The organism is Enterobacter cloacae complex sp. 394I7 (assembly GCF_057320345.1).
In genome coordinates this window covers 1-115,343 of the sequence record NZ_JBXWCR010000003.1, presented here as the reverse complement: position 1 = coordinate 115,343, position 115,343 = coordinate 1, and the positions used below count along the sequence as shown (strand labels likewise).

The 115,343-nt window shown below is 54.7% G+C and carries 102 protein-coding genes (1 of these 102 running past the window's edge); 60 read left to right on the top strand and 42 right to left on the bottom strand.

What is annotated here, in order from left to right; all coding sequences use genetic code 11:
- The 10 genes from murG to mutT all read left to right on the top strand — a co-directional run.
- Positions 1-864, top strand: the 3' portion of a protein-coding gene (gene murG / locus AC2FAP_RS13970; protein ID WP_449541886.1) for an undecaprenyldiphospho-muramoylpentapeptide beta-N-acetylglucosaminyltransferase. Its footprint begins 201 nt before the window's first position; 864 of the gene's 1,065 nt are visible here — the last part of the coding sequence; its start codon lies off the left edge, out of view; the stop codon is at positions 862-864.
- Between the two features lie 58 nt (positions 865-922).
- Complete coding sequence (gene murC / locus AC2FAP_RS13965) at positions 923-2,398, top strand: UDP-N-acetylmuramate--L-alanine ligase (protein WP_014168630.1); 1,476 nt, start codon at positions 923-925, stop codon at positions 2,396-2,398.
- Positions 2,391-3,311 (top strand): D-alanine--D-alanine ligase, encoded by a 921-nt coding sequence (locus AC2FAP_RS13960; RefSeq protein ID WP_020882578.1) that lies wholly within the window; start codon positions 2,391-2,393, stop codon positions 3,309-3,311. Before murC ends, AC2FAP_RS13960 begins: the two co-directional genes overlap by 8 nt.
- A 1-nt stretch (position 3,312) precedes the next feature.
- A complete protein-coding gene (gene ftsQ / locus AC2FAP_RS13955; protein WP_014168632.1) occupies positions 3,313-4,155 on the top strand; it encodes a cell division protein FtsQ in 843 nt (280 codons plus the stop codon).
- On the top strand, positions 4,152-5,408 hold the full coding sequence (gene ftsA, locus AC2FAP_RS13950) for a cell division protein FtsA (RefSeq protein WP_006173845.1): 1,257 nt from the start codon (positions 4,152-4,154) through the stop codon (positions 5,406-5,408). Before ftsQ ends, ftsA begins: the two co-directional genes overlap by 4 nt.
- Positions 5,409-5,471: 63 nt before the next feature.
- Positions 5,472-6,623 (top strand): cell division protein FtsZ, encoded by a 1,152-nt coding sequence (gene ftsZ, locus AC2FAP_RS13945; RefSeq protein ID WP_008501978.1) that lies wholly within the window; start codon positions 5,472-5,474, stop codon positions 6,621-6,623.
- 101 nt (positions 6,624-6,724) lie between these two features.
- Positions 6,725-7,642 (top strand): UDP-3-O-acyl-N-acetylglucosamine deacetylase, encoded by a 918-nt coding sequence (gene lpxC, locus AC2FAP_RS13940; protein WP_014168633.1) that lies wholly within the window; start codon positions 6,725-6,727, stop codon positions 7,640-7,642.
- A 283-nt stretch (positions 7,643-7,925) separates the two neighbouring features.
- Complete coding sequence (gene secM / locus AC2FAP_RS13935) at positions 7,926-8,429, top strand: secA translation cis-regulator SecM (protein WP_072126512.1); 504 nt, start codon at positions 7,926-7,928, stop codon at positions 8,427-8,429.
- Between the two features lie 60 nt (positions 8,430-8,489).
- The gene (gene secA, locus AC2FAP_RS13930; RefSeq protein ID WP_014168636.1) at positions 8,490-11,195 is read left to right on the top strand and encodes a preprotein translocase subunit SecA; all 2,706 of its coding nucleotides are present in this window, start codon (positions 8,490-8,492) and stop codon (positions 11,193-11,195) included.
- 57 nt (positions 11,196-11,252) lie between these two features.
- A complete protein-coding gene (mutT, locus tag AC2FAP_RS13925; RefSeq protein WP_014168637.1) occupies positions 11,253-11,645 on the top strand; it encodes an 8-oxo-dGTP diphosphatase MutT in 393 nt (130 codons plus the stop codon).
- Position 11,646: 1 nt separating this feature from the next.
- On the opposite strand, the gene yacG is transcribed toward mutT, so the two are convergent.
- From yacG to coaE, 3 genes are read right to left on the bottom strand one after another with little or no spacing between them, the layout of a single operon-like run.
- Positions 11,647-11,841 (bottom strand): DNA gyrase inhibitor YacG, encoded by a 195-nt coding sequence (yacG, locus tag AC2FAP_RS13920; protein ID WP_020882580.1) that lies wholly within the window; start codon positions 11,839-11,841, stop codon positions 11,647-11,649.
- Between the two features lie 9 nt (positions 11,842-11,850).
- On the bottom strand, positions 11,851-12,594 hold the full coding sequence (gene zapD / locus AC2FAP_RS13915; protein WP_410384491.1) for a cell division protein ZapD: 744 nt from the start codon (positions 12,592-12,594) through the stop codon (positions 11,851-11,853).
- Positions 12,594-13,214, bottom strand: a complete 621-nt coding sequence (coaE, locus tag AC2FAP_RS13910) for a dephospho-CoA kinase (protein ID WP_014168640.1) — start codon at positions 13,212-13,214, stop codon at positions 12,594-12,596. The genes zapD and coaE overlap by 1 nt, the downstream gene beginning before the upstream one ends.
- A gap of 228 nt (positions 13,215-13,442) precedes the next feature.
- Here coaE and AC2FAP_RS13905 point away from each other — a divergent pair, with 228 nt between their 5' ends.
- Positions 13,443-14,486, top strand: coding sequence for a GMP reductase (locus AC2FAP_RS13905; protein WP_014168641.1), 1,044 nt, complete (start codon positions 13,443-13,445; stop codon positions 14,484-14,486).
- Positions 14,487-14,519: 33 nt separating this feature from the next.
- Here the strand turns inward: AC2FAP_RS13905 and hofC are convergent, their stop codons facing one another.
- The 4 genes from hofC to nadC all read right to left on the bottom strand — a co-directional run bounded on the left by hofC (position 14,520) and on the right by nadC (position 18,591).
- Entirely contained in the window at positions 14,520-15,704 is a 1,185-nt protein-coding gene (hofC, locus tag AC2FAP_RS13900; RefSeq protein ID WP_410384489.1) for a protein transport protein HofC, read from the bottom strand.
- Positions 15,694-17,076 carry a type II secretion system protein GspE gene (gspE, locus tag AC2FAP_RS13895; RefSeq protein ID WP_449541915.1) on the bottom strand — a complete coding sequence of 461 codons (1,383 nt, stop codon included), beginning with the start codon at positions 17,074-17,076 and terminating at the stop codon, positions 15,694-15,696. The genes hofC and gspE overlap by 11 nt, the downstream gene beginning before the upstream one ends.
- Before the next feature lie 10 nt (positions 17,077-17,086).
- Positions 17,087-17,524: a prepilin peptidase-dependent pilin gene (ppdD, locus tag AC2FAP_RS13890; protein WP_047743422.1), complete on the bottom strand. Its 438-nt coding sequence runs from the start codon at positions 17,522-17,524 to the stop codon at positions 17,087-17,089.
- 173 nt (positions 17,525-17,697) lie between these two features.
- A complete protein-coding gene (gene nadC, locus AC2FAP_RS13885) occupies positions 17,698-18,591 on the bottom strand; it encodes a carboxylating nicotinate-nucleotide diphosphorylase (protein ID WP_032679628.1) in 894 nt (297 codons plus the stop codon).
- 87 nt (positions 18,592-18,678) lie between these two features.
- Between nadC and ampD the strand changes: the two genes are divergently transcribed.
- Both ampD and ampE read left to right on the top strand, forming a co-directional pair.
- Positions 18,679-19,230, top strand: a complete 552-nt coding sequence (gene ampD, locus AC2FAP_RS13880) for a 1,6-anhydro-N-acetylmuramyl-L-alanine amidase AmpD (protein ID WP_032681656.1) — start codon at positions 18,679-18,681, stop codon at positions 19,228-19,230.
- Positions 19,231-19,239: 9 nt separating this feature from the next.
- Positions 19,240-20,094: a beta-lactamase regulator AmpE gene (ampE, locus tag AC2FAP_RS13875; RefSeq protein WP_025205391.1), complete on the top strand. Its 855-nt coding sequence runs from the start codon at positions 19,240-19,242 to the stop codon at positions 20,092-20,094.
- An 18-nt stretch (positions 20,095-20,112) separates the two neighbouring features.
- Here ampE and AC2FAP_RS13870 read toward each other — a convergent pair whose 3' ends face one another.
- The 3 genes from AC2FAP_RS13870 to aroP form a co-directional block, all read right to left on the bottom strand.
- Positions 20,113-21,063 carry a glycoside hydrolase family 43 protein gene (locus AC2FAP_RS13870; RefSeq protein ID WP_050737498.1) on the bottom strand — a complete coding sequence of 317 codons (951 nt, stop codon included), beginning with the start codon at positions 21,061-21,063 and terminating at the stop codon, positions 20,113-20,115.
- 10 nt (positions 21,064-21,073) lie between these two features.
- Positions 21,074-22,471 carry a glycoside-pentoside-hexuronide (GPH):cation symporter gene (locus AC2FAP_RS13865; protein ID WP_014168649.1) on the bottom strand — a complete coding sequence of 466 codons (1,398 nt, stop codon included), beginning with the start codon at positions 22,469-22,471 and terminating at the stop codon, positions 21,074-21,076.
- 164 nt (positions 22,472-22,635) lie between these two features.
- Positions 22,636-24,006: an aromatic amino acid transporter AroP gene (gene aroP / locus AC2FAP_RS13860; protein WP_014168651.1), complete on the bottom strand. Its 1,371-nt coding sequence runs from the start codon at positions 24,004-24,006 to the stop codon at positions 22,636-22,638.
- A 537-nt stretch (positions 24,007-24,543) separates the two neighbouring features.
- Between aroP and pdhR the strand changes: the two genes are divergently transcribed.
- The 4 genes from pdhR (at position 24,544) to lpdA (ending at position 31,628) form a co-directional block, all read left to right on the top strand.
- Positions 24,544-25,308: a pyruvate dehydrogenase complex transcriptional repressor PdhR gene (gene pdhR / locus AC2FAP_RS13855; protein ID WP_013095596.1), complete on the top strand. Its 765-nt coding sequence runs from the start codon at positions 24,544-24,546 to the stop codon at positions 25,306-25,308.
- Between the two features lie 123 nt (positions 25,309-25,431).
- Positions 25,432-28,095 carry a pyruvate dehydrogenase (acetyl-transferring), homodimeric type gene (gene aceE, locus AC2FAP_RS13850; RefSeq protein ID WP_014168653.1) on the top strand — a complete coding sequence of 888 codons (2,664 nt, stop codon included), beginning with the start codon at positions 25,432-25,434 and terminating at the stop codon, positions 28,093-28,095.
- Positions 28,096-28,109: 14 nt separating this feature from the next.
- Complete coding sequence (gene aceF / locus AC2FAP_RS13845) at positions 28,110-30,005, top strand: pyruvate dehydrogenase complex dihydrolipoyllysine-residue acetyltransferase (RefSeq protein ID WP_449541885.1); 1,896 nt, start codon at positions 28,110-28,112, stop codon at positions 30,003-30,005.
- A 198-nt stretch (positions 30,006-30,203) separates the two neighbouring features.
- Complete coding sequence (gene lpdA / locus AC2FAP_RS13840; RefSeq protein ID WP_020882589.1) at positions 30,204-31,628, top strand: dihydrolipoyl dehydrogenase; 1,425 nt, start codon at positions 30,204-30,206, stop codon at positions 31,626-31,628.
- A gap of 53 nt (positions 31,629-31,681) precedes the next feature.
- Here lpdA and AC2FAP_RS13835 read toward each other — a convergent pair whose 3' ends face one another.
- The gene (locus AC2FAP_RS13835; protein ID WP_047955051.1) at positions 31,682-32,473 is read right to left on the bottom strand and encodes a DUF2950 family protein; all 792 of its coding nucleotides are present in this window, start codon (positions 32,471-32,473) and stop codon (positions 31,682-31,684) included.
- 10 nt (positions 32,474-32,483) lie between these two features.
- On the bottom strand, positions 32,484-34,022 hold the full coding sequence (locus tag AC2FAP_RS13830) for a DUF3300 domain-containing protein (RefSeq protein WP_163304119.1): 1,539 nt from the start codon (positions 34,020-34,022) through the stop codon (positions 32,484-32,486).
- A 412-nt stretch (positions 34,023-34,434) separates the two neighbouring features.
- Between AC2FAP_RS13830 and acnB the strand changes: the two genes are divergently transcribed.
- Both acnB and yacL read left to right on the top strand, forming a co-directional pair.
- Positions 34,435-37,032 carry a bifunctional aconitate hydratase 2/2-methylisocitrate dehydratase gene (gene acnB, locus AC2FAP_RS13825; protein WP_020882592.1) on the top strand — a complete coding sequence of 866 codons (2,598 nt, stop codon included), beginning with the start codon at positions 34,435-34,437 and terminating at the stop codon, positions 37,030-37,032.
- Between the two features lie 188 nt (positions 37,033-37,220).
- Positions 37,221-37,583, top strand: coding sequence for a protein YacL (gene yacL / locus AC2FAP_RS13820; protein ID WP_014168659.1), 363 nt, complete (start codon positions 37,221-37,223; stop codon positions 37,581-37,583).
- Between the two features lie 31 nt (positions 37,584-37,614).
- Here yacL and speD read toward each other — a convergent pair whose 3' ends face one another.
- The 3 genes from speD to AC2FAP_RS13805 all read right to left on the bottom strand — a co-directional run bounded on the left by speD (position 37,615) and on the right by AC2FAP_RS13805 (position 39,743).
- A complete protein-coding gene (gene speD / locus AC2FAP_RS13815; RefSeq protein WP_014168660.1) occupies positions 37,615-38,409 on the bottom strand; it encodes an adenosylmethionine decarboxylase in 795 nt (264 codons plus the stop codon).
- On the bottom strand, positions 38,410-39,279 hold the full coding sequence (gene speE / locus AC2FAP_RS13810) for a polyamine aminopropyltransferase (protein ID WP_163304118.1): 870 nt from the start codon (positions 39,277-39,279) through the stop codon (positions 38,410-38,412).
- A 116-nt stretch (positions 39,280-39,395) separates the two neighbouring features.
- Positions 39,396-39,743, bottom strand: coding sequence for a YacC family pilotin-like protein (locus AC2FAP_RS13805; RefSeq protein ID WP_014882582.1), 348 nt, complete (start codon positions 39,741-39,743; stop codon positions 39,396-39,398).
- Between the two features lie 145 nt (positions 39,744-39,888).
- Between AC2FAP_RS13805 and cueO the strand changes: the two genes are divergently transcribed.
- Positions 39,889-41,448, top strand: a complete 1,560-nt coding sequence (gene cueO, locus AC2FAP_RS13800) for a multicopper oxidase CueO (protein ID WP_032679633.1) — start codon at positions 39,889-39,891, stop codon at positions 41,446-41,448.
- Between the two features lie 96 nt (positions 41,449-41,544).
- On the opposite strand, the gene AC2FAP_RS13795 is transcribed toward cueO, so the two are convergent.
- Positions 41,545-43,935, bottom strand: a complete 2,391-nt coding sequence (locus AC2FAP_RS13795; RefSeq protein ID WP_020882595.1) for a glucose/quinate/shikimate family membrane-bound PQQ-dependent dehydrogenase — start codon at positions 43,933-43,935, stop codon at positions 41,545-41,547.
- A 207-nt stretch (positions 43,936-44,142) separates the two neighbouring features.
- Here AC2FAP_RS13795 and hpt point away from each other — a divergent pair, with 207 nt between their 5' ends.
- On the top strand, positions 44,143-44,679 hold the full coding sequence (gene hpt, locus AC2FAP_RS13790) for a hypoxanthine phosphoribosyltransferase (RefSeq protein ID WP_025205381.1): 537 nt from the start codon (positions 44,143-44,145) through the stop codon (positions 44,677-44,679).
- Positions 44,680-44,779: 100 nt separating this feature from the next.
- Here hpt and can read toward each other — a convergent pair whose 3' ends face one another.
- Positions 44,780-45,442: a carbonate dehydratase gene (can, locus tag AC2FAP_RS13785; protein WP_020882596.1), complete on the bottom strand. Its 663-nt coding sequence runs from the start codon at positions 45,440-45,442 to the stop codon at positions 44,780-44,782.
- Between the two features lie 107 nt (positions 45,443-45,549).
- Here can and AC2FAP_RS13780 point away from each other — a divergent pair, with 107 nt between their 5' ends.
- From AC2FAP_RS13780 to AC2FAP_RS13765, 4 genes are all read left to right on the top strand, one after another.
- Positions 45,550-46,476 (top strand): ABC transporter ATP-binding protein, encoded by a 927-nt coding sequence (locus tag AC2FAP_RS13780; RefSeq protein ID WP_014168668.1) that lies wholly within the window; start codon positions 45,550-45,552, stop codon positions 46,474-46,476.
- Positions 46,473-47,243, top strand: a complete 771-nt coding sequence (locus tag AC2FAP_RS13775; protein WP_014168669.1) for an ABC transporter permease — start codon at positions 46,473-46,475, stop codon at positions 47,241-47,243. The genes AC2FAP_RS13780 and AC2FAP_RS13775 overlap by 4 nt, the downstream gene beginning before the upstream one ends.
- Before the next feature lie 105 nt (positions 47,244-47,348).
- On the top strand, positions 47,349-47,789 hold the full coding sequence (locus AC2FAP_RS13770) for a PTS sugar transporter subunit IIA (RefSeq protein ID WP_020882597.1): 441 nt from the start codon (positions 47,349-47,351) through the stop codon (positions 47,787-47,789).
- Positions 47,790-47,852: 63 nt separating this feature from the next.
- On the top strand, positions 47,853-49,100 hold the full coding sequence (locus tag AC2FAP_RS13765) for a polysaccharide deacetylase family protein (protein WP_014168671.1): 1,248 nt from the start codon (positions 47,853-47,855) through the stop codon (positions 49,098-49,100).
- A gap of 40 nt (positions 49,101-49,140) precedes the next feature.
- Here the strand turns inward: AC2FAP_RS13765 and panD are convergent, their stop codons facing one another.
- The 9 genes from panD to thpR form a co-directional block, all read right to left on the bottom strand.
- The gene (gene panD, locus AC2FAP_RS13760; RefSeq protein WP_014168672.1) at positions 49,141-49,521 is read right to left on the bottom strand and encodes an aspartate 1-decarboxylase; all 381 of its coding nucleotides are present in this window, start codon (positions 49,519-49,521) and stop codon (positions 49,141-49,143) included.
- Between the two features lie 56 nt (positions 49,522-49,577).
- Positions 49,578-50,429, bottom strand: a complete 852-nt coding sequence (gene panC / locus AC2FAP_RS13755) for a pantoate--beta-alanine ligase (protein ID WP_025205376.1) — start codon at positions 50,427-50,429, stop codon at positions 49,578-49,580.
- Between the two features lie 11 nt (positions 50,430-50,440).
- A complete protein-coding gene (gene panB, locus AC2FAP_RS13750) occupies positions 50,441-51,232 on the bottom strand; it encodes a 3-methyl-2-oxobutanoate hydroxymethyltransferase (protein ID WP_014168674.1) in 792 nt (263 codons plus the stop codon).
- A gap of 122 nt (positions 51,233-51,354) precedes the next feature.
- The gene (gene folK / locus AC2FAP_RS13745) at positions 51,355-51,834 is read right to left on the bottom strand and encodes a 2-amino-4-hydroxy-6-hydroxymethyldihydropteridine diphosphokinase (RefSeq protein ID WP_032679634.1); all 480 of its coding nucleotides are present in this window, start codon (positions 51,832-51,834) and stop codon (positions 51,355-51,357) included.
- Positions 51,831-53,228: a polynucleotide adenylyltransferase PcnB gene (pcnB, locus tag AC2FAP_RS13740; RefSeq protein ID WP_071605427.1), complete on the bottom strand. Its 1,398-nt coding sequence runs from the start codon at positions 53,226-53,228 to the stop codon at positions 51,831-51,833. Before pcnB ends, folK begins: the two co-directional genes overlap by 4 nt.
- A 42-nt stretch (positions 53,229-53,270) precedes the next feature.
- A complete protein-coding gene (gluQRS, locus tag AC2FAP_RS13735) occupies positions 53,271-54,161 on the bottom strand; it encodes a tRNA glutamyl-Q(34) synthetase GluQRS (protein ID WP_449541884.1) in 891 nt (296 codons plus the stop codon).
- A gap of 59 nt (positions 54,162-54,220) precedes the next feature.
- Positions 54,221-54,676: an RNA polymerase-binding protein DksA gene (gene dksA / locus AC2FAP_RS13730; protein WP_001155232.1), complete on the bottom strand. Its 456-nt coding sequence runs from the start codon at positions 54,674-54,676 to the stop codon at positions 54,221-54,223.
- 176 nt (positions 54,677-54,852) lie between these two features.
- The gene (sfsA, locus tag AC2FAP_RS13725; protein ID WP_014168679.1) at positions 54,853-55,557 is read right to left on the bottom strand and encodes a DNA/RNA nuclease SfsA; all 705 of its coding nucleotides are present in this window, start codon (positions 55,555-55,557) and stop codon (positions 54,853-54,855) included.
- The gene (gene thpR / locus AC2FAP_RS13720) at positions 55,547-56,101 is read right to left on the bottom strand and encodes an RNA 2',3'-cyclic phosphodiesterase (protein ID WP_449541883.1); all 555 of its coding nucleotides are present in this window, start codon (positions 56,099-56,101) and stop codon (positions 55,547-55,549) included. Before thpR ends, sfsA begins: the two co-directional genes overlap by 11 nt.
- 73 nt (positions 56,102-56,174) lie before the next feature.
- On the opposite strand from thpR, the gene hrpB reads away from it, so the two are divergent.
- The 6 genes from hrpB to fhuB all read left to right on the top strand — a co-directional run bounded on the left by hrpB (position 56,175) and on the right by fhuB (position 67,472).
- The gene (gene hrpB, locus AC2FAP_RS13715; protein WP_148576524.1) at positions 56,175-58,604 is read left to right on the top strand and encodes an ATP-dependent helicase HrpB; all 2,430 of its coding nucleotides are present in this window, start codon (positions 56,175-56,177) and stop codon (positions 58,602-58,604) included.
- 176 nt (positions 58,605-58,780) lie between these two features.
- Positions 58,781-61,306, top strand: coding sequence for a bifunctional glycosyl transferase/transpeptidase (gene mrcB / locus AC2FAP_RS13710; protein ID WP_025205202.1), 2,526 nt, complete (start codon positions 58,781-58,783; stop codon positions 61,304-61,306).
- Positions 61,307-61,535: 229 nt separating this feature from the next.
- Entirely contained in the window at positions 61,536-63,755 is a 2,220-nt protein-coding gene (gene fhuA / locus AC2FAP_RS13705; RefSeq protein ID WP_449541882.1) for a ferrichrome porin FhuA, read from the top strand.
- Between the two features lie 50 nt (positions 63,756-63,805).
- Positions 63,806-64,603 (top strand): Fe3+-hydroxamate ABC transporter ATP-binding protein FhuC, encoded by a 798-nt coding sequence (fhuC, locus tag AC2FAP_RS13700; protein ID WP_041162431.1) that lies wholly within the window; start codon positions 63,806-63,808, stop codon positions 64,601-64,603.
- On the top strand, positions 64,603-65,493 hold the full coding sequence (gene fhuD / locus AC2FAP_RS13695) for a Fe(3+)-hydroxamate ABC transporter substrate-binding protein FhuD (protein ID WP_449541881.1): 891 nt from the start codon (positions 64,603-64,605) through the stop codon (positions 65,491-65,493). The genes fhuC and fhuD overlap by 1 nt, the downstream gene beginning before the upstream one ends.
- Positions 65,490-67,472, top strand: coding sequence for a Fe(3+)-hydroxamate ABC transporter permease FhuB (gene fhuB, locus AC2FAP_RS13690; RefSeq protein WP_449541880.1), 1,983 nt, complete (start codon positions 65,490-65,492; stop codon positions 67,470-67,472). Before fhuD ends, fhuB begins: the two co-directional genes overlap by 4 nt.
- Before the next feature lie 56 nt (positions 67,473-67,528).
- On the opposite strand, the gene hemL is transcribed toward fhuB, so the two are convergent.
- Positions 67,529-68,809, bottom strand: a complete 1,281-nt coding sequence (gene hemL / locus AC2FAP_RS13685) for a glutamate-1-semialdehyde 2,1-aminomutase (protein ID WP_032681635.1) — start codon at positions 68,807-68,809, stop codon at positions 67,529-67,531.
- 177 nt (positions 68,810-68,986) lie between these two features.
- Here hemL and clcA point away from each other — a divergent pair, with 177 nt between their 5' ends.
- Together clcA and erpA are read left to right on the top strand one after the other, a co-directional pair.
- Positions 68,987-70,387, top strand: a complete 1,401-nt coding sequence (gene clcA / locus AC2FAP_RS13680) for a H(+)/Cl(-) exchange transporter ClcA (protein WP_025205197.1) — start codon at positions 68,987-68,989, stop codon at positions 70,385-70,387.
- An 85-nt stretch (positions 70,388-70,472) separates the two neighbouring features.
- Positions 70,473-70,817, top strand: a complete 345-nt coding sequence (erpA, locus tag AC2FAP_RS13675; RefSeq protein WP_013095643.1) for an iron-sulfur cluster insertion protein ErpA — start codon at positions 70,473-70,475, stop codon at positions 70,815-70,817.
- A gap of 56 nt (positions 70,818-70,873) precedes the next feature.
- On the opposite strand, the gene AC2FAP_RS13670 is transcribed toward erpA, so the two are convergent.
- The 3 genes from AC2FAP_RS13670 to mtnN are packed head-to-tail and all read right to left on the bottom strand — an operon-like array spanning position 70,874 to position 73,016.
- Positions 70,874-71,497, bottom strand: coding sequence for a TRIC cation channel family protein (locus tag AC2FAP_RS13670; protein ID WP_014168690.1), 624 nt, complete (start codon positions 71,495-71,497; stop codon positions 70,874-70,876).
- A 27-nt stretch (positions 71,498-71,524) separates the two neighbouring features.
- Positions 71,525-72,325, bottom strand: a complete 801-nt coding sequence (btuF, locus tag AC2FAP_RS13665; RefSeq protein WP_025205196.1) for a vitamin B12 ABC transporter substrate-binding protein BtuF — start codon at positions 72,323-72,325, stop codon at positions 71,525-71,527.
- Entirely contained in the window at positions 72,318-73,016 is a 699-nt protein-coding gene (gene mtnN / locus AC2FAP_RS13660; protein WP_014168692.1) for a 5'-methylthioadenosine/S-adenosylhomocysteine nucleosidase, read from the bottom strand. Before mtnN ends, btuF begins: the two co-directional genes overlap by 8 nt.
- Positions 73,017-73,098: 82 nt before the next feature.
- Here mtnN and dgt point away from each other — a divergent pair, with 82 nt between their 5' ends.
- The 3 genes from dgt (at position 73,099) to cdaR (ending at position 77,493) form a co-directional block, all read left to right on the top strand.
- On the top strand, positions 73,099-74,613 hold the full coding sequence (gene dgt / locus AC2FAP_RS13655; protein WP_449541879.1) for a dGTPase: 1,515 nt from the start codon (positions 73,099-73,101) through the stop codon (positions 74,611-74,613).
- 131 nt (positions 74,614-74,744) lie between these two features.
- On the top strand, positions 74,745-76,181 hold the full coding sequence (gene degP, locus AC2FAP_RS13650; RefSeq protein ID WP_333193265.1) for a serine endoprotease DegP: 1,437 nt from the start codon (positions 74,745-74,747) through the stop codon (positions 76,179-76,181).
- Between the two features lie 154 nt (positions 76,182-76,335).
- Positions 76,336-77,493, top strand: a complete 1,158-nt coding sequence (gene cdaR, locus AC2FAP_RS13645) for a DNA-binding transcriptional regulator CdaR (protein ID WP_020882613.1) — start codon at positions 76,336-76,338, stop codon at positions 77,491-77,493.
- Positions 77,494-77,583: 90 nt separating this feature from the next.
- Here the strand turns inward: cdaR and AC2FAP_RS13640 are convergent, their stop codons facing one another.
- From AC2FAP_RS13640 to map, 4 genes are all read right to left on the bottom strand, one after another.
- Entirely contained in the window at positions 77,584-77,970 is a 387-nt protein-coding gene (locus AC2FAP_RS13640; protein WP_014168696.1) for a DUF3461 family protein, read from the bottom strand.
- A gap of 111 nt (positions 77,971-78,081) precedes the next feature.
- Positions 78,082-78,906 carry a 2,3,4,5-tetrahydropyridine-2,6-dicarboxylate N-succinyltransferase gene (gene dapD, locus AC2FAP_RS13635; protein ID WP_020882614.1) on the bottom strand — a complete coding sequence of 275 codons (825 nt, stop codon included), beginning with the start codon at positions 78,904-78,906 and terminating at the stop codon, positions 78,082-78,084.
- Positions 78,907-78,938: 32 nt separating this feature from the next.
- The gene (gene glnD, locus AC2FAP_RS13630; protein ID WP_020882615.1) at positions 78,939-81,614 is read right to left on the bottom strand and encodes a bifunctional uridylyltransferase/uridylyl-removing protein GlnD; all 2,676 of its coding nucleotides are present in this window, start codon (positions 81,612-81,614) and stop codon (positions 78,939-78,941) included.
- Positions 81,615-81,677: 63 nt separating this feature from the next.
- Complete coding sequence (gene map, locus AC2FAP_RS13625; protein ID WP_020882616.1) at positions 81,678-82,472, bottom strand: type I methionyl aminopeptidase; 795 nt, start codon at positions 82,470-82,472, stop codon at positions 81,678-81,680.
- 321 nt (positions 82,473-82,793) lie between these two features.
- Between map and rpsB the strand changes: the two genes are divergently transcribed.
- The 20 genes from rpsB (at position 82,794) to tilS (ending at position 106,274) form a co-directional block, all read left to right on the top strand.
- On the top strand, positions 82,794-83,519 hold the full coding sequence (rpsB, locus tag AC2FAP_RS13620) for a 30S ribosomal protein S2 (protein ID WP_003856207.1): 726 nt from the start codon (positions 82,794-82,796) through the stop codon (positions 83,517-83,519).
- A gap of 117 nt (positions 83,520-83,636) precedes the next feature.
- Entirely contained in the window at positions 83,637-84,488 is an 852-nt protein-coding gene (gene tsf, locus AC2FAP_RS13615; protein WP_008501911.1) for a translation elongation factor Ts, read from the top strand.
- A 150-nt stretch (positions 84,489-84,638) separates the two neighbouring features.
- Positions 84,639-85,364 (top strand): UMP kinase, encoded by a 726-nt coding sequence (pyrH, locus tag AC2FAP_RS13610; protein ID WP_003856194.1) that lies wholly within the window; start codon positions 84,639-84,641, stop codon positions 85,362-85,364.
- A gap of 166 nt (positions 85,365-85,530) precedes the next feature.
- Entirely contained in the window at positions 85,531-86,088 is a 558-nt protein-coding gene (gene frr, locus AC2FAP_RS13605; RefSeq protein WP_014168702.1) for a ribosome recycling factor, read from the top strand.
- A 95-nt stretch (positions 86,089-86,183) separates the two neighbouring features.
- A complete protein-coding gene (gene ispC, locus AC2FAP_RS13600) occupies positions 86,184-87,383 on the top strand; it encodes a 1-deoxy-D-xylulose-5-phosphate reductoisomerase (protein ID WP_020882617.1) in 1,200 nt (399 codons plus the stop codon).
- 186 nt (positions 87,384-87,569) lie between these two features.
- A complete protein-coding gene (gene ispU, locus AC2FAP_RS13595; RefSeq protein WP_014168704.1) occupies positions 87,570-88,328 on the top strand; it encodes a (2E,6E)-farnesyl-diphosphate-specific ditrans,polycis-undecaprenyl-diphosphate synthase in 759 nt (252 codons plus the stop codon).
- Between the two features lie 12 nt (positions 88,329-88,340).
- On the top strand, positions 88,341-89,198 hold the full coding sequence (cdsA, locus tag AC2FAP_RS13590) for a phosphatidate cytidylyltransferase (protein ID WP_032679640.1): 858 nt from the start codon (positions 88,341-88,343) through the stop codon (positions 89,196-89,198).
- 11 nt (positions 89,199-89,209) lie between these two features.
- Positions 89,210-90,562: a sigma E protease regulator RseP gene (rseP, locus tag AC2FAP_RS13585; protein ID WP_020882618.1), complete on the top strand. Its 1,353-nt coding sequence runs from the start codon at positions 89,210-89,212 to the stop codon at positions 90,560-90,562.
- 31 nt (positions 90,563-90,593) lie between these two features.
- On the top strand, positions 90,594-93,011 hold the full coding sequence (gene bamA, locus AC2FAP_RS13580) for an outer membrane protein assembly factor BamA (RefSeq protein ID WP_014168707.1): 2,418 nt from the start codon (positions 90,594-90,596) through the stop codon (positions 93,009-93,011).
- A gap of 122 nt (positions 93,012-93,133) precedes the next feature.
- Positions 93,134-93,628: a molecular chaperone Skp gene (skp, locus tag AC2FAP_RS13575; RefSeq protein ID WP_020882619.1), complete on the top strand. Its 495-nt coding sequence runs from the start codon at positions 93,134-93,136 to the stop codon at positions 93,626-93,628.
- Positions 93,629-93,631: 3 nt separating this feature from the next.
- Complete coding sequence (gene lpxD / locus AC2FAP_RS13570; protein ID WP_014168709.1) at positions 93,632-94,657, top strand: UDP-3-O-(3-hydroxymyristoyl)glucosamine N-acyltransferase; 1,026 nt, start codon at positions 93,632-93,634, stop codon at positions 94,655-94,657.
- A gap of 103 nt (positions 94,658-94,760) precedes the next feature.
- A complete protein-coding gene (gene fabZ, locus AC2FAP_RS13565; protein WP_010426706.1) occupies positions 94,761-95,216 on the top strand; it encodes a 3-hydroxyacyl-ACP dehydratase FabZ in 456 nt (151 codons plus the stop codon).
- A 3-nt stretch (positions 95,217-95,219) separates the two neighbouring features.
- Positions 95,220-96,008: an acyl-ACP--UDP-N-acetylglucosamine O-acyltransferase gene (gene lpxA, locus AC2FAP_RS13560; protein ID WP_020882620.1), complete on the top strand. Its 789-nt coding sequence runs from the start codon at positions 95,220-95,222 to the stop codon at positions 96,006-96,008.
- The gene (gene lpxB, locus AC2FAP_RS13555; RefSeq protein ID WP_032681631.1) at positions 96,008-97,156 is read left to right on the top strand and encodes a lipid-A-disaccharide synthase; all 1,149 of its coding nucleotides are present in this window, start codon (positions 96,008-96,010) and stop codon (positions 97,154-97,156) included. Before lpxA ends, lpxB begins: the two co-directional genes overlap by 1 nt.
- Positions 97,153-97,749 (top strand): ribonuclease HII, encoded by a 597-nt coding sequence (gene rnhB, locus AC2FAP_RS13550; RefSeq protein ID WP_279260292.1) that lies wholly within the window; start codon positions 97,153-97,155, stop codon positions 97,747-97,749. Before lpxB ends, rnhB begins: the two co-directional genes overlap by 4 nt.
- A 38-nt stretch (positions 97,750-97,787) precedes the next feature.
- Complete coding sequence (gene dnaE, locus AC2FAP_RS13545) at positions 97,788-101,270, top strand: DNA polymerase III subunit alpha (RefSeq protein ID WP_014168715.1); 3,483 nt, start codon at positions 97,788-97,790, stop codon at positions 101,268-101,270.
- 12 nt (positions 101,271-101,282) lie between these two features.
- Positions 101,283-102,242 (top strand): acetyl-CoA carboxylase carboxyl transferase subunit alpha, encoded by a 960-nt coding sequence (accA, locus tag AC2FAP_RS13540; protein ID WP_014168716.1) that lies wholly within the window; start codon positions 101,283-101,285, stop codon positions 102,240-102,242.
- Positions 102,243-102,342: 100 nt separating this feature from the next.
- Positions 102,343-104,475, top strand: a complete 2,133-nt coding sequence (locus AC2FAP_RS13535; protein WP_014168717.1) for a lysine decarboxylase LdcC — start codon at positions 102,343-102,345, stop codon at positions 104,473-104,475.
- Between the two features lie 65 nt (positions 104,476-104,540).
- Positions 104,541-104,930: a VOC family protein gene (locus AC2FAP_RS13530; protein WP_014168718.1), complete on the top strand. Its 390-nt coding sequence runs from the start codon at positions 104,541-104,543 to the stop codon at positions 104,928-104,930.
- A 57-nt stretch (positions 104,931-104,987) separates the two neighbouring features.
- Entirely contained in the window at positions 104,988-106,274 is a 1,287-nt protein-coding gene (gene tilS / locus AC2FAP_RS13525) for a tRNA lysidine(34) synthetase TilS (protein WP_151712120.1), read from the top strand.
- Positions 106,275-106,302: 28 nt separating this feature from the next.
- Here the strand turns inward: tilS and rof are convergent, their stop codons facing one another.
- Positions 106,303-106,563 (bottom strand): Rho-binding antiterminator, encoded by a 261-nt coding sequence (gene rof / locus AC2FAP_RS13520; RefSeq protein WP_014168720.1) that lies wholly within the window; start codon positions 106,561-106,563, stop codon positions 106,303-106,305.
- Positions 106,550-106,750: a YaeP family protein gene (locus AC2FAP_RS13515; protein WP_014168721.1), complete on the bottom strand. Its 201-nt coding sequence runs from the start codon at positions 106,748-106,750 to the stop codon at positions 106,550-106,552. Before AC2FAP_RS13515 ends, rof begins: the two co-directional genes overlap by 14 nt.
- 196 nt (positions 106,751-106,946) lie before the next feature.
- On the opposite strand from AC2FAP_RS13515, the gene AC2FAP_RS13510 reads away from it, so the two are divergent.
- From AC2FAP_RS13510 to nlpE, 3 genes are read left to right on the top strand one after another with little or no spacing between them, the layout of a single operon-like run.
- On the top strand, positions 106,947-107,492 hold the full coding sequence (locus tag AC2FAP_RS13510) for a YaeQ family protein (protein ID WP_014168722.1): 546 nt from the start codon (positions 106,947-106,949) through the stop codon (positions 107,490-107,492).
- Positions 107,489-107,911 (top strand): alternative ribosome rescue aminoacyl-tRNA hydrolase ArfB, encoded by a 423-nt coding sequence (gene arfB, locus AC2FAP_RS13505; RefSeq protein ID WP_050737481.1) that lies wholly within the window; start codon positions 107,489-107,491, stop codon positions 107,909-107,911. The genes AC2FAP_RS13510 and arfB overlap by 4 nt, the downstream gene beginning before the upstream one ends.
- A 33-nt stretch (positions 107,912-107,944) precedes the next feature.
- A complete protein-coding gene (gene nlpE / locus AC2FAP_RS13500) occupies positions 107,945-108,643 on the top strand; it encodes an envelope stress response activation lipoprotein NlpE (RefSeq protein WP_014168724.1) in 699 nt (232 codons plus the stop codon).
- Between the two features lie 53 nt (positions 108,644-108,696).
- On the opposite strand, the gene proS is transcribed toward nlpE, so the two are convergent.
- From proS to metN, 6 genes are all read right to left on the bottom strand, one after another.
- A complete protein-coding gene (gene proS / locus AC2FAP_RS13495; RefSeq protein ID WP_138613300.1) occupies positions 108,697-110,415 on the bottom strand; it encodes a proline--tRNA ligase in 1,719 nt (572 codons plus the stop codon).
- A gap of 112 nt (positions 110,416-110,527) precedes the next feature.
- Positions 110,528-111,232 carry a tRNA (N6-threonylcarbamoyladenosine(37)-N6)-methyltransferase TrmO gene (gene tsaA, locus AC2FAP_RS13490; RefSeq protein ID WP_032679646.1) on the bottom strand — a complete coding sequence of 235 codons (705 nt, stop codon included), beginning with the start codon at positions 111,230-111,232 and terminating at the stop codon, positions 110,528-110,530.
- Positions 111,229-111,633, bottom strand: coding sequence for an Rcs stress response system protein RcsF (rcsF, locus tag AC2FAP_RS13485; RefSeq protein ID WP_014168727.1), 405 nt, complete (start codon positions 111,631-111,633; stop codon positions 111,229-111,231). The genes tsaA and rcsF overlap by 4 nt, the downstream gene beginning before the upstream one ends.
- 106 nt (positions 111,634-111,739) lie before the next feature.
- Positions 111,740-112,555, bottom strand: coding sequence for a methionine ABC transporter substrate-binding lipoprotein MetQ (metQ, locus tag AC2FAP_RS13480; protein WP_014168729.1), 816 nt, complete (start codon positions 112,553-112,555; stop codon positions 111,740-111,742).
- A gap of 40 nt (positions 112,556-112,595) precedes the next feature.
- Positions 112,596-113,249, bottom strand: coding sequence for a methionine ABC transporter permease MetI (locus AC2FAP_RS13475; RefSeq protein ID WP_014168730.1), 654 nt, complete (start codon positions 113,247-113,249; stop codon positions 112,596-112,598).
- Entirely contained in the window at positions 113,242-114,273 is a 1,032-nt protein-coding gene (gene metN / locus AC2FAP_RS13470; protein WP_014168731.1) for a methionine ABC transporter ATP-binding protein MetN, read from the bottom strand. Before metN ends, AC2FAP_RS13475 begins: the two co-directional genes overlap by 8 nt.
- Positions 114,274-114,461: 188 nt before the next feature.
- Here metN and gmhB point away from each other — a divergent pair, with 188 nt between their 5' ends.
- Positions 114,462-115,028, top strand: a complete 567-nt coding sequence (gmhB, locus tag AC2FAP_RS13465) for a D-glycero-beta-D-manno-heptose 1,7-bisphosphate 7-phosphatase (protein ID WP_014168732.1) — start codon at positions 114,462-114,464, stop codon at positions 115,026-115,028.
- The last annotated feature ends 315 nt before the right edge of the window (positions 115,029-115,343 follow it).

Genomic DNA, 115,343 nt, shown 5'->3' with positions numbered 1-115,343 from the left:
GGCATTACGGCCCAGCTTCTGGCACCGGTGCGTATTTTCAACGCCTGGCGTCAGGCGCGCGCCATCATGAAGCGTTTTAAGCCTGATGTGGTGCTGGGGATGGGCGGCTATGTTTCTGGCCCGGGTGGGCTGGCGGCCTGGTCATTGGGCATCCCCGTGGTGCTGCATGAGCAGAACGGCATTGCCGGTCTGACCAATAAATGGCTGGCGAAAATTGCCACCAAAGTGATGCAGGCTTTCCCGGGAGCCTTCCCGAAGGCGGACGTGGTGGGTAACCCGGTGCGCGTAGACGTGCTGGCGCTGCCATTACCGGATGCGCGCCTGGCGGGTCGTGAAGGGCCGGTCCGTGTGCTGGTCGTTGGCGGTTCTCAGGGCGCACGCATTTTAAACCAGACGATGCCGCAGGTTGCAGCAAAGCTGGGGGATGCGGTGACAATCTGGCACCAAAGCGGAAAAGGTGCTCAGCAGATGGTTGAGCAGGCTTACGCCGATGAAGGCCAGCCGCAGCATAAAGTGACGGAATTTATCGACGACATGGCCGCAGCGTATGCCTGGGCCGATGTCGTGGTCTGCCGCTCTGGCGCATTGACGGTGAGCGAAATTGCCGCCGCCGGGTTGCCGGCTCTGTTTGTGCCGTTCCAGCACAAAGACAGACAGCAGTACTGGAATGCGCTGCCGCTTGAGAAAGCCGGCGCTGCGAAAATATTTGAACAGCCACAATTTACCGCCGATGCGGTCGCCACCACCCTGGCGGGCTGGAACAGAGAGGCATTACTGAAGATGGCGCAACGCGCACGCGCGACCGCTATTCCTGATGCAACGGAACGGGTGGCAAAAGAAGTGAGCCTGGCAGCCCAGGCTTAACCCTCGCAGCGCGTGTTGCGCTGCACGAATTTTTTAAGTAGTCGATGGCGTTTAGAGAATGAATACACAACAACTGGCAAAACTGCGTTCTATCGTGCCCGAGATGCGTCGCGTCCGGCACATTCACTTTGTTGGCATCGGTGGTGCTGGCATGGGCGGTATTGCCGAAGTGTTAGCTAACGAAGGCTATCAGATCAGCGGGTCTGACCTGGCGCCAAACCCTGTTACGCAGCAGCTGGCGTCGCTTGGGGCGACTATCTATTTCAATCATCGCCCGGAAAACGTGCGCGATGCGAGCGTGGTGGTCGTGTCGAGCGCCATCTCCTCTGATAACCCGGAAATCGTGGCCGCGCACGAAGCGCGTATTCCGGTGATCCGCCGTGCGGAAATGCTGGCGGAGTTGATGCGTTTTCGTCATGGCATTGCGATTGCCGGAACCCACGGCAAAACCACCACCACGGCGATGGTCTCCAGCATTTATGCAGAAGCGGGCCTCGACCCGACGTTCGTCAATGGTGGTCTGGTAAAAGCGGCAGGCGTGCATGCGCGTCTCGGACACAGCCGTTATTTAATTGCCGAAGCGGATGAGAGCGATGCGTCGTTCCTGCATCTGCAGCCGATGGTCGCCATCGTCACCAATATCGAAGCCGACCATATGGATACTTACCAGGGCGACTTCGAGAACTTAAAGCAGACCTTTATTAATTTCCTGCACAACCTGCCGTTCTATGGACGCGCGGTAATGTGTGTAGACGATCCGGTGATTCGCGAGCTGTTGCCGCGCGTCGGACGTCAAATCACGACTTACGGCTTCAGCGAAGACGCTGATGTCCGCGTGGAAGATTACAAACAGCTGGGTGCGCAGGGGCATTTCACCCTGGCGCGTCAGGACAAAGAACTGCTGCATGTCACCCTCAATGCACCAGGGCGTCACAACGCCCTGAATGCCGCCGCGGCAGTGGCCGTGGCGACAGAAGAAGGCATTGATGACGAAGCCATTCTTCGTGCACTGGAAAGCTTCCAGGGAACCGGGCGTCGCTTCGACTTCCTCGGTGAATACCCGCTGGAGGCGGTGAACGGTAAACCCGGTACTGCCATGCTGGTTGATGACTACGGTCACCACCCGACGGAAGTGGACGCGACGATCAAAGCTGCGCGTGCGGGCTGGCCAGAAAAAAATCTGGTCATGATCTTCCAGCCGCACCGTTTCACGCGTACCCGTGACCTGTATGACGATTTCGCCAGCGTCCTGTCACAGGTGGATACGCTCCTGATGCTGGATGTTTATGCAGCGGGCGAAACTCCTATTCCTGGTGCAGACAGCCGTTCTTTATGTCGTACCATCCGCGGACGCGGTAAAGTAGACCCTATTTTGGTTTCCGATCCTGCCCAGGTGGCTGAAATTCTGGCCCCGGTGCTGACCGGCAACGATCTAATTCTGATTCAGGGCGCGGGAAATATCGGCAAAATCGCCCGTACCTTAGCTGAAATCAAACTGAAGCCGCAAACTCAGGAGGATGAGCATCATGGCTGATAAGATTGCTGTCCTGTCTGGCGGCACATCCGCCGAGCGCGAGGTTTCCCTGAATTCAGGTGCCGCGGTACTGGCGGGCCTGCGTGAAGGGGGTGTGGATGCGCACCTGGTCGATCCGAAAGAGACTGACGTAACCCAGTTAAAGGCGATGGGCTTCGATAAAGTCTTTATCGCGTTACATGGCCGTGGTGGCGAAGACGGCACCCTTCAGGGGCTGCTGGAACTCACCGGCATGCCGTACACCGGCAGCGGTGTGATGGCCTCCGCCATTTCTATGGATAAACTGCGCAGCAAACTGCTGTGGCAGGGCGCGGGTTTACCCGTTGCCCCCTGGGTTGCCCTGACGCGTCGCGAATTTGAAATGGGCCTCTCCGATAGCGTTAATGCACGCATTGCTGAGCTGGGCTTACCGGTTATTGTAAAGCCCAGCCGCGAAGGGTCGAGCGTTGGCATGTCCAAAGTTGAGAAAGCTGAGGATTTATCTTCCGCTTTAGCCCTGGCATTTCAACATGATGAAGAAGTTCTGATTGAAAAATGGCTCAGCGGGCCGGAATTTACCGTCGCGATGCTTGGCGAAGAAATTTTACCGTCAATTCGTATCCAACCGGCCGGAACCTTCTATGATTATGAGGCGAAGTATCTCTCTGATGAGACGCAATATTTCTGCCCAAGTGGTCTTGAAGCTGAGCGTGAAACCGATTTACAGTCCCTGGTGGTTAAAGCCTGGCATGTTCTGGGTTGCCGTGGATGGGGCCGCATCGACGTGATGCTCGACAGTGATGGACAATTTTATCTGCTGGAAGCAAATACTTCTCCGGGAATGACCAGCCACAGCCTTGTGCCGATGGCAGCGCGTCAGGCGGGGATGAGCTTCTCGCAATTAGTCGTACGTATTCTGGACCAGGCGGGCTGATATGTCTCAGGCTGCATTGAACACGCGCAACCGCGATGACGAAGAAGAATACTCTTCTTCACGCCGGAGTAATGGAACGCGTCTTGCAGGTATTATTTTCCTGCTCGGGGTGCTGTGCACCGTGTTTATCAGCGGCTGGATGGTTCTGGGCTGGATGGAAGATGCGCAACGGTTGCCGCTTTCGAAGCTGGTGGTCACCGGTGAGCGTCATTACACCCGTAACGATGACATTCGCCAGACAATTCTGGCGCTGGGATCGCCTGGCACCTTTATGACGCAGGACGTCAATATTATCCAGAGTCAGATTGAACGTCTGCCATGGATAAAACAGGCGAGTGTCAGAAAGCAATGGCCTGATGAATTGAAGATTCATCTGGTTGAATATGTGCCCATTGCACGTTGGAATGATCAGCACATGGTTGACGTAGACGGAAATTCCTTCAGCGTCCCGGCCGATCGTGTCAACAAGCAAAATTTACCGATGTTGTATGGCCCGGAAGGTAGCGAAAATGAAGTGTTACAAGGTTTTCGTGAAATGGGGCAGGTGCTGGCGAAGGACAGGTTTACGCTAAAAGATGCTGCAATGACGGCGCGCCGCTCCTGGCAACTGACGTTAACGAATGGCATTAAGCTCAACCTGGGTCGCGGGGACACAATGAAACGTCTGGCGCGATTTGTAGAACTTTACCCGGTTTTACAGCAGCAGGCACAGACTGACGGCAAACGGATAAGCTACGTTGATTTGCGCTATGACTCAGGCGCAGCAGTCGGTTGGGAACCGGCTCCGGTCGAGGAACCTAATCAGCAACAGAATCAGGCACAGGTACAGGCAGAACAACAATGATCAAGGCGACGGACAGAAAACTGGTAGTTGGACTGGAGATTGGCACCGCGAAGGTTGCCGCTTTAGTAGGGGAAGTTCTGCCCGACGGTATGGTCAATATCATTGGCGTGGGCAGTTGCCCGTCCCGTGGTATGGATAAAGGTGGGGTTAACGATCTTGAGTCGGTGGTGAAGTGCGTACAGCGCGCCATCGATCAGGCTGAATTGATGGCAGATTGCCAGATTTCCTCTGTTTATCTGGCGCTTTCGGGTAAGCACATTAGCTGCCAGAACGAAATCGGCATGGTGCCGATTTCCGAAGAAGAAGTGACGCAGGAAGACGTTGAAAACGTTGTGCATACGGCGAAATCCGTGCGCGTTCGCGATGAGCATCGCGTGCTGCACGTGATCCCGCAGGAGTATGCGATTGACTACCAGGAAGGGATCAAAAACCCGGTCGGTCTTTCCGGCGTACGTATGCAGGCAAAAGTGCACTTGATCACATGTCACAACGATATGGCGAAGAACATTGTAAAAGCCGTTGAACGTTGTGGCCTGAAAGTTGACCAACTCATTTTCGCCGGTCTTGCAGCGAGCTATTCCGTGCTGACCGAAGATGAACGTGAACTGGGTGTCTGTGTGGTCGATATTGGTGGTGGTACAATGGACATGGCCGTGTATACCGGCGGTGCGCTGCGCCACACCAAAGTGATCCCCTATGCCGGGAACGTTGTGACCAGCGATATTGCTTACGCTTTTGGTACGCCACCGAGTGATGCAGAAGCGATTAAAGTACGCCACGGCTGTGCGCTGGGGTCTATCGTTGGCAAAGATGAGAGCGTTGAAGTGCCGAGCGTGGGCGGACGTCCACCGCGCAGCCTGCAGCGCCAGACGTTGGCAGAGGTCATTGAGCCGCGTTATACCGAGCTGCTTAACCTGGTCAACGAAGAGATTTTGCAGTTACAGGAACAGCTTCGCCAGCAGGGCGTGAAACATCATCTTGCAGCGGGGATTGTATTAACCGGCGGGGCAGCGCAAATTGAAGGTCTTGCGGCCTGCGCTCAGCGCGTGTTCCATACGCAAGTGCGTATCGGTGCTCCGCTGAATATCACCGGTTTAACGGATTATGCTCAGGAGCCGTACTATTCAACGGCCGTGGGCCTGCTCCACTACGGGAAAGAATCTCATCTCAGTGGTGAAGCAGAAGTGGAAAAACGCGTCTCAGTTGGGTCGTGGGTCAAACGACTGAACAACTGGTTGCGAAAAGAGTTTTAATTTTTTTAAGAGACCGGAGAGAATTAGCGGTCTCGGGCGACAGGCACAACGGAGAGAGAAATTATGTTTGAACCTATGGAACTGACCAACGACGCGGTGATTAAAGTCATCGGCGTCGGTGGCGGCGGCGGTAACGCCGTAGAGCATATGGTGCGTGAACGCATTGAAGGTGTTGAGTTCTTTGCAGTTAACACCGATGCACAGGCACTGCGTAAGACGGCTGTAGGCCAGACTATCCAGATCGGCGGTGGCATCACCAAAGGGCTGGGCGCTGGGGCTAACCCGGAAGTCGGTCGTAATGCGGCTGAAGAAGATCGTGAGGCCCTGCGCGCTGCACTGGAAGGTGCGGACATGGTCTTTATCGCAGCGGGTATGGGTGGCGGTACGGGTACCGGCGCAGCACCTGTTGTGGCTGAAGTAGCGAAAGATTTAGGTATCCTGACCGTTGCTGTTGTGACCAAGCCTTTCAACTTTGAAGGCAAGAAGCGTATGGCTTTCGCGGAGCAGGGTATCACTGAACTGTCCAAGCACGTGGACTCGTTGATTACCATCCCGAACGACAAACTGTTGAAAGTTCTGGGTCGCGGTATCTCTCTGCTGGACGCTTTTGGCGCAGCCAACGACGTGCTGAAAGGCGCGGTGCAGGGTATCGCTGAACTGATTACCCGTCCGGGTCTGATGAACGTTGACTTTGCAGACGTTCGTACCGTGATGTCCGAAATGGGCTACGCGATGATGGGCTCTGGCGTGGCAAGCGGTGAAGACCGTGCAGAAGAAGCGGCTGAAATGGCTATCTCTTCTCCACTGCTGGAAGATATCGACCTGTCTGGTGCGCGCGGCGTGCTGGTCAACATTACCGCTGGCTTCGACCTGCGTCTGGATGAGTTTGAAACCGTGGGTAACACTATCCGTGCGTTCGCCTCTGACAACGCTACCGTGGTAATCGGTACTTCCCTTGACCCGGAAATGAACGACGAGCTGCGTGTTACTGTTGTTGCTACCGGTATCGGTATGGACAAGCGTCCTGAGATCACCCTGGTGACCAACAAACAGACTCAGCAGCCGGTTATGGATCGTTACCAGCAGCACGGTATGTCTCCTCTGACTCAGGAGCAGAAACCGGCCGCGAAAGTGGTTAACGACCCCACTCCGCAAACGGCGAAAGAGCCAGATTATCTGGATATCCCGGCGTTCCTGCGCAAGCAAGCTGACTAAGAATTGGCTGGAATTTGGGGATTTTCGCTCTTTGTGCTAAACTGGCCCACCGTCAGTGATATACACTTTCGGTTGGATAGTTAATTTGGCGAGATTATACGATGATCAAACAAAGGACACTTAAACGTATCGTTCAGGCGACTGGTGTCGGTTTACATACCGGCAAGAAAGTCACACTGACGTTACGCCCTGCGCCGGCCAATACCGGGGTCATCTATCGTCGCACCGACTTGAATCCACCGGTAGACTTTCCGGCCGATGCCAAATCTGTGCGTGATACTATGCTCTGTACTTGTCTGGTGAACGAGCATGACGTGCGGATTTCTACCGTAGAGCACCTGAACGCCGCCCTGGCGGGTCTGGGTATCGACAACATTATGGTTGAAGTCGATGCGCCAGAAATCCCGATCATGGATGGTAGTGCTGCTCCGTTCGTCTATCTGTTGCTGGATGCCGGCATCGAAGAACTGAACTGCGCGAAAAAATTTGTTCGTATCAAAGAGACCGTTCGCGTCGAAGATGGCGACAAATGGGCTGAATTCAAACCGTACAATGGTTTCTCGTTGGACTTTACCATCGATTTTAACCATCCGGCGATTGATGCCAGCACCCAACGCTATGCGATGAACTTCTCTGCTGATGCGTTTATGCGCCAGATCAGCCGTGCCCGTACGTTTGGCTTCATGCGTGATATCGAATATCTGCAGTCCCGCGGCCTGTGCCTGGGCGGCAGCTTCGATTGTGCCATCGTTGTTGACGATTATCGCGTACTGAACGAAGACGGTCTGCGTTTTGAAGATGAATTCGTTCGTCACAAAATGCTGGATGCTATCGGCGACCTGTTTATGTGTGGTCACAACATCATTGGTGCATTTACCGCGTTTAAATCCGGTCATGCACTGAACAACAAACTGTTGCAGGCAGTCCTGGCAAAACAGGAAGCCTGGGAATATGTGACCTTTGAAGACGAAGCTGAGCTGCCGCTGGCCTTCAAAGCACCAAACACGGTACTGGCGTAACGGTTAAAGCCGTTTCGTAAAAAATCGACTGGTTAACCTGGTACTCTCTCCGACCAGGGAGACCAGTCGTTTTTATTTTTACCCCTCTTCATTTATTTGCCCCAGCGTCACTTCTCGTTTGCCCGGTGCAGAAAATCTGTGCGTTAGCTGCATTCTTGACCGTTTTTCCCCGCAGCAATACGTCATTCCTGCTGCTGTGTATTGGCTTTAGTGGTAATATCTGGGCGCTTAAAAGAATAATTGAATTCAGCCTGTTGAAGGCTGGCTTAATGTGGTGGAGCAAGTGAGCGGAATACTGACGCGCTGGCGACAATTTGGCAGACGTTACTTCTGGCCGCATCTCTTATTAGGGATGGTCGCGGCGAGTTTCGGCTTGCCTGCGCTCAGCAACAGTGCGGAAGCGGCGACGCCGACGAAGACCTCCACAACCAAACACGATCTCAACACGCGGGTTAATTTTACTAACCTGGCGTGGCTTGAAGCCAATCGCCGCCCGAATTTCTCGGTGGATTACTGGCACCAGCATGCGATCCGTACCGTTATTCGCCATCTGTCATTTGCGATGGCTCCGCAGGCACTGCCTGTTGCTGAAGAGACGCTGCCGGTACAGGCGCAGCATCTTGCTCTGCTGGACACGCTTAACGCGCTGCTTACGCAGGACAGTCAGCCACCCGTCATGGTGCGTCAGACCACGCAAATCGCGCACGTTCCTCCTGCGACCTTCTCCGTTTCGACATGGATTAGCCAGGCCCACGGCATCCGCGCCGGGCCTCAACGCCTCAGCTAAATTAACCTTTTTTCAATACCTTAATTTATCTGCCCAACCTGGGGCGTTTGAGAATTTATTATGCTAATCAAATTGTTAACAAAAGTTTTTGGTAGTCGTAACGATCGTACCCTGCGCCGTATGCGCAAAGCTGTTACCGTCATCAATGGCATGGAGCCGGCGATGGAGAAGCTCTCTGATGACGAGCTGAAAGCGAAAACCGTAGAATTCCGCGCGCGTCTTGAAAAAGGCGAAACGCTGGAAAGCCTGATCCCGGAAGCCTTCGCCGTTGTGCGTGAGGCCAGTAAACGTGTGTTTGGCATGCGTCACTTCGACGTTCAGCTGCTGGGTGGTATGGTGCTTAACGAGCGCTGCATCGCGGAAATGCGTACCGGTGAAGGTAAAACCCTGACCGCAACGCTGCCCGCCTACCTGAACGCACTGACCGGTAAAGGCGTTCACGTCGTTACCGTCAACGACTATCTGGCACAGCGTGATGCCGAAAACAACCGTCCCCTGTTCGAATTCCTGGGCATGACCGTTGGCATCAACATGTCCGGTCTGCCGGCACCCGCCAAACGTGAAGCCTATAACGCGGATATCACCTACGGTACCAACAACGAATACGGCTTCGACTACCTGCGTGACAACATGGCGTTTAGCCCTGAAGAGCGCGTCCAGCGTAAACTGCACTATGCGCTGGTGGATGAGGTGGACTCCATCCTGATCGATGAAGCGCGTACCCCGCTGATCATCTCCGGCCCGGCCGAAGACAGCTCCGAGATGTACCGTAAAGTCGATAAAATCATTCCGCACCTGCTGCGTCAGGAGAAAGAAGATTCCGACACCTTCCAGGGTGAAGGCCACTTCTCTGTCGATGAAAAAGCGCGCCAGGTGAACCTGACCGAACGCGGTCTGGTGAAAATTGAAGAGCTGCTGGTGGCTGAAGGCATCATGGAAGAGGGCGAGTCTCTGTACTCTCCGACGAACATTATGCTGATGCACCACGTCACTGCCGCGCTGCGTGCCCACGCGCTGTTCACCCGCGATGTCGACTACATCGTGAAAGACGGTGAAGTTATCATCGTTGATGAGCACACCGGCCGTACCATGCAGGGTCGTCGCTGGTCTGACGGTCTGCACCAGGCCGTTGAGGCCAAAGAAGGCGTTGATATTCAAAATGAAAACCAGACGCTGGCCTCTATTACCTTCCAGAACTACTTCCGTTTGTACGAGAAGCTGGCGGGGATGACCGGTACTGCAGATACCGAAGCATTTGAATTCAGCTCCATCTACAAACTGGATACCGTGGTCGTTCCAACCAACCGTCCAATGATCCGTAAGGATATGCCGGACCTGGTGTACATGACCGAAGCGGAAAAAATTCAGGCAATCATTGAAGATATTCGCGATCGTACCGCTAATGGCCAGCCGGTGCTGGTGGGGACAATCTCCATCGAGAAATCCGAAGTGGTTTCCAATGAGTTGACCAAAGCGGGCATCAAACACAACGTTCTGAACGCCAAATTCCACGCCAAAGAGGCGGATATCGTTGCGCAGGCGGGTTACCCGGCAGCGGTAACAATCGCCACCAACATGGCGGGTCGTGGTACCGACATTATGCTGGGTGGTAGCTGGCAGGCAGAGATTGCCGAGCTGGAAAACCCAACGCCGGAGCAGATTGCTCAGATTAAAGCGGACTGGCAGGTACGCCATGACGCGGTGCTGGCATCCGGTGGTTTGCATATCATTGGTACCGAACGTCACGAATCTCGTCGTATCGATAACCAGCTGCGCGGCCGTGCGGGTCGTCAGGGCGATGCCGGTTCTTCCCGCTTCTACCTGTCTATGGAAGATGCGCTGATGCGTATTTTCGCCTCCGACCGTGTTTCTGGCATGATGCGTAAACTGGGTATGAAACCTGGCGAAGCCATTGAACACCCGTGGGTCACCAAAGCGATTGCTAACGCCCAGCGTAAAGTGGAAAGCCGCAACTTCGATATTCGTAAGCAGCTGCTGGAATATGATGATGTGGCCAACGACCAGCGTCGTGCCATCTATACCCAGCGTAACGAACTGCTGGACGTGTCCGACGTGAGCGACACCATCAACAGCATTCGCGAAGACGTATTCAAAGCGACTATCGACGCGCATATTCCACCGCAGTCTCTGGAAGAAATGTGGGATATCGAAGGTCTGCAGGAACGCCTGAAAAACGACTTCGACCTCGAACTGCCAATCAAAGAGTGGCTGGACAAAGAGCCTGAGCTGCACGAAGAGACCCTGCGTGAACGTATTTTCGAAACCGCGCTGGACGTATACAAGCGTAAGGAAGAAGTCGTTGGCGCTGAGATGATGCGTCACTTCGAAAAAGGCGTGATGCTGCAAACGCTGGACTCCCTGTGGAAAGAGCATCTGGCGGCGATGGACTACCTGCGTCAGGGTATCCACCTGCGTGGTTACGCGCAGAAAGATCCGAAGCAGGAGTACAAGCGTGAATCCTTCGCCATGTTTGCGTCCATGCTGGAGTCACTGAAGTATGAAGTGATCAGCACCCTGAGCAAAGTTCAGGTACGCATGCCGGAAGAAGTGGAAGCAATGGAGCAACAGCGCCGTGAAGAAGCTGAGCGTCTGGCACAGATGCAACAGCTGAGCCACCAGACTGACGAGAGCGAAGCTGCGGCAGCGATCGCGGCCCAGACTGGCGATCGTAAAGTTGGCCGCAACGATCCGTGCCCGTGTGGTTCCGGTAAAAAATACAAGGCGTGCCACGGTCGTCTGAGCTAAATTCATAACAAAACAAAAAGGCGCAGAAATCTGCGCCTTTTTTATGGAAGTGACAATATGAAAATACTGCAAATTGCCGTCGGGATTATTCGCAACCCGCAAAACCAGTTCTTTATCACCCAGCGCGCCGCCGACGCCCATATGGCGAACAAATGGGAGTTTCCGGGCGGGAAAATCGAGTCAGGCGAAACGCCGGAACAGGCGCTGATCCGTGAGCTTCAGGAAGAAGTGGGGATCACCCCGCTTGGCGCAACGCTGTTTGACAAGCTCGAATACCAGTTTCCCGATCGTCACATTACGCTTTGGTTCTGGCTGGTGGAAAACTGGGAGGGGGATCCCTGGGGCAAAGAGGGGCAACCGGGTAACTGGGTTGAACTGCAGGCAAGCGATGCCGACAAATTCCCGCCGGCAAATGAGCCTGTGATTACCCGGTTAGTGCAGGGCGTTTAATTTACTGCTGTTCTTCACTCCAGTCATCGCTGTCCGAAAGAGTGCCTTCACTCGGAATGCGTTTCTCTTCCGCCGCCCATTCGCCCAGGTCAATTAACTGACAGCGTTTACAGCAGAATGGGCGGTATGGGCTCACTTCGCCCCAGACAACACTTTTGCCACAGGTTGGGCAGTTTACGATGGTTACGTCAGACATTGGCACTCCTTAACAACAGGCCAGTTCAAAATCGAGGCGTTCCGGCACGGTGCCATTTTCGCTGTCCAGCGGCATAAAGCGAATCGCAAAACGGCTCTTATGCCCGGAAATTTGCGGGTAAAGCTGCACGTCGAGCGAAAGGTTCAGTCGCAGCAGATCGGCATCGTCCCCGTTATCCTGGTAAAAACCGTTCAGGCTGGTCTGCTTGCGGAACGGCGCAGAGTTACGGATAAGATCGAGGATCAGCGATAACGTCCGGTGCATCGGCTCCAGGCTTTCCAGCCAGATATTCACCTGCGCATCACGCTGCGTTTGCGGCATGTGCAGCCACATATGAAGCGTCGGCAGGTCAAAGCTGCAGCATCCACCGGGAATACTCAGGCGCTGGCGTACCAGGGCAATCAAGCGATCTTCACGCAAAAACTGGCCAACGCGAGGGGCAGCCATTAACGTGCTGCTACTGATTTTTAACTGCTGACGCAGGGAATCTATACGGCTTTGATCAACACCCGGGACTTCCGCCCATGCCTGCAGTTTACGCTGCTGACGCTCAAGTTCTTTCAGTAATTCGGTGCGAACATCTCCACGCTCAATCACATCCAGCAGGTCGCCCACATTGCGGAAGAAGTGCAACGCAGTGGCGTGATCGTTGACAGGCAGATGTTGCGAGAGTTGTTGAATAAGAAATTCGATACGCAGCCAGGTACGCATTTTTTCGTTAAGCGGATGCTCAAAAAGGATGTGAGTCGACATTATGGTTTTTCCTGTGCAACGGCCTGCGCGGCGAAGGTCAAATACTGCGCGTGCAGACGGGCAACATCCGATGCAATGGCATCTGGTGCGCCGTTATTATCAATAACATCATCCGCAACGGCCAGGCGCTGATCGCGCGTGGCCTGAGCGGCAAGAATTTGTTCGGCATGTTCGCGCGAGACGCGATCGCGCGTCATGGTTCGCTGGATTTGCGTTTCGGGAAGGACATCAATGACCAGAACCCGATCGGCTTTCTTCTGCAGCTGATTTTCTACCAGCAACGGAACTACCCACAGCACATACGGTGAGCGGGCGGCGGCAATCTGACGCTGGGTTTCCTGGTGGATAATGGGGTGGAGCAGGGCATTAAGCCAGACCTTTTCTGCAGAATCGGAAAAAATGCATTCGCGAAGCTGTCGGCGATTTAACGTGCCGTCCGCATTGATGATGGCCGGGCCAAAATGTTCTTCAATGGCCTTTAACGCGGGTGTATTCGGTTCTACCACCTGACGGGCAATGATATCGGCATCGATAATCGCGATACCCAGGCGAGCGAAAGCGTCCGCAACGGTACTTTTGCCACTACCGATGCCGCCGGTTAATGCGACGGTATACCCCATTAAATCAAATCCTGGGAATTATTCATTATTAAAATCAGTTGGTTGAAATTCAAACGTGTGCCAGCCAATGTTTAGCTCTCTTTACCGGCTTTTTACCAGGTAAATTTATAGGATTGTAGCGTAAAAAAAGAGAATTTCGCAGTCTTGCGGAGCAGGTATTAGTGCGTATGATAACGTCACTGGAGTTGTGCTTTTAACATATTTGCCTCTAACCCCAGGAATCCGCACATGCGTATCGAAGAAGATCTGAAGTTAGGTTTCAAAGACGTTCTTATCCGCCCTAAACGCTCTACACTGAAAAGTCGCTCAGACGTTGAACTCGAACGTCAATTCACCTTTAAACATTCCGGTCAGACCTGGTCTGGCGTGCCGATCATCGCTGCCAATATGGACACCGTGGGAACCTTCGAGATGGCAACCGCGCTGGCACAGTTCGACATCCTCACGGCAGTTCACAAACACTACAGCCCTGAAGAGTGGAACGCCTTTGTGGCATCCGCTTCTGCTGAGGTCGTGAAGCATGTGATGGTCTCTACCGGAACCTCAGATGCCGATTTCGAAAAGACCAAACAAATCCTCAAGAGTAACCCCGCGCTGAACTTCGTCTGTATTGATGTAGCGAATGGTTATTCCGAACACTTCGTGCAGTTCGTGAGCAAGGCGCGTGAAGCCTGGCCGAACAAAACCATCATTGCGGGTAACGTAGTGACCGGCGAGATGTGTGAGGAGCTGATCCTCTCTGGCGCAGATATCGTCAAAGTGGGCATTGGCCCGGGTTCCGTGTGCACCACGCGTGTGAAAACCGGTGTCGGTTATCCGCAGCTTTCTGCGGTTATTGAATGTGCCGATGCCGCGCACGGCCTGGGCGGCCAGATCATCAGTGACGGTGGTTGTACTACCCCGGGTGATGTCGCGAAAGCTTTCGGCGGCGGCGCAGACTTCGTGATGCTTGGCGGTATGCTGGCAGGTCACGAAGAGAGTGGCGGTACCGTGGTGGAAGAGAACGGTGAGAAATTTATGCTGTTCTACGGTATGAGCTCTGAATCGGCGATGACCCGTCACGTGGGTGGCGTTGCAAAATACCGTGCGGCAGAAGGCAAAACCGTGAAGCTGCCGCTGCGCGGCCCGGTTGAGAATACCGCGCGTGATATTCTTGGTGGCCTGCGTTCGGCCTGCACCTATGTGGGGGCATCCCGCCTGAAAGAGTTGACGAAACGCACGACCTTTATTCGCGTTCAGGAACAGGAAAACCGCGTTTTCAACAGCCTGTAATCGCGTAAGCTGGCGCACATCCGTGTGCCAGCGTTATCCCGCACTCATCGCATCTCCGAGATGGAAGATAGGCAGATACATTGCCACCACCAGCGTGCCGATAATCACACCCGTCACGATCAGCAGCACAGGCTCCAGCACGGCAGCCAGGTTATCTGCTGACTGAAAGGTTTGCTCCGTGTGGTGACGCGCCAGGTTTACCAGCATGATATCGAGCGCACCTGACGTTTCGCCGGTTCGCAATAGCTGAATACACAGCGGAGTAAAAACCGCCGCCTTTTGAAAGGATGCCCAAAGGGGATAACCCTTTTCAATGTCTTCCCGGATGGCGCGGAGTATCCCCTGCCAGTACCTGCTCTCAACCGTCTCTTCTGCACTCTCCAGACCCTTTAAAAAAGCGATGCCCGCCTGCTGCGTGAGCGACAGCACGGTAAAAATTTGCCCCAGCTTTTGTCCTTTAGCCAGCGCGCCCATGACGGGGATATGCAGCAGTACGTGTTGCCAGCGTGGATCCTGCCGCAAACCCCAGGCGATGCTCAGGGGAAGGAGTAGCCCCGCGAACAGCGCGAGGGCATAGGACTGTATAAACGTTGCCATTCCCATGACTATTTGTGTCAGCATCGGGAGCGGGGTATTAAACGTTTTGTAGATGGCGGCGAATTCGGGCAAGACCAGAGTGACCATGGCCAGCACCACGAGTACTGCCAGAGCCAGAATTACCATCGGGTAACGCAGTGCCTTTTTCACCTTCGCACTGAGTTGCTGCTGTGATTTTTGTTGCTGGGCAAGCTCACGGCAGCACGTTTCCAGTTTTCCGGTTAGTTCGCCGGTCTTCACCATCGACACATACAGTGGGCTAAATACCGCGGGCCAGCGCTTCAGCGCCTCAGAAAAAGGGCATCCTTCACTCAGCTCATCGGCAAGGCTTTGCAGGAGTGCCTGCCAGGGTGTTATCGGATGCTGGTCCGCCAGCATCTGCAGGCTGTCAGACAATGTCAGGCCCGCCTGCAAAAGCGTGGCGAGCTGGCGAAATACCTCGTAGCGGTGATGTGGTCGCCAGCGATACCTCTGCGTGCAGCGGGTGATTGTCAAAGGATGTAGCGCTTTGCGCATCAGCCTGTCGAAAGCCGCATTGCGGTCAGTTGCCCACAGAGCCCCGCTTCGGGGCTCTCCTTCAACGGATAGCGCACGCCAGCGCCAGAGGTGATTAGCAGCCATCGGGCATTCCCAGGATACGCAGCAACTCTTCGAGCGTGGTCAGTCCCTGTTCAACAGCCATACAGCCATGTTCGAAAAGGGATGTCATTCCTGCCTGACGGGCGCTGGCCTCAATCACCTCTGTCCCCGCTCCGCTGGCAATGGCCTGCCGGAGTGTCTGGTCAATGACGAGCACTTCAAAAATGGCGACGCGACCGTAAAAACCATGATAACAGCGCTCACAGCCGGTGGGTTGCCAGCGCGGTAGCGGCCGGGGCCAAACGGAGCGAGGCAGTTCTGCCCGCTTGTCGGTTTCCTGGCGGCAATGGGGGCATAAACGGCGCACCAGTCGCTGGGCGATGACCAGCGAGAGGGCGGAAGAGATCATCCATCGCGCCACCCCCATCTGCTGCAGGCGGATCAGGGTTTCCGCCGTCGAGTTGGTGTGTAGCGTCGACAACACCAGATGCCCGGTTTGTGCGGCATTAATGGCAATCTCTGCCGTTTCGCCATCACGAATTTCGCCGACCATAATGATGTCAGGATCCTGACGTAGCAGCGCTCTCAGCACCGTCTGGAAGGTGAGGCCCGCACGCGGGTTTATCTGCGTCTGGTTTAATCCTGCAAGCGGGATCTCTATCGGGTCTTCCACGCTGCAGATGTTCACATCCGGCGTGTTTCGAGCCTGCAGCGCGCTGTACAGCGTCACGGTTTTACCGCTGCCGGTGGGGCCGGTAACCAGAATCAGCCCCTGCGGCTGGTGGAGCACTTCGCTAAAGCCGGCCAGCTGTTTAGCATTCATCCCCAACGTTTCCGGCTCAAGAGATTGCTGAACCTGATGCAGCAGGCGTAGTACAATTTTTTCACCCCCACTGCAGGGAAGTGTGGCGATGCGAAATGAGACCGGCTCGTTTGCCAGCTCAATCGTAAACTGACCGTCCTGCGGTAAGCGGCGCTCCGCAATATCGAGGTTACCCAGCACTTTTAACCGGGCGCTGAGCATGGTGGCCAGCGCGGCTGAAAGTGGGGGCTGCGGGCAAAGCACGCCGTCGATGCGCAGGCGAATCTGGCAAGTCTGCTCCATCGGTTCAATATGAATATCAGAAGCGCGTTGGTTTATCGCCTGCTGCAGCGTGTGGTTAAGAATATCCACCGCTGAGTGTGTCGGCGTAACGACGGGCAGATGCGTTTGTGTGGTTAACTGCCGGTGCTTTTCCATGCGCTCGGTGCTCCAGCACTCGATATCAATCCGTTTCTGGGTAGCGAAACGCAGGGCTTCCATCAGTTCAGGGCCGGGGTTTCCCACGACGGCAATGCTAATCATGTCGCTATCGCTGCTCAGCAGAAGGGCATGATGACGCAGACAAAGTGCGACAAGCTGATCGGTATTCATCATCCGCTCCTCAGTGGGTGTCGAAGCGGAAAACGTCTTCACAGGCCTGCTTGAGCGCGCTGTCGGTACCGATGTTGCAGTCACGCGTCCACCCCGTCATGCCGTTGCCATCATTCCATTGTGGCGTCATGACCACCTCCAGCCCGTTAAGGCTCTCCTGGCCGGTTAAGGTCACGACGCCTTTCGCCACGTTCATGCCTGAAACGTAGCGGGTAGTGGTGGGGGACGGGATGCCATTACTGCCTCCGTCACAGCTCTCCACGCCGCCGTGATCCAGGGCGCAAAGCTCAATGGCGGTGCGGTAGGGAATGAAGGTTTGCAGCATATCGGTCAACGCTGCTTTTCGCAGGTAGTTCTGGTACGCGGGAACGCCGATGGCGCTCAGAATGGCAATAATGCCGATCACCACCATCAGCTCAATGAGTGTGAATCCTTGTTGTCTGTCCATGTCTGCTCCTTACGTTAAGTAGGGCTACTCTGGCAGTGAGACAGCGCAGAAACGAGGGGCAAAAAAAGGAACGTGAAGGGGCTTTCAGGGAATTCGTGGCGTGTTGCAGGGTAGGGCAATGCTTTTGCGAGCGGGAGTGAATTTCCCCTCTCCGCAACGAGAGGGGAGAGTCATTATTTGAAGCGCATCGAGAGGTCGAGGGCGCGAACGTGCTTGGTCAGCGCCCCAACGGAGATGAAATCAACGCCGGTCTCGGCGAATTCACGGATCGTATCAAACGTCACGTTGCCGGATACTTCAAGCTGGGCTTTGCCGTTGGTCAGTTTTACCGCCTCGCGCATCTGCCCGGTTTCGAAGTTATCAAGCATGATGATATCGGCGCCGGCCTTGATAGCCTGCTCCAGCTCCTCCAGGTTTTCGACTTCCACTTCGACGGGCACATCCGGATGCAGCCAGAAGGCTTTTTCGACCGCCTGACGCACGGATCCTGAGGCAATGATATGGTTCTCTTTAATCAGGAACGCGTCAGACAACCCCAGACGATGGTTTGCACCGCCGCCACAGAGCACCGCGTATTTCAACGCAGTGCGCAGACCCGGTAGCGTTTTGCGGGTATCCAGCAACTGCGTGCGGGTACCCGCCAGCAGGTCAACGTAGCGACGCACTTCGCTTGCCACACCGGACAACGTCTGCACGAAGTTCAGCGCGGTTCGTTCGCCGGTCAGCAGTACGCGGGAAGGTCCATCAAGTTCGAACAGCGGCTGATTTGCCGTAATCGCATCACCGTCGTCGACATGCCAGGTGATCTGCACCTCATCGCCTGCCAGTTGGGTAAAGACCTCTTCAACCCAACGCTTACCGCAAAAAATACCTTCTTCGCGCGTAATAATGACCGCATGTGAGCGAGTCTCTTTTGGCAATAATTGTGCGGTAATATCCCTGTCGGCGCTGACGTCACCGCCCAGATCTTCTTTCAGGGCATGGGCAACGCTTGCCGGAATATCCATATTAATACGTTCCAGAAGCGCTTCACGTCGGTTGTCGGGGTTGTAACGGCGAGGCGGCATGATAAAACTCCAAATTGGTAACGAATCATAATATTGAAACATGCTACTCTGAACCGAGTAACAGCACCATACATAAGGAGTTCCAGCATGTTGTTAGAAAACGGATGGCTGGTGGATGCGCGGCATGTGCCCTCGCCGCACCACGACTGCCGCCCGGAGGATGAAAAGCCCACACTGCTGGTTGTTCATAATATCAGTCTCCCGCCGGGTGAGTTTGGCGGCCCGTGGATCGACGCATTATTCACGGGGACCCTGGATCCTGATGCCCATCCTTTCTTTGCTGAGATTGCGCATCTGCGCGTGTCGGCTCACTGTCTGATCCGTCGCGACGGCGAAGTGGTTCAGTACGTCCCTTTTGATAAGCGCGCCTGGCATGCCGGCGTGTCGATGTACCAGGGGCGCGAACGCTGCAATGATTTTTCCATCGGGATTGAGCTGGAAGGCACTGACACCACCCCCTACACCGATTCACAGTATCAACAGTTGGTGGCTGTAACCCAAACGCTGATCGGGCTCTATCCCGCGATAGCCGGGAATATTACGGGACACAGCGATATTGCTCCGGCGAGAAAAACCGATCCTGGCCCGGCTTTTGACTGGCCCCGGTTTCGCGCCTTGCTTACCGCGTCGTCAGAATAAGGAGATAACATGACGTTGTTTACCATGCTGCTGGTTATCATCGCTGAACGCCTGTTCAAACTCGGTGAGCACTGGCATCTGGATCACCGGCTGGAGGTGCTTTTCCGCCGGATTAAACATTTTTCCATGCTGCGCACGCTGCTGATGACCGCTGGCGTGATGGTTATAACGTTTTTACTGCTGCGTTCGCTTTACGGCCTCTTTTTCAACGTGCCGCTGCTGGTGGTGTGGATCCTGCTCGGCGTGCTCTGTATTGGCGCGGGCAAGGTGCGTATGCACTACCACGCCTATCTGAAAGCCGCATCCCGTGACGATGCCCATGCGCGGGGCGCCATGGCGAGCGAGCTGACGATGATCCACGGCGTGCCGCCGGATTGCGATGAGCGTGAATTTTTGCGCGAACTGCAAAATGCGCTGCTGTGGATCAACTTCCGTTACTACCTGGCACCGCTGTTCTGGTTTGTGGTGGGCGGTCCGTGGGGACCGGTACTGCTGATGGGCTATGCGTTTCTGCGCGCCTGGCAGACCTGGCTTGCCCGTTACCTTACCCCGCATGAACGTTTATTGTCGGGAATCGATGCCATTCTGCATGTGCTGGACTGGCTCCCGGTACGTCTGGTGGGCGTCGTTTATGCGTTAATTGGCCACGGTGAAAAAGCGCTGCCGGCATGGTTTGCTTCGCTTGCCGACCGCCACACGTCTCAGTATCAGGTATTAACACGTCTGGCGCAGTTCTCGCTGGCGCGTGAGCCGCATACCGACAAGATTGAAACGCCGAAAGCGGCTGTCTCCATGGCGAAGAAAACGTCGTTTGTGGTGGTCGTGGTCGTGGCGTTGCTGACCATTTACGGCACGCTGGTCTAAGCCAGCGCGCCGTACCGGTCAGAGCGTATCAGCAGGCGGGATGCCAAAGTCAGGCATCCCGTTTTCGTCCCAGCGTACGCATTTCAGACGCGTGTGACGATTCGGGTCATAGAGCGGGTCGCCTTCAATCTCGGTGTAGTTTCGCGCGTGGTAGACCAGCACGTCCTCTCCCTCCGGCGTTTGCGTAAAGCTGTTATGCCCGGGCCCAAACTGACGATTCTCGACGCTGGTTCGGAAAACCGGACGCGACGCTTTATGCCAGTTCGCCGGATTTTGCGGATCGGCGTTCATGTCTATCCACAGTAACCCCATGCAATAGTTCTCATCCGTGGCGCTGGCGGAGTAGCTGATAAACAGCTTATCTTCGTGAAACAGCACTGCCGGACCTTCGTTGACCCAAAATCCGCGGCATTCCCAGTCATACTCCGGTTTACTGAGCATCACCGGCTCGCCTTTGAGCGTCCACGGATTCGCCATTTCGCACAGATAGAGGTTGGAGTTTCCGGAGATATCCGGGGCTTTTTGTGCCCACAAATACCAGCGTTTTCCCTGATGGACGAACGTGGTGGCGTCCAGTGCGAAGGTGTCGAACGGGGTGGTAATCTGGCCTTTCTCGATCCACGTCCCGGTGAGGGGATCGTGGTCCGCACACTCCAGCGCAAACATGCGGTGCTGGAACATCCCGAGGCTGTCCAGCGCCTGGGTATGGGTGGCGGCAAAATAGATATACCACTTACCGTCAATGTGGTGCAGTTCCGGTGCCCAGATCAACTGGCTCATCGGCCCGGTCTCCGGTTTACGCCAGACCACGACCTCTTCGGCATCGCGTAGTCCTTCCAGCGAGTCGGCGCGACGGATCTCGAGCCTGTCGTACTGCGGCACGGAGGCGATAAAGTAGTACAGCCCCTCGTGGTGCAGAATGTAGGGGTCGGCACGTTGTTCAATAAACGGGTTTGGCCAGGTGTGCATTCGGCTTTCCTTATTTCGTCTCAGCGGCTTTGAGTTCCTGATAATTATTCAGCTCGCGATAATTGTTGCGGCGCTTCTCGAGGTCTTCCTGGATCTGCTTCATCGTTTCGCGGTCAACCTTCAGCAGACGTACCACGCCTGCGGTAATGAGATACCCGACGCCCGGAATCACGGTAAACAGCAATACAATGCCGTTGATGGCATCCGGACTTTGCGCTTTCGCCCCCGCGTCATAACCGTACCAGGAGAGCAGGAAACCAACCATCGCACCGGCAATCGCCAGCCCCAGTTTGAGGAAGAAGATGTTACCGGAGAAGCTGATCCCGGTGATGCGCTTACCGGTTTTCCACTCACCGTAGTCATCGACGTCGGCCATCAGCGACCAGTGCAGCGGAGACGGGATCTGGTGCAGGATGTTCAGCAGGAAGTAGAGCACCACAATGGTGACAGTGGCTTTCGGATCGAAGAAATAGAAGGCGCAGGAGAAAATCGCCAGCACGATGTTGGTCCAGAAGAACACTTTCAGCTTACACCAGCGGTCGGTGAGGACTTTCGCCAGCATACTGCCGAGCATCATGCCAACCACGCCCAGGCTGATAAACAGCGTGGCGAAATGGGTACTCTGGCCCATAACCCAGGTCACGTAGTACATCGTGGCCGCCATGCGGATAAAGCCAGGGCACACGTTGCACAGGGTCAGCAGCAGAATGCGCACCCACTGGTCGTTCTTCCACACGTCTTTCAGGTCGTTTTTCAGCTCGTCATGAGTCTGTACCGCCGGGCGTACACGCTCGCGAACGGTATAGAAGCAGAACAGAAACATACCGGTACCAATCAGCGCCAGCACGGTCATTGCCATCTGGTAGCCTTTGGCTTTGTTGTCGCCACCAAACCAGTCGGCCATCGGTAACAGCGTCAGCGACAGCAGCAGCGTGGCGATACCTACCAGCACAAAGCGATAGGACTGGCAGGCAACACGTTCCTGCGGATCGTTGGTAATCACGCCGCCTAACGAGCAGTAAGGAATGTTGATTGCCGTATAGGTTAAAGAGAGCAGGAAATAGGTGACGAAGGCATAGATAACTTTGCTGTTGTAGCTCCACTCTGGTGTGGTGAACATCAGGATGCTGAACAGCGCATAGGGAAAGGCAATCCACAGCAGCCATGGACGAAACCGGCCATATTTACTGCGTGTACGGTCGGCGATGGCCCCCATAATCGGATCCGTTACGGCATCAATTACGCGGACAGACAGCAGCAGTACGCCGACCAGTGCAGGTGCCAGGCCAAAAATATCGGTATAAAAATAATTAACAAACAACATGATGGCGCCAAAGATGATGTTGCAACCTGCATCGCCCATCCCATAGCCGATCTTTTCTTTTACTGACAGTTTAGCGTTATCCATAGACTGCTCTCCGGGTTACGGTATGGAGAGAATTATTTGCTGGCAAACGAATATATGCGTTGCAGTATCAGGGCGGTGATATGGATAAATGCGCTGTTGGCGTGAAACTGTGAGGGAGGTAACAACACGCGGTACCTGCAAAACGCAGATACCGCGGGGGAGACTTAGTGAGCTTTCAGGGCGTTGCGGCTTTTCTGGCTAAACAGATAGCCGATGCCAAGAACGGCAACCCAGACTGGGATCAGGTACACCGAGATTGCCATACCCGGGGTCAGCAGCATGATGACCAGCACTCCCGCCATAAACAGCAGACAGATCCAGTTGCCCAGCGGATAGAGCAGGGCAGGGAAGCGAGTCTTCACACCCTGCTGATGCTTGGCACGGCGGAACTTGATGTGTGCCAGGCTGATCATCGCCCAGTTGATAACCAGGGCAGAGACCACCAGCGCCATCAGCAGGCCAAACGCCGATTCCGGGGCCAGATAGTTAATCAGGACACACAGCGCCGTTACGATCGCCGAAACGATGATGGTGTTCACCGGAACGCCACGCTTATCGACGTTGAGCAGCATCTTCGGCGCGTTACCCTGCTGGGCCAGGCCGAACAGCATACGGCTGTTGCAGTATACGCAGCTGTTATAGACCGACAGCGCCGCCGTCAGCACCACGATGTTGAGCGCATTTGCCACGACGGTATCGCCCAGTTCGTGGAAAATCAGGACAAACGGGCTGGTGTCTGCAGTAACGCGCGTCCACGGCAGCAGAGAGAGCAGAACGGCCAGTGAGCCCACATAGAAAATCAGAATACGGTAGATAACCTGGTTGGTCGCTTTCGGGATGCTCTGTTCCGGGTTGTCAGCTTCAGCTGCGGTGATGCCGACCAGCTCCAGACCACCAAAGGAGAACATAATGATTGCCATCATCATCACGAGGCCTGTCATGCCGTGAGGCAGGAAGCCGCCCTGTTCCCAGAGGTTGCGTACCGTGGCCTGCGGGCCACCGTTGCCGCTAAACAGCAGCCAGCCGCCAAAGATGATCATCGCCACGACGGCAACTACTTTGATGATGGCAAACCAGAACTCCATCTCACCGAAGACTTTAACGTTGGTGAGGTTGATGGCGTTAATAATGACGAAGAAGGCCGCAGCAGAAGCCCAGGTGGGGATCTCCGGGTACCAGAATTGAATGTATTTCCCGACGGCGGTCAGTTCAGCCATGGCAACCAGAACGTACAACACCCAGTAGTTCCAGCCTGACGCGAAGCCGGCGAAACTGCCCCAGTACTTATAGGCAAAGTGGCTGAAAGAGCCCGCAACCGGCTCTTCAACGACCATTTCACCTAACTGGCGCATAATCAGAAAAGCGATAAAACCGGCAATGGCGTAACCCAAAATAATGCCGGGACCGGCAGACTGGATAACGGATGCACTTCCCAGAAACAGTCCAGTGCCAATAGCACCGCCCAGTGCGATTAGCTGTATATGGCGGTTCTTCAGACCGCGCTTTAGCTGATCGCCGTGCTGTTGAGCTTCCATTTGAAACCTCGTGTGTGGTTGTTATGTTCACGCGACGCGTGTGTAATTATGAATATCCGTTTTCTGTATTTATTTCTTTACAGTCAATGAGACCGAAAAAAGCGGAGATGTCTTCCGTAAGCGCCAGAATAGTGGTAAGCGCCAGCGAATGCACCTGCTTTATGACGGGGCGATGACGAGTTGAATAAAAAGAAAGCATTTGTAAATCACCCCGCTAACCCTTCTTACCCCAACCTATAGAATAGAAATGCTCCGTAAGTGGGCAAAATTTCATATTTTGCGTTGTTGAATCGCTTCAGATTGCAAAAGCCCTCGTTTCATTAAGGTTAAAACTCCCACTAAGGGAGTAACTAACTCATTTGTGCGAAGTTACATTTCTGAAACGTTATTTCTGTAAGGTTGTTAAAATGTGCAGGGTTTACTGATTTCAATCAAAACCAATATGGACAGAAGGTGAATACTTTGTTACTTTAGCGATACGAACTTGAAATTGGTAAGACCAATTGACTCCGGGCAAAAAGGCGTAAGACAGGGAATATGGCCTACAGCAAAATTCGCCAACCAAAACTATCTGATGTGATTGAGCAGCAGCTGGAGTTTTTAATCCTCGAAGGGACACTGCGCCCGGGTGAGAAACTTCCGCCAGAACGCGAGCTGGCAAAACAGTTCGACGTTTCACGTCCCTCTCTGCGTGAGGCGATTCAACGTCTCGAAGCAAAGGGCTTGCTGCTTCGTCGCCAGGGCGGCGGAACCTTTGTGCAAAACAGCCTGTGGCAGAGCTTCAGCGATCCGCTGGTAGAACTTCTCTCTGACCACCCAGAATCCCAGTTTGATCTGCTTGAGACCCGTCACGCGCTAGAAGGTATCGCGGCCTATTACGCCGCACTTCGTAGCACTGATGAAGATCGCGTGCGTATCCGCGAACTTCATCAGGCCATTGAACGGGCACAGCAATCCGGCGATTTAGACGCCGAGTCCAATGCCGTTGTCCAGTATCAAATCGCCGTCACCGAAGCTGCACACAATGTTGTGCTCCTCCATCTGCTACGCTGCATGGAGCCGATGCTGGCCCAGAACGTTCGTCAGAATTTTGAATTGTTGTATGCCCGTCGGGACATGCTCCCATTGGTAAGCAACCATCGCACCCGAGTATTCGAGGCGATAATGGCCGGGGAACCGGAGCAGGCGCGCGAAGCGTCGCACCGACATCTGGCTTTCATTGAGGAAATCTTGCTGGACCGCAGCCGTGAACAATCGCGTCGCGAACGTTCATTACGCCGCATACAGCAACGAAAGGATTAAGCGCCAGGGTTTTTTAGAGCGCGGCAACTAAACGCAGAACCTGTCTTATTGTGTTCTTGCCCAAGAGCACAATGGGACAGGTTCCAGACAAATCAACGTATTAGATAGATAAGGAATACCCCCATGTCAGAACGTCTCCAAAATGACGTGGATCCGATCGAAACTCGCGACTGGCTACAGGCGATCGAATCGGTCATCCGTGAAGAAGGTGTTGAGCGTGCTCAGTATCTGATTGATCAGCTGCTTTCTGAAGCCCGCAAAGGCGGTGTGAAGGTTGCTTCAGGTGCAGGGGCTAGCAACTACGTAAACACGATTGCCGTTGAAGACGAACCGGAATACCCGGGCAATCTGGATCTGGAACGCCGTATCCGTTCTGCAATCCGCTGGAACGCCATCATGACCGTTCTGCGCGCGTCCAAGAAAGACCTGGAGCTGGGTGGCCACATGGCGTCCTTCCAGTCTTCTGCGACCGTTTACGAAGTGTGTTTCAACCACTTCTTCCGTGCAGCTAACGAGAAAGACGGCGGCGATCTGGTGTACTTCCAGGGCCACATCTCTCCGGGCATCTATGCACGTGCATTCCTGGAAGGTCGTCTGACTGAAGAGCAGATGAACAACTTCCGTCAGGAAGTTCACGGTAAAGGTCTGTCTTCTTACCCCCACCCTAAACTGATGCCAGAATTCTGGCAGTTCCCGACAGTATCCATGGGTCTGGGCCCAATCGGTGCTATCTATCAGGCTAAATTCCTGAAATATCTGGAACACCGTGGTCTGAAAGACACCTCTGAACAGACCGTCTACGCCTTCCTGGGCGATGGCGAGATGGATGAGCCAGAATCGAAAGGCGCAATCACCATTGCGACCCGTGAGAAACTGGACAACCTGTGCTTCATCATCAACTGTAACCTGCAGCGTCTGGATGGTCCGGTAACCGGTAACGGCAAGATCATCAACGAACTGGAAGGCATCTTCGCCGGTGCTGGCTGGAACGTGATCAAAGTGATGTGGGGTTCCCGTTGGGACGAACTGCTGCGTAAAGACACCAGCGGTAAACTGATCCAGCTGATGAACGAAACCGTTGACGGTGACTACCAGACCTTCAAATCCAAAGACGGTGCCTACGTTCGTGAGCACTTCTTCGGTAAATATCCTGAAACCGCAGCACTGGTTGCAGACTGGACTGACGAACAGATCTGGGCTCTGAACCGTGGCGGCCACGATCCGAAGAAAATTTACGCTGCACTGAAAAAAGCGCGTGAAACCAAAGGTAAAGCGACTGTAATCCTGGCCCATACCATCAAAGGTTACGGCATGGGTGATACCGCAGAAGGTAAAAACATCGCTCACCAGGTTAAGAAAATGAACATGGACGGCGTGCGTTATATCCGCGACCGTTTCAACGTTCCAGTGACCGATGAGCAGGTAGAAAACCTGTCTTACATCACCTTCCCTGAAGGTTCTGAAGAGCATAAGTACCTGCACGAACGTCGTCAGGCGCTGAAAGGCTACCTGCCAGCTCGTCAGCCTAACTTCACCGAGAAGCTGGAACTGCCAGCGCTGGAAGATTTCTCTCAGCTGCTGGAAGAGCAGAACAAAGAGATCTCTACCACTATCGCTTTCGTTCGTGCCCTGAACGTGATGCTGAAGAACAAGTCGATCAAAGATCGTCTGGTTCCAATCATTGCCGACGAAGCGCGTACTTTCGGTATGGAAGGTCTGTTCCGTCAGATCGGTATTTACAGCCCGAACGGCCAGCAGTACACCCCGCAGGACCGTGAACAGGTTGCTTACTACAAAGAAGACGAGAAAGGTCAGATCCTGCAGGAAGGTATCAACGAGCTGGGCGCCGGCGCATCCTGGCTGGCTGCTGCGACCTCTTACAGCACCAACAACCTGCCGATGATCCCGTTCTACATTTACTACTCCATGTTCGGGTTCCAGCGTATCGGTGACCTGTGCTGGCAGGCAGGCGACCAGCAGGCTCGCGGCTTCCTGATCGGTGGTACTTCTGGTCGTACGACCCTGAACGGTGAAGGTCTGCAGCACGAAGATGGTCACAGCCATATTCAGTCTCTGACTATCCCTAACTGTATCTCTTACGACCCGTCTTACGCGTACGAAGTGGCAGTCATCATGCATGACGGTCTGCAGCGCATGTACGGTGAAGCGCAAGAGAACATTTACTACTACATCACCACGCTGAACGAAAACTACCACATGCCGGCCATGCCAGCAGGTGCCGAGGAAGGTATCCGTAAAGGTATCTACAAACTCGAAACCGTTGCAGGTAGCAAAGGTAAAGTTCAGCTGCTGGGCTCCGGTTCTATCCTGCGTCACGTACGTGAAGCGGCACAGATCCTGGCGAACGACTACGGCGTTGGCTCTGACGTGTACAGCGTAACGTCCTTCACTGAACTGGCGCGTGATGGCCAGGATTGTGAGCGCTGGAACATGCTGCACCCAATGGAAACGCCACGCGTTCCATACATCGCTCAGGTGATGAACGACGCGCCTGCGGTTGCGTCTACTGACTATATGAAACTGTTCGCTGAGCAGGTTCGTACTTACGTACCGGCTGATGATTACCGCGTACTGGGTACTGACGGCTTCGGTCGTTCTGACAGCCGCGAAAACCTGCGTCACCACTTCGAAGTGGATGCATCTTACGTGGTTGTAGCAGCACTGGGCGAACTGGCTAAACGTGGCGAAATCGATAAGAAAGTGGTTGCGGACGCAATCACCAAATTCAACATCGATGCAGATAAAGTTAACCCGCGTCTGGCGTAAGAGGTAAAAGAAGAATGGCTATCGAAATCAAAGTACCGGACATCGGGGCTGATGAAGTTGAAATCACCGAGATCCTGGTCAAAGTGGGCGACAAAGTTGAAGCTGAACAGTCGCTGATCACTGTAGAAGGCGATAAAGCCTCTATGGAAGTTCCGTCTCCTCAGGCTGGCATCGTTAAAGAGATCAAAGTCTCTGTTGGCGATAAAACCGAGACTGGCAAACTGATCATGATTTTCGATTCCGCCGACGGTGCAGCAGCTGCTGCACCTGTGCAGGAAGAGAAGAAAGATGCTGCTCCTGCGGCTGCTGCACCAGCAGCTGCTGCGGCAAAAGAAGTCAACGTGCCTGACATCGGCGGTGACGAAGTAGAAGTCACTGAAATCCTGGTGAAAGTGGGCGATACCGTTACGGCTGAGCAGTCCCTGATCACCGTAGAAGGCGACAAAGCCTCTATGGAAGTGCCGGCGCCATTCGCGGGTACGGTTAAAGAGATCAAGATCAACACCGGTGACAAAGTTTCTACCGGCTCTCTGATCATGATCTTCGAAGTGGCAGGTGCTGCGCCTGCTGCCGCGCCTGCTCAGGCTGCTGCGCCAGCGCCGGCCGCTGCACCTGCTGCTGGCGGTGCGAAAGATGTCAACGTACCTGACATCGGTGGTGACGAAGTTGAAGTCACCGAAGTGATGGTGAAAGTGGGCGACAAAGTTGCTGCTGAACAGTCACTGATCACCGTTGAAGGCGACAAAGCGTCTATGGAAGTACCCGCGCCATTCGCGGGTACCGTTAAAGAGATCAAAATCAGCACCGGCGACAAAGTGTCTACGGGCTCTCTGATCATGGTCTTCGAAGTGGAAGGCGCTGCGCCAGCTGCTGCTCCGGCTGCCGCTGCTGCACCAGCACCTGCCGCTGCACCGGCTCAGGCGGCTAAACCTGCTGCTGCCCCTGCTGCAAAAGCAGAAGGTAAATCTGAGTTCGCTGAGAACGACGCTTACGTTCACGCTACGCCACTGATTCGTCGCCTGGCGCGCGAATTCGGTGTAAACCTGGCGAAAGTGAAAGGGACTGGCCGTAAAGGTCGTATCCTGCGCGAAGACGTTCAGGCCTATGTGAAAGACGCGGTGAAACGCGCTGAAGCTGCCCCTGCTGCTGCCGCTGGCGGCGGTATCCCGGGCATGCTGCCATGGCCGAAAGTGGACTTCAGCAAGTTCGGTGAAATCGAAGAAGTGGAACTGGGTCGTATCCAGAAAATCTCGGGTGCCAACCTGAGCCGTAACTGGGTGATGATCCCGCACGTTACGCACTTCGACAAAACGGATATCACCGATCTGGAAGCGTTCCGTAAACAGCAGAATGCCGAAGCTGAGAAGCGTAAACTGGACGTGAAATTCACCCCAGTCGTCTTCATCATGAAAGCCGTTGCTGCGGCGCTTGAGCAGATGCCACGCTTCAACAGCTCCCTGTCCGAAGATGGCCAGAAGCTGACGCTGAAAAAATACATCAACATCGGTGTTGCGGTTGATACGCCAAATGGTCTGGTTGTTCCGGTCTTCAAAGACGTGAACAAGAAGAGCATCACTGAACTGTCCCGTGAACTGACCACCATCTCCAAAAAAGCGCGTGATGGTAAGCTGACTGCCGGCGAAATGCAGGGCGGCTGCTTCACTATCTCCAGCATCGGCGGCCTGGGTACTACCCACTTCGCACCGATTGTTAACGCGCCGGAAGTGGCTATCCTCGGTGTGTCCAAGTCCGCGATGGAACCGGTATGGAATGGCAAAGAGTTCGTGCCGCGTCTGATGATGCCAATCTCTCTGTCCTTCGACCACCGCGTGATCGACGGTGCTGATGGTGCGCGTTTCATCACCATCATCAACAACACCCTGAGCGACATTCGCCGCCTGGTGATGTAATCGAAAAGCCGGCCAGTCGGCCGGCTTTTTTCTGTTAATCTCATGTGGTCTGTGAGGTTATTGGCGAAAAGCGACAATTCGTGAGCCGTTTGTTGTTTCAAAATTGTTAACAATTTTGTAAACTGCGGGCGGATAGAACGTCCCGGTGGATGAAGGGCGACAAGTACCTGGACCGCCGGAAATCAATAAGAGGTCATGATGAGTACTGAAATCAAAACTCAGGTCGTGGTACTTGGGGCAGGCCCGGCGGGTTACTCTGCTGCCTTCCGTTGCGCTGATTTAGGTCTGGAAACCGTAATCGTAGAACGCTACAACACCCTCGGTGGTGTTTGCCTGAACGTAGGCTGTATCCCTTCTAAAGCTCTGCTGCACGTTGCGAAAGTTATCGAAGAAGCCAAAGCACTGGCTGAACACGGTATCGTCTTCGGCGAGCCGAAAACCGATATCGACAAAATTCGTACCTGGAAAGAGAAAGTTATCACTCAGCTGACCGGTGGTCTGGCAGGTATGGCCAAAGGCCGTAAAGTGAAAGTGGTAAACGGTCTGGGTAAATTCACCGGCGCGAACACCCTGGAAGTGGAAGGCGAAAACGGCAAAACCGTTATCAACTTCGACAACGCGATCATCGCTGCGGGCTCCCGTCCAATTCAGCTGCCATTCATTCCACATGAAGATCCACGCGTGTGGGATTCCACCGATGCGCTGGAGCTGAAATCCGTACCTAAGCGTATGCTGGTTATGGGTGGCGGTATCATCGGTCTGGAAATGGGTACCGTGTACCATGCGCTGGGTTCAGAGATCGACGTGGTTGAAATGTTCGACCAGGTTATCCCGGCTGCCGATAAAGACATCGTTAAAGTCTTCACCAAACGTATCAGCAAGAAATTCAACCTGATGCTGGAAACCAAAGTGACTGCCGTTGAAGCAAAAGAAGACGGTATTTACGTTTCCATGGAAGGCAAAAAAGCCCCTGCCGAACCACAGCGTTACGACGCCGTGCTGGTGGCTATCGGCCGTGTGCCGAACGGTAAAAACCTCGACGCGGGCAAAGCTGGCGTGGAAGTGGACGACCGTGGCTTCATCCGCGTTGACAAACAGCTGCGCACCAACGTGCCGCACATCTTTGCTATCGGCGATATCGTCGGTCAGCCAATGCTGGCGCACAAAGGTGTTCACGAAGGTCACGTTGCCGCTGAAGTTATCGCCGGCATGAAACACTACTTCGATCCGAAAGTGATCCCATCTATCGCTTACACCGAGCCAGAAGTGGCATGGGTGGGGCTGACTGAGAAAGAAGCGAAAGAGAAAGGCATCAGCTACGAAACCGCCACCTTCCCGTGGGCTGCTTCTGGCCGTGCTATCGCTTCCGACTGCGCAGACGGTATGACCAAACTGATCTTCGACAAAGAGACTCACCGTGTGATCGGTGGTGCGATTGTCGGTACCAACGGCGGCGAGCTGCTGGGTGAAATCGGTCTGGCTATCGAAATGGGTTGTGACGCTGAAGACATCGCGCTGACTATCCACGCTCACCCGACTCTGCACGAGTCTGTTGGCCTGGCGGCAGAAGTGTTCGAAGGTAGCATCACCGACCTACCTAACGCGAAAGCGAAGAAGAAATAAGTTTCTTCATGATTGCGAAACGCCTCCTCCGGAGGCGTTTTTTTTTGCCTGCGTTATGGGGCGACCGGTTGCCAGGTGTGATCCAGGTGGTAAGCAGGTAACGCCTGCGCTTTCTTCTCTGACTCGCTACCGAGGTCCGACTGATACACTTTGTCGGTCTGGTTTATTACAAAGCTCATCACGCCCGTCTGGCCGTAGCTGACTGGCCAGGCCACCATGGCAAAACCGTTTTTATCCGGCAGGATGCGAAAACGGTAGCCGTGATAGCCAGTGCCAGGTTCTTTTGGGCTGAAGGCCGGACCGAGTGGGCTGGGGGCTTCGCCGGGCGAAGCCGGCCAGTATAAGCCGTCTTTTTTGCCGGCTGAGCTGACAATCTTCTGCGCATATTTCTGGTTCAGCGCAAAATAGCTTTGCTGTGCATCCACATACGCGTGTAGCGCCTCGATGGCGGCGAGCTCGTTGCGGCCAATCTCGCGGGTCAGGATCTCTTCAGCCCCTTCTTTGATATCAAATTGCCAGCCAGAGGCGGTTTTGATCACCGGAATCGGTAGCTGCCAGTCGCTGTCACCGACCACAAGATGTGCCTTATTCCCGTCAACGACCGTATTGTGCCGCACTTTCCAGTCGCGCAGGAAGCGATCCACGGCATCAGGATCCACCCCTTCCGGCGGCAGGAAATCACGCCAGTTCTCACCGAGCAGGCTGTTCATCGCGCTTTCATTTTGCTCACTGATGGCGCTGGCCAGCGCATCGGTTGCCTGGTCTGGCGTGCTGAAAGATTGCTGCGCCATTGCGGCGGCCGACAGCATGAATAACGCGATCCCACTGAGTAATTTGCTTTTCATGTCGGCTTCCTTAACGGTGACGGAATTCACGGTGTTCAGCACGCCCGGTAGACGTCTGGCGCGGTTGCTGATGGCGGGCAGCCTGTTGCCTGCTCTGGGCGCCTCGCTGCTGCTGGGCTTGCCAGTTGGCGGAACGACTGTCGTTACCGCTGAGCGCATTGGCGCGCGGCTGGCTACTCCGCGCAGGCTGCGAAACCCGTTTCTCTTGCCTTTGGGTGGTGGTCGGGCGGCTGTCTCGCGTCTTAGCGGCTGTCCGCTGTGCCGTTTGCGGTTTGGTGTCGTAGCCCCGGTAGTTGTTGCGCTGGGAAATTTGCTTCAGCTGGGCGGTTGACGCCTGACGCTGTGCATCTTTGGTGCCCGGACGTGCGGTCTGCGGGAAGGTTTTTCCCGTCGATTTCTCCATCTGGCTCAGCGCAGCCTGCCGTTGGCTGTCCCGGTTGACCGGTTTTTGCTGTGTCGCGCTTAGCCCCGTTGCCGTATTCGTTGAGTGGAAGCGATTGTTGAGAGTGTTAGTGGGATAGGGCACTCCTTCACGATAGGCCGGGTTATGCTGCCAGGTGCGGTTGGCGTCCGTCAGGCGCTGGCCGCTGATTTTATTAAAGTTCTCAACGTTGATATTGATGTTGTTATCACCGTTGCGGTTATAGCCGCCGTGATGATCCCAGTCGTCATCATGGTGGTGATCCCAGTCATCGTCATCATCCCAGTCGATGTTGCTGAAAATAGCGTAGGTTGTCGCCACACCCAGGCTGAACCCTAAGCCTTTGACCAGGCTGTCCGTAAACTGCTCTCCCGGGGAGGGCGGTAAATAGACGGGCGGATAAGCGGTGTTCGGCCAGGTGCCATACACGGTATTCGGGTTGTAGGTAGGCACGTAAACCACCTGCGGGTCGGCGGACTCAATTTTAATGACCGTCGGGGCTGACGTCGTGGCGGTGCTTGTTGTCTGGCCGGTGGCCGTTTTCGCCGGGGCCGGTTTTGTCTCGGTGGTGACCGTCTGCTGCGGTGTTGATTGCAATGCACCGGTTTGCTGCGCCAGCAAACGCAGACGTTGCACGGAATCCATCACATCTTTTGGCTGCGCGAGAAACGCGTCGCCCAGGCTCTGCACCCAGGGTGGATTTTCGCCCATCAGGGACATCAACTGAGGAAACGCCACCAGTGATTTCACGCTCGGATCCCAGGGTTGATTCGCCACGGCCTGAATGGCGGCATCGCCCTGCAGTTTAGGGTTGTCTTTTGACCACTGTGCTGCCTGGATGACGTTGGCCGGGTAAGTCGAAGCCATCAAAATTTGCGATAGCAGGGCATCCGGGTAGAGCGCGATGGGGGCGACCCACTGATCAATTTGCGCGGCCGTGTAGGCTGGCGCGACGACCGGTGCTGGCTGAGCGGCAGGGGCGGCAGGCGGCGCAGCCGGTTGTTGTGCGACGGGGGCAGGAGCCACAGGCTCCGTTGCGCGGCTTTTAACGAACATGACGCCTGAGGCGGCAAACAGCCCGGCACTGCACAGAAGGACAAGCAGTTGTGGCTTAAAGGGCAACTTCATAAAATGACTCCAACGAGACAAGCGCTGTGCCGTGAGGCGTTACGGTTGGCGTGAGTATCAATCACCCGTCTTTTACTGTTTTGACTTTTGTGGGGAATCATCCGGTACGTCCGGATAAAGAGTGTGAGTATTTATTACACAATTATATCGGATGGCTGAAATGCCGCCGGAATATTCAGAAGGTGGCACTCACGGTTTTTGCAGTCAGAATTCGTTGCACCTGCCCGCTACACCATGCTTAACGATTCAGCAAATTTTTTAATGTTGCTTTTTTGTAAACGGATTAACACTGTGCAGAAATCCTGCTATGCTGCCCGACGCGGTATCGGGCATTTACCCTACAAACTGCTGTCTCACAGGAGCGTGAAGAGAACGCCCGCCGCATATGACAATGAGAGCGAGGAGAACCGTCGTGCTAGAAGAATACCGTAAGCACGTAGCAGAACGTGCCGCCGAGGGAATTGTACCCAAACCTTTAGATGCAACCCAAATGGCCGCGCTCGTCGAGCTGCTGAAGAACCCGCCTAAGGGCGAAGAAGAATTCCTGTTAGATCTGTTGATCAACCGTGTACCGCCTGGCGTAGATGAAGCTGCCTACGTAAAAGCCGGATTCCTTGCCGCCGTCGCCAAAGGCGAAGCAACCTCCCCACTGGTTACTCCTGAAAAAGCTATTGAACTGCTCGGTACCATGCAGGGTGGCTACAACATTCATCCGCTGATTGACGCACTGGATAACGACACGCTGGCACCGATTGCCGCCAAAGCGCTCTCCTCAACGCTGCTGATGTTCGATAACTTCTACGATGTGGAAGAAAAAGCCAAAGCCGGCAACGCCTACGCGAAACAGGTTATGCAATCCTGGGCCGATGCCGAATGGTTCCTGAACCGTCCTGCACTGGCTGAAAAAATCACCGTTACCGTCTTCAAAGTGACCGGTGAAACTAACACCGATGACCTCTCTCCGGCACCGGATGCGTGGTCTCGTCCTGATATTCCTCTGCACGCACTGGCGATGCTGAAAAACGCCCGTGAAGGTATTGAGCCGGATCAGCCGGGCAGCGTTGGCCCGATCAAACAGATCGAAGCCCTGCAGGAAAAAGGTTTCCCGCTGGCATACGTCGGTGACGTAGTGGGTACCGGTTCGTCCCGTAAGTCCGCGACCAACTCCGTACTGTGGTTCATGGGCGATGACATTCCTCATGTGCCTAACAAACGTGGCGGCGGCCTGGTGCTGGGCGGCAAAATTGCGCCAATCTTTTTCAACACCATGGAAGATGCGGGCGCACTGCCGATCGAAGTGGATGTCTCTAACCTGAATATGGGCGACGTGATTGACGTTTACCCGTTCAAAGGTGAAGTGCGCAACCACGAAACCAACGAACTGCTGGCGAGTTTTGAGCTGAAAACCGACGTGCTGATTGACGAAGTGCGTGCCGGTGGCCGTATTCCGCTGATTATCGGTCGTGGCCTGACGACCAAAGCGCGTGAAGCGCTGGGTCTGCCGCACAGCGACGTGTTCCGTCATGCGAAGGATGTGGCGGAAAGCAATCGTGGTTACTCCCTGGCGCAGAAAATGGTGGGTCGCGCCTGCGGCGTCGCCGGTGTCCGTCCTGGCGCGTACTGCGAACCGAAGATGACCTCCGTGGGGTCTCAGGACACCACTGGCCCAATGACCCGTGATGAACTGAAAGACCTGGCGTGCCTGGGCTTCTCTTCTGACCTGGTGATGCAGAGCTTCTGTCACACTGCCGCGTATCCGAAGCCGGTTGACGTGACCACGCACCACACGCTGCCTGACTTCATCATGAACCGTGGCGGTGTGTCGCTGCGTCCGGGTGACGGTGTTATTCACTCCTGGCTGAACCGTATGCTGCTGCCTGATACCGTCGGTACCGGTGGTGATTCCCATACCCGTTTCCCAATCGGTATCTCCTTCCCGGCGGGCTCGGGGCTGGTGGCGTTTGCTGCTGCGACCGGCGTGATGCCGCTGGATATGCCAGAATCGGTTCTGGTGCGCTTCAAGGGCAAAATGCAGCCGGGTATCACCCTGCGTGACCTCGTGCATGCTATCCCTCTGTATGCCATCAAACAGGGTCTGCTGACCGTTGAGAAGAAAGGGAAGAAAAACATCTTCTCTGGCCGTATTCTGGAAATTGAAGGTCTGCCGGATCTGAAAGTCGAGCAGGCATTCGAACTGACCGATGCGTCCGCGGAGCGTTCTGCTGCTGGCTGTACCATCAAGCTGAACAAAGAGCCGATTATTGAGTATCTGACCTCTAACATCGTGCTGCTGAAGTGGATGATTGCAGAAGGCTACGGCGACCGTCGTACGCTGGAGCGCCGTATCCAGGGCATGGAAAAATGGCTGGCGGATCCACAGCTGCTGGAAGCCGATGCTGACGCAGAATACGCGGCAGTGATCGACATCGATCTGGCGGATATCAAAGAGCCAATCCTGTGTGCACCAAACGATCCGGACGACGCGCGTCTGCTTTCAGACGTTCAGGGCGACAAGATCGACGAAGTGTTCATCGGATCCTGTATGACCAACATCGGCCACTTCCGTGCTGCCGGTAAGCTGCTGGATACCCATAAAGGCCAGCTGCCAACGCGTCTGTGGGTGGCTCCGCCAACCCGTATGGATGCGGCTCAGCTGACCGAAGAGGGCTACTACAGCGTGTTCGGTAAGAGCGGTGCGCGTATCGAAATTCCTGGCTGTTCCCTGTGTATGGGTAACCAGGCACGCGTGGCTGACGGTGCGACGGTGGTTTCCACCTCTACCCGTAACTTCCCGAACCGTTTAGGTACCGGTGCTAACGTCTACCTGGCCTCTGCGGAGCTGGCGGCGGTTGCGGCACTGATTGGTAAACTGCCAACGCCGGAAGAGTACCAGACCTTTGTGGCTCAGGTGGATAAGACGGCGGTAGATACCTATCGCTATCTGAACTTCGACCAGCTCTCTCAGTACACCGAGAAGGCTGACGGGGTTATCTTCCAGACGGCAGTATAAACAGCTAAACCGTCTCCGCGGAGGCGGTTTTGTGTTTGCACCCTCTCCCCTGGAGAGGGACAGGGTGAGGGCATCAGACCGCAAGGTCTTGCTCTCACCTTTTTATTTTCATTCCTCCTGCCTCCCACGCTTTTTTTCTTCTTCTCTGCTGCGATAATTAGCGTAATGGCTTTGCAGAGGAAAATACTATGGATTACGAATTTCTGCGCGACATCACCGGAGTGGTGAAAGTGCGTATGTCGATGGGCCACGAAGCTGTTGGACACTGGTTCAACGAAGAGGTGAAAGAGAATCTCGCCCTTCTGGACGAAGTTGAACAGGCGGCAAATACGGTGAAAGGCAGTGAACGCTCCTGGCAACGTGCCGGGCACGAATACACGCTGTGGATGGATGGCGAAGAGGTGATGGTGCGTGCCAACCAGCTTGAATTCTCCGGTGATGAGATGGAAGAGGGGATGAGCTACTACGATGAAGAGAGTCTGTCGCTGTGCGGCGTAGAAGACTTTTTGCAAGTCGTGACGGCGTACCGGGCGTTCATGAAACAGAAATAGCACACCGGAGCGTCCTTGCTCCCAGCGCGGCTTACACGGTCGGAATATTGCGGCCGTAGTAGATTTCGCGCATCTCTTTCCAGAGCAGGTCAGTAATGGCCTTGCGCTCTTCTTCGCTTAAATCTTCTGGTCGGGTATGGAACATGTAGTGCTTAAGGTCGAACTCCTTAAGTAACATCTTGGTATGGAAGATATTTTCCTGATACACGTTCACATCCATCATGTCATACAGCGACTTCATGTCGTCGGACATAAAGTTCTGAATGGAATTGATCTCGTGATCGATAAAGTGCTTCATGCCGTTAATGTCACGGGTAAAGCCTCGCACGCGATAATCAATCGTCACGATATCGGATTCCAGCTGGTGGATTAAATAGTTCAGCGCGTTCAGCGGGGAGATCACGCCGCAGGTCGACACTTCGATATCGGCACGGAAGGTACACAGCCCGCCTTCAGGATGGCTTTCCGGGTAGGTGTGCACGCAGATGTGGCTTTTATCGAGATGGGCGACGACCACTTCCGGCAGCGGGCCCGGATGTTCTGTTTTATCGATAAGTTGAGGGTCGACCGGCTCTTCGCTGACCAGAATCGTGACGCTGGCACCCTGAGGTTCATAATCCTGACGGGCGATATTCAGGATATTCGCGCCGATAATCGAACAGGTTTCTGACAGGATCTCGGTCAGACGGTTGGCATTGTAGAGTTCATCGATATAGGCGATGTAACCATCGCGTTCTTCCGCTGTTTTGGCATAGCAGATATCGTAAATACAAAAACTCAGGCTTTTGGTCAGGTTGTTAAAGCCATGCAGTTTAAGCTTTTTCAATTAGCTCACCCCCTTAGTGGATAATGCGTCTTGCAGGTACTGCGGTAAGGCAAACGCTGCGGTATGAACTGCCGGATTGTAGTAACGGCACGTAAGTCCGGCCTGGTGGAAGCGGGCCTGAATAATTTCGGTGGAAAGATGGCGCAGTACGTCGTTATCTGTCGCCCAGGCAAAGGTCATGATCCCGCCGTAGTACGTCGGAATAGCGGCCTGATAGAAGCTGACATCGCCAAAATAGGTGCTCAGCTTGCGGTGGCTGTCGAGGGCTTCATCCTGCTGCAGGAAGCAGACGCCGTTTTGTGCCACGAAAATCCCGCCCGGCTTCAGGCAGCGCTTGCAGCCTTCGTAGAAATCGGAGGTAAACAGCGATGCGCCGGGACCGATCGGGTCGGTACAGTCGGAGATAATAACGTCGAAGGCCTGGGTCGTCTGATTAACGAAGTTAACCCCATCATCAATGACCAGACTGAAGCGCGGATCGTCATAGCTACCGGCATTATGGTTCGGCAGGTACTGACGACAGAAAGAGACCACGCCGGCATCAATTTCCACCATCGTAATGGTTTCGATGGATTGATGGCGGGAGACTTCACGCAGCATTGCGCCATCACCACCACCGATAATCAAAACATGCTTCGCATGCCCGTGTGCCAGCAGCGGAACGTGGGTCATCATCTCATGATAGATAAACTCGTCGCGCTCGGTCGTTTGCACGACACCATCCAGCGCCATCACGCGGCCAAAGGCGGCATTCTCGAAGATGATCAGATCCTGGTGATCGGTTTTCTCATGATAGAGCACGTTATCAACGGCAAAGTACTGACCAAACTGGTCATGCAGTGTTTCATGCCACAACGTGTGGTCGGCCATACGCGGACTCCTCCTTTGTTAACATCCGTTACGCTCACAAAAAATGAGCGAAACATGATAGCTAACTATAACCGTGGTTGCACGGCTATAGGCTCAACAAGGGGGCGTCGGGAAGGTTATTTCACGTAGGCGAGCAGGCTGAGTGAATCGCGAGCCAGCGCTTTGCATTTTTTGGCGGTAGGGATACCAATACCGCTTAAATCGCGGTAGCTGTCTTCGCCGAGCGCCTTCATGTCGAAGCTATCGTAGTTGCTGAGATCCCATTGGTTTTGCTGGGCAAAAAAGACCAGTGCGCGACGAATCTGCCCGTTGGGCAAATTCTGGTAACCACAATCGTTTTTCAGAAAGACAAAAACTGCCGTCAAATCGGCCATATCTTCCGCTTCATTTTCACTCAGCGCGTAACTGTTCGCACACATCGCCATCAGGCTACCGAACAAAATTGTTCTGAAAAACGTCTTCATTGCTTCTACCACTGCATCACGGAAAATTAACGTTAGCATACTTGATGCCAGGCCGACGATCTTTATTATTGCCGCTTTACTTGACCTTCCGGTAAGGGGAGGGTTTATGCTCAAAAGATCGCCTGCTGGAAATAAGGAAATGAACATGCAACGCCGTGATTTTTTAAAATATTCCGTTGCGCTTGGCGTAGCCAGCGCTTTACCGCTGTGGAGCCGCGCGGCTTTTGCGGCCGACAGACCTGCCTTACCGATCCCTGATTTACTCACCGCAGATGCCCGAAGCCGCATCCAGCTTGTTGTCCAGTCCGGTAAAACGACCTTTGGCGCACACAGTGCGACAACGTGGGGTTATAACGGCAATCTTCTCGGCCCGGCACTTCAGTTACGTAAAGGGAAAGCGGTGACGGTGGATATCCATAACACGCTGGCTGAGGAGACCACGTTGCACTGGCACGGACTGGAAGTGCCGGGCGAGGTGGACGGGGGGCCGCAGGGCATCATAAAACCGGGCGGTAAGCGAAGCGTGACCTTTACCCCGGACCAGCGCGCCGCGACCTGCTGGTTCCACCCCCATCAGCATGGCAAAACGGGCCATCAGGTGGCGATGGGGCTGGCGGGACTGGTGCTGATTGAAGATGACGAAAGCCGTTTGCTGCGCCTGCCCAAACAGTGGGGCATCGACGATGTGCCGGTCATTGTGCAGGACAAAAAATTCACCGCTGACGGGCAAATTGATTACCAGCTGGACGTCATGAGCGCGGCGGTAGGCTGGTTTGGCGACACCCTGCTGACCAACGGTGCCATTTACCCGCAGCATGCGGCACCGAAAGGCTGGCTGCGCTTACGCCTGCTCAACGGCTGTAACGCCCGCTCACTGAATTTCGCCACCAGCGATAAACGCCCTCTGTACGTGGTCGCAAGCGACGGGGGGCTGCTGCCTGAACCGGTGAAGGTGGATACGCTACCGATGCTGATGGGGGAGCGTTTTGAGGTGCTGGTGGATATCAGCGACGGCAAACCGTTTGACCTGGTCACGCTACCGGTCAGTCAGATGGGAATGGCGGTTGCACCCTTTGACAAGCCGCACCCGGTGCTGCAGATCCAGCCGCTGCAGGTCACGGCTTCGGGCATGTTGCCGGATACCCTGACCACGCTCCCGGCGCTACCTTCTCTCGAGGGCCTGACCCAACGCAAGCTGCAACTGTCCATGAACCCGATGCTCGACATGATGGGCATGCAGGCACTGATGGCGAAATATGGCAATCAGGCGATGGCGGGTATGCACCACGGAGAGATGATGGGCCATATGAATATGGACCACGGTAAAATGGGCGGCATGGGGCACGGTGGCCATGATTTCGATTTCCACAATGCCAACATGATCAACGGTAAAGCGTTCGACATGAACACGCCAATGTTTGCTGCCACAAAAGGGCAGTTTGAACGCTGGGTGATTTCAGGCGAAGGCGACATGATGCTGCATCCGTTCCATATTCACGGCACCCAGTTCCGCATCCTTTCTGAAAACGGTAACGCGCCACAGGCGCACCGCGCGGGATGGAAAGACACCGTCAGGGTTGAAGGTGGCGTCAGTGAGGTGCTGGTGAAATTTGACCACGAGGCACCGAAGGCGTTTGCCTATATGGCGCACTGCCATCTGCTGGAGCATGAAGATACGGGCATGATGCTGGGGTTCACGGTTTAATATCGTGTGCCCTGATGCCCAGACCCCGGTCCAGAGGGGATAAGCAATAAAAACGGCAACCGAAGTTGCCGTTTTTTTTACCGTTGGCGGTGTTAGTTATTTAGCGTCGTCGGGTAAAGCATAAGCCACAATGTAGTCGCCCATCTTCGTACCAAACGAACCGTGACCACCCGCAGAGATGACAACGTACTGCTTGCCATTCACTTCATAGGTCATCGGCGTTGCCTGTCCACCTGCTGGCAGACGGCCTTGCCACAGTTTTTCACCGTTGGTCATGTTGTACGCGCGCAGGTAGTTATCGGCGGTTGCCGCGATGAACAGCACGTTACCGGCGGTAGAAATTGGACCACCCAGCATTGGCATACCCATATTGAACGGGACAGGAACCGGCATCGGGAACGGCATGCTGTCCTGAGGCGTACCAATACGTTTTTTCCAGACGATCTGGTTAGTTTTCAGATCCAGGCCGGAGATATAACCCCAGGCAGGCTGTTTACACGGCAGACCAAACGGCGACAGGAACGGGTTCAGCGTGACGCCATAGGGCACGCCATACTGCGGCTGAATACCCGCTTCTGTACCGCTGCCTTTAGCATCTTTAGGCTGCTCCATTGGGTTGCCTGGACCGCGTGGAATAAGCTTAGAAACAAACGGCAGGGCCATCGGGTTGGCAATCGCCACCTGACGGTTAGGGTCAACGGAGATCCCACCCCATTCGAACATGCCCAGGTTACCCGGGAAGACCAGCGTGCCCTGCTCAGAAGGTGGCGTGAAGATACCTTCATAGCGCAGCTGATGGAACATCACGCGGCACACCAGCTGGTCAAACATTGTGGCACCCCACATGTCTGCACCGCTGAGATCTTTCTTCGGACGGAAGCTCAGGTCAGAGAACGGCTGTGTTTTGGTGACATAGTCGCCTTTGGCAGCGCCCTGCGGAACGGGTTTTTCGGGTGCCGGGACAACCAGCTTACCGTTGCTGCGATCCAGCACAAAGATGTTGCCCGTTTTCGCGGGTGCATAAATCACCGGAACGGTTTTGCCGTTAACGGTAATGTCAGCCAGCGTTGGCTGGGACGGCATGTCCATATCCCACAGGTCGTGGTGAACAGTCTGGTAGCTCCAGGCCAGTTTACCGGTGGTCGCGTTCAGCGCCACGATAGAGCTGGCATAACGCTCTTGCTCAGGCGTACGGTTACCCCCCCAGATATCTGGCGTGGTGACGCCCATCGGCAGGTAGACCAGGTCCAGCTTCGCGTCATACGCCGCCGGTGCCCAGGAGTTAGGTGAGTTAAAGGTAAAGGTGTGTTCGTCCGATGGGATCGCATTTGGATCTTTCGCGCCCGGGTCGAAGGCCCACAGCAGTTTACCGGTGTTCACGTCAAAACCACGGATAACGCCAGAGGTTTCGCGGGTGGAGAAGTTATCGGTTACCGAGCCGGCAATCACGATAGTTTTATCGGTGATGATCGGCGGTGAGGTTGGCTCATACAGACCCGGCGTGGTGTCCGGCATGTTGGTCTGCAGATTCAGGATACCTTTGTTGGCAAAGGTCTCACACAGCTTACCGGTTTCGGCATTGATCGCGAACAGGCGGCCATCGTTTACCGGCAGCATGATGCGGCGAGGACAGTCGGCAATGACTTCAGGGCTCGCATTATCAGCACGCGCTTCGTGGTAAGAGACGCCACGGCAGGTGATGTGCTGGAACGACGGGTTGGAGTTCAGCTGTGGATCGAAGTGCCATTTCTCTTTACCGGTGGCCGCATCAAGCGCGAACAGACGCTGGTGCGCGGTGCACAGATAAAGCATGTTACCGACTTTAATCGGCGTCACTTCGTTGGTCAGTTCACCTGGATCGTTTGGCATCTTCAGGTCGCCGGTACGGAATACCCAGGCTTCCTTCAGGTTCTTAACGTTGTCCGCGTTGATCTGCTTGAGCGGGGAGTAGCGCTGACCTTCCTGATTACGGCCATAAGCTGGCCAGTCGCCATCCGCGACCTGCGAGATAGCCGCAGCTGGGGTGGATTCGGCATTCAGCGTACCGTTAATCTCCTGCGGGTCGTTAAAACCGGCCCAGGTGAGAATGCCGCCGCTGATCAGCAGGGCAACCACCAGCGCCGCAACGGCACCGCTTGAAGGAACAATCAGGCGACGCCACACGAACGGCAGGATCAGCCAGATACCAAAGAAGACCAGGATGTCACTGCGCGGCGTCAGTGCCCAGAAGTCGAAACCGACTTCCCAGACACCCCAGATCATGGTTGCGAGGAGTAAAGCAGCATAAAGCCATAGCGCGGATTGTTTTCTACGCCACAACAGGACGGTTACGCCAAGCATAACCAGACCCGCAATAGGGTAGTACCAGGAGCCGCCAATTGCGGCCAGCCAGACGCCACCGATTAACAGATACAGGCCGCAGAAGGCGGCGAATAGCGCTGTTAATGTCACCAGTAGACGTGGCTGTTGAGTTTTTATTTCAGCCATAGAAAGTGTACTCGTCAGTTTTGTTAATTATTTGCTAGCAACTAATTATAGGTATTAACAAGTGTGATCGGAATCACAATATTTGCTTTTTATAACTCATGCGCCAGGTGTATCCATTTACTGATATAATGGCTGGCTTGCGTATCGATGCCGGAGTAACATTCATCCGCATTGAGAGATTTTCATTAAAATCATATGGTTAGTAATATGAAACATACTGTTGAAGTGATGATCCCGGAAGCCGAGATCAAAGCGCGTATCGCCGAACTGGGTCGTCAAATCACCGAACATTACAAGGACAGCGGCAGCGAAATGGTGCTGGTCGGTCTTTTACGTGGCTCTTTCATGTTCATGGCAGACCTGTGCCGTGAAGTGCAGGTGTCCCATGAGGTCGATTTTATGACCGCCTCCAGCTACGGCAGCGGCATGTCCACAACCCGTGATGTGAAAATCCTGAAAGATCTGGATGAAGATATTCGTGGCAAAGATGTGTTGATCGTTGAGGACATCATCGACTCCGGCAACACGCTCTCTAAAGTGCGCGAGATCCTGAGCCTGCGTGAGCCAAAATCCCTGGCGATCTGCACCCTGCTGGATAAACCCAGCCGCCGTGAAGTGCAGGTGCCGGTAGAGTTTGTCGGCTTCTCTATCCCTGACGAGTTCGTCGTGGGCTATGGCATTGACTACGCGCAGCGTTACCGCCATCTGCCGTATGTGGGTAAAGTGATCCTGCTCGACGAGTAAGGTTTGTGACGTGCGGTCTGTTGCCCTCTGACGAGGGGACACACAGTAAAAACGGCAACCCGGGTTGCCGTTTTGTTTTTATCTAACAGCTTACAGGCAGCTATTTATGGTTGACGTGCTTAAGCTTCAGGTTAGCTATCCCGGAACGATAGCGCTGCTCCAGCGTTTCACGGTTGGTGGCGGTCACTTCCAGGTTACGAAGCAGACCATCGTGAATACCGTAGGCCCAGCCGTGGATCGAGACTTTTTGCCCGCGTTTCCACGCCGATTGCATGATGGTGGAATGACCAAGGTTATAAACCTGCTCCATCACGTTCAGCTCGCAAAGGGTATCGAGACGACGCTCCTGCGGCATTTCACCCAACAGTGAGCTATGTTTGAACCAGATATCGCGGATATGCAGCAGCCAGTTATCGATTAACCCGAGTTCGGTATTTTCAATCGCGGCCTGCACACCGCCGCAGCCATAGTGGCCACAAATAATGATGTGCTCGACCTCCAGAACGTCAACGGCGTACTGAACAACCGAAAGGCAGTTGAGGTCGGTATGGATCACCAGGTTGGCAACATTACGGTGCACAAACAGTTCGCCAGGCTCGAGACCTGTCAGGCGCTCTGCCGGAACGCGGCTGTCGGAACATCCAATCCAGAGAAAGCGTGGGTTTTGCGCCTGCGCGAGCTTTCCAAAAAATCCGGGGTCTTCCTCCACCAGCATTTTTGACCATAGTGCATTGTTGCTGATGAGTGTATCTATGTCGTTCATGGAGGTTAGCGACCTGTAACCGAGTGATTGCGTTGCGCTAATATAGGGTAACTCGACTTTTAATGAAACCACACAACGTGTGTCAGAACCTAAGGTAAGTTTAATTCATGGCGATTGCACTGGAGCTTGAGCAGCTCAAAAAAACCTATCCAGGCGGCGTTCAGGCGCTGCGTGGGATAGATCTCAAAGTGGAAGCGGGGGATTTCTACGCGCTTCTGGGGCCGAATGGGGCGGGGAAATCCACCACCATTGGCATTATCAGTTCGCTGGTCAATAAAACGTCCGGCCGGGTGAGCGTGTTTGGTTACGACCTGCAAAAAGATGTGGTGAATGCCAAGCGCCAGCTCGGACTGGTACCGCAGGAGTTCAACTTCAACCCGTTCGAGACAGTGCAGCAAATCGTGGTTAATCAGGCGGGTTACTACGGTGTTGAGCGCAAAGAAGCGGTGGAGCGCAGCGAAAAGTACCTCAAACAGCTCGATCTGTGGGAAAAACGCAATGAACGTGCGCGCATGTTGTCTGGCGGGATGAAGCGCCGTCTGATGATTGCCCGTGCGCTGATGCATGAGCCAAAGCTGCTGATCCTTGATGAGCCCACCGCGGGCGTGGATATCGAACTGCGTCGTTCAATGTGGGGCTTCCTGAAGGACCTCAACGACAAAGGCACGACCATTATTTTGACCACGCACTACCTCGAAGAGGCGGAGATGCTGTGTCGCAATATCGGCATCATTCAGAACGGTGAGCTGGTGGAAAACACCTCGATGAAGAGCCTGCTCGCCAAGCTGAAATCCGAAACCTTCATTCTCGACCTGGCGGCGAAAAGCCCGCTGCCGACGCTGGAAGGCTATAACTATCGTCTGGTGGATACCTCAACGCTGGAAGTGGAAGTGCTGCGCGAGCAGGGCATCAACAGTGTGTTCTCACAGCTGAGCGCGCAGGGTGTTCAGGTATTAAGTATGCGTAACAAAGCGAACCGACTGGAAGAGCTGTTTGTCTCTCTGGTGCAGGATAAACAAGGAGACAAGGCATGACGCATCTTTACTGGGTCGCGCTGAAAAGCATCTGGGCGAAAGAGATTAACCGCTTTATGCGTATCTGGGTGCAAACCCTGGTACCGCCGGTGATCACCATGACGCTCTACTTCATCATCTTCGGTAACCTCATCGGTTCCCGCATTGGTGAAATGCACGGCTTTACCTATATGCAGTTTATTGTGCCGGGCCTGATCATGATGGCGGTGATCACCAACGCCTATGCTAACGTGGCATCATCATTCTTTAGCGCCAAGTTCCAGCGTAACATTGAAGAGCTGCTGGTCGCGCCGGTACCAACGCATGTGATCATTGCGGGTTATGTGGGCGGCGGCGTGGCGCGCGGTCTCTGCGTGGGGATTCTGGTGACGGCGATCTCCCTGTTCTTTGTGCCGTTCCAGGTGCATTCATGGCTGTTCGTGGCGCTCACGTTACTGTTGACGGCAATCTTGTTCTCGCTGGCCGGTCTGCTGAACGCGGTGTTTGCTAAAACGTTTGATGATATCAGCCTGATCCCGACCTTTGTGCTGACGCCACTGACCTATCTTGGCGGGGTGTTCTACTCCCTGACGCTGCTGCCGCCGTTCTGGCAGGCGCTGTCACACCTGAACCCGATTGTTTATATGATCAGCGGCTTCCGCTTTGGTTTCCTCGGCATTACGGATGTGCCACTGATTACCACGGTTGCGGTGCTGGTGGTGTTTATTATCGCCTTCTACCTGCTGTGCTGGTCTCTGATTCAGCGTGGACGCGGTCTGCGCAGCTAATCTCCCGCCCGGCGACATTCTGTTTGCCGGGCGCTTTTCTTTGATTGTTATCACCGTACGCTAACCTTCACTCCGCTAAACTACTTACCTGCTAAGGAGAGAGTGATGCTGGGATGGGTGATCGCCTGCCATGATGAACAGGCGCAGGATATGCTGGATAAACTGGAGGCCAGATTTGGTCCGCTGGCGCAATGCCGTGCGGTTAACTACTGGCGCGGATTGAGCACCAACATGCTCAGCCGAATGATGTGCGATGCCCTGCATGAAACCGACACCGGTGACGGCGTCATCTTCCTGACCGATAAATCCGGCGCGGCACCTTATCGCTCTGCGGCATTGTTGAGCCACAAGCACGACAACTGTGAAGTGATATCAGGCATTAACTCTTTGCTGCTGGAATCCATGTATCCCTTCCGGGAAACCTTAAGCAGCGCTGAATTCCGTCATGCAATCGTCGACAAAAAAGTGGCCGGCGTCAGCAGCCTGTGGCATCAGCAGCAAAAAAATCCTCCCTTTGTCTTGCTCCATGATTTGTATAAGAATTAAACATTGGTATTGATGCTGCTTTTGTTACAATGGTGGCTGATTTTCCGTGTCGATTAATATTCCATGTTCATGCGCGTTGTGTTCCTTCTGTTGCTGCTGGTTTCCGGCGGCGCATCTGCCAGCCTGATCGCTCAGCAAGGGCTTCCCGCCCGATATATGCAAACCACCGAAGATGCGGCTATCTGGGCGCAAGTAGGTAACAATGTGGTCAATGTCGGCAATATCCGTGCCGGGCAAATCCTGGCCGTTGTCCCCACATCCGCTGATTACTACGAGTTTCGTTTTGGCTTCGGCACGGGCTTTATTGATAAAGAGCACCTGGAAGACGTGCAGGGCAAACAGCGCGTGGAAGACAGCCTTGGCGATTTGAATAAACCGCTGAGTAACCAGAACCTGATAACCTGGAAAGACACGCCTGTCTTTAACGCTCCCAGCAGCGGAAGCGCCCCATTCGGCACGATGAGTGCTAACCTTCGCTACCCCATTCTGAATAAACTTAAAGACCGTCTGAACCAGACCTGGTATCAGATCCGCATCGGCAATCGTCTGGCGTGGATCAGCAGCCTGGATGCGCAGGAAGATAACGGCATCCCGGTCCTGACCTATCACCATATCCTGCGTGATGAGGAGAACACCCGTTTCCGGCATACCTCCACGACCACCAGCGTGCGTGCGTTCAGCAACCAGATGACCTGGCTTCGCGATCAGGGCTATACCACGCTGACGATGGCTCAGCTTGAAGGGTATGTGCGTAACAAAATGAACCTGCCGGCGAAGTCTGTGGTGATCACCTTTGATGACGGGCTGAAGTCGGTGAGCCGCTATGCGTATCCCGTCCTCAAAGCGTATGGATTCAAGGCGACGGCGTTTATCATCTCGTCGCGTATAAAACGTCATCCGCAGAAGTGGGCGCCGAAATACCTGCAGTTTATGAGTGTCTCTGAGCTTGAGCAGATCCAGGATGTGTTTGATATCCAGTCCCATACCCACTTCTTGCATCGGGTGGACGGCAATAAACACCCGATCTTACTGAGCCGTAGCCATCACGTGATTTTGTTCGATTTCGCGCGTTCACGCCGGGCGCTGGCGCAATTTAACCCGCACGTGCTCTATCTCTCTTATCCGTTTGGCGCCTATGATGACAAAGCGGTAAAAGCAGCGAATGACGCAGGGTTCCACCTGGCGGTGACAACGGTAAAAGGCAAAGTGAAGCCCGGGGACAATCCGTTCCTGCTTAAGCGACTGTATATTTTAAGGACGGATTCGCTGGAGACGATGTCGCGGCTTATCAGTAATCAGCCGCAGGGATGAGGTGAGAGAAGGCTGTGAACGGTTCACAGCCTTCAGGATATCAGGCAACCTGGACCGGAATGGCTTTCGCGGTGCGTTTCATTTCGTTGTCGCCTTCGAAGTACGCCACTTTTGGCTGCCAGCGACGGGCTTCTTCGTCAGACATCATCACGAAGCTGGCGATGATAACGATATCACCGACGTCAGCACAGTGAGCGGCAGCGCCATTCACGGAGATAATTCTGGAGCCGCGTTCCGCCGCGATCGCATAGGTAGAGAAGCGCTTACCGTTATTCACGTTCCAGATATCAATGGCTTCGTTTTCAAGGATGCCCGCTGCATCAAGAAAATCCTGATCAATGGCGCAGGAGCCTTCATAGTGCAGGTCGGCCTGAGTGACTTTCACACGGTGAAGCTTACCTTGCAGCATTTTGCGAATCATTACGTTTACCTTTAATCATCATGCGTTAACCCCCGCGAACGAGGGGAGGTAGAGAGTTATGCCAGCTCAACCACTTTATTGTCGATAAGGCGTGCCTGACCGAGCCATGCAGCCACCAGAAGCACCGCGCGCTTGCTGGTATCGGTCAGCTCAAGCAGCGTATCGGCATCACGGATTTGGATATCGTCAGCGCGGAAGCCTTTGTCGTTCAGCGCCTGTTCGGCGAGGGCAACGATCTCTTCTGCACTCAGCTCTTTAGCCACAAGCTGTTCCGCCATGGTATTCATGACCTTGCTCAATCCCGGCGCGATTTTACGCTCATCCGCGGTAAGGTACCCGTTACGGGAACTGAGCGCCAGACCGTCTTTGGCACGCACAATCGGCACGCCCACGATCTCAATATCATAACCCATGTCGGCGACCATCTTACGGATCAACGCCAGCTGCTGGAAGTCCTTCTCACCGAAGCAGGCAACGTCGGGCTGCACCAGGTTAAACAGCTTGCTGACGATGGTTGAAACGCCGCGGAAATGGCCCGGACGGCTGGCGCCTTCCAGCATGGTTGAAATGCCCGGCACGTCCACGTAGGTCGCGTCCTCGGTCCCCTGCGGGTAGACGTCTGCAGGTGCCGGAGAGAAGACAATGTCCGCGTGGCGTTTTTTGAGTTTTTCGCAATCTTCCTGCAGGGTGCGCGGATAGCGCGCCAGGTCGTCGGCACGGTCAAACTGCATGGGGTTCACGAAGATACTGACCACCACGATATCTGCACGCGCTCTGGCTTCATCAACAAGCTTCATATGGCCGTCATGCAGGTTACCCATCGTGGGAACCAGTGCGATACGTTTACCTTCCTGACGTGCACGACGGATATGCTGGCGAAGCAGCGGCAGGGTTTCAATGATTAGCACAACAAGACTCCTTAATGGAAACTGTGTTCTTCACCCGGGTAAACACCGGATTCAACGTCGGCAATATACTGCCGCACAGCAGCACGCATGTCGCCTGCTTCTGCCAGGAAATTTTTGGCGAATTTAGGGATATGGCCGCCGGTAATACCAAAAGCGTCGTGCATCACTAAAATCTGACCGTCGGTAACGTTGCCTGCGCCAATGCCAATCACCGGAATCGACAGCGCCTCGGTGATGCGTTTTGCCAGTTCAACCGGCACACACTCCAGCACCAGCAGCTGTGCGCCAGCGGCTTCCAGCGCCAGGGCATCCTCAAACAGTGTCTGTGCTGCATCACCGCGGCCCTGCACCTTATAGCCGCCAAAAATATTGACGGATTGCGGCGTCAGACCCAGATGACCGCAGACCGGCACGGCACGTTCGGTGAGCATTTTCACGGTCTCTGCCAGCCAGGCTCCGCCTTCGATTTTGACCATATTGGCCCCGGCACGCATGACGGTTGCCGCATTCTCGAACGCTTGCTCTGGCGTCGCGTAGGCCATAAAAGGCAGATCGGAAAGCAGCAGACAGGCAGGTGCTCCGCGGCGCACGGCACGGGTATGGTAGGCAATATCTTCGACCGTCACCGGCAGGGTGGAATCATGGCCTTGTACCGTCATCCCTAACGAATCTCCGACCAGCATGACAGTGATACCCTCTTCGGCAAAAAGCTTAGCGAAGCTGTAGTCATACGCAGTAATGGTGGCGAAGCGTCTCTTTTCCTGTTTGCATTTCTGCAGTAAGGAGATGGTGGTTGGTTTCATACTGTTTCCTGATAGCCCAAAAGCGAATCTTTGCGCATTCTAACAGTAACATTTGAGGGAACAATGATTTTAGGCAACCGATTAACCACAATTCAGTGAGGGTTAACCGGTAAAAACGCGGATCACCAGCGGGCAGGTTTTTCTGCGTCGAGGCTATCCAGCACTGCCTTCAGCGAGAGGCCGTCAGGGAAGGTGAGGTCAGGGGCGACGTCGAACAGCGGCCAGAGCATAAAGCCGCGATTTTTCATGTCGTAGTGCGGAACGGTGAGACGGGGGGTGTTAATCACCTCATGGCCAAACAGCATAATGTCGAGATCGAGGGTGCGCGGCCCCCAGCGTTCGGCTTTGCGTACGCGGCCCTGCTGCAGTTCGATTCGCTGAGTATTATCCAGCAGCGTGTCGGCATCCAGCGCAGTGTCCAGCACCACGGCGGCATTCAGGTAATCAGGCTGATCCTGTGGCCCCAGCGGCGGTGTCCGGTAGAAAGAAGAGACCGCCACAATACGGCTTTGTGGGATTTCACCCAACGCCTGAACGGCAGCATTAACCTGCTCCAGCGGAGAGGCCAGATTGCTGCCGATGGCAATGTACGCCAGGGTCATGCCGTACCTTCACGGCGCGGCGCACGTTTGCGCGGACGACGGTGGCGACGACGCGGCGTCGGTTCGTCATCGAGGTCGACGAGCATATCTTTCTGCTCTGGCGGTGCTGAAACCTGGAATTCGCCCCACCACTGCGCCAGACGCTGCAGTTCCTGGTTCCGTTCAATTTCAGCACGCAGCGACAGTAAATCGAACGCAGCGCGGAATTTAGGATGCTCCATCAGCTTCCAGGCGCGTTTACCCTGACGACGAGACATGCGCAGCTGAAGCTGCCAGATATCACGCACCAGCGTGGTAATACGTTTTGGAATGGCGAGCGTGCGGCAGGCTTCATCCAGCACGTCATTTGCGGCCAGCGCAAACGCATCGTAGTAGGCCAGACCGCTTTCCTGCGCAATTCTCTGCGCTGCTTCCAGCAGCGGATACCAGAACATCGCGGCAAACAGGAACGCCGGGTTCACACGCATATCGTTGTGAATGCGGGTATCGGTATTCTTCAGCACCTGCGCAATCATGCGTTCCATTGGGCTGTCACCGTTTTCGGTAAAGCAGCGCGTAATGGTCGGGAACAGGGGCTGGAAAAGGCTGTATTCGCGTAGCAGCTTGTAGGTTTCGTAGCCGTAACCGGCCTGCAGCAGCTTCAGCGCCTCTTCAAACAGACGGGCTGGCGGCACGTCGTTAATCAGCGTCGCCAGACGCGGTATCGGCTCTGCGGTTTCCGGGCTGATGCGCATTGAGAGTTTGGCGGCGAAACGTACGGCGCGCAGCATACGCACCGGGTCTTCACGATAACGCGTTTCCGGCGTGCCGATCAGGCGAATCAGACCGTCTTTCAGGTCCTGCATGCCGCCGACGTAATCACGGACGGTGAAATCTGCCACGCTGTAGTAAAGGCTGTTGATCGTGAAATCGCGACGCTGGGCATCTTCTTCGATAGAACCGAAGATATTGTCCCGCAGCAGCATGCCGTTCTGGCCGCGCTGGGAGGTGGTGCGATCGGATTCGCCCGCTTCGTGGTGACCGCGGAAGGTCGCCACTTCAATAATTTCCGGCCCAAACATGACGTGAGCAAGACGAAAACGACGGCCAACAAGGCGGCAGTTACGGAATAATTTGCGCACCTGCTCTGGCGTGGCGCTGGTCGTCACGTCGAAATCTTTTGGTTTTTTGCCCAGCAGTAAATCACGCACCCCACCGCCAACGAGATAGGCCTCGTAGCCTGCTTTATTCAGACGATAGAGCACCTTGAGGGCATTTTCACTGATATCTTTGCGGGAAATATTGTGCTGCTCACGTGGAATAACCGACATGCGGTTTTGCGCAATAGCGTCGTTCGCCATGCTCTCTTCGCGGCTTAGCACTTTACGGCAAAAATTAGCGACTCGGGTAAAAATAGTACACCTCGTAGTGTGTTTTGTTATGAAAAAAGCGGCTAATCATAGCTCAGCGCAACGCATTTGAGAATGCTGGATTTTTGGCACGGTCGTCAGCGTCCAGTTGGCGATCGCCATTTTCAGCAGTTCGTCAATTCGCAAATCCTGCCATTCGTTGGTTACATTCTGGTTGAGAAATCGCAGCGCGTCGATCAAAACAGGGCGCGGATCGCCGTCTGGCAGGGCGGGCGCATGATTTTGTTTTGACAGCTTAAAGCCCTGTTCATTGACCGCCAGCGGCAGATGAATGTAATCCGGCGCGTTCCAGCCAAACTGGTGATAGAGCGATATTTGTCGCACGGTAGGTTTCACCAGGTCAGCCCCGCGCACAATTTCCGTCACGCCCTGGAAATGGTCATCAACCACAACCGCCAGGTTATAGGCGAACAGGCCGTCACGGCGGTGGATAATAAAATCTTCGCGTGCAAGACGTTCATCCGCATGGATCTCGCCGGAGAGTAAATCAGTAAAGTGCGTCACCGGGGCATGCTGCTTTATGCGCACGGCGGCCAGTTCTGGGCCGTTATTGCGCGTGCGGCAGTGGCCGTCATAGACGCCACCCGCGCTCTGAATACGCGCGCGGGTGCAGGTGCAGTAGTAGGAGAGCCCTTGTGCGTGGAGCCACGCCAGGCGTTCCCGGTAGGCATCATGTCGCCTTGACTGCCAGAGGACGTCGCCGTCCCAGTGAAGACCGTAATGTTCCAGCTGACGCAGAATGGTATCTGCTGCACCGGGAACTTCACGCGGAGGATCAATATCTTCAATGCGGACCAGCCATTTACCGTGACGGGCGCGAGCCTGCAGGTAGCTGCCGAGGGCGGCAATTAATGAGCCGAAGTGTAATTCACCAGAAGGGGATGGCGCGAAGCGCCCAATATAGTGTGATTCAGACATATCAACAGTAACAAGGCGGGAGAAACTCCCGCCTTTGGAGTGTGTAAACAGCGCTGGTATTAACCGGCCATCTGTTTTTCGCGGATTTCTGCCAGCGTTTTACAGTCGATGCACAGATCGGCGGTTGGACGCGCTTCCAGGCGACGAATTCCGATTTCAACACCGCAGGATTCGCAGTAGCCAAAATCTTCGTCTTCGACTTTTTTCAGCGTTTTTTCGATCTTTTTGATCAGTTTGCGTTCGCGGTCACGGTTACGCAGTTCGAGGCTGAACTCTTCTTCCTGAGCGGCACGGTCTACCGGGTCCGGGAAGTTAGCAGCTTCATCCTGCATATGAGTAACGGTGCGATCGACTTCATCCCTGAGTTGATTACGCCATGCTTCAAGAATACGCTTGAAGTGCGACAGCTGGGCTTCGTTCATATACTCTTCGCCCGGCTTCTCTTGATACGGCTCCACCCCAGCGATGGCGAGAATACTCAGGGACGATGTTTTACGGTTTTGCCCTTCTTGCATGTTGCTTCTCCTTAACACGCACTATCGATCCCCGTGTTGGGGGAAAAATCAGGTCGCTATAAATAGCAGATGCTTTTCCGTATGGCAATTATCTAAACGTAACACTTGACAAGCCTGTGAGGAAAAGCGTATTTGCGCACGCGGCCAGAACACTTAATAGTCAATCGTCTAATCCCTTATAAGACAATGGGAAGAGAGGATCTCAGAGTCATATTATCGGCAGAAAGTTCCGCTTTATAAGCCAAAACCTCCACCCCCTGCTTTTGTGCCTCATTCAACAATTGCGCGTATTTGAGATCAATATGGCGGGCTGGAGAAAATCGTTCAATGGCTGAATGTAAAACCGCAAACAGCAATACGGCGCGTTTGCCCGCCGCCGCAACACTCATCAGCTCCCGCAGATGCTTCTGCCCCCGTAGCGTGACCGCATCCGGGAAGTAGCCGTTTTCCTGTTCCGCTAACGTCACTGATTTTACTTCAATATAGCACTCGGGCCGGTCTTCCGCCTGTAACATGAAGTCAATTCTGCTGCTTTCATCGCCATATTTAACTTCACTTTTATGCGTGCCATACCCCACCAGTTCGGGCAGGGTGCCAAGGGTCAATGCTTCCTTAACTAATTGATTGGCGCGCAGGGTATTCACGCAAATAAATGCCCCGTTTTGCGTCTCGGTCATTTCCCAGGTATGGGCATATTTGCGTTTAGTATTTTCTGAAGTGGAATACCAGACCGTGTCACCCGGCGTCGCACAGCCGGTCATGGCACCGGTGTTCGGGCAGTGCAGCGTGAGCTGTTCACCTTCGGGGGTGATCACGTCAGCGAGAAAGCGTTTGTAGCGTTGAACCAGCGTGGCGTGCTGCAGGGCAGGACTAAACTTCATCAGAATTCCTTAGGGTATCGCCCAGCGACCAGCGCTGTAGCGGCGTATAACGGGTGCGTCCTTGGGTAAAGACCGATTCGTAAAGCGCGAAGGTATTGACCTCAACGTCCCAGTGAAAGCCGGGTGGCGGAATGGCAACGGCCTGACCGGCATCGCGCAGCAGGGTGATATGCGGATGAAACGGCTGCGGACTCTGGTAACACCCGCTGCGAGCCGCCTGGGCGCGCAACATGCTGGCAAGCTGTAAAAGCTCGCGGGGCGGCTGGCGCGTGCCCAGCCAGACCACGCGTGAGCGCAGCCACTGGCCCGCGTCGTCGAGGTGCAGCGTAAACGCCGGCTGAGAAATGCGGCCAGCCATTGCTGCCAGCGCGCGCTGTTTTTCGGCGCTGACATCGCCCAGAAAGGCCAGCGTCAGGTGCAGGTTTGCCGCCGCGATCGGACGGCCTGCGTCCTGGGGAAAATGGCTGGCTCGCCAGCGAACGATTTTTCGCTGCAGCGTGGAGGGCAATTCTATGGCAAAAAACAGCCGTTTCGACTCAGACATACAGGGGACTCGGTAATGGTATGCGCCGATGCTACAATGTACGCCGACTAATGTTAACCCTCTGGAGTTGTTAGTGTCCTCATTGCCGGTCGCAGTCGTCCTTCCTGAGCTTCTTGCTGCCTTACATCATGCCCCGCAGGTTTTACTTAACGCCCCGACGGGCGCAGGTAAATCTACCTGGCTGCCGCTGCAGATCCTTAAAGAGGGTACTGTCCGCGGGAAAATTATCCTGCTGGAGCCGCGCAGGCTGGCCGCACGGAACGTGGCGCAGCGCCTGGCGGAACTGCTTGGTGAAAAGCCGGGCGAGACGGTGGGCTACCGTATGCGCGCCGAAACCTGCGTTGGCCCGTCCACGCGCCTTGAGGTGGTGACCGAAGGGATCCTGACCCGCATGCTGCAAAACGATCCGGAGTTAAACGGCGTCGGGCTGGTGATTCTGGATGAATTCCACGAGCGTAGCCTGCAGGCAGATCTGGCACTGGCGCTGTTACTTGATGTTCAGCAAGGGCTACGCGACGACCTCCGGTTGCTTATCATGTCCGCTACGCTGGATAACGAGCGACTGCAGCAGACGTTGCCCGACGCGCCGGTTATCGCCTCCGAAGGCAGAGCATTTCCCGTTGAGCGTCGCTATCAACCATTGCCTGCCCATCAGCGTTTTGACGACGCGGTAGCCATCGCAACCGCCGAATTGCTCCGCCAGGAATCGGGATCGCTATTGCTGTTTTTGCCAGGCGTAGGCGAGATCCAGCGCGTGCAGGACCAACTGGCTTCCCGGGTGGGAAGTGACGTGCTGCTTTGCCCGCTCTACGGCGCGCTTTCGCTGGCGGATCAGCGTAAAGCAATCCTGCCCGCGCCCGCGGGGCAGCGTAAGGTGGTGCTGGCAACCAATATTGCCGAAACCAGTTTAACCATAGAAGGCATTCGCCTGGTGGTGGACAGTGCGCAGGAGAGGGTGGCGAGCTTTGACGCGCGCACCGGGCTGACTAAACTGCTGACGCAGCGCATAAGCCAGGCGTCGATGGTTCAGCGAGCAGGCCGTGCGGGACGTCTTGAGCCCGGTATCTGCCTGCATTTGACCAGCGCGGAGCAGGCTGAGCGCGCTGCACAGCAAAGCACGCCGGAAATTTTACACAGCGATCTGGCGGGGCTGGTGATGGATCTTCTGCAGTGGGGATGCCCGGATCCGGCACAGCTAACCTGGCTTAATCCTCCACCCGCCGCGAACCTTGCTGCTGCCCGGACCTTACTGAACCGCCTGGGGGCGCTTGATGGTGAGCGATTGTCATCCCGCGGGCAAAAAATGGCCGCGCTGGGCAATGACCCTCGCCTGGCGGCGATGCTGGTGGCCGCGCAGGGGGAAGATGAAATTGCTACGGCGGCGAAACTGGCGGCTATTCTTGAGGAGCCACCACGCGGTGGCAGCAGCGATCTGGCGCAGGCCTTTTCCCGCAATCAGGGGAACTGGCAGCAGCGGGCGCAGCAGCTTTGCCGGCGACTTAACGGCAAAGCCGGGTCGCCAGACAGCGCGGCTATCGCGCCTCTGTTAGCGCAGGCGTTTCCCGACAGGATCGCACGTCGTCGCGGTCTGGACGGGCGATATCAACTGGCCAATGGCATGGGTGCGATGCTGGACAGCGATGACGCCATGACGCGTCACGAATGGCTGATTGCGCCGTTACTGTTACAGGGTAGCCACTCCCCGGACGCGCGTATTTTACAGGCTATCGCGGTGGATATTGACGCCCTGACGCGTGCCTGTCCGCAGTTGGTCCAGCAATCCGATACCGTGGAATGGGATGAGGCTCAGGGCACGCTGAAGGCGTTTCGTCGCAGCCAGACAGGTAAACTGATCCTCGGCACCACGCCGCTGGCAAAACCGTCGGAAGAGGTGCTGCATCTGGCCATGCTGAACGGCATCCGGGACAAAGGGTTAGGGGTGTTGAACTGGACGCCAGAGGCGGAACAGTACCGTATTCGTCTTCACTGTGCCGCACGCTGGCTACCGGAGTATGACTGGCCCGCGGTCGATGATGAGACATTGCTGGCCTCGCTTGAACGCTGGCTGCTGCCGCAAATGCACGGTGTACACTCGCTGCGTGCGCTAAAAGCGCTTGATGTTAAGGTCGCGTTACAGAATTTACTGGACTGGTCATTACGTCAACGTCTGGATAGTGAACTGCCAGGGCATTACACTGTGCCGACCGGAAGCCGGATTGCCATTCGTTATCACGAGGATAATCCTCCGGCGCTGGCGGTACGTATGCAGGAAATGTTTGGAGAGGCCACCACGCCTTCTGTGGCGCAAGGGCGCGTCTCTCTGGTGCTGGAGCTGTTGTCGCCAGCCCATCGCCCGTTACAGATTACCCGCGACCTGGGGGCATTCTGGGCGGGGAGCTACCGTGACGTGCAAAAAGAGATGAAGGGGCGGTATCCCAAACATGTCTGGCCGGACGATCCGGCAAATACGGCACCGACACGACGGACGAAGAAGTATTCGTGACGGGCGTGGCTGGGAACGTGCGGCTTGATGCCCTCACCCGCAGGGTGCGGGAGAAAATACTAAAGACGTTCCTGTCTGGAAGGTCTTGCTGTTTACTTTGAGAGATTTCTTCTTTCACAGGCCAGTGGAAGAAAAGAGAATCGGGCCCTTGCGCCTGAAAGTTGCGGAGAAAAAGCATGGCGGGGAATGACCGCGAGCCAATAGGACGTAAGGGAAAACCAACGCGTCCGGCGAAAGAAAAGGTAAGCCGTCGTCGCCTCAGAGATGAGGACTATGACGATGACTATGAAGACGATTATGAGGATGAAGAACCGATGCCGCGTAAAGGGAAAGGCAAAGGGCGTAAGCCTCGGGGCAAGCGCGGCTGGTTCTGGCTGTTGCTGAAGCTGTTCATTGTATTTGTTGTGCTGATGGCGATTTACGGCGTCTATCTGGATCAGAAGATCCGTAGCCGTATCGACGGAAAAGTCTGGCAACTGCCTGCGGCGGTGTATGGCCGCATGGTGAACCTTGAGCCAGATATGTCCATCAGCAAGAACGAGATGGTGAAACTGCTGGAAGCCACCCAGTATCGTCAGGTGTCGAAAATGACGCGTCCTGGCGAATTTACCGTGCAGGCGAAAAGCATTGAGATGATCCGCCGTCCGTTTGATTTCCCGGACAGCAAAGAGGGCCAGGTGCGTGCGCGTCTGACCTTTGACGGCGATCGTCTGGACACCATCGAGAACATGGATAACAACCGTCAGTTCGGTTTCTTCCGTCTCGATCCGCGTCTGATCACCATGCTCTCGTCGGCGAACGGCGAACAACGTCTGTTCGTTGCCCGTAACGGCTTCCCGGACCTGCTGGTTGATACCCTGCTGGCAACCGAAGACCGTCACTTCTATGAGCATGATGGCATCAGCCTTTACTCGATTGGCCGTGCGGTGCTGGCTAACCTGACCGCCGGACGGACGGTGCAGGGGGCGAGTACGCTGACCCAGCAGCTGGTGAAGAACTTGTTCCTCTCCAGTGAACGCTCTTACTGGCGTAAAGCCAACGAAGCGTACATGGCCGTACTGATGGATGCGCGTTACAGCAAGGATCGTATCCTTGAGCTGTACATGAACGAGGTGTACCTCGGTCAGAGCGGGGATAACGAAATCCGCGGCTTCCCGCTGGCAAGTCTGTACTACTTTGGTCGTCCGGTGGAAGAGCTGAGCCTTGACCAGCAGGCGCTGCTGGTGGGCATGGTGAAAGGGGCGTCCATTTATAACCCGTGGCGTAACCCGAAACTGGCGCTGGAACGTCGTAACCTGGTGCTGCGTCTGCTGCAACAACAGCAGGTGATTGACCAGGAGCTGTACGACATGCTGAGCGCACGACCACTCGGCGTTCAGCCGCGCGGTGGCGTGATCTCGCCTCAGCCTGCGTTTATGCAGCTGGTGCGTCAGGAGCTGCAAAGCAAGCTCGGTGATAAGGTGAAAGATCTCTCCGGCGTGAAGATCTTTACCACCTTCGATTCCGTGGCGCAGGAAGCCGCTGAAAAAGCTGCGGTGGAAGGCATCCCGGCGCTGAAGAAACAGCGTAAGCTGAGCGATCTTGAAACCGCGATGGTGGTGGTTGACCGTAACACCGGCGAAGTTCGCGCCATGGTGGGCGGTGCTGAGCCGCAGTTCGCAGGCTACAACCGTGCAATGCAGGCGCGACGTTCGATTGGTTCACTGGCAAAACCGGCAACCTATCTTACCGCCCTGAGTCAGCCTAACCAGTATCGCCTGAATACCTGGATTGCCGATGCGCCGATTTCCCTACGCCAGCCTAACGGCCAGGTATGGTCTCCGCAGAACGACGATAAACAGTTCAGCGGCCAGGTCATGCTGGTGGATGCGTTGACCCGCTCGATGAACGTGCCAACGGTGAACCTGGGTATGGCGCTCGGTCTGCCGGCGATTGTCGACACCTGGCAGAAACTGGGTGTGCCGAAAGATCAGCTCCATCCTGTTCCGGCGATGATCCTGGGGGCGCTTAACCTGACGCCGATCGAAGTGGCTCAGGCGTTCCAGACCATTGCCAGCGGGGGTAACCGTGCACCGCTTTCTGCTCTGCGTTCGGTGATTGCCGAGGATGGCTCCGTGCTGTATCAGAGCTTCCCGCAAGCGGAACGTGCCGTGCCAGCGCAGGCGGCCTATATGACGTTGTGGACGATGCAGCAGGTTGTGCAGCGGGGGACCGGACGTCAACTGGGCGCGAAGTATCCGGGCCTGCATCTGGCAGGTAAAACCGGGACCACCAACAACAACGTGGATACCTGGTTCGCCGGTATCGATGGCCGTGAAGTGGTGATCACTTGGGTAGGTCGCGATAACAACCAGCCAACCAAACTGTATGGTGCAAGCGGGGCGATGTCGATTTACCAGCGCTATCTGGCGAATCAGTCTCCGGTACCGCTGAATCTGGTGGCGCCGGAAGATATCGTCGATATGGGCGTGGACGGTTCCGGTAACTTTGTCTGTGGCGGTGGTATGCGTACCTTGCCTGTCTGGACCACCAACCCGGATTCGCTGTGCCAGCAAAGCCAGCCAGAGCAACCGACGGGTAACCCGTTCGAGCAGTCTTCTCAGCCTCAGCAGCAGCCGCAACAACAGCCGCAGCAGCAGAATGAGAAAAAAGACAGCGACGGTGTCGCGGGCTGGATTAAAGATATGTTCGGCGGTAACTAACGCCTCACATCCCCCCGAAAGGGGGGATTTTTTTACCTGTACTTTCCATTTCCTTAACCCTCGTTTTCATTCTGATTAACCCTTCGTTTTCTCTTGTTTATTTCTTAAACCCTTAATTCTCGTAGGGCCGCTTACTGCTTGCTATGCAGCCAGCGTTTCGCATATTATTCTGCGGTCATAATAATAATTCTCGTTTACGTTATCATTCACTTTTCCATCAGAGATAAACATGGCGCTTTCCAATACTGCTCAGCCAATTCACACGTCGCTGCGAAAAATCGCGGTCGTCGTAGCCACAGCGGTTGCCGGCATGTCTACGTATGCACATGCGGCTGAAACCCAGAAAAAAGAAGAAACCATCACCGTCACTGCCGCGCCTGCCGCCCAGGAAAGTCCGTGGGGGCCTGCGCCAACGATCGCAGCAAAACGCACGGCAACGGCGACCAAAACCGATACCGCGATTGAAAAGACCCCGCAGTCTATTTCCGTGGTAACGCGTGATGAAATGGAACGCCGCCAGCCAGCGACCGTAAAAGAGGCGCTGGGCTATACGCCGAGCGTGTTTGCGACCCGCGGCAGCTCCACCACCTATGATGTGGTCTCAATTCGTGGTTTTACCGCGCCTTCGACGGTAAACACCAACCAGTATCTCGATGGCATGAAGCTGATGGGGAATAACTACTCCGAAGCTTCCATGGATCCGTACTTCCTTGAGCGCGTAGAAGTGATGCGCGGACCTACGTCTGTGCTCTACGGCAACAGCAATCCCGGCGGTATCGTCAGTATGGTGAGCAAACGCCCACTGACCGAGCCGCTGAAAGAAGTCCAGTTTAAAATGGGGACCAATAACCTGTGGCAAACGGGCTTCGATTTCAGTGATGCAATCGATGAAGATGGCGTGTGGTCGTACCGCCTGACCGGTCTTGGCAGTAGTCAGAACGCACAGCAGGAGATGTCAAAATCAACCCGCTATGCGATTGCGCCCTCCTTTAGCTGGCGTCCGGATGACAAAACCGATTTCACCTTCCTGAGCAATTTCCAGAACGATCCGGAAGCGGGCTACTACGGCTGGTTGCCACGGGAAGGGACCGTGGTGCCATACCGTGACGCAAACGGCAATGAACATAAGATCCCAACCGATTTCAACGAAGGTGAAGCGGATAATAAGATGGCTCGTCGCCAGCAGTTGATTGGTTACAGCTTCTCGCATCAGTTTGATGACACGTTCACCGTGCGTCAGAATCTGCGTTACGCAAAAGTGCATACGCTCTACCGCTCTGTTTACGGCAATGGCTACGCTGAGCCTGGCAAAATTAACCGCGCTTACGTGCGTTCAGATGAAGATCTGAATATGTTCACCGTGGATACTCAGCTGCAGTCGACATTCGCGACGGGCGCCGTAGACCACACGTTGCTGACGGGCGTTGATTACTCGCGTATGCGTAATGATATCAATGCGCTGTACGGTTCCGCCGACCCTATTGATATCCAGAACCCGGATTACGGCAACGCGAACATCAACACCAACCTGCCATGGTCTAACTATTCCGTCGTTAATCGTAATGAACAGACCGGGCTCTATGCTCAGGATCAGGCGGAGTGGGATAAGTGGGTGCTGACGCTGGGCGGACGCTACGACTACGTGATGGCCTCAACGCTGACGCGCGGTACGGCCGATTCGCTGGCTGAAAACCACGACCAGGCTTTCACCTGGCGCGGGGGAATTAACTATCTCTTTGATAACGGTATTTCACCTTACTTCAGCTACAGCGAGTCGTTTGAGCCGGTATCGGGCGCCGATCGTAACGGCACACCGTTCGACCCTTCCCGCGGTAAGCAGTATGAAACGGGTGTGAAATACGCGCCGAAAGACCTGCCGGTTGTGGTCACCGCGTCACTGTTCCAGCTGACTAAGGATAAGAACCTGACGGCGGATCCGAACGATCCAACGAATACTCACAGTATCCAGACCGGTGAGATCCGTTCTCGTGGTTTCGAACTGGAAGCGAAGGCAGCGGTTAACGCCAATATTAACGTGACCGCGGCGTATAGCTTTATTGATGCTGAGTACACCCATGACAGCACCTTTGAAGGTAAACGTCCGGCGGAAGTGCCGCGTAATCAGGCGTCATTGTGGGCAGATTACACCTTCACCGACAAGGCCTTAAGCGGCCTGACGATTGGTGCCGGTACCCGTTACATCGGTAACACGGTGAGCTACTACTCAAGCGGCGACAAAAAAGATCAGCCGTTTAACGTCGCGAGCTACACCCTTGCCGATGCGATGGTGAAATACGATCTGGCCCGTCTGGGTCTGCCGGGGTCATCTGTGGCGGTGAACGTGAATAACCTGTTCGATCGGGAATATGTCTCCAGCTGCTACAAGGATTATGCATGCTACTGGGGTGCTGAACGTCAGGTTGTCGCCACCGCGACCTTCCGCTTCTAATCTCTCTTCGGGCACGGTTCGCCGTGCCCTTTTTATTTAAGTTGGCCGATATGCAGGATAATCAAACGCAATCCGACACCACCTTCACGCTCAATAATCTCTCCTTTCGCGTGCCCGGACGCACCCTGCTGCATCCGCTCTCTTTGACCTTCCCGGCAGGTAAAGTGACAGGCCTGATTGGTCACAACGGCTCTGGTAAATCCACGCTGCTCAAAATGCTTGGCCGCCATCAGCTGCCGTCAGAAGGCGATATCCTGCTGGACGGTCAGCCGCTGGAGAGCTGGAGCAGTAAAGCCTTTGCCCGCAAAGTGGCGTATCTGCCGCAGCAGTTGCCGCAGGCGGAGGGGATGACCGTGCGTGAACTGGTGGCGATTGGGCGTTATCCGTGGCACGGCGCGCTTGGCCGTTTCGGCGTGGCCGACAGAGAGAAAGTGGAAGAGGCAATTGCGCTGGTGGGGCTAAAACCGCTGGCCCACCGTCTGGTAGACAGCCTGTCAGGAGGGGAGCGTCAGCGCGCGTGGATAGCAATGCTGGTGGCCCAGGACAGCCGCTGCCTGCTGCTCGACGAACCGACCTCTGCGCTGGACATTGCCCATCAGGTCGACGTGCTTGCGCTGGTGCATCGTTTAAGCCAGCAGCGCGGTCTGACGGTTATCGCGGTCCTGCATGATATCAACATGGCCGCGCGTTACTGCGATTACCTCGTTGCCCTGCGCGGCGGTGAAATGATCGCCCAGGGGACGCCGTCTGAACTGATGCGCAGTGAAACGCTGGAACACATTTACGGTATTCCAATGGGGATTTTGCCTCACCCTGCCGGGGCAGCACCGGTGAGCTTTGTGTACTGATGCTGGATTCTATGTTGATGAGTCGCCGTCGTCTGCTGATGGCAATGGCGCTTTCACCGCTGCTGTTAAAAATGAATACCGCGCGTGCGGCTGCGGTCGATCCACACCGCATTGTGGCGCTGGAATGGTTGCCGGTAGAGCTGATGATGGCGCTGGGCGTTACGCCCTATGGTGTGGCGGATATTCCCAACTACAGGCTATGGGTGAATGAGCCGAGGCTACCGGACTCGGTAATCGACATCGGCCTGCGCACCGAGCCAAACCTCGAACTGCTCACCCAGATGAAGCCGTCATTCCTGTTCTGGTCTGCAGGTTACGGCCCGTCAGAAGAGACAATGGCACGGATTGCGCCCGGCCGTGGTTTCTCCTTCAGCGACGGTAAAAATCCGCTGGCGATGGCGAAAAACTCCCTCCACGAGATGGCACAGTTCCTTAACCGTGAGGTTGAGGCCAAAAAACATCTCGACGATTTTGATGCCCTGATTAACGCCCTGAAGCCGCGTTTTGCTCAACGGGGCGATCGCCCGCTGCTGATGGTGACGCTGCTGGATGCCCGCCATATGCTGGTCTTTGGGAAAAACTGCCTGTTCCAGGACGTGCTCGACAGTTTTGGTATTCGTAATGCCTGGGAAGGGGAGATGACCTTCTGGGGCAGCACCGCCGTGGGGATTGACCGTCTTGCGGCATTTCGCGATGTGGATGTGTTGTGCTTTGACCACGGCAACGAGCGGGAGATGCAAACCCTGATGGCGACGCCGCTCTGGCAGGCAATGCCGTTTGTGCGTGAAAAACGGTTCCTGCGCGCACCTGCGGTATGGTTCTACGGTGCGACCCTTTCTGCCATGCACTTTGCCCGCGTGCTGGACAACGCGCTGGGAGGCCAGGCATGAGTACGCGTATTGCCCGTTTCCCGGCACTGTTACTTTGCCTCATTTTCCTGTGCGCGCTGGCATTGACCTGGTTTAATCTGTCGACGGCCTTACCGCGCGACCAGTGGCGTGGGGCGCTGGTGGCGCCAGATATCGATAATATTCAGCAAATGCTGTTCCACTACAGTCTGTTGCCGCGCCTTGCGATTGCGCTGCTGGTCGGTGCGGGATTAGGGCTGGTGGGCGTTTTATTCCAGCAGGTACTGCGTAACCCTCTGGCCGAGCCGACGACGCTTGGCGTGGCGACCGGGGCACAGCTTGGGATCACGATTACCACACTCTGGGCGTTGCCTGGGGCATTGACCTCGCAGTTTGCTGCCCTCGCCGGTGCGTGTGTGGTGGGCGCGCTGGTATTCGGCGTCGCCTGGGGCAAACGTCTCTCCCCCGTTACGCTTATTCTTGCGGGGCTGGTGGTGAGCCTGTACTGCGGCGCGATTAATCAGCTGCTGGTGCTGTTCCATCACGATCAGCTGCAAAGCATGTTCCTCTGGAGCACCGGTACGCTCACCCAGACCGACTGGAGCGTCGTGCAGCGTCTGTGGCCGCAGCTCGTCGGTGGCGTCGTGTTGACGCTGCTGCTCTTGCGCCCGCTGACGTTGATGGGTCTTGACGATGGCGTGGCGCGTAATCTGGGGCTGGCGCTGTCGCTGGCCCGTCTGGGGGCGCTGACGCTGGCGATTGTGCTCAGTGCCCTGCTGGTTAATGCGGTAGGCATCATCGGGTTTATCGGGCTATTTGCGCCGCTGCTGGCAAAAATGCTCGGTGCGCGCCGCCTGCTGGCGCGCCTGATGTTAGCCCCGCTGATTGGCGCGTTGATCCTCTGGCTTTCCGATCAAATCATTCTCTGGCTGGCACGCGTCTGGATGGAAGTGTCTACCGGTTCGATGACGGCGCTTATCGGTGCACCGCTGCTGCTGTGGCTGCTGCCGCGTCTGCGCAGTATCAGCGCGCCAGCGATGGATGCTGGCGATAAGGTCTATGCTGAGCGCCAGTCAGTGCTGGGGTTCAGCCTTGCCGGGCTGGCAGTGCTGATTGTTATCTCATTTGCCGCGCTCGCTTTCGGACGCGATGCGGTGGGCTGGCACTGGGCGTCTGGGGATCTGCTTAACGAACTCATGCAGTGGCGCTGGCCGCGCATTCTCTCGGCGTTAATCGCCGGGGTCATGCTGGCGGTGGCGGGCTGTATTATCCAGCGTCTGACCGGTAATCCGATGGCCAGCCCGGAGGTTCTGGGTATCAGTTCTGGTGCCGCCTTTGGCGTGGTCCTGATGCTGTTCCTGGTGCCGGGAAATGCCTTCGGCTGGTTGATGCCTGCCGGGAGCGTTGGCGCGGCGGTGACGCTGCTGATCATCCTCATTGCCTCCGGGCGTGGCGGGTTTTCCCCTCACCGGATGCTGCTTGCCGGGATGGCGCTCAGCACGGCATTTACCATGCTGCTGATGATGCTGCAGGCGAGTGGCGATCCGCGTATGGCCAAGATCCTGACCTGGATCTCCGGTTCAACGTACAGCGCCACCGGCAGTCAGGTCGTGCATTCCGGGATTGCAATGATCGTATTGCTGGCGATGGTGCCGCTGTGCCGTCGCTGGATGACCATTCTGCCGCTGGGCGGCGAGACCGCGCGTGCGGTGGGGATGGCCCTGGCGCCGTCCCGTATCGGGTTACTGCTGCTGGCCGCATGCCTCACGGCAACGGCCACCATGACCATCGGCCCGCTGAGTTTTGTCGGCTTAATGGCGCCGCACATTGCCAGAATGATGGGCTTTCGTCGCACGATGCCGCACATTGTGATGTCGGCGCTGACGGGGGGCGTAATACTGGTGGTGGCTGACTGGCTGGGGCGGATGGCGCTGTTCCCGTACCAGATACCTGCCGGGTTGCTGTCGACGTTTATCGGTGCGCCGTACTTTATCTATTTGTTGAGAAAGCAAAGCAGGTAGAAGGGCGGTGGGGTATTGCCCTCTCCCGGTGGAGAGGGCAGCAGTTCGTTTCTGTCTTACAACTTCGCAAAGACCCGGCGCGCAGCATCGATAGTCTTATTGATATCGTCTTCGCTGTGCGCGACGGACATAAAGCCTGCTTCAAACGCGGATGGTGCCAGGTAGACGCCTTCTTCCAGCATCAGATGGAAGAAGCGCTTGAAGCGTTCAACGTCACACTTCACCACATCCTGATAGCAGGTCACGGTTTTCGCATCGGTGAAGAAAATCCCGAACATCCCACCAACGTGGTTTACCACCAGAGGAATACCGGTTTCTTGCGCGGCCTCCAGCAGGCCGTTGGCAAGTTGAGTTGTCAGGTCGGTCAGGGTTTCGTGAATACCCGGCTGCGCGACTTCGGTCAGACAGGCGAAACCTGCGGCCATCGCAATGGGGTTGCCGGAAAGGGTACCCGCCTGGTAGACCGGGCCAGTCGGCGCCAGCGCTTCCATCACCTCTTTACGTCCCCCGAATGCACCGACAGGCATGCCGCCGCCGATGATTTTGCCAAGGCACGTCAGGTCCGGCTCTACGTCGTAGTAAGACTGTGCCCCCGCCAGCGCGACGCGGAAGCCGGTCATCACTTCGTCGATGATCAGCAGAGCGCCAAACTCATCGCACAGGGCGCGCAGACCCGGCAGGAACTCCGGCTGCGGTGGAATGCAGTTCATGTTGCCTGCGACAGGTTCAACGATGATGCAGGCAATCTCCTGCGGATACTGCTCGAAGGCTGCCCGAACAGTGTTCAGATCGTTATAGGTGCAGGTCAGGGTATGCTTCGCAAAGTCAGCCGGTACGCCCGGTGAGTTCGGCTGACCGAGGGTCAGCGCGCCGGAGCCGGCTTTTACCAGCAGGCAGTCCGCATGACCGTGGTAGCAGCCTTCAAATTTGATGATCTTGTCACGGCCGGTAAAACCACGTGCCAGGCGGATCGCGCTCATGGTGGCCTCGGTACCGGAGTTCACCATACGCACCATGTCCATTGTCGGGACCAGTTCGGTGACCAGTTCCGCCATTTTCACTTCCATCTCGGTTGGCGCGCCGAAGCTCAGGCCGCGCTGGGCGGCTTCGATCACCGCATTGCGGATAGCAGGATGGTTGTGACCCAGCACCATCGGACCCCAGGAGCCGACATAATCGATATAGGCTTTGCCATCGACATCATACAGATACGCGCCGTCAGCACGTTCGATAAACAGCGGCGTACCGCCTACGCCGGTAAAGGCGCGAACAGGCGAATTCACGCCACCTGGGATAAGCTCGCGGGCTGCACTGTAGAGGTTTTCAGACTTGCTCATGGCGTCGTTCCTGGTTCGTATAAAATGATTAAGCACACTATTCTAAGTGATCCTCGGAAGGTAATGAAATTTTTGCCCCCTTTCATGCCCAAACAATTGTTAAGTATTTTTCACGGGATGATATTACGCACTCTGGTAAAATCCCTGCGGTTATTTGTATGACGAAAAGAAACGGTAATGAAAGCAGACACTCATTCTTATACTGAACAGCAGTTCAGACGTGCGCAGCACCGTATCAGCATCCGGCGCTTGCTTAATCGTGATAAAACGCCGCTGGCTATCCTGCTGGCTGCTGCCGTGGTCGGCGCAGTTGCCGGGCTGGTGGGTATCGCCTTCGAAAAAGCGGTTAACGCGATAATGAACTGGCGAATTGGAACCGTGGCGGGTTTTGCCTATAGCGGTGGATGGGTATGGGTGTGGGCCTTTGGCTTATCTGCGCTGTTTGCCATGGTGGGCTATTTCCTGGTCCGTAAATTTGCGCCGGAAGCGGGCGGTTCCGGGATCCCTGAAATAGAAGGCGCACTGGAAGAGCTGAGGCCGGTTCGCTGGTGGCGCGTCATCCCGGTAAAATTTATCGGTGGCATGGGAACGCTCGGGGCAGGCATGGTGCTCGGGCGCGAAGGACCAACGGTGCAGCTGGGTGGAAACGTTGGGCGCATGGTCGGCGATCTGTTTCGCATGCGCAGCGCGGAGGCGCGACATACGCTGCTGGCAACGGGGGCGGCGGCCGGCCTTTCGGCGGCGTTCAACGCACCGCTGGCGGGGATCCTGTTCATTATTGAAGAGATGCGGGCACAGTTTCGCTACAACCTTATCTCGATAAAAGCGGTATTCACCGGCGTCATTATGTCGAGCATTGTCTTTCGCATTTTTAATGGCGAAGGTGCGGTGATTGAGGTGGGGAAACTGACCAATGCGCCAGTGAATACGCTGTGGCTGTACCTGATCCTCGGCATGATTTTTGGCGTGGTCGGCCCGCTGTTTAACACGCTTATCTTACGCGCTCAGGATATGTTCCAGCGCATTCACGGTGGGAATACCACCCGCTGGGTATTGATCGGCGGACTGCTGGGCGGTGCCTGTGGCGTGCTCGGCTTCATTGAGCCCAATGCCGCAGGCGGTGGCTTCGGCCTGATACCGATTGCCGCGGCGGGTAATTTCAGCATTGGTCTGTTGCTGTTCATGTTTATTTCGCGGGTGATTACCACCGTATTGTGCTTCTCCTCCGGTGCGCCTGGCGGTATTTTTGCCCCGATGCTGGCGCTGGGTACGCTTCTGGGAACCGCGTTTGGCATGGTCGCTGCTGCCGGATTTCCGGCCTATCATCTGGACGCCGGGACCTTTGCTATTGCCGGAATGGGCGCGCTGCTGGCGGCGTCTCTGCGCGCGCCGTTGACCGGCATCGTGCTGGTTCTGGAGATGACGGATAATTACCAGCTCATTTTGCCAATGATCATTACCTGTCTCGGCGCGACACTATTAGCCCAATTCCTGGGTGGAAAACCGCTATACTCCACCATTCTTGCTCGTACCCTGGCAAAACAAGAGGCCGAGCGGGCCCCGACGCAGAATACTTGAATGAATTACCAGGGTATTAGATAATGACATAAAGAATTGGGTGAATTTTACCCAATAGCAGTAGCAGTATTCATGGGAGCATAAGATGAGTGATGACGTAGCGTTGCCGCTGGAATTTACCGAAGCAGCAGCCAACAAAGTGAAAACCCTGATTGCCGACGAGGACAATCCGGATCTGAAACTGCGTGTCTATATTACCGGTGGCGGCTGCAGCGGCTTCCAGTATGGTTTTACCTTTGACGATCAGGTCAACGACGGCGATATGACTATCGAGAAGCAGGGCGTTGCGCTGGTGGTTGACCCGATGAGCCTGCAGTACCTGGTGGGTGGTTCGGTGGATTACACTGAAGGCCTGGAAGGTTCGCGCTTCGTTGTGACTAACCCGAACGCGACAAGTACCTGTGGATGTGGCTCTTCGTTCAGCATCTGACAGGGATGCAGTCGTAAGCCCGGTAAGCGTAGCGCCACCGGGCTTATAAACAACGCTTATCGTGCATTATCATCCAGCGCAAACGTCGGCAGCTTCAGATGCCAGCGTATCGCCGCTAACCGTATCCCCAGCGTGACCACCATACCCAGCATGGCTGCATTTTCTAGCGGCATCGCAAAGGTGTAATACGCCGTCGCGTGAACAATCCCACCAATAATACACGCCGTGGCATAGATTTCGGTACGCAGGATCATGGGAACTTCACGCGCCAGAATGTCGCGAATAATCCCGCCGCCGACCCCGGTTAACACGCCCATGCAGATGGCCACCATCGGGCCCGTTCCCGCATTGAAGGCTTTGTTGACCCCGATGCCCACAAAGACGGCCAGACCGACGGCATCCAGTACCGGGAGTATCCATTTCGGTAACCGGCGGGGTTGGCGAACCAACACAATGGTCAACAGACAGGTGACCATCGCCACCACCAGATCGGTTGGATCTTTTACCCAAAATACCGGGCCATTCGCCAGGGCCATATCACGTATCGTCCCGCCACCCACGGCGGTGACCACGCCCAGCACCAGCACGCCAAACGGATCCATGCGCAGTTTTCCGGCGAGTAAAACGCCGGAGATAGCAAAAACGGCTGTGCCAAGAATATCCAGCCAATAAACGAGCATCGTTAAATCCTCGAGCGGGGTATGTTGTTAGTGACTCTCTGCCAGCGCGGCACAGAGCTGTTTTGCGGCGAGGATAATACGCGGGCTGGCGCGTTCAAACCAGTCACTGGTGAGGGGGATCACCGGTATTTTTAGCTGACGTTGCCAGAATTGTTCAATTTTAGGAATCTCGCTCGCATTTCCGACCACCACGATGGCCTGTGGCTGGCGTGCGAGCACCTGTTCCCGGCTGACCTGAGGCCACGGCACCCGGCTGGCTGCAAAGATGTTTTCACCGCCGCAGATTTCCAGCACCTGATTCTGAATGGATCCTTTCCCGGTGGTGAACAGCGGCTGGCTGCCAAACTGCAGGAAGATGCGTTTTTTGACGGGGGTATCGTAGCGGGATTTCAGCGCGGCATAGTCGCTGAGCATCTGTTTCGCGGCATTCTCGGCTTTTGCTGGGGTAGGGCTGTAGGGGGCCAGAGAACGCAGTGCCTGAGCGACCTGCTCAATGCTCACCGCATCAATCCACATCACCTTGATCCCAAGCGAGGAGAGCTGGTTGACCTGCCGCTCGGCGTTACCGCCGCGCCAGGCGAGCACGAGATCGGGTTTAAGCGCCACGATGCGCTCAATGTTCATCCCTTGCCAGGTTGCCACCTGTTCAATATGGGCCGCTTGCGGAGGGTAATCCGAAAAGCTGCTCACGCCGACAGGCGTGATCCCGGCGGCAAAGGCCAGTTCGGTGTTTGCCGGAGAGAGCGTAATCACACGCGGCGCGGCAAATAGCCATGCCGGTGCGAGAAAAAGCAGGGCGACCAGCGCCCTGATGTATGGGTTACCCACGAGCCAGTTTCTGCACCAGGCGCTCCACCATCACGGTGGACTGTTTTGCCGCAACGGTCAGGAACTCGTCGAAGCTGATATGAGACTGCTGGTCAGCCACGTCGGAGATGGCGCGGACCACCACGAACGGAACGTTGAAGTTATGGCAAACGTGAGCAATGGCGGTCGCTTCCATCTCAACGGCAACGGCCTGAGGGAAGTTATGACGAATTTTCGCCAGGCCGACGGAGCCATTGATGAACGCATCACCGCTGACGATCAGGCCGCGTACCGCGTTGAGGTTCAGCTCAGCGATGCAGCTTTCAGCCGCCGCAATCAGTTTGTCATCGGCTTTAAACCCGGCCGGGCAACCCGGAAGCTGACCGTATTCGTAGCCGAATGCGGTAACGTCTGCATCGTGGTAACGCGCTTCATCGGAAACAACGATATCACCCACTTTCAGCGTCGACGCCAGGCCGCCTGCAGAACCGGTGTTAATGATAACGTCCGGCTTGCAGCGTTCGAGCAGCAGGGTCGCGCCCAGCGCAGCAGCAACCTTACCGATGCCTGATTTCAGCAGAGCGACGTCAACGCCATTCAACTGGCCGGTGTAGATCTCACAGCCACCGAGGGAGAGAGTCTGACGGTTCTCAATTTTGTCACGCAGCAGCGTAACTTCTTCTTCCATTGCACCAATAATGCCGATTTTCATAGATTTACTCGCGATGTGCCTTGTTAAGATGCATAGTCTATCATGCGGTTAAGAGGAAACGCATTCTCACGCGGGGGAGCACATGTCACCAATCGATTTTCGCACCAAAATTAACTGGCACCGACGTTTCCGTTCGCCGCAGGGCGACAAGAGCGAGCATGAGATCCTGCGTATCTTCGAAAGCGATCGTGGGCGGATCATAAACTCGCCGGCAATCCGTCGTTTACAGCAAAAAACCCAGGTGTTTCCGCTTGAACGTAACGCTGCGGTGCGCACGCGCTTAACGCATTCTATGGAAGTTCAGCAGGTTGGCCGCTACATTGCCAAAGAGATCTTAAGCCGTCTCAAAGAGCAGCAGCTCCTCGAAACCTATGGGCTGAATGAGCTGACCGGGCCGTTTGAGAGCATCGTTGAGATGGCCTGCCTGATGCATGACATCGGTAATCCGCCCTTTGGTCATTTTGGTGAAGCCGCCATAAATGACTGGTTTAAACAGCGGCTTTATCCTGCTGATGCGGTAAGCCAGCCTCTGAGCGATGACCGCTGCCTGGTGCGGGATTTACGCCTGCGCGAAGGTGAAGACGCGCTGAACGACCTGCGGCGTAAAGTCCGTCACGACCTCTGTCACTTCGAAGGCAATGCGCAGGGGATCCGGCTGGTACACTCCCTGATGCGTATGAACCTGACCTGGGCACAGGTGGGGTGCATCCTGAAATATACGCGACCGGCCTGGTGGATGGGCGAGACGCCCGCGTCGCACAGTTATTTGATGAAAAAGCCGGGCTATTATCTTTCCGAAGAAGCCTATATTGAGCGCCTGCGTAAAGAACTTTCTCTGACACCAAACGGCCGCTTCCCCTTAACCTGGATTATGGAAGCTGCCGACGACATTTCATATTGTGTTGCCGACCTGGAAGACGCCGTTGAGAAAAGAATATTCAGCGTCGAAGAACTTTATCAGCATCTTTATGAGGCCTGGGGAACGCATGAAAAAGGCTCGCTGTTTGCTCAGGTTGTCGAAAATGCCTGGGAGAAATCGCGTTCAAATACATTAAGCCGCAGCACGGAAGATCAGTTCTTTATGTATTTACGGGTCAATACATTAAATAAACTGGTGCCGTATGCCGCCTCGCGCTTTATTGACAACCTGCCGTTAATTTATAGCGGCGAATTCAACCATGCGTTGCTGGAAGATGACAGCAGCTTTAGCCAGCTTCTTGAGCTCTATAAAAATGTGGCCGTGCGTCATGTTTTCAGCCATCCGGATGTCGAACAACTTGAGCTGCAGGGATACAGGGTTATCAGTGGGTTACTCGAAATCTATCGGCCTCTGCTGCAATTATCCGTCGACGAGTTCAGCGAGCTGGTGGAAAAAGAGCGCGTGCGGCGAATACCGATCGCATCCCGGCTTTATCAGAAACTCTCAACCCGCCACCGTCTGGCTTATGTCGAAGCCATTGGCAAGCTGGATCGTCAGTCGCCCCAGTGGCCGGTGCTGGAATATTATTATCGCTGCCGTCTTATCCAGGACTATATCAGCGGGATGACAGATTTGTATGCCTGGGATGAATACCGCAAGCTCATGGCGGTGGAATAAGCACGGAGTTTTGTAAAGACGGCCAATAAATTTTTACCTTTTCCATAAACTTATGGCCGGAACTAAGCGGTATAAAATGAATCTGAGTTACACAGCAATTTTGCGTTATCTGTAAATCGAGATTAAGACACATGAAAAAAACCACATTAGCAATGAGTGCACTGGCTCTGAGTTTAGGTTTAGCGCTGTCTCCTCTGACTGCTACTGCAGCTGAGACCGCATCGTCGGCAGCGACCGCGCAGCAGATGCCAAGCCTGGCACCGATGCTCGAAAAAGTGATGCCATCGGTGGTGAGTATTAACGTTGAGGGCAGCACAACCGTCAATACGCCGCGTATGCCGCGTAACTTCCAGCAGTTCTTTGGTGATAACTCACCTTTCTGCCAGGACGGTTCGCCATTCCAGAGCTCCCCGTTCTGTCAGGGCGGTGGTGCAGGGGATGACACCCAGGGGGGTGGCCAGCAGCAGAAATTCATGGCGCTTGGCTCGGGTGTGATTATTGATGCGGCGAAAGGCTACGTCGTGACCAACAACCACGTTGTTGATAACGCCAACAGCATTAAGGTTCAGCTGAGCGACGGGCGTAAATTTGATGCCAAAGTGGTCGGGAAAGACCCGCGCTCCGATATCGCGCTGATCCAGATTCAGGATCCGAAAAACCTGACGGCGATTAAAATTGCCGACTCCGATGCGCTGCGTGTCGGTGATTATACCGTCGCTATCGGTAACCCGTTCGGTCTGGGTGAAACCGTAACCTCGGGGATTGTTTCCGCGCTGGGTCGTAGCGGCCTCAACGCCGAAAACTATGAAAACTTCATCCAGACGGATGCCGCCATCAACCGGGGTAACTCCGGCGGCGCGCTGGTGAACCTGAACGGTGAGCTGATTGGTATCAACACCGCGATCCTTGCACCGGACGGCGGCAATATCGGGATCGGCTTTGCTATCCCAAGTAACATGGTGAAAAACCTGACCGCGCAGATGGTGCAGTATGGCCAGGTGAAACGCGGTGAACTGGGGATTCTGGGTACCGAACTGAATTCCGAACTGGCTAAGGCGATGAAAGTTGACGCCCAGCGCGGTGCATTTGTCAGCCAGGTGATGCCGAACTCCTCCGCGGCGAAAGCGGGCATTAAAGCGGGTGATGTCATCACCTCCCTGAACGGGAAACCGATCAGCAGCTTTGCCGCGCTGCGTGCTGAAGTGGGCTCCATGCCGATTGGCAGCAAAGTGACCCTCGGCCTGCTGCGTGACGGTAAATCGGTTAACGTGAGCCTGGAACTGCAGCAGAGCAGCCAGAATCAGGTTGATTCCAGCACCATCTTCAGCGGCATTGAAGGCGCCGAGATGAGCAATAAAGGTCAGGACAAAGGCGTTGTGGTGAACAACGTTAAAGCGAACAGCCCGGCTGCGCGCATTGGCCTGAAAAAAGGCGATGTGATCATGGGTGCGAACCAGCAGCCAGTGAAAAACATTGCTGAACTGCGCAAAATTCTGGACAGCAAACCTTCCGTGCTGGCGTTGAATATTCAGCGTGGTGATACCTCAATTTACCTGCTGATGCAGTAATCCTCTCAGGCCCCTGTTTCAGATGAGCAGGGGCTTTTCACCTTTCTGTGACCTTTTCCACAACTCCATACTTCTCCCTTTCACTTTGTGCATTCGCACAATGCAGCGGTAGCTGAACTTCCCTATGCTTGAGCTCTGCTCACAGGAGGGTTACATGGCTGGCTGGCATCTCGATACCAAAATGGCGCAGGATATTGTGGCACGCACCATGCGCATCATTGATACCAATATCAACGTAATGGATGCCCGTGGGCGCATTATTGGCAGTGGCGATCGTGAGCGTATTGGGGAATTGCACGAAGGGGCGCTGCTGGTGCTCTCCCAGGGGCGGGTGGTGGATATCGACGATGCGGTGGCGAAACACCTGCACGGTGTCCGTCAGGGCATCAATTTACCGCTGCGTCTTGAGGGGGAAATTGTTGGCGTTATCGGCCTGACCGGCGAGCCGGAGTCGCTGCGAAAATATGGCGAACTGGTCTGTATGACGGCGGAGATGATGCTTGAGCAGTCGCGCCTGATGCATCTGCTCGCCCAGGACAGCCGTCTGCGTGAAGAGCTGGTGATGAATCTGATTCAGGCGGATGAGCATACCCCTGCACTCAATGAATGGGCGCAGCGCCTGGGAATCGATCTGAATCAGCCGCGCGTCGTGGCGGTAATTGAGGTGGACAGCGGCCAGCTTGGCGTCGACAGTGCGATGGCTGAGCTGCAGCAGCTGCAAAATGCGCTGGCGACACCGGAACGCGATAACCTGGTGGCGATTGTCTCTCTGACGGAAATGGTGGTGCTCAAGCCCGCGCTGAACGCGTTCGGGCGCTGGGATGCAGAAGATCATCGTCGTCGCGTGGAGCAGTTGATAGCCCGCATGAAGGAGAATGGTCAGCTTCGTTTTCGCGTCGCGCTGGGCAATTACTTCACCGGTCCGGGCAGTATTGCCCGTTCCTGGCGTACTGCCCGCACCACCATGATGGTGGGTAAGCAGCGGATGCCGGAAAGCCGCAGTTATTTCTACCAGGATCTGATGCTCCCGGTACTGCTCGACAGCCTGCGCGGTGGCTGGCAGGCCAATGAGCTGGCACGTCCGTTAGCGCGCCTCAAGGCGATGGACAATAACGGTCTGCTGCGTCGGACGCTGCAGGCGTGGTTCCGTCATAACGTACAGCCGCTGGCAACGTCGAAAGCGTTGTTTATACATCGCAATACGCTGGAATATCGACTGAACCGGATTTCGGAGCTGACAGGGCTGGATCTGGGGAGCTTTGACGACAGGCTGCTGCTTTATGTGGCGTTACAGCTCGATGAGCAGAGATGAGTGGAATACGGCCTGATGCCCTTACGCCATCCCTTTCCACGGGAGAGGGCGCAAACACTAAAACGGCAATCAAAGATTGCCGTTTTGCGTTTATTTCCGGGTAAGCTTTTCAAGATCCGCTTCGATTTCGCTAATCTTGTTGGTGACAACGCTTTCAAGGTGACGCAGATCGTCGAGGATCTTACGTTTGAGATCGACTTCAGTGCGGTCGCGCTGACAGATCTGATCGAGTTCATCGATCACATAGCGCAGATTAGGGCTGATTTCCTGAACTTCTTTGTATCCCTGTCCTACACCGTCAGCGACGACGGTCTTACGCTGGCGTGGATATTTAAACTTCACGCTCTTGGCGAAAAACTCTCCTTTGTCCTTGTGAAAATAGATTTTCAGAATGTCGTTATTAGCTTCCTGGCGAAGGCTGTAACGATCAATTTCATCAGGATTGGTAATGCCCAGACTTTTCAGATTATCGTACATAGCGGTACCCTTGATCTCAACATAACCTTTGAATAATTAACGAAAAAATCTATTTTCGCCACCCTCAGATATGAAAAAAGCGGGGTGGCCCCCGCTTTTTGTTATATCCGATTAATCGATGGTGCGCAGCAACTCATTGATGCCCACCTTACCGCGGGTTTTCGCATCAACTTTCTTCACGATAACCGCACAGTACAGGCTGTACTTGCCATCTTTTGACGGCAGGTTGCCGGAGACCACAACGGAACCGGCCGGCACGCGACCGTAGTGAATTTCACCGGTCTCACGATCGTAAATACGGGTGCTCTGACCGATGTAAACGCCCATCGAGATAACGGAGCCTTCCTCAACGATCACGCCTTCCACCACTTCAGAGCGCGCGCCGATGAAGCAGTTATCTTCGATGATGGTTGGGTTAGCCTGCAGTGGCTCCAGTACACCACCGATACCCACGCCGCCGGACAGGTGAACGTTTTTACCGATCTGCGCGCAGGAGCCGACGGTTGCCCAGGTATCCACCATGGAGCCTTCGTCTACGTAAGCACCGATGTTAACGTAGGAGGGCATCAGCACGGTGTTACGTGCGATGAACGCACCCTGACGTACGGCCGCTGGCGGTACTACGCGGAAGCCTTCTTTCTGGAAGCGAGCTTCGTCGTAGTCAGCGAATTTCATAGGGACTTTATCGAAGTAGCGGCTTTCTGCTCCGTCGATAACCTGGTTATCATTGATACGGAAAGAGAGCAGCACGGCTTTCTTTAGCCATTGATGAGTTACCCACTGACCGTCGATTTTTTCTGCTACACGTAGCGCGCCGGAATCCAGCAGAGAAATAACCTGATTAACCGCTTCACGGGTAACGGTATCCACATTTGCCGGAGTAATCTCGGCGCGACGCTCAAAAGCGGACTCAATAACGTTCTGTAACTGCTGCATTGTTTACTCTTTCCATTTCACTAAAAAACACGTCACCCTTTATCGTTTGGATTGAGGGCTGCTGTCAACCGTTGTTGCACTTCAAGTTGCAGGTCATTATTAAGGGCACGCCGGTCGGCGGTGGCGATTATAAATAAATCTTCTACTCGTTCGCCAATGGTTGTAATTCTGGCCCCGTGAAGCGAAATTCCCAGATCGGCAAAAACCTGGCCGACGCGGGCGAGCAGCCCTGGCTGGTCGAGCGCGATCAGCTCCAGGAACGATTTACGATCGGTGTGGGTCGGCAGGAAATTGACCTCGGTATCGACGGTAAAGTGGCGTAATTTCGACGGCTGACGACGCGGCTGCGGTGGCTGCCAGCTGCGCTGGGTGATCGCCTGTTCCAGGCCAAAACGTATCCCTTCATGGCGGTCCGACGACAGCGGGCTTCCGTCTGGCTCCAGTACAATAAAGGTGTCCATCGCCATGCCGTCCCGGGTGGTGAAAATCTGCGCGTCGTGAACGCTCAGATTACGCCTGTCCAGTTCGGCACAAACCGCAGCAAACAGATAAGGCCGATCCGGGCTCCAGATAAAGATCTCGGTACCGCCGCGCGTGGCCTGCGGACTGAGGAGGATCATCGGCTGCGATAAATCATGCTGAAGCAGATGTCGCGCATGCCAGGCAAGCTGGTTTGGGCTGTGGCGGACAAAATAGTTGGCACGACAGCGCGCCCAAATCTGATGCAGCGCCTCTTCATCAATGTTATCCATCCGCAACAGCGCCAGCGCCTGCAGCTGATGATGGCGTACACGCTCGCGCATGTCCGGGGTGTTTTGCATCCCGCGGCGCAGCTGTTTTTCGGTGGCAAAGTACAACTCGCGCAACAGGCTTTGCTTCCAGCTGTTCCACAGCGTTTCGTTGGTGGCACAAATATCGGCTACCGTAAGGCAGACCAGATAGCGCAGGCGGTTTTCCGTCTGAACCTCTTCTGCAAACTGCTTGATGACCTCCGGATCCTGAATGTCACGACGCTGCGCGGTGACGGACATCAGCAGGTGATGGCGTACCAGCCAGGCAACCAGCTGCGTCTCGCGAGAGTTCAGTCCATGCAGTTCGGCAAATTTCAGCACGTCCTGTGCGCCGAGCACCGAGTGGTCACCGCCACGACCTTTGGCGATGTCGTGGAACAGGGCGGCAATCAGGATCAGTTCCGGGTGGGTAAGACGTGGCCACAGTTCGACGCACAGTGGGTGACGTGAGCGTGTCTCTTCTCTGGCAAAGCTCTCCAGCTTGAGCATGACGCGGATCGTGTGTTCATCCACCGTGTAGGCGTGGAACAGATCGAACTGCATCTGCCCGACGATATGTGACCACTGCGGCATATAGGCCCACAGCACGCTGTGGCGATGCATCGGCAGAAGCCCACGGCTGACGGCCCCCGGATGGCGCAACATACTGAGAAAAAGGGATCGGGCTTCCGGGATATAGCACAGTGGCTGCGTCAGATGACGGCGCGCATGGCGCAGATGACGCAGCGTTGTGGAGTAGATCCCGGTGATCGTGCTGTTGCGAACCATGGTGTAGAACATCCGCAGGATCGCTTCCGGCTCACGGATAAACAGCGTTTCGTCGCGCAGATCGATAAGCGTGCCGCGCAGCTGGAATTCATCATCGATCGGCCGCGGTTTTTCGTCCGCCGTCAGGGCCAGGATCGCTTCGTCGAACAGCTGCAGCAGCATCTGGTTCAGTTCAGTGACGCGACGGGTAACGCGGAAGAAATCCTTCATCATGTGCTCAACCGGCTCGTTACCTTCACCGCGGTAGTTGAGGCGCTGCGCTACGCTGAGCTGGCGGTCAAACAGCAGACGGTTATCGTAGCGGCTAAGCTCGAGATGCAGGGCAAAACGGATCCGCCAGAGCAGGTGCAGACACTCATTCAGCTCGTTTCGCTCAGCCTCGGTTAAAAAGCCGAAGCCAACCATCTCGTCCATTGAGGTGGCGCCAAAGTGGCGGCGGGCCACCCACTGCAGCGTGTGAATGTCGCGCAGTCCGCCCGGACTGCTTTTAATATCCGGCTCCAGGTTATAGCTGGTGCCATGGTAGCGCTGGTGACGCTGATTCTGCTCCTCGACCTTCGCGGCGAAGAATTTTTCTGAAGGCCAGAAGCCGTCGCTGAAAATGTGTTTTTGCAGCTCCAGGAACAACGCGACGTCGCCAATCAACAGGCGGGTTTCAATCAGGTTGGTGGCGACGGTCAGGTCAGATAATCCTTCGAGCAGGCACTCTTCCAGCGTGCGCACGCTGTGGCCCACTTCAAGCTTCACATCCCACAGCAGCGTCAGCAGTTCGCCAATTTTCTGCGCCTGTTCATCCGGCAGCTTTTTGCGGCTTAAAATCAGTAAGTCGATATCGGAAAGCGGATGAAGCTCACCGCGGCCATAGCCCCCGACGGCGACCAGTGCCACGTCACTGATCTGCCCAAACCCGTAATCAATCCACAGACGCTGCAGGAGCTGGTCGATAAACTCGGTGCGAGCTTCAATGAGCTGCTCCGCGGAGATACCGGCATCAAATGCGCTTCCGAGCCAGCGCTGGAAGACATCCATATGCGCCTTGATACCGGCGCAGGTCAGATCCTGCTGGGGCCAGACGCCCGGGTTATCGGGCTGGTCGGGTAGGGTGGGAAGTGCTGTGTTAGCATACTGTTCGGGTAAAAGATTACTCATCGTGCGCCACCCATAAGAAAAAGCTATAGCCATTAAAAAAGCCGGCATCTGCCGGCTTTTTTATCATTCATCGTGCGTGAGTATCGCCGGGATGGTGTCATCCTTGCGCAACGTCATAATTTCGCAGCCGTTGTCTGTTACCACAATAGTATGCTCGTACTGCGCAGACAAGCTTCTGTCTTTGGTTTTCACCGTCCAGCCATCTTTCATGGTGCGGATGCGGTAATCACCGGCATTAACCATCGGCTCGATGGTGAAGGTCATGCCTTTTTGCAGTACCACGCCGCCGTCATCCGCATCATAGTGCAGAACCTGTGGCTCTTCGTGGAAGACACGGCCAATGCCGTGGCCGCAGTATTCACGCACAACGGAGAAACCTTCCGCTTCAACGAATTTCTGGATAGCGGCCCCGATGGTGCGCAGGCGAATGCCGGGTTTAACCATTTTCAGCGCCAGGTAGAGGCTTTCTTGCGTCACTTTGCACAGACGCTCGCCCAGAATCGTCGGCTTGCCCACGATGAACATCTTAGAGGTGTCACCGTGGTAGTCATCTTTAATGACCGTCACGTCGATGTTGACGATGTCGCCATCTTTGAGCAGTTTTTCGTTGTCCGGAATACCGTGACAAACCACTTCGTTAATCGAAATGCAGACGGATTTCGGGAAACCATGGTAGCCAAGGCAGGCGGAGACCGCGTGCTGCTCATTGACGATATAGTCGTTACAAATGCGGTCCAGTTCACCCGTGCTCACGCCCGGCTTCACGTACGGCTCGATCATTTCCAGCACGTCTGCGGCCAGACGACCGGCGACGCGCATCTTTGCAATTTCTTCAGGTGTCTTAATAGAGATAGCCATGTAATCTGTCCATCAGTGTCGATTTTTTCGACAATACTAGTCTAAGTGTCGTTAATGGTATCAGTCAGGCGCACCCCGTGCCAAATTGAGAATCATTAACAGCACACTCGGCCAACAACTGTTGGTTTCTGGTCGTGTTTTGTGGTATAAAGCGCGCCGGACTTCCGATCCATTTCAGATACACAGGCTGGACGGAAGCGACAAATCTCACTTTGTGTAACAACACACACGTATCGGCACATATTCCGGGGTGCCCTTCGGGGTCGGTAATATGGGATACGTGGAGGCATAACCCCAACTTTTAATATAGAGGTTTTAAACATGGCAACTGTTTCCATGCGCGACATGCTCAAGGCTGGTGTTCACTTCGGTCACCAGACCCGTTACTGGAACCCGAAAATGAAGCCTTTCATCTTCGGCGCACGTAACAAAGTTCACATCATCAACCTTGAGAAAACTGTACCAATGTTCAACGAAGCCCTGGCTGAGCTGAACAAGATCTCTTCCCGTAAAGGTAAGATTCTGTTCGTTGGTACTAAGCGCGCTGCAAGCGAAGCTGTGAAAGATGCTGCTAACAGCTGCGATCAGTTCTTCGTGAACCATCGCTGGTTGGGCGGCATGCTGACTAACTGGAAAACCGTTCGTCAGTCCATCAAGCGCCTGAAAGATCTGGAAACCCAGTCTCAGGACGGTACTTTCGACAAGCTGACTAAGAAAGAAGCGCTGATGCGCACTCGTGAACTGGACAAGCTGGAAAACAGCCTGGGCGGTATCAAAGATATGGGCGGCCTGCCAGACGCGCTGTTCGTAATCGATGCAGACCACGAGCACATCGCAATCAAAGAAGCTAACAACCTGGGTATCCCGGTATTCGCTATCGTTGATACCAACTCCGATCCGGACGGTGTTGACTTCGTTATCCCGGGTAACGACGACGCAATCCGTGCTGTTAGCCTGTACCTGAGCGCTGTAGCTGCTACCGTTCGTGAAGGCCGTTCCCAGGATCTGGCTTCTCAGGCGGAAGAAAGCTTCGTAGAAGCTGAATAATAAGGTTTCACCCCTTATTAGTACCGTGTATGAATAGGGGCCAATTATCGGCCCCTTTTTTCAATTTACACTGTTTGGCCTCAGGCCGGGCAGTTCACATCTCCCGAGGATTTAAGAATGGCTGAAATTACCGCATCCCTGGTAAAAGAGCTGCGCGAGCGTACTGGCGCAGGCATGATGGATTGCAAAAAAGCGCTGACTGAAGCGAACGGCGACATCGAGCTGGCAATCGAAAACATGCGTAAATCCGGTGCGATCAAAGCAGCTAAAAAAGCAGGCAACGTTGCTGCTGACGGCGTGATCATCACTAAGATCGACGGCAACTACGGCATCATCCTGGAAGTTAACTGCCAGACTGACTTCGTTGCTAAAGATGGTGGTTTCCAGGCATTTGCTAACAAAGTTCTGGACGCAGCTGTTGCGGGCAAAATCACTGACGTTGAAGTTCTGAAAGCACAGTTCGAAGAAGAACGTGTTGCTCTGGTTGCTAAAATCGGTGAGAACATCAACATCCGTCGTGTTGCTTCTCTGGAAGGCGACGTTCTGGGTTCATACCAGCACGGTGCACGTATCGGTGTTCTGGTTGCGGCTAAAGGCGCTGATGAAGAGCTGGTTAAACAGCTGGCTATGCACATCGCTGCAAGCAAACCAGAATTCGTTAAGCCAGAAGACGTGTCTGCTGAAGTGGTAGAGAAAGAGTACCAGGTTCAGCTGGACATCGCGATGCAGTCTGGTAAGCCAAAAGAAATCGCAGAGAAAATGGTTGAAGGCCGCATGAAGAAATTCACCGGCGAAGTTTCTCTGACTGGCCAGCCATTCGTTATGGATCCAAGCAAGTCTGTTGCTCAGCTGCTGAAAGAGCACAACGCTGACGTGACTGGCTTCATCCGCTTCGAAGTGGGCGAAGGCATCGAGAAAGTTGAGACTGACTTCGCAGCAGAAGTTGCTGCAATGTCCAAGCAGTCTTAATGATTGAAAAGGAGCCGCCTGAGGGCGGCTTCTTTTTGTCACCCGTCACACGAAATCAGACAGGCTCCAGTATCCCTGTGCTGATATGCGACATATCATGTCGCCAGAATTAACCCCCATCTTAATCGTTGACAGTCTCAGGAAAGAAACATGGCTACCAATGCAAAACCCGTGTACAAACGCATTCTGCTTAAGCTGAGTGGCGAAGCGCTGCAGGGATCGGAAGGCTTCGGTATTGACGCAAGCATCCTTGACCGCATGGCACAGGAAATCAAAGAACTGGTCGAACTGGGTATTCAGGTTGGCGTGGTCATTGGCGGTGGCAACCTTTTCCGTGGTGCTGGTCTGGCGAAAGCGGGGATGAACCGCGTTGTGGGCGACCACATGGGTATGCTGGCAACCGTGATGAATGGCCTGGCAATGCGTGATGCGCTTCATCGCGCCTATGTGAACGCCCGCCTGATGTCCGCAATCCCATTGAATGGCGTCTGCGATAACTACAGCTGGGCAGAGGCGATTAGCCTGCTGCGCAACAACCGCGTGGTGATCCTCTCCGCCGGTACGGGTAACCCGTTCTTTACTACCGATTCCGCTGCCTGCCTGCGCGGTATCGAGATCGAAGCCGATGTGGTTCTGAAAGCGACCAAAGTCGATGGCGTGTTTACTGCCGACCCGGCAAAAGATCCGTCTGCCACCATGTACGATCAGCTGAGCTACAGCGAAGTGCTGGAAAAAGAGCTGAAAGTGATGGATCTTGCCGCCTTTACGCTGGCTCGTGACCACAAACTGCCGATCCGTGTCTTCAACATGAACAAACCTGGCGCACTGCGTCGCGTGGTCATGGGTGAAAAAGAAGGCACTTTGATCACGGAATAATTTCCGTCGGCGATAAATACAGGTAAGATTCCGCTTTATTTTGTAGTGGTATCTTACCTGGGCGCGCCTTTGGCGTTGTCAGAATTAAACGCGACTATACTTAGCACACCTGTAGCGCTGTGCTGGCGGATAGTCTGCCTGAGACAAGTTTTCAAGGATTCGTAACGTGATTAACGAAATCAGAAAAGATGCTGAAGTACGCATGGAAAAATGCGTAGAAGCGTTCAAAACCCAAATCAGCAAAATCCGTACTGGCCGTGCTTCCCCAAGCCTGCTGGATGGCATCATCGTAGAATACTACGGCACGCCAACGCCACTGCGTCAGCTGGCGAGTGTTACCGTTGAAGATACCCGTACGCTGAAAATCAACGTCTTCGATCGTTCTATGAGCCCAGCGGTTGAGAAAGCGATCATGGCGTCTGACCTCGGTCTGAACCCAAGCTCTGCGGGCGCTGACATTCGCGTTCCACTGCCTCCACTGACTGAAGAACGTCGTAAAGACCTGATCAAAGTTGTTCGTGGTGAAGCTGAGCAGGGTCGCGTATCCGTGCGTAACGTACGTCGTGATGCGAACGATAAACTCAAAGCGCTGCTGAAAGAAAAAGAGATCAGTGAAGATGACGATCGTCGTTCTCAGGACGACATTCAGAAGATGACGGATGCTGCGATCAAGAAAATTGATGCGGCGCTGGCAGATAAAGAAGCGGAACTGATGCAGTTCTGATTTCTGTCGTACACTGATAAACGCCGTTCAGAAGGACTTCGGGTCTTGCTGGCGGCGTTTTGCTTTTATCTGGTCTAACTTTTTTCGGGCATCTCATGAAGCATTTAACACTCCTTGGCTCAACCGGCTCTATCGGTTGCAGCACTCTCGACGTTGTTCGCCATAATCCTGAACATTACACCGTGACCGCGCTGGTGGCCGGTAAGAATGTGCAGCGTATGATCGAACAGTGCCTGGAGTTTACGCCTCGCTATGCGGTTATGGATGACGAAGAGAGCGCCCGCCTGCTCACCGCGCAGTTGCGTGAGAAAGGCTGTCGTACCGAGGTCCTGAGTGGCCAGCAGGCGGCCTGCGACATGGCTGCGCTGGATGAGGTTGATCAGGTCATGGCGGCAATCGTCGGGGCTGCAGGGCTGCTACCGACGCTTGCCGCTATTGATGCCGGTAAAGAGGTTCTGCTGGCTAACAAAGAGTCGCTGGTGACCTGCGGACGTCTCTTTATGGAGGCGGTGAAGCAGCGCGGGGCGCGTCTTTTACCGGTCGACAGCGAGCACAACGCGATTTTTCAGAGTTTACCGCAACCTTTTCAACAGAACCTGGGGTACGCTGACCTGGAGCAGAATGGCGTTGTATCGATTTTGCTTACCGGGTCAGGTGGCCCGTTCCGTGAAACGCCACTGTCTGAACTGAGCGCAATGACGCCTGAGCAGGCGTGCCGTCATCCGAACTGGTCAATGGGGCGTAAAATCTCCGTTGACTCCGCCACCATGATGAACAAAGGTCTGGAATACATTGAAGCGCGCTGGCTGTTCAATGCGTCGGCGAAACAGATGGAAGTGCTGATCCACCCGCAATCGGTGATTCACTCGATGGTGCGCTATCAGGATGGCAGCGTCCTTGCGCAACTGGGCGAACCGGACATGCGCACGCCTATCGCGCATGCCATGGCGTGGCCGAATCGGGTGAAGTCCGGGGCGAAACCGCTCGATTTTTGCAAGCTGAGTTCACTGACCTTTAGCGAACCGGACTACGATCGTTATCCGTGTCTGAAGCTTGCGATGAAAGCCTTTGACCAGGGGCAGGCGGCGACGACGGCACTTAATGCAGCTAATGAAATTACCGTTGAGGCATTTCTGAATCAGCAGATCCGCTTTACCGATATTGCGACGTTGAATTTATCGGTACTGGAGATGATGGATTTGCGCGAACCACAAAGCGTGGAAGAGGTGCTGGCGGTGGATGCACAGGCTCGCGTTATTGCACGTAAGCAGGTGACACGCCTCGCAAGCTGGTGATAAAGCAAGCACTAGTGGTTGTGCTATTTGTTAGCGTTGGGCTTCAGTGATATAGTCTGCGCCACCTGATCGCAGGTATTTGACTTTACGTGGTCAGGTAAGCCGTGGTTTGACACGGCTTTTTTATGTATAGGCTTCAGTATTCCTGAGTACCGTTAAATCCTTTTCAGGGACCAAAAACGCGTTATGTTGTCTGCGAATCAACCAATAAGCGAAAACTTGCCAGCTCATGGCTGCCGTCATGTAGCAATCATTATGGATGGCAACGGCCGCTGGGCGAAAAGACAAGGGAAGATACGAGCCTTTGGGCATAAAGCTGGGGCGAAATCTGTTCGCCGCGCCGTTTCTTTTGCCGCCAATAACGGCATTGATGCGTTAACGCTCTATGCTTTTAGCAGTGAAAACTGGAATCGACCGCCGCAGGAAGTGACCGCGTTGATGGAATTGTTTGTGTGGGCGCTCGATAGCGAAGTAAAAAGCCTGCACCGCCACAACGTCCGTCTGCGTATTATCGGCGAAACCAGTCGTTTTAACTCACGTTTGCAGGAACGGATTCGTAAAGCAGAAGCGCTGACTGAAAATAATACCGGTCTGACGCTCAATATCGCGGCGAATTACGGTGGACGCTGGGATATTATCCAGGGCGTTCGGCATCTGGCCGAACAGGTTCAGGAAGGGCTGTTGAGACCCGACCAAATTGATGAAGAGGCGCTGAGTAAGCAAATCTGCATGAATGAACTGGCACCTGTGGATTTGGTAATTAGGACAGGGGGAGAACATCGCATCAGTAACTTTTTGCTGTGGCAAATTGCCTACGCCGAACTTTACTTTACTGATGTTCTTTGGCCCGATTTTGATGAACAAGACTTTGAAGGTGCGCTGCATGCCTTTGCCAATCGAGAGCGTCGTTTCGGCGGCACCGAGCCAGGTGGCGACAAAGCCTGATGGGGGTAGCTTTTGCTGAAGTATCGCCTGATTTCCGCTTTTGTATTAATACCCATTGTCATTGCGGCGCTGTTTTTACTGCCCCCGGTGGGATTCGCTATTTTGACGCTGGTGGTCTGCATGCTCGCCGCGTGGGAATGGGGTCAGTTTAGCGGCTTTACCTCACGCACTCAGCGGGTATGGCTGGCGGTACTCTGTGGCTTTATCCTGGCCCTGATGCTGTTTACCTTGCCTGAATATCACCATGATATTCACCAACCGCTGGTTGCCGGTTCCCTTTGGGTATCGCTGGGCTGGTGGGTTGCCGCGCTGCTGCTGGTGCTTTTTTACCCAGGTTCCGCGGCATTCTGGCGTAATTCAAAAGTGTTGCGTCTTATTTTTGGCCTGCTCACAATTGTTCCTTTTTTCTGGGGTATGGTCGCACTGCGCGCCTGGCACTATGACGAAAACCACTACAGCGGCGCGATCTGGCTGCTTTATGTGATGATTCTCGTCTGGGGGGCTGACTCTGGGGCCTATATGTTTGGTAAACTGTTTGGCAAACATAAACTGGCGCCAAAAGTGTCTCCGGGCAAAACCTGGCAAGGATTCATCGGCGGCCTGTTTACGGCAGCAATCATTTCCTGGGGCTATGGCGTCTGGGCGAATCTGGAAGTGGCACCGTCAATACTGCTGGTGTGCTCTATTTTTGCTGCGCTGGCCTCGGTACTCGGTGATTTAACCGAAAGTATGTTTAAGCGTGAAGCAGGGATTAAGGACAGCGGACACCTGATTCCAGGACATGGCGGTATACTGGATCGCATTGATAGCCTGACAGCGGCTGTTCCAGTGTTTGCGTGCTTGCTTTTACTGGTATTCGGGACGATTTAACGGAAGGTTTTATGCTGAGCATTCTCTGGAATCTGGCGGCGTTCATTGTTGCACTGGGTGTACTGATTACCGTGCATGAATTTGGCCATTTCTGGGTTGCTCGCCGTTGCGGTGTGCGGGTAGAGCGGTTTTCCATCGGTTTTGGTAAATCACTCTGGACGCGCACTGACCGCCACGGCACAGAATTTGTCATCGCTCTTATCCCGCTTGGCGGCTACGTTAAGATGCTCGACGAACGCGTTGAGCCTGTCGCCCCTGAGCTACGACACAGCGCATTCAACAACAAAACCGTTGGACAACGCGCCGCCATCATCGCTGCCGGGCCGGTAGCCAACTTCATCTTTGCTGTTTTCGCCTACTGGCTGGTGTTTATCATCGGCGTGCCTGGCGTGCGTCCGGTTGTGGGTGAAATTGCGCCTGATTCCATCGCGGCGAGTGCGCAAATTACGCCGGGGATGGAACTTAAAGCGATTGATGGCATCGAAACCCCTGATTGGGATGCCGTGCGTCTGCAGCTGGTAGCCAAAATTGGCGATCGGCAGACAACATTCAGCGTGTCGCCGTTTGGTTCTGACCAGCGGCAGGACAAAGTGCTCGATTTACGTCACTGGCGTTTCGAGCCAGACAAAGAAGATCCCGTCTCTGCGCTGGGCATTCGTCCACGCGGTGCGCAGATTGAGCCGGTATTAGCCGAAGTACAGGCAAACTCGGCTGCCAGCAAAGCAGGTTTGCAAGCGGGCGACAGGATCGTTAAAGTCGATGGTCAACCATTAACAGAGTGGATGACCTTTGTTACTCTGGTGCGCGATAATCCGGGCACGTCGCTCGCGCTGGAAGTTGAAAGGCAGGGCAGTCCGCTTTCGCTGACGCTGACTCCGGATACGAAGTCGGTCGGCAAAAAGGCAGAAGGGTTTGCAGGCGTTGTGCCGAAAGTCATCCCGCTGCCAGATGAGTACAAGACAATACGCCAGTATGGGCCGTTCAGCGCCATCCTTGAAGCCACGGATAAAACATGGCAACTGATGAAGCTGACGGTAAACATGTTGGGGAAATTGATAACCGGTGATGTGAAACTGAACAACCTCAGTGGGCCAATTTCAATAGCTCAGGGGGCTGGGATGTCAGCGGAGTTCGGGGTGATTTACTATCTCATGTTTCTTGCGCTCATTAGCGTGAACCTTGGGATAATCAACCTGTTCCCGCTTCCCGTTTTAGACGGGGGTCATCTGCTGTTTTTGGCGATTGAAAAGCTAAAAGGCGGGCCGGTATCCGAGCGAGTTCAAGACTTTAGTTATCGCATTGGCTCGATTTTGCTGGTGCTGTTAATGGGGCTTGCACTTTTCAATGATTTCTCTCGGTTGTAAGAGAGTTAGTTAGGAAGAACGCATAATAACGATGGCGATGAAAAAGTTGCTCATAGCGTCGCTGCTGTTTAGCAGCGCCACCGTATACGGTGCTGACGGGTTCGTAGTGAAAGACATTCATTTCGAAGGCCTTCAGCGTGTCGCCGTTGGTGCGGCCCTCCTCAGTATGCCTGTGCGCCCCGGCGATACGGTTAATGATGATGACATCAGTAACACCATCCGTGCTCTGTTTGCCACTGGCAACTTCGAGGATGTCCGCGTCCTGCGCGATGGTGATACGCTTCTGGTTCAGGTAAAAGAACGTCCGACGATCGCCAGTATCACCTTCTCCGGTAACAAGTCGGTGAAAGATGACATGCTCAAGCAGAACCTTGAAGCATCTGGCGTACGTGTGGGGGAATCCCTGGATCGCACAACCCTTTCAGACATAGAAAAAGGTCTGGAAGACTTCTATTACAGCGTGGGTAAATACAGTGCCAGCGTGAAAGCGGTTGTGACGCCGTTGCCACGTAACCGTGTTGACCTGAAACTGGTCTTCCAGGAAGGTGTTTCTGCGAAGATTCAGCAGATCAACATCGTGGGTAACCACGCGTTCAGCACCGATGAACTGATCTCTACGTTCCAGCTGCGCGACGAAGTGCCATGGTGGAACGTGGTGGGCGATCGTAAATACCAGAAGCAGAAACTGGCGGGCGACCTTGAAACCCTGCGCAGCTACTATCTGGATCGCGGTTATGCCCGTTTCAACATCGACTCGACTCAGGTCAGTCTGACGCCAGACAAGAAAGGCATCTACATTACGATTAACATCACAGAAGGCGATCAGTACAAGCTTTCTGGTGTTGACGTGAGTGGTAACCTGGCAGGCCATTCTGCTGAGATCGAATCGCTGACCAAAATTCAGCCGGGCGAGCTGTATAGCGGGTCTAAAGTGACTAAAATGGAAGACAGCATTAAGAAGCTGCTCGGCCGCTATGGTTATGCTTATCCGCGTGTACAAACTCAGCCTGAAATCAACGACGCGGATAAAACTGTGAAGCTTCACGTTAACGTTGATGCGGGTAACCGTTTCTACGTGCGTAAGATCCGCTTCGAAGGTAACGACACCTCCAAAGATTCCGTCCTGCGTCGCGAGATGCGTCAGATGGAAGGCGCATGGTTAGGTAGCGACCTTGTTGACCAGGGTAAAGAGCGTCTGAACCGTCTGGGCTATTTCGAAACGGTTGATACCGATACCCAGCGTGTTCCGGGCAGCCCGGATCAGGTTGATGTCGTTTATAAAGTCAAAGAGCGTAACACCGGTAGCTTTAACTTCGGTGTGGGCTACGGTACTGAAAGTGGCGTCAGCTTCCAGGTCGGCGTACAGCAGGATAACTGGCTGGGTACGGGTTACTCCGTAGGTATCAACGGTACCAAAAACGACTACCAGACCTACTCTGAGTTCTCTGTTACCAACCCATACTTCACCGTAGATGGTGTGAGCCTGGGCGGTCGTATCTTCTATAACGACTTTAAAGCAGATGACGCGGATCTGTCCTCTTACACCAACAAGAGCTACGGTGTAGATGGCACGCTCGGCTTCCCGGTTAACGAATACAACTCGCTGCGCGCTGGTTTAGGTTATGTGCATAACGACCTGTCCAACATGCAACCGCAGGTGGCGATGTGGCGTTATCTGGACTCTATTGGCCAGTCAACCAGTAAAAATGGGGACAACAACGGCTTTGCTGCTGATGACTTCACCTTCAACTATGGCTGGACCTATAACCGTCTCGACCGTGGTTACTTCCCGACGGAAGGTTCTCGTGTCAACCTGAACGGTAAAGTGACCGTTCCGGGGTCTGATAACGAGTTCTACAAGGTAACGCTGGACACCGCGTCCTACTTCCCAATTGATGACGACCACAAGTGGGTAGTCCTGGGTCGTACCCGTTGGGGCTATGGCGATGGTTTAGGTGGCAAAGAACTGCCATTCTATGAGAACTTCTACGCCGGTGGTTCCAGCACCGTCCGTGGCTTCCAGTCCAACAACATTGGTCCGAAAGCGGTCTATTACGGCGGTAACGACACCGATAACTGTAATAAATCGTCGTCTTCTGAAGTCTGTAGCTCTGATGATGCGGTGGGCGGTAACGCCATGGCCGTTGCTAGCCTGGAGTTCATCACACCAACGCCGTTCATCAGTGATAAATACGCAAACTCAGTCCGTACATCCATCTTCTGGGATGCCGGTACTGTATGGGATACCAACTGGGAGAATACTGCCCAGATGCGTGCGGCAGGCGTACCAGACTACAGCGATCCGAGCAATATTCGCATGTCTGCAGGTATCGCATTACAATGGATGTCACCGCTGGGGCCGTTGGTCTTCTCTTACGCCCAGCCGTTTAAGAAATACGATGGAGACAAAGCGGAGCAATTCCAGTTTAACATTGGTAAAACCTGGTAATAATCCGCTGCAATGGAATGCGTTGGCAGTGTAGCGCTGACAACTGGCGATCGGTAACACGATCGCCTTGCCACGCAAAGAACGGTACCTTCTGGTGCCAATGGGATGGTAAGGAGTTAATTGTGAAAAAGTGGTTATTAGCTGCAGGTCTCGGTTTAGCGATGGCAACCTCTGCTCAGGCAGCAGACAAAATTGCAATCGTCAACATGGGTAATTTGTTCCAGCAGGTTGCACAGAAAACAGGTGTTTCTGCGACGCTGGAAAACGAATTCAAAGGCCGTGCAAGCGAACTGCAGGGTATGGAAAACGATCTTCAGTCCAAAATGCAGCGTCTGCAGCGTGATGGTTCTACCATGAAAGCGAGCGACCGTAGCAAGCTGGAAAAAGACGTAATGGCTCAGCGTCAGACGTTCTCCCAGAAAGCGCAGGCTTTCGAGCAGGATCGTCAGCGTCGTTCTAACGAAGAGCGTGGCAAGCTGGTGACTCGCATTCAGACTGCTGTTAAAGCAGTTGCTGCCGATCAGAGCATCGATCTGGTTGTTGATGCGAATGCCGTTGCTTTCAACAGCAGCGATGTTAAAGACATCACCGCTGATGTTCTGAAACAGGTTAAATAAGTAATGCCTTCAATTCGACTGGCTGATTTAGCTCAGCAGTTGGATGCAGAATTACACGGTGATGGCGATCTCGTCATCACCGCTGTTGCGTCCATGCAATCTGCTAAAGCCGGCACTATTACCTTCATGGTAAGCCCTAAGTACCGTGAGCAACTGGCTCAATGCCAGGCGTCAGCTGTTGTTCTGACGCAGGACGATCTTCCGTTTGCCACTGGAAGCGCGTTGGTAGTGAAAAATCCCTACCTGACGTATGCACGCATGGCACAAATTCTTGATTCCACGCCGCAGCCGGCGCAGGACATTGCTGCCAGTGCAGCGATTGATCCGACGGCTCAGCTTGGTCACAACGTGGCAGTTGGCGCAAATGCCGTTATCGAATCTGGCGTGGTGCTGGGCGATAACGTTGTCATTGGCCCAGGTTGCTTCGTTGGGAAAAATACGAAAATCGGCGCCGGGACCCGTTTATGGGCCAACGTGTCTGTTTACCATGAAGTAGAAATTGGCGAAAATTGCCTCATTCAGTCCAGCACAGTGATTGGTTCTGATGGCTTTGGCTACGCTAACGATCGTGGTAATTGGGTTAAGATCCCACAGCTTGGTCGCGTGATTATCGGCGATCGTGTTGAGATCGGTGCTTGTACCACCATTGACCGTGGTGCACTTGACGATACGATTATTGGCAATGGTGTTATCATCGATAATCAGTGCCAGATTGCGCATAACGTTGTGATTGGCGACAATACCGCGGTTGCGGGTGGCGTTATCATGGCGGGCAGCCTGAAAATTGGCCGTTACTGCATGATCGGCGGTGCGAGCGTGATTAATGGCCATATGGAAATATGCGACAAGGTGACCGTGACAGGAATGGGCATGGTAATGCGTCCTATCACCGAACCTGGCGTCTATTCCTCTGGCATCCCGCTGCAACCCAACAAGGTATGGCGTAAAACAGCTGCTCTGGTGATGAATATTGATGATATGAGCAAGCGACTCAAGTCTCTTGAGCGCAAAATCGATCAACAAGACTAAGCGTTCATCCGTTTAATGCTATATTCCCCGGCCTGTCGGCTTTCTTATAAACCGGCAGGCCGTGTTATTATTTTTATCAGTACATTTTGACAGGAAGAGTATTTTGACTACTGACACTCATACTCTGCATATTGAAGAGATTTTAGAACTTCTGCCGCACCGCTACCCGTTTTTGCTGGTAGACCGTGTGCTGGATTTTGAAGAAGGTCGTTTTCTGCGCGCAGTGAAAAATGTTTCCGTGAACGAGCCGTTCTTCCAGGGACACTTCCCGGGTAAACCTATCTTCCCGGGTGTGTTGATTCTGGAAGCGATGGCACAGGCTACCGGTATTCTTGCGTTTAAAAGCGTGGGCAAACTGGAGCCGGGTGAGCTGTACTACTTCGCGGGTATCGATGAAGCGCGCTTCAAGCGTCCTGTCGTGCCTGGTGATCAGATGATCATGGAAGTCACTTTTGAAAAAACGCGTCGCGGCCTGACTCGCTTCAAAGGCGTAGCTCTGGTTGACGGCAAAGTTGTTTGCGAAGCGACTATGATGTGTGCTCGTAGCCGGGAGTCTTGATACGTGATTGATAAATCCGCCTTTATTCATCCTACCGCCATTGTGGAAGTCGGTGCCATTATTGGTGCTAACGTCCATATTGGCCCATTTTGTATTGTTGGACCCCATGTCGAAATTGGTGAGGGTACAGTACTGAAATCTCACGTTGTCGTGAATGGTCATACGACTATTGGCTGCAATAACGAGATCTATCAGTTCGCTTCCATCGGCGAAGTAAACCAGGATCTTAAATATGCTGGTGAGTCGACCCGTCTGGAAATCGGCGATCGTAACCGCATTCGCGAAAGCGTCACCATTCATCGTGGAACAGTACAGGGTGGTGGATTGACGAAGGTGGGCAGCGACAACCTGTTTATGGTTAATGCGCATATCGCGCACGACTGTACGGTAGGTAACCGCTGTATTCTTGCCAACAACGCAACGCTGGCAGGACACGTATCGGTAGATGATTTCGCAATTATTGGCGGCATGACCGCAGTCCATCAGTTCTGCATCATTGGTGCACACGTGATGGTCGGCGGATGCTCCGGTGTGGCGCAGGATGTCCCACCGTTCGTCATTGCGCAGGGTAACCATGCCACGCCGTTTGGCGTGAACATCGAAGGCCTCAAGCGTCGTGGCTTTAGCCGCGAAGCGATTACTGCAATCCGCAACGCGTACAAACTGTTGTACCGTAGCGGTAAAACGCTGGAAGAGGCGAAGCCGGAAATTGCCGAGCTGGCGGAAAAGCACCCTGAAGTGAACGAGTTCATGACGTTCTTTGACCGTTCCACAAGGGGTCTGATTCGTTAATGGTCGACAGTCGTCCGCTTACGATAGCCCTGGTCGCCGGAGAAACCTCCGGCGATATTCTTGGTGCAGGTCTTATCCGCGCACTTAAGGCCCGGGTACCCAATGCGCGCTTTGTAGGCGTTGCTGGCCCGCTGATGCAGGCCGAAGGCTGTGAAGCCTGGTATGAAATGGAAGAGCTGGCCGTGATGGGCATCGTTGAGGTGCTGGGTCGCCTGCGTCGTCTGCTGCACATTCGTGCCGATCTCACCCGTCGCTTTACCGAACTCAAACCCGATGTGTTTGTCGGTATCGATGCACCGGATTTCAACATTACCCTCGAAGGGAATCTGAAGCAGAAGGGCATCAAAACCATTCATTATGTCAGTCCGTCCGTCTGGGCGTGGCGACAGAAACGCGTTTTCAAAATCGGACGGTCAACCAACCTGGTGCTGGCTTTTCTGCCTTTCGAAAAAGCGTTTTACGACAAATTTAATGTCCCGTGCCGTTTTATCGGTCATACCATGGCGGATGCAATGCCGCTGGATCCGGATAAAAACGCGGCGCGCGATGTGCTGGGTATTCCTCATGATGCGCACTGTCTGGCACTGCTGCCCGGTAGCCGTGGTGCAGAAGTCGAGATGCTCAGCGCGGACTTCCTGAAAACAGCGCAAATCCTTCGCAAGACCTATCCTGACCTCGAAGTGGTTGTGCCGCTGGTGAATGCAAAACGTCGCGAGCAGTTTGAGCGCATCAAGGCGGACGTTGCCCCGGATCTCCATGTTCATCTGCTGGACGGGAAGGGCCGTGAGGCGATGGTCGCAAGCGACGCCGCACTGCTGGCCTCGGGCACCGCTGCGCTGGAGTGTATGCTGGCGAAATGCCCGATGGTGGTAGGCTATCGCATGAAGCCGTTCACCTTCTGGCTGGCGAAACGTCTGGTGAAAACGGACTATGTCTCTCTGCCAAACCTGCTTGCCGGGCGCGAGCTGGTGAAAGAGCTTCTGCAGGATGAGTGCGAGCCGCAGGCGCTGGCCGATGCGTTGTTACCGCTACTGGCCGATGGCAAAACCAGCCACCAGATGCATGATACGTTCCGCGAACTGCATCAGCAGATCCGCTGTAATGCCGATGAACAAGCGGCTGAAGCGGTGCTGGAGTTAGCAAAATGATGGAATTTGTTTATCCTCACACCCACCTCGTGGCGGGTGTGGACGAAGTCGGTCGTGGCCCGTTAGTGGGTGCAGTGGTGACCGCTGCGGTGATCCTCGATCCTGCTCGCCCGATTATCGGGTTAAACGACTCTAAAAAATTGTCTGAAAAGCGCCGTCTGGCGCTGTTTAGTGAGATTCAGGAAAAGGCGCTGGCCTGGAGCCTGGGGCGTGCAGAGCCGCATGAGATCGACGAACTCAATATTTTGCATGCCACTATGCTGGCGATGCAGCGTGCAGTGGCGGGTCTGAAAATTACCCCGGAGTATGTCCTGATTGACGGAAACCGCTGCCCTGCGTTGCCGATGCCGTCAATGGCGGTGGTGAAAGGCGATAGCCGGGTCGCAGAAATCAGTGCGGCTTCTATCATTGCCAAAGTGACGCGTGATGCCGAAATGGCCGCGCTGGACCTCACTTACCCTCAGTATGGCTTCGCCCAGCATAAGGGTTATCCAACGGCCTTTCATCTGGAAAGGCTGGCTGAACATGGCGCAACTGAACATCACCGACGCAGCTTTGGCCCGGTGAAACGCGCGCTGGGACTGGTGTCCTGAATCAATACGCAAGCAATTAAGTAACGCGGAATCTGAAGATGGCTGAACCACGTTTCGTACACCTGCGGGTGCATAGCGACTACTCCATGATCGATGGGCTGGCGAAGACCGGGCCGCTGGTAAAAAAGGCGGCCTCGCTTGGCATGCCTGCGCTGGCGATCACCGATTTTACCAACCTGTGTGGCCTGGTGAAGTTCTACGGAGCGGCACATGGTGCGGGGATGAAACCCATCGTTGGCGCGGATTTTCACGTCCAAAGCGATCTTATCGGCGATGAATTGACGCAAATCTCCGTGTTAGCGATGAATAATGTGGGGTATCAAAACCTTACTCTGCTTATCTCCAAAGCCTATCAGCGCGGCTATGGCGCACTGGGGCCGTGGATCGACCGGGACTGGCTGGCTGAGCTGAACGACGGGCTGCTGCTGATCTCCGGCGGCCGTATGGGTGATGTCGGCAAATGTCTGCTGCGTGGCAACAGTGCGCTGGTGGATCAGTGCGTGTCGTTCTATGAAGAACATTTCCCGGATCGTTACTACCTTGAGCTGATCCGCACCGGTCGGCAGGACGAAGAGAGTTACCTGCACGCCGCGGTTGCGCTGGCTGAAGAACGCGGCCTGCCCGTGGTGGCAACCAATGACGTGCGTTTCCTTGAGCCTGGCGATTTTGACGCGCACGAGATTCGCGTCGCGATCCATGATGGCTTCACGCTTGACGATCCGAAGCGTCCGCGTAACTACTCGACGCAGCAGTACATGCGCAATGAAGAGGAGATGTGCGAACTCTTCTCCGATATCCCGGAAGCGCTGGAGAACAGCGTAGAGATAGCCAAACGCTGTAACGTCACCGTGCGCCTTGGCGAATACTTCCTGCCGCAGTTCCCGACCGGGGACATGACCACGGAAGACTTCCTGGTCATGAAGTCAAAAGAAGGCCTCGAAGAGCGTCTGGAATTCCTCTTCCCGGATGAAGAAGAGCGTAAAAAACGTCGACCAGAATATGACGAGCGCCTGGATATTGAACTCCAGGTGATCAACCAGATGGGTTTCCCTGGCTACTTCCTGATCGTTATGGAGTTTATCCAGTGGTCGAAGGATAACGGCGTACCGGTTGGACCGGGGCGTGGATCCGGTGCGGGCTCGCTGGTGGCCTATGCACTCAAAATTACCGACCTCGACCCGCTGGAATTTGACCTGCTGTTCGAACGTTTCCTTAACCCGGAACGTGTCTCGATGCCCGACTTTGACGTCGACTTCTGCATGGAGAAACGCGACCAGGTTATTGAACACGTGGCGGACATGTACGGCCGCGACGCGGTATCGCAGATTATTACCTTCGGTACGATGGCAGCGAAAGCGGTTATTCGCGACGTTGGCCGTGTACTGGGGCATCCGTACGGTTTTGTCGATCGTATCTCTAAACTGGTGCCACCTGACCCAGGTATGACGCTGGCAAAAGCGTTTGAAGCTGAACCACAGCTGCCAGAAATCTACGAAGCCGATGAAGAAGTTAAAGCGCTGATCGACATGGCCCGCAAGCTGGAAGGCGTCACGCGTAACGCCGGTAAGCATGCGGGTGGGGTAGTTATCGCGCCGACCAAAATCACCGATTTTGCGCCGCTATACTGCGATGAAGCGGGCCAGCATCCGGTCACCCAGTTTGACAAGAACGACGTCGAATACGCCGGGCTGGTGAAGTTTGACTTCCTCGGTCTGCGTACGCTCACCATCATCAACTGGGCGCTGGAGATGATCAACGCCCGTCGCGAGAAGAACGGCGAGCCGCCGCTGGATATCGCGGCCATTCCGCTTGATGATAAGAAAAGTTTCGACATGCTGCAGCGCTCGGAGACCACCGCCGTCTTCCAGCTTGAATCCCGCGGCATGAAAGATTTGATTAAGCGCCTGCAGCCTGACTGCTTCGAAGATATGATCGCACTGGTGGCCCTGTTCCGTCCGGGCCCGCTACAGTCAGGGATGGTAGATAACTTTATCGACCGTAAGCACGGGCGTGAAGAGATTTCCTATCCGGATGTGCAGTGGCAGCACGAGTGCCTGAAGCCCGTTCTGGAGCCAACCTACGGCATTATCCTGTACCAGGAACAGGTTATGCAGATTGCCCAGGTGCTCTCTGGCTACACCCTTGGCGGCGCGGACATGCTGCGTCGTGCGATGGGTAAGAAAAAGCCGGAAGAGATGGCCAAGCAGCGCGGCACCTTCGAAGAAGGCGCAAGAAAAAACGGTATTGATGGCGAGCTGGCGATCAAAATCTTTGACCTGGTAGAGAAATTCGCCGGGTACGGATTTAACAAATCCCACTCTGCTGCCTATGCTTTGGTCTCTTACCAGACGCTGTGGCTGAAAGCGCACTATCCTGCTGAATTTATGGCGGCGGTTATGACTGCCGATATGGACAACACCGAGAAGGTGGTTGGCCTGGTCGATGAGTGCTGGCGCATGGGGCTTAAGATCCTGCCGCCGGATATCAACTCCGGTCTCTATCATTTCCACGTCAATGAGCACGGGGAAATTGTTTACGGGATTGGCGCGATCAAAGGCGTGGGGGAAGGCCCGATTGAGGCGATCCTCGAAGCGCGTAACAACGGCGGTTATTTCCGCGAGTTGTTTGATCTTTGCGCCCGTACGGACACCAAAAAACTGAACCGCCGCGTGCTCGAAAAACTGATCATGTCCGGCGCGTTCGACAGGCTGGGGCCGCATCGCGCCGCGCTGATGAACTCTCTCGGCGATGCGCTGAAAGCGGCGGATCAGCACGCCAAAGCGGAAGCGATCGGTCAGGCGGATATGTTTGGCGTACTGGCGGAAGAGCCAGAGCAGATAGAGCAGTCTTATGCCAGTTGCCAGCCGTGGCCAGAACAGGTGGTGCTGGATGGAGAGCGTGAAACGTTAGGCTTATACCTGACGGGGCACCCCATCACCCAGTACATCAAAGAAATTGAGCGCTATGTCGGAGGCTACAGGCTGAAAGACATGCATCCGACAGAACGTGGTAAAATCACCACGGCTGCGGGGCTCGTGATTGCTGCAAGGGTTATGGTCACCAAGCGCGGCAATCGTATCGGCATCTGTACGTTGGATGACCGTTCCGGGCGTCTGGAGGTGATGTTGTTCACCGACGCGCTGGATAAATACCAGCATTTGCTGGAAAAAGACCGCATACTTATCGTCAGCGGACAGGTCAGCTTTGATGACTTCAGTGGGGGGCTTAAAATGACCGCCCGCGAAGTGATGGACATTGACGAAGCCCGGGAAAAATATGCTCGCGGGCTTGCTATCTCGCTGACGGACAGGCAAATTGATGACCAGCTTTTAAACCGACTCCGTCAGTCTCTGGAACCCCACCGCTCGGGGACAATTCCAGTACATCTCTACTATCAGAGGGCGGATGCACGTGCGCGGTTGCGCTTTGGTGCAACGTGGCGTGTCTCTCCGAGCGATCGTTTACTTAACGATCTCCGTGGCCTCATTGGTTCGGAGCAGGTGGAACTGGAGTTTGACTAATACAGGAATACTATGAGTCTGAATTTCCTTGATTTCGAACAGCCGATTGCTGAGCTGGAAGCGAAAATCGATTCTCTGACAGCGGTAAGCCGTCAGGATGAAAAACTGGATATTAACATCGATGAAGAAGTGCATCGTCTGCGTGAGAAAAGCGTAGAACTGACGCGCAAAATCTTTGCCGATCTCGGCGCATGGCAGATCGCCCAGCTGGCGCGTCATCCACAGCGTCCGTACACCCTGGATTATGTCCGCCTGGCGTTTGACGAATTTGACGAACTGGCAGGCGATCGCGCTTACGCTGACGACAAAGCTATCGTCGGCGGCATCGCACGTCTGGACGGGCGCCCGGTGATGATCATTGGTCATCAGAAAGGCCGTGAAACCAAAGAGAAAATTCGTCGTAACTTTGGTATGCCGGCACCAGAAGGCTACCGTAAAGCCCTGCGTCTGATGGAGATGGCTGAGCGTTTCAAGATGCCAATCATCACCTTCATCGACACCCCGGGTGCGTATCCTGGCGTGGGCGCGGAAGAGCGTGGCCAGTCAGAAGCCATCGCACGTAACCTTCGCGAGATGTCTCGCCTGAAGGTGCCGGTCATCTGTACCGTTATCGGTGAAGGGGGTTCCGGTGGTGCGCTGGCGATTGGCGTGGGCGATAAAGTGAATATGCTGCAGTACAGCACCTATTCCGTTATCTCCCCGGAAGGTTGTGCCTCTATTCTGTGGAAGAGCGCCGATAAAGCGCCTCTGGCTGCAGAAGCGATGGGCATCATTGCCCCACGTCTGAAAGAGCTGAAGCTGATCGACTCCGTGATCCCTGAGCCTCTGGGTGGCGCGCATCGTAAGCCGGAAGTGATGGCGGCTTCCCTGAAAGCGCAGCTGCTGGCAGACCTGGCGGACCTGGATGTCCTGAGCACAGAAGATCTGCTCAACCGTCGTTACCAGCGTCTGATGACCTACGGTTACGCGTAAGCTTCACAATTATCCTAAAAGCCGCACATTGTTGCGGCTTTTTTTATGCCTGCCGTTTACCTTAACTATGCTTAGCTAATGTTTTTCAAGGAGGTAAACCGTGAACATCATCGCCATTATGGGGCCGCACGGCGTCTTTTATAAAGACGAGCCCATTAAGGAGCTGGAGCACGCCCTTCAGTCTCGCGGGTACCAACTGATTTGGCCGCACAATAGCGCCGACCTGCTGAAATTTATCGAGCACAACCCTCGCATCTGTGGCGTGATCTTCGACTGGGACGAGTACGACATGGAGTTGTGCAGCGATATCAATAAGCTGAACGAATATCTCCCGCTGTACGCTTTTATTAATACCCACTCGACAATGGACGTGAGCGCTCATGATATGCGAATGGCGCTGTGGTTCTTTGAATACTCACTCGGTGTCGCGGAAGATATTGCGACCCGTATTCAGCAGTACACCGGTGAATATCTCGATAACATCACGCCACCGTTTACCCGCGCGCTGTTCACTTACGTCAAAGAAGGCAAATACACCTTCTGCACGCCTGGCCATATGGCCGGGACGGCCTATCAAAAAAGCCCGGTGGGTTGTTTGTTCTATGATTTCTTCGGGGGCAACACGCTTAAAGCGGACGTGTCGATTTCCGTCACAGAACTTGGATCGCTGCTCGATCACACCGGACCGCACCTGGAAGCTGAAGAATACATTGCCCGGACTTTTGGTGCCGAGCAGAGTTATATGGTGACCAACGGCACCTCGACATCAAACAAAATCGTCGGAATGTACGCAGCACCCGCCGGCAGCACCTTGCTGATTGACCGTAACTGCCACAAGTCGCTGGCTCATCTGCTGATGATGAGCGATGTCGTGCCGTTATGGCTCTCCCCGACGCGAAACGCGCTTGGGATCCTCGGCGGGATCCCGCGTCGTGAATTTAGCCACGCCGCGATTGAACATAAGGTCGCGGCGATCCCGGGGGCAAGCTGGCCGATCCATGCGGTCATCACGAACTCCACCTATGACGGTCTGCTCTATAACACCAACTGGATTAAGCAGACGCTGGATGTCCCGTCGATCCACTTTGACTCCGCGTGGGTGCCATACACCAACTTTCACCCGATTTACGCGGGAAAAAGCGGCATGAGCGGTGAGCGCGTGCCGGGCAAAGTGTTTTTCGAAACGCAGTCGACGCACAAAATGCTGGCCGCGTTTTCTCAGGCCTCGCTTATTCACATCAAAGGCGAGTACGACGAAGAGACGTTTAACGAAGCCTTTATGATGCACACCACCACCTCGCCAAGCTATCCGCTGGTGGCCTCTATTGAAACGGCGGCGGCAATGCTGCGCGGGAATCCGGGCAAGCGTCTGATCAATCGGTCTGTGGAGCGGGCGCTGCATTTCCGTAAAGAAGTCCAGCGGCTGAAAGATGAAGCGGACGGCTGGTTCTTCGATATCTGGCAACCCGAAGAGATTGATGAGGCCGAGTGCTGGCCTGTCTCACCCGGCGAGAGCTGGCACGGTTTTCGCGATGCCGACGCCGACCATATGTTCCTCGACCCGGTGAAGGTAACGATCCTGACGCCGGGGATGGACGAACAGGGCACGATGAGTGACGAAGGCATTCCTGCTGCTCTGGTGGCAAAATTCCTTGATGAACGTGGCGTAGTGGTGGAGAAAACCGGCCCTTATAACCTCTTGTTCCTGTTCAGTATTGGGATTGATAAAACCCGTGCGATGGGCTTATTGCGCGGACTGATGGAGTTTAAGCGCGCTTACGATCTCAACCTGCGGGTGAAAAATATGCTGCCGGATCTTTATGCTGAAGATCCTGACTTCTACCGCAATATGCGCATTCAGGATCTGGCTCAGGGGATCCATCGGCTGATCCGTCAGCACGATCTGCCGCGCCTGATGCTGCAGGCGTTTGACGTGCTACCGGAGATGAAGTTGACCCCACACAAGGCCTGGCAACGTCAGGTGAAAGGGGAGGTTGAAACCGTTGAGCTGGAAAATCTGGTCGGGCGCGTGTCGGCTAACATGATCCTGCCTTATCCGCCGGGTGTACCGTTGTTGATGCCGGGGGAGATGATCACCGAAGAGAGTCGGGCGGTGCTCGATTTTCTGCTGATGCTCTGCTCAGTGGGGCGCCACTATCCGGGCTTTGAGACTGATATTCACGGGGCGAAGCGCGATGAGCAAGGGGTTTACTGGGTGCGAGTCCTAAAATAAGGGCGACAGCTTGCCAGGCCCGGGTTGTCGGTTGTAACGTTCAGGCATCATAAAAAGGAGAAGCTATGCTGGGTTTAAAACAGGTTCACCATATTGCGATCATTGCCACCGATTACGCAAAAAGTAAGGCCTTCTACTGCGATATTCTGGGCTTTACGTTGTTAAGCGAGGCTTACCGTGAGGAGCGTGACTCCTGGAAAGGCGATCTCGCTTTAAACGGGCAATATGTGATTGAGCTGTTCTCATTTCCTTTTCCGCCAGCACGTCCGTCCCGCCCGGAAGCTTGCGGCCTGCGCCACCTTGCCTTTAGCGTCGACGACATTGATCGCGCCGTAAAACATCTGGAGACCCACGGCGTGAAGTGCGAAGCGATTCGTATCGACCCGTTCACCGACAAGCGTTTTACCTTTTTCAACGATCCGGATGGCCTTCCGCTGGAGCTTTACCAGCAGTAATTTCCACCCTGTGTGATAATGCCCGTTCAGTTCGGGCATTTTTATGTGTGATTTTCTATGACCCTACCCGCGATTGCTCAAGCCGTTTCACCGTACCGCCAGCTGCTGGTGGGGTTTAGCGGTGGCCTGGATTCCACCGTTCTGCTCCACCGTCTCAAACTCTGGCGTGACAACGAGCCTGATATTCAGCTTCGGGCGATGCACATTCATCACGGGTTAAGCCCGCACGCGGATGCGTGGGTGGCACACTGCGAGGCGGTGTGTGCAGCATGGGCGATCCCGCTGACTGTTGAACGTGTACATCTCCAGGATGAGGGGCTGGGCATTGAGGCGCAGGCGCGTAAAGCACGCTATGCCGCTTTTGCCGCTGAATTACAGCCTGACGAAGCGCTGGTCACGGCGCAGCATCTCGATGACCAGTGCGAGACGTTATTACTGGCCCTCAAACGAGGAAGCGGCCCGGCGGGGTTATCCGCGATGCCAGAACGGTCTGATTTCGCCGGATCGCGCCTCCTTCGCCCGCTGCTTGGCGAGACGCGAGCCTCGCTGGAAACGTGGGCACGGGAACACGGGCTGAGCTGGATTGAAGATGAAAGCAACCAGGATGACCGCTATGACCGTAACTTCCTGCGTCTGCGTGTCGCACCGCTTCTGAGCGAGCGCTGGCCGCACTTTGCAGAAGCGGCAGCACGCAGCGCCATGCTGTGCGCTGAACAGGAGAGTCTGCTGGATGAGCTGCTGAGCGAAGAGCTGGCGGAACTGATTTCCGCGCAGGGATCGCTTACCATCGCACCGCTGGAAGCGATGAGCCCGGCGCGTCGGTCCGCATTGTTACGACGCTGGCTGGCCTCTCACGGTGCCGCTATGCCGTCGCGGGCAATGCTGGCTCGTCTCTGGGATGAAGTCGCCCTGGCGCGGGAAGATGCTACGCCGTGTGTGCACCTGAACGGTTTTGACGTCAGACGCTATAAAGGGGCGCTCTGGTGGGTTAAATCATCTCCCTCGCTCGCCGACAGGGTGCTCGACTGGCCGTCGCTTGCGGAACCGCTGCTGTTGCCCTGTGATGCCGGTCGTGTGTCTTTGGTGCCAACCGGCCATGTACGTCTGCCTGAACCCGGGGAGCCGGTAACCGTGCGCTTTAAGGCGGGCGGTCTGCTGCATATTGTCGGGCGCAACGGAGGGCGGAAGCTGAAGAAAATCTGGCAGGAGAGCAATGTGCCGCCCTGGCGACGCGATACCACGCCGCTACTTTTCTACGGTGAAACGCTGATTGCTGCTGCGGGGGTATTCATTACGCAAGAGGGGTGGGCAGAAACGGGCGTGCAGTTTGAGTGGAAAGCGTAACGGGCAGCCGGGCTGCCCGTTAGTGTCATCAGGATTCGCTCACCACAACGGTGCCGATTTGCGGGTGGCTGAAGCTGGCAATTTTGTCCAGACGTAGCTCACGCGTCGCCCCGGCATCTTCCACTATCAGATATTCCACATTCTTTCGCGAAACCAGGTCGCTGGCTTTTGCCTTCAACACTTCGCCATCTTTTAGCTCCAGCGTCAGTATTAAATGATGCTGGCAGGCGAGTTCGAGGTTGTCATAGTCATCACAATTGATGGGTTGATAAGTTTCATTCATTGACATAATCGCTCACCAGTAAATTCGCCGCAGCATACGCTGCTTTTTCCCTGACCGATTCTGAAAGGCCCTCATCAGAGGCCACTTCATTAAGCACTTTCAATACACAGCCCAACGCGTCCGGGACATACCCCAGATCTCCGCTGGCGATTTCCGCATACCGTTTGCGAATTAACTCACAATAATTATTCACATCCCCTCCCGCCAGCGCACTGACTTACTGTGAGATATCATTAAGCCTACGAAGATAAACTCGGTTTAGCAAGGTGACTATACCATACTCATTTAAGCAATATCAGCGCCTTGATAGCCGGTGAATGTTCACCCAGGAACAGCCTTTTTATTCCTTTTTCGCTACAATGTGCGCCTGATTCGAAAGGAGTTCTCTCATGGCGCTGAAAGCGACAATTTATAAAGCTGTGGTCAATGTGGCAGATCTTGACCGCAACCAGTTCCTGGATGCGTCACTCACTCTGGCACGCCACCCCTCTGAAACCCAGGAGCGCATGATGCTGCGCCTGCTGGCGTGGATAAAGTATGCTGACGAGCGTCTGCAATTTAGCCGTGGCTTAAGCGCTGAGGACGAGCCAGAGGCCTGGCTGCACAACGATCATCTGGGTATCGATTTATGGATTGAACTCGGCCTGCCGGATGAGCGCCGCATTAAAAAGGCCTGCACGCAGTCCGCTAACGTGGCGTTATTCGCGTATAATCAACGTGCTGCGGAAATCTGGTGGCAGCAAAGCAAGAGCAAGTGCGGGCAATTTGCCAACCTTACCGTCTGGTATCTGGACGATGAGCAGCTGGCGAAGCTGAGCGAGTTTGCCAGCCGGACGATGGTCCTGCAGGCCACAATTCAGGACGGTGCTATCTGGCTTTCTGATTCTCAGAATAATCTGGAAATTCATTTGACGGCGTGGCAGCCAGCGCCATGATTGTCTTGTCCCGAAACGTTAGCATCCCTGACAATGAGCTGGAGATCACCGCCATCCGTGCTCAGGGGGCGGGTGGACAGCACGTTAACAAGGCTTCAACGGCTATCCATTTGCGCTTTGACATTCGGGCCTCCAGCCTGCCAGAGTATTACAAAGAAAGCCTGCTCGCTGCCAGCCATCACCTGATCACCAGTGATGGCGTGATTGTGATTAAAGCGCAGGAGTACCGCAGCCAGGAGTTGAACCGCGAAGCGGCGATTGCCAGACTGGTGTCGATGATTAAAGAATTAACGACAGTGCAAAAAAGCCGTCGGGCAACGCGACCGACCCGCGCATCGAAAGAGCGTCGGCTATCGTCGAAGGCCCAAAAATCCACAGTGAAAGCACTACGCGGTAAAGTTCGTCGCCCTACGGAGTGACGAAAAGGAACACAATTTCATAAGGAATTCATTGTGAAAAAAGCATTATTGTCAGCGCTGGCAGTGAGTACGCTGTTTGCGCTTTTCGGGTGTAACAACCGTTCTGAAACGCAGGTCGTGCAGCCTGCGCAGAATGAAGAGTTAAAACCAATGCAGCAGAGCTGGCGCGGCGTTTTACCGTGTGCCGACTGCGAGGGCATTGAAACGTCACTGTTCCTGCAGAAAGACGGTACCTGGGTTATGAACCAGCGTTATCAGGGGGCGAAAGAACCATCTTCCTTTGCGTCCTACGGGACATGGGCGCGTACGGCTGAGAAGCTGGTACTGACGGATACCACCGGTGAGAAAACCTATTTCCGCGCCAAAGGTGAAGGGATGGAGATGCTCGACCGCGAAGGCAATCCGATTGAGTCCCAGTTCAACTATACGCTGGCCCCGGTGAAAGCGGCCCTGCCTGCAACGCCAATGCCAATGCGTGGGATGTATTTCTATATGGCGGATGCGGCGATCTTTACCGACTGCGCCACCGGCAAGAAAATCAGCGTGGCGAACAATGCGCAGCTGGAGCGTGATTACGCTGTTGCGCGTGGCAATGACAGCAAGCCTGTCCTGCTGACGGTAGATGGTCACTTTACGCTGGAGCCGAATCCGGACAGCGGAGAGCTGGTGAAAACGCTGGTGGCAGATAAAGACGCGAAGTTTGTTGCGGGCAAAGACTGTAACAGTAAATAAGCCGATATCGACCCATTAAAAAACCCCGCCTGAGCGGGGTTTTTTGTTTAACGTTAACCTTTGATGGCTTTCACCAGGTAATCAAGAATGTCGCCAGTCTTGATCATCTGCTTTTCACCACTGCGACGGTATTTGTATTCAATGTCGTCGCTGTCGAGGTTACGGTCGCCGATGACTACGGTGTGCGGGATACCGATCAGTTCCATATCGGCAAACATCACGCCTGGACGCTCTTTACGGTCATCCATCAGCACTTCGATACCCTGAGCGCGGAGCTCGGAGTAAAGTTTTTCGGCCAGCTCCTGCACACGGTAAGACTTGTGCATGTTCATTGGCAGAATAGCCACCTGGAACGGGGCGATATTGTCTGGCCAGACGATGCCACGTTCGTCGTAGTTCTGTTCAATGGCTGCTGCAACCACACGCGTCACACCGATACCGTAGCAACCCATGGTCAGGATCTGGTTGCGGCCATCTTCCCCCTGAACGGCGGCATTCAGCGCGCGGGAATATTTATCCCCCAGCTGGAAGATGTGGCCCACTTCGATACCGCGTTTGATCATCAGGGTGCCCTGGCCGTCCGGGCTTGGATCGCCTGCCACCACGTTACGGATATCAGCCACTTCCGGCGTCGCAACATCGCGATCCCAGTTGATACCGAAGTAATGTTTACCGTCGATGTTAGCGCCAGCGGCGAAGTCGCTCATTGCGGCTACCGTACGGTCAATAACCACCGGAACCGGCATATTCACCGGGCCCAGAGAGCCAGGACCTGCGTTCACGACGGCACGGATTTCCGCTTCCGTTGCGAACATCAGTGGGCTGGCAACCTGAGGCAGCTTCTCAGCTTTCACTTCGTTCAGTTCGTGATCGCCACGCACCAGCAGGGCAACCAGCGGGTACGCGCTACCTTCGGTGGATTTCACCAGCAGGGTTTTTACCGTTTTTTCGACGGGCAGGTTGAACTGCTCAACCAGCTCGGCAATGGTTTTTGCGTGAGGTGTATCAACCAGCGTCATCTCTTCCGTTGCAGCAGCACGTGGCGCTTTAGGGGCCAGCGCTTCTGCAAACTCGATGTTCGCGGCGTAATCAGAAGAGTCAGAGAAGATCACATCGTCTTCACCGCTCTGAGCCAGAACCTGGAACTCATGAGACGCGCTTCCGCCGATAGAACCGGTATCAGCCTGCACAGCACGGAAATCCAGACCCATACGGGAGAAGATTTTGCTGTAAGCCTCGTACATTTTGTCGTAGGTCTCTTGCAGCGATTCCTGAGACGTATGGAAAGAGTAAGCATCTTTCATCAGGAATTCGCGTGAGCGCATGACGCCGAAACGTGGGCGAACTTCATCACGGAACTTGGTCTGGATCTGGAAGAAGTTCAGCGGCAGCTGTTTGTAAGAGCTCAGCTCATTACGAATCAGGTCGGTAATGACTTCTTCATGCGTTGGGCCGAGGACGAATGGACGCTCGCCACGATCAACGAAACGCAGCAGCTCAGGGCCATATTGCTCCCAACGGCCGCTCTCCTGCCACAGGTCAGCGGGCTGAACCACAGGCATGGACACCTCGATAGCACCGGCGTTGTTCATCTCTTCACGCACGATGTTTTCGACTTTTTTCAGGACGCGCACGCCGGTCGGCAGCCAGGTATATAACCCGGAGGCCAGCTTGCGGATCATCCCGGCGCGCAGCATCAGCTGATGGCTGATCACTTCGGCGTCGGCAGGCGTCTCCTTCAGAGTGGAGAGCAGATATTGGCTAGTACGCATGTTGTTACGGTTCCATTTCGACGATTGGAACAGGCTGAAACACCAGCCTGAGACAAAAAAAGTGGTTTAGTTTACCAGTGTGGCAAAGATGCCAAAAGAGAGGAGGACAAAATTACCTGGGTTCAAGGGCAAACACTTCAAAACCTGCCCCGGTTACGCGCCAGCGAACGTTAAAATCCAGCAGCCAGACGGCGTAAGTTTTCCCGGCGTCCTCTTCTTTACGATAGGCCGGACGGGGGTCCTGAGCCAGCACTTCGGTGATAAAGTCACGAAGGCGGGGATAGCGTGTTTCCAGCTGCTCAAGCTGCGTGGTTATCTCAGCCGTGAAGTGAACAGGCATATCTGCCTGCGGTGCTTCCTGAGCATAGCTTGCGCGGGCGTCGGGTAACGCTTCGGCAAAGGGGAGATACGGCTTGATATCGATAACCGGCGTGCCATCAACCAGGTCAAGGCTGCCTAATTCCAGTATGACCTGATCCTTTTGACAGCGTATACCTTTCAGTTCGACCAGCGACATCCCGACAGGGTTTGGACGGAAGGTTGAGCGCGTCGCAAACACGCCCATCCTGGCGTTGCCTCCCAGGCGAGGAGGGCGTACGGTCGGACGCCAGCCACCTTCCATCGTCTGGTGAAACACAAACACAATCCATAAGTGGCTGAATGCTTCGAGCCCGCGTACGGCATCGGCCTGATTGTAGGGCGCGATCAAGTGAAGCTCGCCACCGCTGGTGACCAGACCTGGCTGGCGTGGCACGGCGAACTTCTCTTTATAGGGAGAGCGAATAACGCCTATCTGTTCGAACTGAAATGAACTCATTTCGCCGTAATGTTCAGCGCCGAGCCGATGCAAACCGCCTGACGGTAGCAACCCGGTGTTCCACTGGTCACTTCGCAGCTATGCAGCAGAACCGCGTTGGCTTTCATTTTTGCCGCGTTGATCTGCATGCGTTTACGCGCTGTTGGGATATTCGGTGGAGAGTCCTGATTGGTAGCCTGACAGGATTCGCCGCTTACTTCACCCAGTTCACGGAAAGGTTTACCCACGAGTTCGTCAGCTTTGGTAATAATGCGAACCGGCGCAGGGCGAGGCGCTTTCGGTTTTACGGGTTCTGCTTTTGGCGGGGTTGCCGTGCTTTGGACAGGTTCAACAGGAGATCTGCTTAGCATAGAACAGCCGCTCAGCATGAGTGCTAAAAGACAGATCGGTAAAGCACGCATAATAATTCCTCAATGGATAATCAAAACGTCAGATATTGAATCAGTTGACTGCACAAATGACAAGACGGGCATAAGCCCGTCTTGATGATATTACACTGAGGTGAGATTACCAGCCCTTAACAGCGCCGCCGTTAAACACTTTGTTGGCTTCCTGGTAAACTTCGTCAGACTGATAAGCCTGTACGAACTTCTTCACGTTTTCCGCATCTTTGTTGTCTTCGCGAGTCACGATCAGGTTTACATACGGGGAATCTTTGTCTTCAACGAAGATACCGTCTTTCGCTGGCGTCAGGCCAATCTGGCTGGCGTACGTGGTGTTGATAACGGCCAGGGCAATCTGCGCGTCGTCGAGAGAACGTGGCAGCTGTGGGGCTTCCAGCTCAACAATTTTCAGATTTTTCGGATTCTCGGTGACATCCAGAACGGTTGGCAGCAGGCCAACACCGTCTTTCAGCTTAATCAGGCCCACTTTCTGCAGCAGCAGCAGGGAACGGCCAAGGTTGGTTGGGTCGTTAGGGACGGCAACCTGAGAGCCTGGCTGCAGTTCGTCCAGAGATTTAATTTTCTTGGAGTAACCGGCAATAGGGTAAACAAAGGTGTTACCCACACCCACCAGTTTATAGCCGCGATCCTTGATCTGCTGATCCAGGTAAGGTTTGTGCTGGAAGGCGTTGGCGTCGATATCGCCTTTGCTCAGCGCTTCGTTCGGCAGAACGTAATCGTTAAAGGTCACCAGCTCAACGTCCAGACCATACTTCTCTTTCGCGACTTTCTGCGCGACTTCAGCAACCTGCTGTTCTGCACCCACGATAACGCCCACTTTGATGTGGTTTGGATCTTTTTCGTCCTGACCGCAACCCACCAGTGCCAGAGAGCCGATCAGCGCGCCTACCGCTGCAAAGGTCTTTAATTTAAACGCCATGTTATATCCTTAACTCGTCGAGTTTGTGTTGTGTGTAACGTTATTTGTGAGTAACAGTCCGGACGATGCGATCGCCAGAGAACTGGATTAAGTAAACCAGCACAACCAGCAATACCAGAACGGTATTCATTACGGTAGCGTTATAACCAATATAGCCGTACTGGTAGCCAATCTGGCCTAAACCGCCGGCGCCAACGGCACCGCCCATCGCGGAATAACCCACCAGAGTAATCAACGTAATGGTTGCCGCGTTAACCAGCCCTGGCAGCGCTTCAGGCAGCAGGACTTTACGCACGATCTGCATTGGCGTTGCCCCCATCGCGCGGGAAGCCTCGATCAAACCGGTCGGGATTTCCAGCAGGGCGTTTTCCACCATACGGGCGATAAACGGCGCAGCTCCTACGGTCAGCGGAACGATGGCTGCCTGCAAACCGATAGACGTTCCCACGATCACACGGGTAAATGGAATCATCCACACCAGCAGAATAATGAACGGGATAGAACGGAAGATATTCACCAGTGCAGACAGGGTGCGATACAGCTTCGCGTTCTCAATGATTTGTCCCGGGCGCGTCACATACAGCAGCACGCCGACCGGCAGACCAATCACAAAACCAAAGAAGCCTGATACAAAGGTCATTGCCAGCGTTTCCCAAACGCCGCGAACCAGCAGCCACATCATCGGCTCAGACATAACCCAGTACCTCTACTTTTACGTGATGTTCTTGCAGCCAGGCAATTGCCGCCTGGGTTTCTGCTTGTGTGCCGTGCATTTCCGTCAGCATGATGCCGAACTTCACGCCACCGGCGTAATCCATTTGCGCGCTGATGATGTTGTTATTCACATTAAAGCGGCGCGCGGTTTCGGACAGCAGCGGTGCATCGACGGACTGGCCAGTGAACTCCATACGCAGCATCGGGACGCTGTCCGCGGTCGATTCTGTTTTTAAACGCTCCAGATAATCTTCCGGAATATCCAGGTGCAGCGTGGACTGAATAAACTGTTGTGCCAGTGGGGTTTTCGGATGGGAAAACACTTCGCTGACCGTGTCTTGCTCAATCAACTCACCGTTGCTGATCACCGCGACGCAATCACAGATGCGTTTCACCACGTCCATTTCATGTGTAATAAGGAGAATGGTCAGGCCGAGGCGACGGTTGATGTCCTTCAGCAACTCCAGAATGGAACGCGTAGTGGCGGGATCTAATGCGCTGGTGGCTTCATCGCACAGCAGCACTTTCGGGTTACTTGCCAGCGCGCGGGCAATGGCCACACGCTGTTTTTGTCCACCGGACAGGTTTGCCGGGTAGCTATCGTGTTTATCACCCAGTCCAACGAGATCCAGCAGTTCGGTTACGCGACGCTTAACTTCTTCTTTTGGCGTGTTGTCCAGTTCCAGCGGCAAGGCAACGTTGCCAAACACCGTACGGGAGGCCAGCAGGTTAAAGTGCTGGAAGATCATGCCAATCTGGCGGCGTGCTTTCGTCAGTTCTTTCTCTGAAAGGGCGGTCAGTTCCTGCCCGCCTACTTCTACACGACCCTGGGTTGGGCGCTCAAGCAGGTTAACACAACGGATCAGCGTACTTTTACCTGCACCCGATGCGCCAATGACGCCATAAATTTGACCAGCAGGAACATGCAGGCTGACATTGTTCAGCGCCTGAATGGTTCGGTTCCCCTGCTGGAACACTTTGGTGATATTGGAAAGTTTAATCATTAGATTATTTTTATCGTATGTAAGTTAGCCGTGGCATTTTCTTCTGCCAGATACGGGTGATGACCGTAAACAAAACGGATGTTAAGGCATCCAGACGTCTAAATCAATCCAACTCTGTACGATGAGCACTTTATTGCGCTGCGATTCATGAGATACTAGCTGTACATGCCTTTTTCAGGAGCAAACCGGTGGCAAAATCAGTACCCGCAATTTTTCTCGATCGTGATGGCACTATTAATGTGGATCACGGTTATGTCCACGAAATTGATGAGTTCGAGTTTATCGAGGGCGTTATCGATGCCATGCGCCAGCTGAAAGAGATGGGCTATGCGCTGGTGGTCGTGACCAACCAGTCCGGCATCGCACGTGGAAAATTCACCGAGGCGCAATTCGAGACGCTGACGGAATGGATGGACTGGTCGCTGGCTGACCGCGGTGTCGAACTTGATGGCATTTACTATTGCCCGCACCACCCGCAGGGAACTGTAGAAGAGTTTCGCCAGACGTGTGATTGCCGCAAGCCGCATCCGGGAATGTTTATCTCTGCGCAGGAATTCCTGCATATCGATATGGCTGCTTCTTATATGGTGGGCGATAAACTGGAAGATATGCAGGCAGCAACCGCCGCAGGTGTGGGGACTAAAATACTTGTGCGCACCGGCAAACCTGTGACGCCTGAAGCAGAGAGTGCCGCGGATTGGGTGATTAATAGCCTGGCAGAGCTGCCAAAAGAGATTAAAAAGCACCAAAAATAGCCTTTTTGGTGAAAAGGTGAGCGGTCGAAATAAAAATGCATATTTCCGCTTGTCATTCCTCGGCGGCACCCTATAATGCGCCTCCATCGACACGGCGGATGTGAATCACTTCACAGTTAACCCGGTCGGTTGAAGAGGAAAAATCCTGAACTTCAGGGTTGACTCTGAAAGAGGAAAGCGTAATATACGCCACCTCGCGACGGTGAGCTGTAAGCCGCGTCGCAACTGCTCTTTAACAATTTATCAGACAATCTGTGTGGGCACTCAAAGTGACATGGATTCTTAATGTCTTCGGACACTAAATGAATACCAAGT

What these genes read in the sequence shown, in the direction of transcription:
- map (WP_020882616.1), bottom strand. Translation starts at nt 82,472, where the DNA reads ATGGCTATCTCTATTAAGACACCTGAAGAAATTGCAAAGATGCGCGTC.
- AC2FAP_RS13775 (WP_014168669.1), top strand. Translation starts at nt 46,473, where the DNA reads ATGACGCATCTTTACTGGGTCGCGCTGAAAAGCATCTGGGCGAAAGAG.
- ispC (WP_020882617.1), top strand. Translation starts at nt 86,184, where the DNA reads ATGAAGCATTTAACACTCCTTGGCTCAACCGGCTCTATCGGTTGCAGC.
- dnaE (WP_014168715.1), top strand. Translation starts at nt 97,788, where the DNA reads ATGGCTGAACCACGTTTCGTACACCTGCGGGTGCATAGCGACTACTCC.
- zapD (WP_410384491.1), bottom strand. Translation starts at nt 12,594, where the DNA reads ATGTCGACTCACATCCTTTTTGAGCATCCGCTTAACGAAAAAATGCGT.
- AC2FAP_RS13780 (WP_014168668.1), top strand. Translation starts at nt 45,550, where the DNA reads ATGGCGATTGCACTGGAGCTTGAGCAGCTCAAAAAAACCTATCCAGGC.
- AC2FAP_RS13805 (WP_014882582.1), bottom strand. Translation starts at nt 39,743, where the DNA reads ATGAAGACGTTTTTCAGAACAATTTTGTTCGGTAGCCTGATGGCGATG.
- can (WP_020882596.1), bottom strand. Translation starts at nt 45,442, where the DNA reads ATGAACGACATAGATACACTCATCAGCAACAATGCACTATGGTCAAAA.
- rof (WP_014168720.1), bottom strand. Translation starts at nt 106,563, where the DNA reads ATGTCAATGAATGAAACTTATCAACCCATCAATTGTGATGACTATGAC.
- fhuA (WP_449541882.1), top strand. Translation starts at nt 61,536, where the DNA reads ATGGCGCTTTCCAATACTGCTCAGCCAATTCACACGTCGCTGCGAAAA.
- panD (WP_014168672.1), bottom strand. Translation starts at nt 49,521, where the DNA reads ATGATTCGCAAAATGCTGCAAGGTAAGCTTCACCGTGTGAAAGTCACT.
- AC2FAP_RS13870 (WP_050737498.1), bottom strand. Translation starts at nt 21,063, where the DNA reads ATGCACACCTGGCCAAACCCGTTTATTGAACAACGTGCCGACCCCTAC.
- arfB (WP_050737481.1), top strand. Translation starts at nt 107,489, where the DNA reads ATGATTGTCTTGTCCCGAAACGTTAGCATCCCTGACAATGAGCTGGAG.
- AC2FAP_RS13640 (WP_014168696.1), bottom strand. Translation starts at nt 77,970, where the DNA reads ATGTACGATAATCTGAAAAGTCTGGGCATTACCAATCCTGATGAAATT.
- hemL (WP_032681635.1), bottom strand. Translation starts at nt 68,809, where the DNA reads ATGAGCAAGTCTGAAAACCTCTACAGTGCAGCCCGCGAGCTTATCCCA.
- folK (WP_032679634.1), bottom strand. Translation starts at nt 51,834, where the DNA reads ATGACCCTGGCGTACATTGCCATCGGCAGCAATCTGGCCTCTCCGCTG.
- yacL (WP_014168659.1), top strand. Translation starts at nt 37,221, where the DNA reads ATGGATTACGAATTTCTGCGCGACATCACCGGAGTGGTGAAAGTGCGT.
- ampE (WP_025205391.1), top strand. Translation starts at nt 19,240, where the DNA reads ATGACGTTGTTTACCATGCTGCTGGTTATCATCGCTGAACGCCTGTTC.
- secA (WP_014168636.1), top strand. Translation starts at nt 8,490, where the DNA reads ATGCTAATCAAATTGTTAACAAAAGTTTTTGGTAGTCGTAACGATCGT.
- fhuD (WP_449541881.1), top strand. Translation starts at nt 64,603, where the DNA reads ATGCTGGATTCTATGTTGATGAGTCGCCGTCGTCTGCTGATGGCAATG.
- gspE (WP_449541915.1), bottom strand. Translation starts at nt 17,076, where the DNA reads ATGAATACCGATCAGCTTGTCGCACTTTGTCTGCGTCATCATGCCCTT.
- AC2FAP_RS13865 (WP_014168649.1), bottom strand. Translation starts at nt 22,471, where the DNA reads ATGGATAACGCTAAACTGTCAGTAAAAGAAAAGATCGGCTATGGGATG.
- dksA (WP_001155232.1), bottom strand. Translation starts at nt 54,676, where the DNA reads ATGCAAGAAGGGCAAAACCGTAAAACATCGTCCCTGAGTATTCTCGCC.
- accA (WP_014168716.1), top strand. Translation starts at nt 101,283, where the DNA reads ATGAGTCTGAATTTCCTTGATTTCGAACAGCCGATTGCTGAGCTGGAA.
- AC2FAP_RS13475 (WP_014168730.1), bottom strand. Translation starts at nt 113,249, where the DNA reads ATGTCTGAGCCGATGATGTGGCTGCTGGTTCGCGGCGTTTGGGAAACG.
- rseP (WP_020882618.1), top strand. Translation starts at nt 89,210, where the DNA reads ATGCTGAGCATTCTCTGGAATCTGGCGGCGTTCATTGTTGCACTGGGT.
- aceF (WP_449541885.1), top strand. Translation starts at nt 28,110, where the DNA reads ATGGCTATCGAAATCAAAGTACCGGACATCGGGGCTGATGAAGTTGAA.
- ppdD (WP_047743422.1), bottom strand. Translation starts at nt 17,524, where the DNA reads ATGGACAGACAACAAGGATTCACACTCATTGAGCTGATGGTGGTGATC.
- mrcB (WP_025205202.1), top strand. Translation starts at nt 58,781, where the DNA reads ATGGCGGGGAATGACCGCGAGCCAATAGGACGTAAGGGAAAACCAACG.
- fhuC (WP_041162431.1), top strand. Translation starts at nt 63,806, where the DNA reads ATGCAGGATAATCAAACGCAATCCGACACCACCTTCACGCTCAATAAT.
- speE (WP_163304118.1), bottom strand. Translation starts at nt 39,279, where the DNA reads ATGGCCGACCACACGTTGTGGCATGAAACACTGCATGACCAGTTTGGT.
- bamA (WP_014168707.1), top strand. Translation starts at nt 90,594, where the DNA reads ATGGCGATGAAAAAGTTGCTCATAGCGTCGCTGCTGTTTAGCAGCGCC.
- lpxD (WP_014168709.1), top strand. Translation starts at nt 93,632, where the DNA reads ATGCCTTCAATTCGACTGGCTGATTTAGCTCAGCAGTTGGATGCAGAA.
- lpdA (WP_020882589.1), top strand. Translation starts at nt 30,204, where the DNA reads ATGAGTACTGAAATCAAAACTCAGGTCGTGGTACTTGGGGCAGGCCCG.
- AC2FAP_RS13670 (WP_014168690.1), bottom strand. Translation starts at nt 71,497, where the DNA reads ATGCTCGTTTATTGGCTGGATATTCTTGGCACAGCCGTTTTTGCTATC.
- nadC (WP_032679628.1), bottom strand. Translation starts at nt 18,591, where the DNA reads ATGCCGCCTCGCCGTTACAACCCCGACAACCGACGTGAAGCGCTTCTG.
- glnD (WP_020882615.1), bottom strand. Translation starts at nt 81,614, where the DNA reads ATGAGTAATCTTTTACCCGAACAGTATGCTAACACAGCACTTCCCACC.
- gluQRS (WP_449541884.1), bottom strand. Translation starts at nt 54,161, where the DNA reads ATGTCTGAATCACACTATATTGGGCGCTTCGCGCCATCCCCTTCTGGT.
- ftsQ (WP_014168632.1), top strand. Translation starts at nt 3,313, where the DNA reads ATGTCTCAGGCTGCATTGAACACGCGCAACCGCGATGACGAAGAAGAA.
- ispU (WP_014168704.1), top strand. Translation starts at nt 87,570, where the DNA reads ATGTTGTCTGCGAATCAACCAATAAGCGAAAACTTGCCAGCTCATGGC.
- lpxC (WP_014168633.1), top strand. Translation starts at nt 6,725, where the DNA reads ATGATCAAACAAAGGACACTTAAACGTATCGTTCAGGCGACTGGTGTC.
- pdhR (WP_013095596.1), top strand. Translation starts at nt 24,544, where the DNA reads ATGGCCTACAGCAAAATTCGCCAACCAAAACTATCTGATGTGATTGAG.
- mutT (WP_014168637.1), top strand. Translation starts at nt 11,253, where the DNA reads ATGAAAATACTGCAAATTGCCGTCGGGATTATTCGCAACCCGCAAAAC.
- yacG (WP_020882580.1), bottom strand. Translation starts at nt 11,841, where the DNA reads ATGTCTGACGTAACCATCGTAAACTGCCCAACCTGTGGCAAAAGTGTT.
- sfsA (WP_014168679.1), bottom strand. Translation starts at nt 55,557, where the DNA reads ATGAAGTTTAGTCCTGCCCTGCAGCACGCCACGCTGGTTCAACGCTAC.
- murC (WP_014168630.1), top strand. Translation starts at nt 923, where the DNA reads ATGAATACACAACAACTGGCAAAACTGCGTTCTATCGTGCCCGAGATG.
- tilS (WP_151712120.1), top strand. Translation starts at nt 104,988, where the DNA reads ATGACCCTACCCGCGATTGCTCAAGCCGTTTCACCGTACCGCCAGCTG.
- metN (WP_014168731.1), bottom strand. Translation starts at nt 114,273, where the DNA reads ATGATTAAACTTTCCAATATCACCAAAGTGTTCCAGCAGGGGAACCGA.
- ftsZ (WP_008501978.1), top strand. Translation starts at nt 5,472, where the DNA reads ATGTTTGAACCTATGGAACTGACCAACGACGCGGTGATTAAAGTCATC.
- AC2FAP_RS13795 (WP_020882595.1), bottom strand. Translation starts at nt 43,935, where the DNA reads ATGGCTGAAATAAAAACTCAACAGCCACGTCTACTGGTGACATTAACA.
- AC2FAP_RS13510 (WP_014168722.1), top strand. Translation starts at nt 106,947, where the DNA reads ATGGCGCTGAAAGCGACAATTTATAAAGCTGTGGTCAATGTGGCAGAT.
- cueO (WP_032679633.1), top strand. Translation starts at nt 39,889, where the DNA reads ATGCAACGCCGTGATTTTTTAAAATATTCCGTTGCGCTTGGCGTAGCC.
- dapD (WP_020882614.1), bottom strand. Translation starts at nt 78,906, where the DNA reads ATGCAGCAGTTACAGAACGTTATTGAGTCCGCTTTTGAGCGTCGCGCC.
- hpt (WP_025205381.1), top strand. Translation starts at nt 44,143, where the DNA reads ATGAAACATACTGTTGAAGTGATGATCCCGGAAGCCGAGATCAAAGCG.
- erpA (WP_013095643.1), top strand. Translation starts at nt 70,473, where the DNA reads ATGAGTGATGACGTAGCGTTGCCGCTGGAATTTACCGAAGCAGCAGCC.
- metQ (WP_014168729.1), bottom strand. Translation starts at nt 112,555, where the DNA reads ATGGCGTTTAAATTAAAGACCTTTGCAGCGGTAGGCGCGCTGATCGGC.
- aceE (WP_014168653.1), top strand. Translation starts at nt 25,432, where the DNA reads ATGTCAGAACGTCTCCAAAATGACGTGGATCCGATCGAAACTCGCGAC.
- clcA (WP_025205197.1), top strand. Translation starts at nt 68,987, where the DNA reads ATGAAAGCAGACACTCATTCTTATACTGAACAGCAGTTCAGACGTGCG.
- proS (WP_138613300.1), bottom strand. Translation starts at nt 110,415, where the DNA reads ATGCGTACTAGCCAATATCTGCTCTCCACTCTGAAGGAGACGCCTGCC.
- dgt (WP_449541879.1), top strand. Translation starts at nt 73,099, where the DNA reads ATGTCACCAATCGATTTTCGCACCAAAATTAACTGGCACCGACGTTTC.
- cdaR (WP_020882613.1), top strand. Translation starts at nt 76,336, where the DNA reads ATGGCTGGCTGGCATCTCGATACCAAAATGGCGCAGGATATTGTGGCA.
- tsaA (WP_032679646.1), bottom strand. Translation starts at nt 111,232, where the DNA reads ATGAGTTCATTTCAGTTCGAACAGATAGGCGTTATTCGCTCTCCCTAT.
- AC2FAP_RS13830 (WP_163304119.1), bottom strand. Translation starts at nt 34,022, where the DNA reads ATGAAGTTGCCCTTTAAGCCACAACTGCTTGTCCTTCTGTGCAGTGCC.
- pyrH (WP_003856194.1), top strand. Translation starts at nt 84,639, where the DNA reads ATGGCTACCAATGCAAAACCCGTGTACAAACGCATTCTGCTTAAGCTG.
- AC2FAP_RS13765 (WP_014168671.1), top strand. Translation starts at nt 47,853, where the DNA reads ATGTTCATGCGCGTTGTGTTCCTTCTGTTGCTGCTGGTTTCCGGCGGC.
- ampD (WP_032681656.1), top strand. Translation starts at nt 18,679, where the DNA reads ATGTTGTTAGAAAACGGATGGCTGGTGGATGCGCGGCATGTGCCCTCG.
- AC2FAP_RS13770 (WP_020882597.1), top strand. Translation starts at nt 47,349, where the DNA reads ATGCTGGGATGGGTGATCGCCTGCCATGATGAACAGGCGCAGGATATG.
- AC2FAP_RS13530 (WP_014168718.1), top strand. Translation starts at nt 104,541, where the DNA reads ATGCTGGGTTTAAAACAGGTTCACCATATTGCGATCATTGCCACCGAT.
- lpxB (WP_032681631.1), top strand. Translation starts at nt 96,008, where the DNA reads ATGGTCGACAGTCGTCCGCTTACGATAGCCCTGGTCGCCGGAGAAACC.
- panB (WP_014168674.1), bottom strand. Translation starts at nt 51,232, where the DNA reads ATGAAACCAACCACCATCTCCTTACTGCAGAAATGCAAACAGGAAAAG.
- coaE (WP_014168640.1), bottom strand. Translation starts at nt 13,214, where the DNA reads ATGGGGTATACCGTCGCATTAACCGGCGGCATCGGTAGTGGCAAAAGT.
- thpR (WP_449541883.1), bottom strand. Translation starts at nt 56,101, where the DNA reads ATGTCTGAGTCGAAACGGCTGTTTTTTGCCATAGAATTGCCCTCCACG.
- AC2FAP_RS13835 (WP_047955051.1), bottom strand. Translation starts at nt 32,473, where the DNA reads ATGAAAAGCAAATTACTCAGTGGGATCGCGTTATTCATGCTGTCGGCC.
- degP (WP_333193265.1), top strand. Translation starts at nt 74,745, where the DNA reads ATGAAAAAAACCACATTAGCAATGAGTGCACTGGCTCTGAGTTTAGGT.
- rpsB (WP_003856207.1), top strand. Translation starts at nt 82,794, where the DNA reads ATGGCAACTGTTTCCATGCGCGACATGCTCAAGGCTGGTGTTCACTTC.
- mtnN (WP_014168692.1), bottom strand. Translation starts at nt 73,016, where the DNA reads ATGAAAATCGGCATTATTGGTGCAATGGAAGAAGAAGTTACGCTGCTG.
- aroP (WP_014168651.1), bottom strand. Translation starts at nt 24,006, where the DNA reads ATGGAAGCTCAACAGCACGGCGATCAGCTAAAGCGCGGTCTGAAGAAC.
- AC2FAP_RS13905 (WP_014168641.1), top strand. Translation starts at nt 13,443, where the DNA reads ATGCGTATCGAAGAAGATCTGAAGTTAGGTTTCAAAGACGTTCTTATC.
- AC2FAP_RS13960 (WP_020882578.1), top strand. Translation starts at nt 2,391, where the DNA reads ATGGCTGATAAGATTGCTGTCCTGTCTGGCGGCACATCCGCCGAGCGC.
- rnhB (WP_279260292.1), top strand. Translation starts at nt 97,153, where the DNA reads ATGATGGAATTTGTTTATCCTCACACCCACCTCGTGGCGGGTGTGGAC.
- ftsA (WP_006173845.1), top strand. Translation starts at nt 4,152, where the DNA reads ATGATCAAGGCGACGGACAGAAAACTGGTAGTTGGACTGGAGATTGGC.
- fhuB (WP_449541880.1), top strand. Translation starts at nt 65,490, where the DNA reads ATGAGTACGCGTATTGCCCGTTTCCCGGCACTGTTACTTTGCCTCATT.
- tsf (WP_008501911.1), top strand. Translation starts at nt 83,637, where the DNA reads ATGGCTGAAATTACCGCATCCCTGGTAAAAGAGCTGCGCGAGCGTACT.
- hofC (WP_410384489.1), bottom strand. Translation starts at nt 15,704, where the DNA reads ATGGCTGCTAATCACCTCTGGCGCTGGCGTGCGCTATCCGTTGAAGGA.
- rcsF (WP_014168727.1), bottom strand. Translation starts at nt 111,633, where the DNA reads ATGCGTGCTTTACCGATCTGTCTTTTAGCACTCATGCTGAGCGGCTGT.